The organism is Shewanella sp. 2_MG-2023, assembly GCF_030548905.1.
Classification (GTDB): domain Bacteria; phylum Pseudomonadota; class Gammaproteobacteria; order Enterobacterales; family Shewanellaceae; genus Shewanella; species Shewanella electrodiphila.
In genome coordinates, this window is sequence record NZ_JAUOSO010000021.1 from 1 (window position 1) to 80,774 (window position 80,774).

Here is an 80,774-nt window from a genome sequence, read left to right on the forward strand (position 1 = left end):
TTCCCCTGTAGTTCAGTTGGTAGAACGGCGGACTGTTAATCCGTATGTCACTGGTTCGAGTCCAGTCCGGGGAGCCACTTCTTATAAATCTTCAAATCCCCTGTAGTTCAGTTGGTAGAACGGCGGACTGTTAATCCGTATGTCACTGGTTCGAGTCCAGTCCGGGGAGCCAAGATTTTGACGCTTTGTCAGTATTATACCCTTTCTTGATATCTATCTTTTTTAAATTCCTTTATAATTTCCTAAAATTTACACTACAATCTTAGTGTTAACTCCTTTATTTGTTATAGCTTTTTAATTTTTTGCCGCTATACATAAATGTATGATGACATCAGATTATTACAGGAAATGGACTATCCATGGGCTTATCGAAATCATTCCAATTAGTACTGTTTGTGATTTTTGGACTACTGTTTTTCCGGATTTATGATCTGGAAAATAAAGAAATGCAGCAACAAGGCGCATTAGCCATCCAAAACTACATCACACATATTGATAATATGACTGAGTGGGATGAAAACGGTGAAACGGTATTCAACACCCTGTCCCAAAATTTTACCTTTCAGTTTTTTCAATATATCCATGAAAGCGACAGTGATCTCAACTATACCTTCGGCACATTGGCAAAAAGTGATGCAGAATTTGAAGACAAAATTTTCAGCATTCAATTAGGTCATACAAAGTCATTACCCAATGGTCGCTTGCAAGTCAGACTCAGCACTAAATCAGTCATATCTGCAAGTTTCGTCAATTTAGAAAAAGCCGCGACCCTGGTTATTTTTGCTTACCTTATTCTCATGATTAGCTTTGCTATATTAATGATGCTGCATCGTCGTGGCATAAAATACCTTTGCGATTATATCGACAACATTCCGAACCTCACCTTCCAAGCCGTTCAAACATCTCGCTTAAGAGGTTCTTTAAAACCCATTGGTATCGCGCTTGAAAAAAGCCGTATAGAGCTTAAAACCAGCATTGGTAATTTTCATAAAGAAAATGATTTACTAGCAAAAGCGGCATATCAAGATCCTGTTACGGGCTTTTCTACCCGCCGTCGCTTTAATGATTATATGAAAAGTATCAGTAACTCTGACAAAAAACAGTTTGGTGTGCTTGCAATAATTAAAGCCGCAGATTTATCAACCATCAATCAATTACATGGCCGTGAAGCGGGTGATGATTACTTAAGTCAAATTGCTTCTTGTATAAGACGCGCTGCAGCTAAATCGGGGGTGAGTGAATATTATCGCGTATCAAGTAGTGATTTTGCGCTGTTTATCCAAGACATTACAGTAAAAGAAGGCGAACAATTTTTAGTCACATTAAAAGCCTACTTCGATGAGTATGCTCAAACTGTTGAAACCGATAACATTGCCCATAGTGGCATGGTGCCATTTGAAAGTAATAGCGATACTCATGCGCTGTTAACCTTGGCAGACACAGCCGTGAGCATAGCGCAAACTTCAGGACTCAATCGTTACCATATTCTTGAAAAATTTACCGGCAACGAACAATTAGGTGATGACCACTGGAAAGTAACGATTAATGAATTAATTAATCGCAAAAGTCTTAAGTTCTTTCAACAGCCGATACTGCCTTGTAACAATCAAGTCGATGTATACCGCGAACTTTATGCGCGATTTTTTAATACTGAAGGTTCAAACTTACCCACAGCCAGCGTTATTGCCATGTCGGAACGTCACGGTTTGAATATCGATTTAGATAAAATGATCGTGGTTCACACCTTACAGTTACTCAATGCAAACCCAAGTTTAACCGGTAATTTTGGCGTCAATATCAGTGCATCTTCTGCCCTACAAGAAATATTTGTTTCTTGGCTGAGAGATATTTTATCAAGCCACCGTTCGACCTCGGCAAGGCTTGTGTTCGAAGTCAGTGAATCGGGTATGCAACAAAATGTCACTGCTAGTCGCCGTTTTGTTCACGAAATGCATAAGGTCGGAGCAAGAGTTGCCATCCAGCAATTTGGTTTAGGCTTTTCATCATTTAAATTTTTCCGAGAAGTAAAACCCGATGTGATTAAACTTGATAGCAGCTATAGCGACGGTATTGACCAAGACAATAACAACAAATTCTTTGTCAGAATGATTGTTGATATTTCACGTCGCATTGGCATAAAAGTCATCGCAACTGGCGTTGAAAGACAAGATGAAAAACTAACATTAGAAAAAATGTTAGTTGATGGCTTGCAAGGATATTATATTGCTAGGCCTGAAATCATCGCTAAAACTGATAAATAAATAATCAATGTAAGACCAATCTTCCAAAATAGGGTTAATATTTACATAACCCTTTTTTTTATCCGTTGTTTCTCGACCCTAAACCTTAGATAATAGAGCTAATATCAAATAGAAAAGTGTAGTAATGACAGACTATCTCTTACTGTTAATTGGTACCGTACTGGTTAACAATTTCGTTTTAGTAAAATTTCTTGGCTTGTGCCCTTTTATGGGGGTATCTAGTAAACTTGCCTCCGCCATCGGAATGTCGATGGCTACCACATTTGTACTAACTTTAGCCTCTATCTTAAGCTATCTAACTAATGAGTTTTTACTACAGCCATTTGGATTAACTTATTTACGCACAATGAGCTTTATTTTAGTCATTGCCGTTGTCGTGCAGTTTACTGAAATGTTAGTCCAAAAAACCAGTGCATCTTTACATCGCGCCTTAGGCATTTATTTACCGCTAATTACCACCAACTGTGCGGTACTCGGTGTCGCCCTGCTAAACGTAAATGAAGATCATAACTTTATTCAATCAGCTGTATATGGCTTTGGTGCTGCAGTTGGTTTTTCATTGGTGCTGGTTTTATTTTCTGCCATGCGAGAACGTTTAGCCGCTGCAGATGTGCCACTCCCGTTTAAAGGCGGCGCTATTGCCATGATCACTGCAGGTTTAATGTCTTTAGCCTTTATGGGATTTGCGGGGCTGGTTAAATAGTCATGTCGAGTATTGCAATTGCTGTCGTTGTGCTGACACTTCTAGCACTAATTTTCGGATTAATATTAGGTTACGCCTCAATTAAATTTAAAGTTGAAGGTAACCCAATTATTGATCAGGTCGAAGCCTTATTACCTCAAACACAATGTGGCCAATGTGGCTACCCAGGTTGCAGGCCTTACGCAGAAGCCATAGCAAATGGCGATAACATTAATAAATGCCCTCCCGGTGGCACCGCTACCATGGAAAAACTTGCAGGCTTAATGGGTGTTGACCCAGAACCATTAAATGAAGTTGCACAAGAAGCCGTAAAAAAAGTGGCTTACATCCGCGAGGATGAGTGCATTGGCTGCACAAAGTGCATACAAGCCTGTCCTGTCGATGCCATTTTAGGCGCGGGCAAGCTCATGCATACTGTCATTGCCAAAGATTGTACAGGTTGTGACTTATGCGTCGAACCTTGCCCTGTTGACTGTATTGATATGATCCCCGTTGAACAAAATCTTAAAAATTGGGATTGGAAGTTAGCGAGTATTCCAGTCACAGTCGTAGAAGATAGAACTGTCACCATCAGAATGAAGCAAGAAGATAAAGCTGTAAAAGAGGACTCTCAGTGCTAACTTTATTAGAACAAATTGATAAAGGAACGTTATGGCACTCTCCTGGAGGGATCCATCCGCCGCAACTCAAATCACTTTCAAATCAATCGACAGCCAAGCGATTAACGCCTGCTAGCCAATATCGAGTTCCATTACCACAAGTAGGTGATTGCGCTCGGCTCAGCATTAAAGTGGGCGAGCAGGTAAAACAGGGCCAAAAATTAACCGATGGCGAAGGTTTTATGTACTTACCAGTGCATTCCCCAGTTTCCGGCCATGTTATTGATATCAGCTTACAGTCAAGTAACCATGCTTCAGGGCTACCAACACTTACTTGTATAATCGAAGCTGACGGCCTTAATCAAACAATTGACTATCAAGAGTCAGCTTTAGATGAATTATCAAATCAGCAAATTTTAGATAAAATTAAGCAAGCTGGTATTGCTGGAATGGGTGGTGCAACTTTTCCGAGTCATATAAAGCTTAACCCAGCGAGTGAAATCGATTTAGTTATTATCAATGGTGTTGAGTGTGAACCTTACATCACATCTGATGATGTATTAATGCGTGAGAATGCTTTAGAGATTTTTAAGGGTATTCAAATTATTAATCAGTTGCTAACACCACAACGTATTGTTGTTGCAATTGAAGATAATAAACCAGAAGCGACTCTTGCTATGCAGCAATGTTTAGCAAGATTTGATGATTTAACCTCCATTGTCAAAATCACCGTTATACCAACAAAATACCCTTCAGGTGGTGAGAAACAATTAATACAAATTATTACCGGCCGAGAAGTCCCAACTGGCAGTATTCCAGCTCAGCAAGGTGTGGTGGTGCACAATGTTGGTACTGCATATGCTATTCAAGATGCTGTTTTACATGGGAAACCACTTATCGAACGACTCGTCACTTTAACGGGTGAACAAGTTACTCAACCGGGTAATTATTGGATTTCGATAGGTACTAGCGTTGAATATGCGCTGCAGCAAGTCGGTTTTAACGCAGATATTAATCAGAAAGTGATTATTGGTGGCCCTATGATGGGTTACGCGCTACCTGATTATAATGTGCCTGTATTAAAAGGCACTAACTGTATTCTGACGCCAAGTGCCAACGAAATCGCACCTGATGTCGAAGAAAAAGCCTGTATTCGTTGTGGTGAATGCGCCGTTGTCTGCCCTGCTTTATTATTACCACAGCAACTATTTTGGCATGCTAAAGCGGAAGAATACGACAAAGCAGCCAGCTTTAATTTAAAAGATTGCATTGAATGCGGCTGTTGTAGTTTTGTTTGCCCAAGTGACATTCCATTAGTGGAATACTATCGCGTTGCTAAATCGGCATTAAAAAATGAAGCTGAAGAAAAACAACAAGCTGAACAAGCAAAAATTCGCTTTGAAGCACGACTCAAACGTTTAGAAGATGAAAAACTTGCCCGAGAAGAGAAATCTCGTTTAGCTGCAGAAAAACGCAAAGCTGCGGCAAATGCTAGTAGCAATAAAAATACTGTCGCTGAAGCCATGGCGCGCGTCGCAGCTAAAAAGTTAGCAGCAGAACAAGAAAGTAAACAAGACAAACCAGCGACAGATAAATCTGCAGCTGTAAAAGCGGCCATTGAGCGAGCTAAGGCGAAGAAGTTAGCCAATCAATCAACAATATCGAATACTCCAGATGAAAATGCATCAACTGATAATTTACCTGCAGTTAATGATAAAAAAGCGCAAATTGCAGCCGCTGTAGCTCGAGCTAAAGCAAAAAAATTAGCTCAGAATAAAGCAACGCTGTCAGAGAATGATACTGCATCAGCTCAAAACGAACCCGTTGATGACAAAAAAGCTAAAATCGCGGCAGCAGTTGCACGTGCTAAAGCGAAAAAGCTTGCACAAAAACAAGCTGAGTCCGCCAGCGATATGGATGCAGCAAATTCGCAAGTGCTATCTTCTGAAGACCAGTTTTCTCAAGAGCAAGCGCCACAAGTGCAAGTTCAGTCAGAAATAGGTACAGGTACGGATTCTGATGTATCCGAACCGCTTGATGATAAGAAAGCTAAAATAGCCGCTGCTGTAGCTCGTGCTAAAGCGAAAAAACTAGCTCAAAAACAAGCTGAGTCAGCTGCCGATACGGATATACAAAGTTCGCCAGTGCAATCATCTCAAGAGCAGTCTTCTCAAGAGCAGTCTTCTCAAGAGCAAGCGCCACAAGTTCATACGGAAATAGGCACAGGTACGGAATCTGATGTATCCAAACCGCTTGATGATAAGAAAGCTAAAATAGCCGCTGCTGTCGCACGTGCTAAAGCAAAAAAGCTAGCGCAAAAAGCAGCTGAATCTGAAAATAAAACTGATGTTGAGTCTGATGACAGAATAAATGCTGATGCCCTTATTTCACCAGCTCAAACGGAAACAAGTGCCCTGCCTGTTACGCCTTCTAATGTAAGCGAACCAGTAGATGATAAAAAAGCACGTATAGCTGCAGCGGTTGCAAAAGCCAAAGCGAAAAAACTGGCTAATAAACAGAAGTTGAGCGAAAAGGAATAATCATGGCATTTAAAATTGCATCCTCTCCCCATGTAAGCACCACATTGCACACCAATAAAGTGATGCAACGCGTGGCATTATGTTTAATTCCTGGCATTTTAGCTCAAGTATACTTTTTTGGTATGGGTACTCTGGTACAAATCCTAATTGCTGTATTAACTTGTTTATCGGCAGAAGCTGCAATAATGAAGCTTCGTAATAAATCGATTAAAAATGCCTTATCTGATAACAGTGCATTGGTTACTGGGATATTAATCGCTATAGCAATCCCACCACTTACCCCTTGGTGGATGACTGTCATTGGTTGCGGGTTTGCGATGGTGATTGTTAAGCACTTATATGGCGGTTTAGGTAATAACATATTCAACCCTGCCATGGCGGCTTATGTATTACTGCTCGTATCCTTTCCAGTGCAAATGACTAACTGGGTAGCGCCTGCTGAATTAGCTGCGAATCAGGTGGGTATTGTGGCAGCTTTTGCCCACATTTTTGAATTTACCAGTGCAGGCTTAGATCATTTTAGAATTGCCGTTGATGGCCATACGATGGCCACGCCGCTTGATACCTTTAAAACAGACTTATCAATGGGTATGACAAGTAGTGAAAGCCTACAGCGTAATGTATTTGATGGCATGACTGGTGTTGGTTGGTTCTGGATCAATTTAGCCTACCTTGCAGGTGGCCTAATTATGTTGAAACTTAACGTCATACGTTGGCACATTAGCACTGGTATTTTATTAGCAATATTCGTTTGTTCGGGTTTCGGATTTTTACTCAACCCAGACACTCACGCAAGCCCAATGCTGCACCTATTTTCTGGCGGCACAATGTTGTGCGCATTTTTTATTGCAACTGACCCTGTCACTGCGGCGACCAGTACACGTGGAAGACTCTTGTTCGGTGCCATTATTGGTGTATTAGTTTTCGTGATTAGAACTTACGGTGGTTACCCTGATGCCGTAGCGTTTGCAGTGTTACTTGCCAACATGTGTGCACCATTTATCGATTACTATATCCGTCCTCGTTCATATGGTCATCGCGCGGGAAATTAAACCGCTAAACTACAGGATTAAACATGTTCAATATTATTACTCGAAACGGCCTTATCCTTGCCCTGTTCGCACTCTGTTGCACAGGCTTGGTCGCTTCAGTGAATTTTTTTACCGAAGATCGAATTATCGACCAGCAACGTAAACAGCTTGCAGGTATCTTAGAACAAATTATCCCTAATCATTTGCATGATAATGAGTTAACTGAAGATTGTATTTTAGTGACCAATCAAGAGTTCCTTGGTTCTGATGAAGCGTTGCCTGTTTATATTGCTAAGATGAATAATGAACCTATAGCGATTGCAATTGAAGCTATTGCACCAGATGGTTATAACGGTGACATTAAAATCATTTTAGGTGTTAATAATGACAATGAGTTATTAGGTGTTAGAACCTTAACTCATCAAGAAACCCCAGGGCTTGGCGATAAAATTGAACTTCGTAAATCAGATTGGGTATTAGACTTTAGCAATTTATTGTACGACCCAAATAGCAAGCCAATGGCAGTTAAAAAAGATGGTGGCGACATAGATCAATTCACTGGGGCAACGATTACACCGCGTGCATACGTCAACGCCATTAACAATGCGCTCGCTTTTGTCAGCGCTAATAGAGAATCACTTTATAACACCGTCAATCATTGTGGACGTGAAAATGACTAATTATCGTGAAATTGCATGGCAAGGGTTGTGGAAAAATAACCCTGGGCTTGTACAACTACTTGGGCTTTGCCCTCTTTTAGCTGTTACTGCTACAGTCACTAATGCGTTAGGTTTAGGCCTCGCAACACTCATTGTGCTTGTAGGCTCCAATGTGTTGGTTTCTTTAGTGCGTGAATTTGTTCCTAAAGAAATACGCATCCCTGTATTTGTCATGATCATCGCCGCACTAGTGACTTGTGTACAGTTACTCATCAACGCATATGCTTATGGCCTTTACTTATCCTTAGGGATCTTCTTACCACTTATCGTAACAAACTGCGTCATTATTGGCCGCGCTGAAGCGTTTGCGTCTCGCAATAATGTTACCAGTGCTGCATTTGATGGATTAATGATGGGTGTTGGCTTTACGGCAATTTTGGTTGTTTTAGGCGGTATGAGAGAAATACTTGGCCAAGGAACCTTATTTGATGGAGCAGAACTCTTACTGGGAGACTGGGCAGCGAACCTCACCATTCAAGTATTTAATGTTGATACACCGTTTTTGCTAGCAATGTTGCCACCTGGCGCGTTTATCGCTATGGGATTACTGATCGCACTTAAAAACGTTATAGATAGTAAAATTGAGCAAAAGAAACCTCAACAAGCACCAGAAGCTATTGCACGTGCGCGGATCACTAAAGTCGGTTAAATAACTGAAATATCAACATAACGAATAAATAAAATGAATAAACAAAAACGCTATGAAATGCTGACTAGGCTTAGAGATAATAACCCTAAGCCTGAAACAGAACTTAACTTTGCCAGCCCATTTGAATTGCTAGTCGCGGTAACGCTTTCTGCGCAAGCAACCGATGTGAGTGTCAACAAAGCAACCGATAAACTATTTCCAGTTGCTAATACAGCTCAATCAATTTACGACCTTGGTGTTGATGGCTTAAAAACCTATATTAAAACTATTGGCTTGTATAACAACAAAGCGATTAACGTCATTAAAGCCTGTAAAATGTTAATCGATTTACACGGTGGTGAAGTGCCAGAAAATCGTGAAGCATTAGAAGCCCTACCCGGCGTAGGCAGAAAAACAGCTAATGTTGTGCTCAATACTGCCTTTGGCTGGCCGACGATTGCTGTTGATACGCATATTTTCAGAATGGCGAACCGAACCAAGTTTGCTATGGGCAAGAATGTCGATCAAGTTGAAGAAAAAATGCTTACAGTCACCCCTGCTGAATTTAAAGTCGATGTTCACCATTGGTTTATCTTACATGGACGCTATACCTGCATCGCAAGAAAGCCGCGTTGTGGTAGCTGTATGATAGAAGATTTGTGTGAGTTCAAAGACAAGGTTTACCCTGAAGATTGAATCAATTTATTACAGACACAAAAAAACCGCGTTAAGCGGTTTTTTTATGGCTATTTGGTCAAGGTTATTAAAACAACGATACAAAAAAAGCACTGAAACAAATTGCGATTACTACTGAGGTACCTAGAGCCATTTTTAGTTCTGTTGTCATTATCTTGTCTCCAAATGAATATAAGTTAATTCTAGCTAATATGGATATATTTCACAGCTTTTAACCGTGATTATGTGATGTTAAACAACAAAAAATAATATTCTAAATCAATTTTTTAACTGCAATAGAAATTTGTTATGCTTACAAAAAATACCCAATCAATAACTAAAGAGCACCCTATGTCGCAACTATTACATACTATGATCCGAGTCGGTAACCTTGAGCGCAGTATTGAGTTTTATACTCAAGTCATGGGCATGAAATTACTCAGACAATCAGAAAATGCTGAATATCAATATACCCTTGCATTTGTCGGTTTTGGTGAAGAATCAACTGGCCAAGCAGTGATTGAGTTAACTTATAACTGGGGCACTGAAAATTACGATTTAGGTACTGGATTTGGTCATCTCGCCATTGGCGAAGAAGATATCTATCAACGATGTGATGCGATTGCTGCAGCTGGCGGTAAAGTTACCCGTGCTCCAGGACCTGTAGCAGGCGGAAGTACTGAGATTGCTTTTGTTGAAGATCCAGATGGTTATAAAATTGAACTGATACAGAAGAAAGCAATGAGTGAGGGATTGGGCTAATAATTATTGCTTAGTTCATCAACCAATAAAAAAGCCAGCAAATGCTGGCTTTTTTGATGCTGTAAAGTTCGATTAGAACTTCATTGTTACACCAGCGAAGTAAGTACGACCGATTGTGTCGTAAACTTCTGGTACAGTACCACCGTCACTGCCGTTCGAAACTCTTGATGGCTCTTCATCAGTTAAGTTCTTAACACCAGCGCTTAGCATCCAGCTATCGTTAATAAAGTAACTAGCTGAAATGTTGTGATAAAGAATTGAATCTACTTTATTGCCAGCACTTAAGTCATCCATTTCACCGATATAACGGTTGAAGTACATTACGCTCCAATCGTCTTGACCAGCTTTTATACTAAAGTTGTTACGTACTTGAGCGTATGCGCCAAAGTTACCGTCGATAGTATTAGTGTAGTCAATGCCATCTTGTTCAAAGTTCAACAAGTAAGTCGTATCGTTGCTGATAGTCCAATCTAAGTTCAGCGCATCGAAAGTATAAGCTAAGTTAAAATCAATACCGCTTGTATCTTGGTAACCTACGTTCGTTAACGAGTTAGTTAGGTTAGATAAATCACCATTTGGTCCGATGTTGAATAATTCACAAGTTGCTTGGTCGCCACCGTAACATGCATCTAGACCTGCTTGAGTATCTAAACGTGTAATCGCGTTTTTAACTTTAAAGCGCCAGTAATCAAGTGTTAACGACATGCCATCAACATAGCTAGGCGAGTAAACTAAACCTGCAGTGTAAGACTCTGACTCTTCTGGCTCAAGATCTTCATCAGATGTGTAATTAACTAAAATTTGTGGATCTTGCTCGTTACCCCAAGGATCATTTAGGTAATCGAACGAACCTGAGTTACCGCCGTATAGCTCACTAACACTTGGAGCACGGAAACCAGTAGCGGCTACAGTACGAATCATTAAGTCATCTGTCGCTTCATAAGTTAAGCCAATTTTCCAAGTTGATGCGTTACCAAATGTTGAGTAATCATCAAAGCGAAGAGCAAATTCACCGGTTAATTTATCTGTAAACGGTACGCTAACTTCTTGGAAGATTGAGATTACGCTGTAATCGCCATCCGTTGGATCTTGCTGTGCAGCAGTACTGTCACCAGCAATTACGATTGGATCTGGGTTGTAATAACCACTCTCGTAACGGTACTCAGCACCAATCGCGAAAGCAACTGCACCTGCATCTAAGTCAAACAACTCACCAGTAAGACCGGCAGAGAAGACATGCTGCTCGTTACCGCCATCAGCTTCTTCAGTGTAAGCAACGCTGTCTAATAACGCTTGGTCTGTCATTGGCTGACCAGTTAACCAAGGGTCTTGATCTGCATAAATTGCGTCAGTCATGATTGATGCATTAATCGAGTTTTCAACAGCTGTTTTAGCTTTGTTTTTACCGTAAGTGTATGAAATATCCCAATCCATACCAGTATTAACATCAACATAACCGGCTAAGCCTGCAGATACACGTAGCGTATCAGTATCTTGAGTATAAACACGTGGACCAACGTCATTCATACGTTTTCTGTAGTTAACTTGGCCTTTATCATCTGCAGTAATACCAGCATCAATCATATCTTGATCAAGTTCGAAACATGTTGCTGGATCATCTCCTGCTTCACAAACATCAAGCGTAAGATTGGCAGGTTGTGGTGCTAATTGCTGATTAGACTTACGCTTGGTATAAAGAATATCACCCGTAAAGATTAAGTCATCACTCAACTCTTGAGTCATATTTGCAAATAAGCTGTAACGCTTACTTGGCGTTTGATAGAAACTATCTTGTGTGTAGTCATATCCTTCGCCGCGATCAACCCAGTTACCATTGTCATCTTTAACCATTCCGCCTAAAGAGCCATCTGGGATGAATGAGCTATTGCCTGGATCTGTCCAGTCACGGTCTGATTGAACAACACCTTTACGCTCAGAGTAAGCTGCACCAATTGTGTAGTTACCACCTTCAGTATTAAAACCGTATAGTGCACTGATTTCGCCGTTTTCACCGTCGCTCTTGTCAGTCATACCGCCTTGAACGTCTACCTGAAAACCTTCAAAATCTTTCTTAGTGATGATGTTCACTACACCAGCAATAGCGTCTGAGCCATATACTGCTGAAGCACCATCTTTAAGGATTTCTACTCGTGCAATCATAGCAACTGGAATAGCGTTTAAATCCACAGCACTATCAGCACCAGAACCAGAGTTCACCATACGACGGCCATTAAGCAGTACTAAAGTACGCTGTGAACCCATACCACGTAAATCTACTTGCGCTACACCGTCTGAACCATTATTGGTACTAGAACCAACTGCAGCACCTGCCATTGATGTTTGAGCTTGAAGTAGCTCATCTACTGTAGTGAAACCTTCAGAACGAATCGCAGCAGCATCAATTACAGTTACTGGAGAAGCAGTTTCCATGTCTTGACGTTGAATACGGGAGCCTGTGACTGCAATTCTTTCTACGTTTGCAGATTCTTCTTCAGCATAAGCGCTTACTGAAACTGCTGAAGCAGCAGAAACTGAGGCTAATAACGCCACATTAATGCTGTTTGATATTTTAGATTTTTTAATCATTTGTTGCTCCCAGGTGATATCTTTTCTTATTCTGTTTACGCAATTAAATAAATATTTAAATTTGCGTTGGACTAGATACTGAATAACCAGAGATATTTCGTCAAACCACTAACTTGTAACTTTTGAACCATTTTTTGTTAATAAATATGCACCAAGTATGTAAACCAAAATAGGTGATAAACATCTCAAAACATTATTAGTTTAATATTTCAGTTGAATAAACTAGTAAAACACCTGTGCAATAGAATTATTACCTAGGTCACAAATAACATTTTTAAAACTTACTCAATTACAAAAGTGCGATGTAGATCACATAAATAGTTTGAACCTTGACTCGGTTAAATCAAATATCTTCAGTTTTCATTCAGAATTGAAATTATTCACAATTAAAAACACTGAAACTCAGCCCTGCTGTGACTCAGAGCTAATTGCTAAATTAAAGAGGTTTATTAACCAAGTTGATTGGCGACAATAATGGGTGATTATTTTACTGCAGTTGTTTTATTCCTCACTATTGAATGAAGAACATTAAGTAATAACTTTTTACATTCACAGAACAATTAAGCGTTAACTAACAAAAAATAAACATTTATCAAATTTATGAATTTCACTTTATAAAGTTTAAACAAAAGAAAATGTTAATAAGTTGGTTCTCGGCTCATTGCATAGATATTCATTTTATTTGGGCAATAAAAAAGGAAAGCCTGTGCTTTCCTTTTTCTATTTTATTGTCTTGATTTAATATTAACAATTTATTCTGCAGGTTTGATTATATCAAAATGTTGATAAGCTCTGTCAGTCGCTATTCGCCCTCTTGGTGTACGCTGAATAAACCCTTGTTGAATTAAAAAGGGCTCTAGCACATCTTCGATAGTTTCGCGGTCTTCACCAATTGCAGCCGCTAAGTTATCTAACCCTACCGGTCCGCCCATGAACTTATCAATAATGGCTAATAATAACTTTCTATCAAGGTAATCAAAGCCTTCTAAATCAACATCTAATAAATCTAATGCTTTTTGAGCGACTTCTTCAGTTACAAACCCATCATGTTTTACTTCGGCATAATCTCGCACTCGTCGTAATAACCGGTTAGCAATCCTTGGCGTACCACGTGAGCGTTTTGCAATTTCATATGCCCCCGCTTCATCTATCGGTAACTCCATGACCTTGGCAGAACGGGTGACAATGGTGCACAGATCTTTGACGTTATAAAACTCTAAACGAAGTGGAATACCGAACCTTGCGCGTAATGGTGAAGTTAACGCACCCGCGCGGGTTGTTGCGCCAATCAAGGTAAAAGGCGGTAAATCAAGTTTAATAGATCTTGCAGCAGGTCCTTCGCCAATCATGATATCTAATTGGTAGTCTTCCATTGCTGGGTATAGGATTTCTTCGACAACAGGGCTCAAACGGTGTATTTCATCTATAAATAACACGTCACCATGTTCAAGGTTTGTTAGAAGAGCAGCTAAATCCCCTGCTTTTTCAAGTACCGGCCCAGAAGTCGATTTGATATTGACGCCCATTTCATTCGCAACGATCATAGCTAATGTGGTTTTTCCGAGTCCTGGAGGGCCGAAGATGAGCATGTGATCAAGTGCTTCTTCGCGCTTTAGCGCGGCCTCAATAAACACTTTTAACTGGGCACGAGTATCATCCTGCCCTGTGTAATCCTCCAACATTTTAGGCCGCATAGCTCTATCAATGTGAACTTCTTGCTCGAATTCTTGTGGCTGGATTAAACGATCCGCTTCTATCATTGTGGCCTCTTTATAACATTGACTTTAGAGAGGCTTTAATTAACACCTCACTTGTCATTCCGTCGCTATAAGCACTTAGCACAGCTTTACTTGCCTGTGCTGGTTTGTAACCTAAAGCAATTAACGCAGCAATGGCATCTTCTTCTGCATTATTTTCGATGGCTGCAGGCTTATAATTACTTTGTAGAGCAAATTCACGTTCAGAACCTACTGATGCTTCTAATAAGCTTTTCAATTTATCACGCATTTCGATAACTAAACGTTCTGCGGTTTTCTTACCGACACCGGGAAGTTTGACTAAAGTAGCAATATCATCTCTTTCGACACAATTAACAAACTCAGATGCTGTCATGCCAGATAAAATAGTTAAAGCTAACTTGGGACCAACACCATTGGTTTTTATTAATAAGCGAAACAGTGCACGCTCTTGTTTAGTGATAAAACCATATAGTAACTGTGCATCTTCACGAACCACAAAATGAGTGTATAACATTGCAACTTGATTAAGTTCCGGAAGCTCGTAAAAGCTGGTCATAGGCACTTGTAACTCATAACCCACGCCATTAACATCTAACACTATTTCAGGCGCTTGTTTCTCAACAACAAGTCCACTTAATCTTCCTATCATTTATATCGTCCATATGTGCGGCTTTGGGCTTTTCCGCCCATTGCAATTAAACTTTGAAAAGTATGATTATGACAAACAGCAACGCCCAACGCATCTGCCGCATCCGCTTGGGGGGCTGCTGGCAACTTAAAAATTTGTTGGATCATATGCTGAACTTGTGTTTTTTGCGCGCGTCCAGTTCCTACAACCGCACTTTTAATTTGAGTTGCACTGTATTCGGCAACAGGTAAACCCGCATTCATTGCAGCGACAATGGCTACGCCTCTTGCTTGACCCAATTTAAGGGCTGAATCAGCATTTTTTGCCATAAAAACCCGTTCAATAGCAAATTGGTCGGGTTGGTACTGCTTTATTATTTCAGTGACCCCATCAAAGACTTGTTTAAGTCTAGTGGGCAGATCATCTGCAGAGGTGCGAATACAACCACTACCAAGGTATCTTTGCTGTCTACCCTGACATTGAATGACACCATAACCTGTGATCCGCGAACCTGGGTCAATACCCAAAATGATTGTCATCGCTTTACGCTTCCTTGGAACAATTATTCAAGGCTTTCCATCACTTCATCTGAGATTTCAGCATTATGATAAACTTCCTGAACATCATCATGATCTTCTAGGTTATCAATTAAACGCATAAATTTTGCCGCAGTATCGGCATCTAATTCAGCTTTGGTACCTGCTATCATAGTGACTTCTGCATTGATGGCTTCAAATCCTGCAGCATCCAGTGCATCTTTAACACTGCCAAAGGCATCAGGTGTAGTCAGAACATCAAATGCACCATTGTCATGAGTGACAACATCATCAGCGCCAGCTTCTAGTGCAGCGTCCATTAATTCGTCTTCGTCAATGGCTGCATCATAAGAAATAACCCCTGATTTAGTGAACATATATGCCACTGAGCCATCAGTACCTAAATTTCCACCAGATTTACTAAAGGCATTACGTACGCCTGATACGGTACGGTTTTTATTATCTGTCATGGTTTCTACCATAACTGCTGTACCACCAGGCCCATAACCTTCATAAATAATGGTATCTAATTGCTGACCATCGAGTTCACCAGCCCCACGTTTGACTGCACGCTCAACAGTGTCACGAGTCATGTTATTTGATAATGCTTTATCAATTGCTGCACGTAGACGCGGGTTGGCATCAGGATCTGAGCCTCCTTCACGAGCAGATACCGTTAACTCTCGAATAAATTTACTGAATAGCTTACCTCGTTTTGCATCTTGAGCAGCTTTACGGTGTTTAATGTTGTCCCATTTACTGTGACCAGCCATTGTGACTCCTTCAGTTATTTTTGTTCTATATAAAAACAGACCGAGGCAAAAGCCTCGGTATGTGGGTTAACGCTTTAGTACAAACCAATGAGATTTGTAATTTTGCTGATTAACATTATTCGTCAGCGGCAGGCTTTTCTTGAGGGATAACGCTAATCCCTAAATCAACTAATTGCTGAGGATTGGCAAATCCTGGGGCATTCGTTAATGGACATGCTGCAGTCGTTGTTTTCGGGAATGCCATTACATCACGAATTGAACTAGCACCTGTCATTAACATGATAATACGGTCTAAGCCAAATGCTAAACCTGCATGCGGTGGTGTACCGTAACGTAATGCTTCTAGTAAGAAACCAAACTTTTCATTCGCTTCTTTATCATCAATGCCTAAAATACGGAATACCGCACTTTGCATGTCAGCATTATGAATACGAACAGAACCACCACCTAATTCGCAACCATTTAATACCATATCGTAAGCATCTGAAATTGCTGCACCTGGATTGGCTTCAAGTTCTTCAGCAGTTACGCCGCGCGGAGCGGTAAATGGATGGTGAACTGCATGGTAACCACCATTGATTTTTTCGAACATTGGGAAGTCAACAACCCACATTGGGCGCCACTCACCTTCGAGAAGTTCAAAGTCTTCACCGGCTTTAAGACGTAATGCGCCCATTGCTTCAGCAACAACGTTTGCTTTATCTGCGCCAAATAAGATGATGTCGCCAGTTTCAGCATTAGTACGTGCGATAATTTGATTTACGATATCTTCGTTTAAGAATTTAAGTACTGGTGATTGAATACCTTCGATACCAGCAGATAAATCATTAATCTTCATCCACGCTAGGCCTTTAGCACCGTAAATGCCAGCATATTTAGTGTAGTTATCGATTTGCTTACGAGATAAAGATGCACCTGTTGGGATACGAAGCGCTGCAACACGACCTTCTTCATCGTTAGCTGGACCACTAAATACTGCGAACTCAACATCTTTAACTAAGTCAGCAACATCAACAAGTTCAAGTGGGTTACGTAAATCTGGCTTATCAGAACCATAACGCGTCATAGCTTCTGCATATGACATACGTGGGAACTCACCTAAATCAACATTCATTAATTCATTGAATAAACCGCGAACCATAGTTTCAGTTTTTTCCATGACTTGCTCAGCTGACATGAAAGAAGTTTCGATATCAATTTGAGTAAATTCAGGCTGACGATCAGCACGTAAGTCTTCATCACGGAAACATTTTACAATCTGGTAATAACGATCAAAGCCAGACATCATCAGCAATTGTTTAAATAATTGAGGAGACTGTGGCAGAGCAAAGAACTGACCTTTATAAGTACGGCTTGGTACTAGGTAATCACGCGCACCTTCTGGTGTGGCTTTGGTCAAAATAGGCGTTTCAATATCCAAGAAACCGCTATCATCAAGGAAACGACGAACCGCGCTAGTGACTTTTGAACGGAAAACAATACGGTCAGCCATTTCAGGGCGACGTAAGTCAAGATAGCGATACTTTAAGCGCTGTTCTTCACTGTTGTTTTGATGATTATCCATGCTCAAAGGAAGCGGCGCTGAAGCATTAATAATTGTTAGGGCTTGACCTAAGACTTCAATTTCGCCAGTTTTCATTTGTGCATTAATTTGACTATCAGGTCTTGCACGAACTAAACCTTTAACTTGTACACAGAACTCACCGCGTAAACTGCTGGCTACTTTGAAAACGTCTTCCAAGTCTGGATCGTAAACAACTTGAACTATCCCTTCTCTGTCACGAAGATCTAAAAAAATTACGCCGCCTAAATCGCGACTACGGTTAACCCAACCGACTAAGGTGACTTCTTGACCAAGATGAGACTTATTAACGTCTCCACAATAATGACTGCGCATTTAACTCTACCCTTTAATTCGGAAATAGGTGTCTAAAAAACAATTTAATTTGGCATTATATTAAAATAATGCAGGCAACTATAGCACTTATAATACGCCTAAAAACGCGTTTATTGAACGTGTGCTACATTTTTGCATGGAAGTATCGATTAGTTTACTGCAATTGAACAGACTTTAGGGAAAGTTCCCGTTATAACCGAGTAAAAAAACAGCAAATAAGACAATTTTGTTTGTTCATCACCTTGAAAACTCAACCGGTGATTAAAAGCTGCGTTGATCACCACCCTGCTTTTTTACTTTGTACATCTTTTTATCAGCCATCTGTAATATGGCGATAGCATCATCACCATCATCTGGATAAACCGCAATACCGATACTGGCTGATGCAGTTAATGTTATTCCTTCAATAATGAGGGGGTCAGATAACACATTAATAATATTATCTGCGACTTTTATCGCGCATTCGCTGCTGTCGACCTTGTTAAGTAAGATGACAAATTCATCGCCTCCAAAACGAGACACGGTATCAGATTTTCGTACTACTGATTTAAGTGCTGTGGCAATGTGAATTAATAATGCGTCACCAATGTGATGACCATGTTGATCATTAACATTCTTGAATTTGTCTAAATCTATAAATAACAATGCAAACTTGGCTTGTTCACGTTCATGGGCCTTGATCGCACACGCTAAACGGTCATCGAGTAAACCACGATTAGGGAGTTTAGTCACAGGGTCGTGCTCTGCAACAAACTTTATTTTTTGCTCAGCCGTTTTTCTCAAAGTAATTTCACGTTTAAGACGTTTATTACCCAAGAAGACGATAAAGGTGATCATACTGATAATCAGCAAACCTAATAGTACAATTTTAAACCACTTTTGATATTTGTCCGCTTCAGAACGCAAGTCAACCGCCACCCATTTTTGGTACATCTGCTGTTGTTTGGTTTCATCAATCGTTTCAATGGCGCGGTTCAATAATGGAATGATAGTTTTGAGTTTTGGATAAACACCAATATGACTTTTTTGTTCTGTTAAATCTGCAACTAAGGCCATTTTTAAATCAGGAAACTCCCCTTCATTGAGCACATAAGCAAGGGTCACAACTTGTTCGATGAATAAATCGACATCACCAGAAGAAACTGCCTGTAAACCACGTTGAGTATTATCTACTTGAACAATTTCTAAACCTGGAAATTGTTGGCGCAATATATTGATCAAGTTATAGCCTTTGACTACCCCTATTCGCTTACCGTTATATTGGCTTAAATTGAACAACGGCTGTTGAGTTAACGTAGTCGCAATAGCCCAAGGTGATGGCCAATAACCTTCTGTAAACTCAAGTGCTGGCTCTCGATTTTTATTATTTGCCATACTGCCGACTAAATGAATACTGCCGTTTTGTAAGTCTTTATTGAGTTTGTCCCACTGCTGATAGGCAACAGGAATAATATCGATGCCTAGTTGCTCTGTAACAATTTCGATAACTTCTTTATTAATACCGGAAAATTCACCTAATTCATTTTGATACTCCATGGGCGCCCACTGAGTTAAATACCCCAGTTTAATTGCACCCAGTGAGTCTAAATATTTTCTGTCTTTATTACTGATATAGATTTGTTTATCGACAGTAGAAAATGTTCTATCGGCTTTATTTAAAAGCCATTTCTGTTCAAGTTTTGCCATTTCGAAATCACTAATTAGCTGAAAACCATTAGCGATGCGCTCTGCAAGTTCTGTATCTTCTACATTGGTGAGGTTATATATTTGAGTACCAAAATCGAGCTTATTATATTGATAAAACTCAGACCACGATTTTTGATGTAATAGGTAGTGTGAAGTGTAAGCACTTGCAGCAACAAAGCCTGCGATGTCGCCATCACGACTTGCCTTGATTAATTGCTCCATGGAATCGTAATAACGTATCTGCGCATTAGGAAGAACTTTCCTAAGCTCGATAATATAAGGTGATGTGGCAAACAATCCGATACGTTTACCATCAATTTCACTAATATCTTTGATTTCTTTGTTGTAGCTAAAGAATCGACTTTTAACTGAATAAAAATGATTAGCTCTATTAAGACCGGTATTGATTTCTTCACTCTCAGGGTAACCAATATGTACGTCGGCATGACCATCTTTAATGAGTTCAATGCTGCCATTCATATCGCTTGGAATAAAGTCTATTGATATACCTGTTTTTTCAGACCAAAGTCGCCACAAATCGACAAATAAACCATGGGGTAAACCGTCTAAACCAATATCCACAAATGGCTCTACATTCATTTGCATCGCAATCAATAGACCGTTGGATTCACGACGATAGCCAAACCAACGCTTTTCAATTTCATCGACATGGGTAGTAGACACTTTCTTAAAGCCTTCATTAATAAAGGAGACCCAAGATTGATTTAGTAAAGAGACTACTGGCGCAAGTTCTATTTCTTTAATCAATATACGTGAAGATATATGGAAATTGTTGGCTAGTTCTAAATTAATAGGAATGCCTTGGTTATAGCCTTGAATCGTTGCAAATACGTATATTTCACCTGCAACAACAGCATCGTATAACGCTTTTTTAGTCTTAAAATATTTAAATGTCAGGCTAGGTTCTATCGCCAGTAAGTCCTGTTCATGTGAAGTCCCTTCAATAATGCCTATTTTAAAAGGACGAATATCACTAATCGCTTTTTTATTAGCAATATCTTTGTGAAGGTAAAGGTAGGAATTAAGAGAAGATACTTTATCTGCATATGAAAATAGTTGCTGTCGCTCTTTGGTTATTGCCATACCAATGTGAGCATCGACGTCACCGTCAGCGACTGATTGTAAAGATTGTTGCCATTGCATGGGATAAAACGACACTTTTACGCCTGTTGCAGATGCCCACTCGCGCCATAAATCTACCATGACACCTGCGGGGTTACCGTTATCATCAACAAATTGATAAGGGTAAGCATCTTCACTCATTGAAATGGCTAATGAACTTGGAAAAGCCAATGATGATACCGAGGCGGATTCATTTTCATCGGCTGATACAATAAATGTCATCAACGTAAACAGGAAAAAAGTAAAAATAGTGCTAATTAACTTCAAGCGCGTTCCTTTGTGCTAGTTGTCATTTTATTAGTCGTTATTTGTTATATTCGTTTTTTGACCACACACTTTATCTGGTTGAAATTTTGTTAATCAACCTTAAGCTTAATTGTAAATCATTTTAATTATATGTTCATCATACCGATTTATATCGACCAATTGTCCTACTTAATTAATTATTTAGCCAAAAAAGTGCAAATAAACAAAATAAAACAAAAAATACCAATAGGATACTTGCTGCTATTTGGTAGGATTGGCTAAAATGAAGCTATGATTTTCTCAAGTTACCTCAGATGAACTCTCAACAAGATACAATTTACGCTGCAGCAACCGATAAAATATCAGATTTTCAATTTGATAATCGTGTTGCAGGTGTATTTAATGACATGATACGACGATCAGTACCTGGCTATACCCAAATCATTAGTACGATTGGGGATTTTGCTGACCGTTATGTTACCCCTAAATCTAATATTTATGATTTAGGCAGTTCTTTAGGTTCTGCGACTTTGAGTATTCGACGCCAAATTGAGCAAAGACAATGTCGTATTATCGCTGTTGATAACAGTGAATCGATGATCGAGCGTTGCCAGGAAAATTTATCTGCCTACGTCAGTGACACTGAAGTAGAACTCATTTGTGGTGACATTAGAGACATCGACATCACTAATGCTTCAATGGTGGTATTAAATTTCACTCTACAGTTTTTACCTGTTCATGACAGGGACGAGTTAATCGCCAAGATTTATCAAGGTTTACTCCCTGGCGGTATTTTAGTTATTTCAGAAAAATTACGATTTGAAGATAACGTGATTCAAACACTTTTAGATGAACAACATCTAGACTTCAAACGCGCAAATGGATACAGCGAACTAGAAATTAGCCAAAAGCGCAGTGCACTTGAAAATGTGATGCGCCCAGACAGTTTATCCATGCACCAACAACGCTTTACTGAGAATGGTTTTAGCCATTCAACAGTGTGGTTTCAATGTTTTAATTTTGCATCAATGGTGGCCATCAAGTGATAAGTTTTAGCACCTTTTATCAACAAATTGCCGATTCAAGCCTGCAACATTGGCTAGAAGAACTTCCAGCAATTTTAGGGAAATGGCAAAGAGAACATAAACATGGCAACTTGCCAAAATGGGAAAAAGTCCTCAATAAATTACATTACCCAGCGCCAACTCATATTGATTTATTCAACGGAGTCAAAATTGGTGACGGTAGCCAGTTGACTCCAGGACAAACAGAAAAGTTACAAAATCTACTTGGGTTATTTCAACCTTGGCGTAAAGGCCCTTTTTACATTCATGGAATCGAAATTGATACTGAATGGCGAAGTGACTGGAAATGGGACCGGGTTAAAGAGCATATTTCTCCATTAGATAATCGCACAGTATTAGATGTCGGTTGTGGCAGTGGTTATCACATGTGGCGCATGCTAGGTGCTGGCGCTAAACGTGTCGTCGGGATTGATCCCTCCCCGCTGTTTTTATGTCAATTTGAAGCAGTAAAGCGTTTAGCAGGTAATGAACATCCTGTACATTTATTGCCACTGGGCATTGAAGAGCTTCCAGCATTAGATGCGTTTGATACCGTATTTTCTATGGGTGTCTTGTACCACCGTCGTTCACCCATCGATCATATAATGCAATTGCGTGATCAACTGCGTATGGGCGGTGAACTTGTATTAGAGACCTTAGTGATAGATGGCGATGAAAATGCTGTTTTAGTCCCACAAGACAGATATGGCAAAATGAATAATGTCTGGTTTTTGCCATCTGTCGATGCACTCATGTTATGGTTAAAAAAGTGTGACTTCACCGACATACGTTGCGTTGATGTGGATATTACTTCAATGGCAGAGCAACGCTCAACACAATGGATGAAGAATGAATCTTTAGTAGATTATCTTGACCCCAACGATGTAAGTTTAACGGTCGAAGGTTATCCAGCCCCAAAACGGGCAACGATAATAGCGATAAAAAATCAACCTAATCACGACCTAGTTTAATATAGTATTATAATTATCAAAGCATTAGCTTAGATTAAAGAAAACAGGAATTGTCATGTTAAAGCAGGTATTTATTTTAACCGTCACCGCCGCATTAATATCAGGCTGTGCATCAAGTGCGAAAATCACTCCCGTTGGAAGTGAGGAATTGAGTGCTAATCTTGCAACTTCACAAACTGCGATTATCGAGGCAATAAATGCTCAATGTGCTCACTCATCTACTGAAATGCAAACCTTGAGTGCTGAAGTCAACGACCTAAAATTACAAATTACTGATGCATTAGCAAAACAATCTAAAAAAATGAATGATGATGCTGCAGCACTTGCACAATTAAGTGAGCCACCGCAGTGTCCAGAGTCAGTTGTCTCTGACAAAATAGTCTTAGGTGAAATTGAGCATGTATATGTTGATGAGTTAAAAGCGTCATTTGAAACCCGCATCGATACAGGTGCAGAGTCATCTTCATTAGATGCACGTAACATTGTGTTATTTGAGCGTAACGGTGTTCAATGGGTTAGATTTGATGTGATGACCAACGGTGAAAAGCAACCTGGCAATACTTTCGAGCATAAAGTCGAGCGCTTTGTTCGTATCAAACAAGATGCTGATTTACCAGACGATCGCCGTCCTGTGATTCATGCTCATTTAAAAATTGGTCAATATGCTGCCGAAACAGACTTGAACTTAACCGACCGAAGTCACCTTGAGTTCCCGCTACTTCTTGGCCGTAAATTTATGAAAGACATTGCAGTAGTTGATGTTGGACAAATTTATGTTCATGGCAAAAAACCACAAACAGAATCGACTAAAGAAGCGAAATAGGAATTCAAATGCATTCTCGTAAGCCATTTTTTATCTTTGTAGCCCTATTATTCATATCAGGGATCAGCGCAAGTATTTACCGCAGCGTTGAACACAACGTTCCTTTTTTTCCAGGCAAACAAGTTCAAAGTTGGTCTGTTGAAGCAAAAGTAATGTTCAACGGTACTAGCAAGCCAGCTGAAGCCTCGCTTTCTCTACCTCAAGACCCTGCATTTGATGTGTTAGCAGAAAATGCTACATCTGCCGGTTATGGATTAAATATTTCTGAAGGCGAAGACCGCCGCGCGGTCTGGTCAATTCGTGAAGCATCTGGTCGTCAGTCTTTATACTATCGAGTGACATTAGTGCCTACTGGCCAACTAAAAGTTGATGCTGATGAAGAGCCAGTCACCCCAGAGCCGTTTTTATGGCAAGTTACTGAACGTGGTGCAGCTGAACAAATCATTAACCAAGTATGGGAAAGAAGTGCGAGTAACATTTCTTATGCTCAACAGTTAATGGATGTAATTAATGATAGTAACCAATCGCAAAACCTTGCATTACTATTATCAGTTAATTCGCGAACTCAGCTTTTTGTGCAAATGCTTCAATCAAAAGGTGTTCCTGCCAAGTTAGTTAGTGGCTTGATGCTAGAAGATCAACGTCGTCGTCAACAACTTAATCCTTACGTTCAAGTCTACCAAGATGGTGAATGGATTTTATTTGATGTAGAAAACAACAAGCAAGGTCGCCCAGATAACTTAGTACTATGGCAACACAACGGTATGTCAGTGCTTGATGTCATTGGTGGTAGTAATTCACAAGTTAATTTTTCAATGTTAAAGGAAACTCGTTCTGCGTTAGCGACTTCTATTGACATGATGATGAACACTGATTCGTTAGACTTTTCGCTTTACCAGCTACCCCTTGAGGAACAAAGTACATTTAAAGGCATCTTACTCATCCCTATCGGTGTGTTAGTTGTTGTATTCCTTCGGGTCATCATTGGTATCAAAACTTCTGGTACTTTCATGCCGGTTCTGATTGCATTGGCATTTATTCAAACCACTTTACTGACTGGTCTAATCGGTTTCTTACTGATTGTCGCATTCGGATTAATGATTCGTTCGTATTTATCGCAACTCAATCTCTTGCTCATATCCCGAATATCCGCGGTGATTATTGTGGTGATATTTATTATTGGGTTATTCACGCTTATATCTTACAAGCTGGGGCTCAGTGAAGGATTAACGATTACCTTCTTCCCTATGATTATTCTTGCTTGGACCATTGAGCGTATGTCTATCCTTTGGGAAGAAGAAGGTCCTAAGTCAGTATTTATGTCTGGGGGTGGTAGCTTATTTGTCGCCACATTAGCTTACCTCGCGATGAGTAACAGTTGGATCCAACATTGGGTATTTAACTTCCTTGGCATTCACTTAGTTATTTTGGCTATGGTACTAGTAATGGGTCAATACACAGGTTATCGCCTAACTGAGTTAAAACGCTTTAAACCACTGGCTGAGGATAAGTAATGAAGAATTACGCTTGGCCTTGGGAATTACGTCGAAATGGCGTATTGAATATGAATAAGCGCAATATCGATTACATTGGTAAGTACAATCAACGCAAATTTTATAAACGCGTAGATGATAAGCTCATTACTAAGCAGCTAGCTTTAGCCAATGATATTGCAGTACCTGATCTAATTGGTGTTGTTGAAGAGCAGCATAAAATTAACGAAATACCACAAATGGTATTAGGCAGAACTGGCTTTGTTATCAAACCTGCTAAAGGGTCTGGTGGTAAAGGTATTCTGGTTATTACCCATGTTGAAAATGGCCGTTATTACAAACCTAATGGCGATGAAGTAACGCCAAATGAAGTTTATCGCCATGTGTCGAATATCTTAAGTGGCCTGTTCTCATTGGGTGGGATACCTGATGTTGGATTAGTCGAAGGCTTAATTGAATTTGACCCAATTTTTGACGGTTTTAGTTACGAAGGTGTACCTGATATTCGTCTTATCGTCTTTAAAGGCTATCCAGTAATGGGCATGCTTCGCTGTTCAACAGCGGCTTCAGACGGTAAAGCAAACTTACACCAAGGTGCTGTGGGTGTCGGTTTAGACATTGCTACGGGTAAAAGTTTGTATGCGGTTCAGTTTGATAAGCCAGTGCTTAGGCATCCTGATACCAATTATGAACTTTCTCAAATCCAAGTACCTAATTGGGACGTGCTACTTCATACCGCATCAAGCGCGTATGAAATGTGTGAATTAGGCTATTTGGGCACTGACATGGTGTTAGATAAAGTCCGTGGCCCTCTTTTGTTAGAGTTAAATGCACGACCAGGATTAGCAATTCAAACAGCGAACGGAAAAGGAATTTTAGACCGACTTAAACACGTAGAAAGCCTGAAAGGGCCGACGTTATCAGTGGAAGAACGTGTCGCTTATGCTAAAAAACATTTTTGCAGCAACCCTAACTTTTAGTTTATTGGCAACTGCTCCCGCAGTTGCCAACCCTCTAAACCTGTTTATCCAACAATGCTTGCGTTACCAGCCTTCGCTATCTGAATTAGACTTAACTCGGTCGGTTTCCCAACAGGCCGTTCAATTTGAGCAGCTCACCCTAGGCCTTAATAACATTAATGATCGTTTAAATTACTATCGTGATTTGGCCATTAATAGCCAACGAGAAAGCATATTAATGTGTCAGTTACATTTAGCTGACGAATTACAAACACTACTTTTAGAACCAAAACTTGATCAGTTAATAATGAATCTGTCGCAATCACAGCCCCCCTATTCCTCTTTGGCTGAAACATTAACTAAGGTTAAACAGCGTCAGCTCGATATTAATACCAAATCACAACTGCATAATGCCCAGGCAACCATCAGAAGAAATTTAACAAATCAGCATATTGCTATGGTTTTCAACGATAAAACCTGTCAGCTACCGACTCAAACAAACCATAACTCAGACACACCGACTGCCAATTCAATGTTGAAATCCACCAAGCCAAATCTGGATGTCAGTTTAGCTAAATACTTAATGTCACAACCTAACGAACAATGTAGAAAAAATGCTTGGCTTGCTTACCAATCACGAGCAAAAGATAAAAATGCGGCGTCATTAGATATCATTAAGCAGCTTTTGCAAGCAACGGCTTTCGAGTCACTTAACACTCAAATACTCAATGCCGCTTCACTTAATGAATATTTACAGCAACAAACAAGTAATATTAATCTTGCACCTTGGAACATTGGGCAACATCTTGCTTCATTACCTCACCAGCCCTACTCTGGACCTCAGTCTGCAAATGAGATTTTTACACGAGTATTTACTCAATTAGAAAATTTGGGGATTCGAATAGAAGCATTGAATCTCAGTGACATAACCGACACTACAACAGTTGAAACAACCGATACAAACCACACTATCACCAAAGATGGCGTTAAAAATACAATTTATCGTGTATGGCACCAACAACGTCTACTCGGAGAATTGTTTGTTAGCCCAACAGGTCAGACTAACGCCCATGTTATTCGTTACCCCGTGATCGGACATCAATTTGCACAAGCAAGCATCAGTTATTCAGACGCTATCTCTAATAAAAGACAAGCAAATAAGTTGATTAATGCAATTGCAGAAGCTGTTACAGGGTTAGCACGGGGTAATAAATTTTATCTGATTAATAAACAGGGGAAATCTGCTGATAACCATTTATTAGGGCAATATTGGCTGTCTGCATACCTACGCCAGCAAAACGATTCTGTATTATCTCAACGAGAGCAAGTTGTCCAAGATTATCGTCGGCAATTACGTGTTATACGTTCCAAAGTTATTATTGACTTCTATTTGAATGAGCCCTCAAAGCAACAACAGTTATCAATGGCTTTTAAAGATAGCTTCAATGAAGAGTGGCAATACGCTAATGATTTAGCTTTTAGCTTCAATGGTATTGCAAATGAAGGGGTTAACTATTATTTACCTCTTTGGCATCAAAGCCTTGTTAGTATGATTTTCGAATCTAGTAAATCTTCAGTAACAGAACGTCAAGTTTTTGATATTTTGGTGGTTAATGAAGATAATTTACCCCTAATGGAGCAAATGTTCATTATACTTACTCCACCCAATGATCTATCTTCACTCATCAGGAGAGCCTTCAATGCTGGCCACTCGCAAAAGTAAATCCTTATCGTGCTTAATTGGTTTATCATTTATAGTATCTTCGGTATCAGCCTTCGCTGCCGATGACCCAAAATCAACCGCAACACCATTAACACACCAACAAGTAAGAAGTGCGATACAGGTTAACCTTGAACAAAATATGTATTCTCTGCCACCAAGAATTCAAGGGCACTATGGTTTAAGAATGTACCGAATGACGGGTGATGAAAAGTATACAAATGCAGCCTTGATAGATTTAATCACGATTACTGAACGTCAAAACTATTTTGCCTGTAATATTGATAAGCCTAAGTTTATCGAACAGCAAGCCAATGAAGCAATAAGTGTATTAGGTAAAGGCCCTCGTGCAAAAGCGAGAAAGAAAGCACTGAAGCCCTTCCCAGAATTTATCTTTTATAGCGATATTTTATTACGTTATGCCAGTCGTACGGACGAGTTAGGTTTTATGGGGCCTTGCCATCAAAAAATGGTTACGGCATTAAAAGCATATGATCTTAAACCTGCATTGACTGATCCTAAGATGATTAAAGCTTGGGCTGCACAACTGATCAATTACGCGTATTGGGCAGAACAACTTGAAGTCGGAAACTACGTCGATGATTACAAACAAGCTTTCATTGCCGCTTACCCTAATGATAAAGATAACGAATTAGATAAAAGACAATTCAGAAATAAATTGTATGGCATGACTCACTTTATCTTTGCTGCAAGCGGTTATTATCAACAAGAAGTAAGTGCAAAAGAGTTTAAATGGATTTTAGATTACTTTGATGACAACATTGACCGTATCCTTACCGATGCCACAGACGATATTATTTCTGAAGTTGGGATAAGTTTCTATTTAACAGGCTTACGTGATCATCCTGTCATTAAGAAGACGCAAAACCACATAGCAGCATCGTTTAATCCTGAATACCAACTGATCCCTTCACCACGTGGAAATCCAGATATGGTCATGGGTGAACACAGAAATGTTTTAGCCATGATGTTACTTGATTGGCCAGAAACCCTTCATAAAGGGCCATATCTTGCTGAAACAAAAGCGACGAAGAAGTACTTACCTGTACAAGTGACACCTAAAAATGTCACGAGTAAAAACAAGTAAGTAAGATATTAGTGATGATTAAGGGGTAACGATTGTTACCCCTTATTTTTGCAGTTTACCCCAGCATGAGTAATTTAATAGATGAGTAGAGCTAAATCGACGTTAGAGCAGTGGCGAATTATTCAATCTGTGGTTGATTTCGGTGGTTACGCCCAAGCTGCTGAACAGCTTAACAAAAGCCAATCATCTCTTAATCATGCTGTGGCAAAACTACAGACTCAATTGGGTATCCAATTACTCGAAGTTAAAGGCCGTAAAGCTTATCTCACAGAGCAAGGCGAAGTATTATTACGTCGTTCACGGCATTTAACCCAAACAGTAGATGAACTCGAACAACTCGCGAGCAATCTTGGCGAGGGCTGGGAGCCTAACTTAACCATTGCACGAGAAATCATTTATCCTCTGCACTATTTAGTGGATGCCTTAAAAGCATTTTTGCCTCATAGTCGCGGCACACGGGTAACGATTATCGACTCTGTTATTTCTGGTACTCATGAACTAATTTTAAATAACACTGCAGATATTGCCATTTGTGGGATCCCCGCTAAAGGTCATGTTGCAGAGCCTATATGTGAGTCAGAATTATATCTAGTGTGCTCGCCCGCTCACCCATTAGCTCAGCACGATGTTATAGCTGATGACCAAGTTTTAGCTCAACATCTACAGATTGTCATTAAAGACACAGCAACCCATAAAGCATCAGATACTGGTTGGCTAAAAGCAGAACAACGTTGGACGGTTTCAAATTTTCATGAAGCGAAAACAATTTTAAAAACAGGCATTGGTTTTTGTTGGGCACCAGCTTACTTAATTGAGGATGAGATTAAATCTGGTGAACTGCAAAGATTGGCATTGAAAGGCAGTAAAAGTCGCAAGGTACAACTTTCATTAGTGGTTCCAAATAGGGATAAACAAGGGCCAGCATCTAAATTATTAGAGTCATTGATATTATTACAACATGATATTAATCAGGTGGTTGAATAGGTAACGATTCATATTAGCTAATTAATTTGATTACTTTGAATTGATTTGAATGACTTGAAAAGTGATGAAGTGTTATACGGCAATATTAATAGATGAATATTCTTGTGCAGCGTTAATAGCTGAATCCTTGATACGAGAAATACTCGCATTGTTAGCTTGCTCACTTCCTTCATCATTAGTTTGATCAAATGGGTATGTTGGCGTAAATTGCTGCTCATCCAACTGCTGAGCTAATTGATTAATTTGTTGAGACTCTTCTGTACTTAGCACCTTTTCTTGTCTTTCAGATACAAGCTCTTTTTTAGCTTCATTCATTTTTCGAACCGCTTCATTAGCGACTTGAATGTCTGCTGTAGAAGGTTGAACCGGAGCCATTGCTGCAGCGTAAACCTTTTGCATTTTATTGAAAGTAGCTTGAGCATTACCTTCTATTACACCAACATCAATCTTTACTTCCCCCTCTACTGCATACCGTTTTCCATCTGGGCCTTTTTCATAGGTATATTGGGGTGTTTGAGCAAAACTTCCGCCAACAGCTGCATGCGCCTGTTCATGGGTTTTAACTTCAGCATCCCTTTTAGATAATTCATTAATAATTTGAGTATCAAGTTGTACTTGTTGTTTTTCTTGCTCAGCTTGATGTGAATCTTGCACATCTTGTTTTATTTGCGCCTTTTGTTCAGCTTCAGCTTTGCTTTTGTCACTTTGAATGTCGTTGTTACTTTCGTTTGTACTATTATTTTCATCGACATTAGCAATAGCGTCTTTTTGATCAGTCGCCACCAGCGTAGAAGCAGCAGAGCTTTTATCGCTGTCTCGTAAGCCGGACGTTACATCATTAGTCGTATCCTCGAAAGCGTTCACTGACGCAGATGTAGTAAATGAACTCGTGTTAACAGAATTTGAATGACCACCAGCGATTTGATTAGCTTGGCCATCAATCTGGATGTCTGTAGTTTTGGAAGATGAAATGACACCTAAAACCGATACTGGTCCACTTTTCAAATTAAATTGCGGGCTCAAATGACTTGAATTAACGACACTCTGTGTTTTTAATGGCTTCGAACTCAGGGATCCTGCGTGAAAATTTTCACTGGACTGAATTAAACTGGACTGAATTGAACTGGGCTGAATTGTGCTTGACTGAATTGTACTGGAATTGAAACTTGAAGATGAGGCCAATACTGAAGATTTTTTTGTTACAGGGACAGTTGAGACCGTTTTACTTATGGCAGAATCAGCCACAACACTTTTACTACTCGAAGTATTGTGACGACTTAGAGAACTTGTCCCTTGCTGAAGTGGCTGACTTTGTACGTTCATCTCTGATTTTTAAACAGATAAATCTATAATAGTGCCAACATTTTCAGAGGCCACATCAATGACTTCAGCAGATGCCTGAGCTTGAGTCACTGCTTGTTCAGCATCAATGATCGCAGAGACTTTATCTGTTGATTGTGCAGCTTGAGAACTTAACGTAACGGTATCTTGTTCAACTTTAACTGGAGTCGTTGTAGTGGGCTCAGGCGCCGCGACAGCTGTCGTTGCTTGTGCCAAATCATTTTGGCCACTCTGTAAACCTTGTATTCCTGAAGTCATTGCAGAAGGTATTTGCATTTGATCATTCCTTTTTAAACCCAAATCTAACCGTGTATACAATAAATTTATTTACAACACTCACGTTAGACTTAACTCACTAATTGGTTAATTATCATCCATGATTACAAGTTTGTACAGTACTACAATGATGAACGTAAAAGTTAAATTAATGCCAAGCCCGCTCCCAATCTTTCCAAACTGGATTTAATCCTTTAATCTGCATTTTTTCAATCACTTGCTCAACGCTACGGTCGTCACTGATTTCAAATTGATCCAGTTGAGTATGTGGGTTTTGATAACCACCAGGCTCAGTAGAGCTGCCTGCACTAATATTTGTTACTCCAAGCGGCAGTAAATTGTCTCTAAACTCAGGTGTTTCACGAGTCGACAGGCTAATTTCAAGCTGTGCATTAAATAATCTAAATGCGCAGATCATCTGTACTAATCCTTCATCAGTCAGTTCCACTTTTGGCGAAACGCCGCCAGTACAAGGTCTTAATCTAGGCAATGAAATACTGTAGCGAGTGCGCCAATATTGGTTTTGTAAATAAGCTAAGTGATGACCCATCACTAAGGCATCAAGTCGCCAATCATCCAGTCCTAGCAACACGCCTAAACCGATTTTATCAACGCCAGCTGCAGCCACTCTATCTGGAGTTTCAAGCCGATAAGCAAAGTCTTTCTTTTTACCGCGAGTATGATGCTTGCTATAGGTATGCGGCTGGTAGGTTTCTTGATATACCATCACGGCATCAAGCCCTAACTCAACAAGCTCTTGATATTCAGGTTGAGTTAACGGCTGGACCTCTATCGCTACATAACTAAATGCTTGCTTCACGATGGGCAATACATGCTTAAAGTAGTCAATGCCAACTTTGGTTTCATGCTCCCCTGATACTAACAATATTGAATCAAACCCTCGCTGCTTAATGATCTTCATTTCAGCCAGCAATTCATTGTCAGACAAGGTTTTGCGCTTGAGTTTATTGCTCATAGAAAAGCCGCAATAATCGCATTCATTTGCACAAAGGTTTGACAAATATAAAGGCAAATATAGCCCGATATTTGCCCCAAAACGCTGTCTTGTTAACTGGTAAGCTTGTTGTGCCATTTGCTCTATGTATGGTTTAGCAGCTGGTGATAACAATGCCATTAAACTGTCAATGCTACCTTGTGGGTGATTGAGTGCACGCTTAACATCATCTGCCGTCGTGCTATATAAGCGCATTGATAAGTCATCGAGGTTTAACCGCTTAAACTGTTCAAGAAAACTCATTAGTAAGGTAAACCTTTAATCATAAATTCAGAAAATTTGTCAATGGACTGGTGTGTTTTGCTTGTTTTTCCACATTGCCCAACCCTGCAAGATAAGCTTGTCTACCAGTGTTAACAGCTTGATTAAAGCATTTAGCCATCAGCACCGGATCGGCGCTACTGGCTATTGCAGTATTAACCAATACTGCATCTGCGCCCATTTCCATTGCTCTGCAAGCTTGAGATGGCGCGCCAATCCCTGCATCAATTACTACTGGAATGTTAGCTTGCTCAATAATAATTTCTAAAAAGGGTTCTGTGGCTAACCCTTGATTACTGCCAATTGGGCTACCGAGTGGCATAACAGCCGCGCAGCCTGCCTCTTCAAGCCGGTAACATAACACTGGATCAGCATGTACATAGGGTAAAACCGTAAACCCTTTTGCACAGAGTATTTCAGCCGCTTTTAATGTTTCAATCGCATCTGGCATCAGATACTTAGGATCAGGATGGATTTCTAATTTAATCCATTTTGTCGCTAACATTTCACTGGCAAGTTCAGCAGCAAATACGGCTTCTTTAGCATTTCGAGCGCCTGCTGTATTTGGTAAAAGCTTTACGCCCATTTGCTGCAATGGTGTCAGTAAGTCATCAAAATCTTTATTGTGATCGATACGTTTCATCGCTAATGTAACTAATTGCGACTGAGAGGCTTCAATAGCCGCTAACATGGTCTTAGCGTCGGAGAACTTTCCTGTGCCCGTAAATAATCTTGAATCAAATTGGTGATCGGCAATAGATAGCATGTTAACCACCTGCTACAGCTGAGAAAACATCAATTTTGTCACTATGTTGGCACTCAATCTGCGCCCAGCGACTCCTCGGTACCACTTGGTCATTAAGCACAAGTGCTAACGACTTTGGGTTCAGATTTTTCAACTCTATTAATTGTAATAAACTTGAGTTGTAACCTAGCTCTTGAGCTAGTCCATTAAATTCAATTGTAATCATGTCAATTCCTACACTAATAACTTGTCCTAAATGCAACTCGAACTACAAATACAACAATCTGGGTCTTGTGACATTGTGACTTTTCGCCACTGTAAGTTATGGGCGTTAAATAAGTGCAACTGCCCTTTTAATCGATCACGTTGGCTTACATCACTTGTTAGCCAATTAAGTCCTAATAACGATTGCATCGATGCCATGGATAATAAGGCTGATGTTAATACGCCTGCTTGGGCACACGATTGGCTGACATTGGAGTCATCGGGATAAAGACACTGATAACATCCTGAACCGTGAAAATTGCTCTGCTTGCTATGATCAATACAGAATAACTGACCGTTTGCCCCACTTATCGCAGCACTGATCAACACGCCTTTTGCATTTACCACCGCCTGATTAATCAATAATCGCGAAGCAAAGTTATCTGTACAGTCAAATACTAAGTCCACAGAATTGACTGAATCAACTGAATAAAAGTCTTCAGCTGTGAAGCGTTTACAGACGGCTGTGATTTTACAATCGCTATAAGCAGTACTCAGTTTCTGCCTTACAATGTTAACTTTAAGCTGACCAATGTCTTGCTCGTTAAACAGCAGCTGCCTTGGCAAGTTTGAAAGCTCAACAGTGTCATCGTCCATTAAAGTAATATGTTTAACGCCTGCCGCAGCCAGTTGCTGAGCCACGGCATGACCCAGCCCGCCAACACCAATAATTAACACTGAACTTTGTAATAACTTAAGCTGACCAAGTTCACCAATTTCAGGCAACAACACATGACTTGAATAACGGATATATTGTTTATCCGTTAGTTTACTCATCATCACTGTTCCCTTTGATCGTATATTTACTGTCGTTAGGCTCTTTTTCATACTGACTTTTAGTACTAATACCAGTACTGTCACTGAACCACTGATGCGACAGTTGTTTAAATGCCGTTTCAGGGTAGTTAGCTTCAGTAATCGCCCTTACTACAGCAACACTGCGCACTGTTGTTGCTTTAACAGCATCGAGCACATGTTTATCAATCCCACCTATTGCTACCGTTGGACAAACAGGTTTAAGCAAAGCAGCATAACGCGCTAACTTAGCCAGTCCTTGCGGTGCTGATGGCATCACTTTGGTAGTGGTAGGAAAAATATGCCCGAGTGCGATATAAGACGGTTTTAATTGATGAGCTAATAAGATTTCAAAGATGCTGTGACTTGATAAACCCAGCGCAATACCAGCCTCTTTTATCGAGTCCAGGTTAGCCAATTCAACATCCTCTTGGCCTAAATGAATTCCAAAAGCACCATGCTTTAGCGCTAATTGCCAATGGTCATTAATAAACACTTGCGCGTTATAGTCTCGCCCTAACGTTATTGCTTGTTGAATTTGTTGCTCAATATCCTTAAGTAGTAAATTGTCTGACTGCTTAATACGTAATTGAGCTGTGGTGCAGTTAGCCTTAAGCAGCGCTTCGAGCATCACGACATCATTTACGACAGGGTAAATTCCAATCTCTTGTGATAACAGGGGAAAACCATTGTCATAGCAACCACTTTGCGTGGTTGAAGTAAATAAATCACAGGGCTGGTGATCATAATAAAGGCTGATAGATGGGTATAAACTAATATCTTCAGGCCAGCCTGTTTTAGCAACTGGGCCCGTACCTTGGCCATATTGCACGCTGTTCATTAAGCCTTTTGACACATAAGCTTTGGCCATCACAATCGCATCATGCAGCACATAACCATATGCCATAAAACAGGCAATAGCACTTGATAAAGTACAACCACTGCCATGATTATTATCAGTATCGATTCGTTGAGAAGTTAACCAAAACTGTTGGTATTGATGTGATTCACTGACGCCATTAACCTGCTGACATACAAATAGATCACTAGCAGTTTCCCCTTGCCATGGTTCGGCATCACCACCTTTTGCAAGCACATTGCAACGTAAGAGTTGATTTAACGCTGTTGCAGCTTGATGAAAACCGACTTTAGATTGGGGATTGGCTATGTTGGCTAAACCTTCTAGCCTAAATAACTCTGCAGCATTAGGTGTCACTAACGTCATCAGCCCTTTAAAAGGGCTAAAATCTAATTCGTCAGTTTGATTTAAACCATCACCACAGCTGGCCACCATGACAGGATCAACAATCACCGGCACAGTCTGATTTGCGATATTTCGCTGTCTAAAAGCATTTAGCCAGCAAGCAATTGCATTTAATTGCTGCTGATTAGCAATCAATCCAATTTTGATTGCTGCAGGTTGTAAATCGTCATAGAGCGCCGTCAATTGTGCTTCTAGCATCGCCTCTGAAACGGGTTCGACTAAATTAACTGCAACTGAGTTTTGCGCAGTAATTGTGGTAATGACACTGCAACCAAAACAACCTAAATCATTTATGGTTGCTAAGTCAGTTTGAATACCCGCGCCGCCGCCACTGTCTGAACCTGCTATGGTCCAGACGATAGGCTTAGTTTGCAATTGCCCAGCTTGCACGGGCTTAGCTTGCACTTTTTTAAGGTCGTATGGCCTGTGCATGCTTACCCCTCAAGCTCTTCAAGCTCAGCCTTTGGGGTGACAAGCGGTTTGTCAGATACGGCGTGGTATAGTGCTGAACCTGTGGCTTTGAATTCTGCAGACTTCTTCGCCATCGCCGCATTAACGTCAACGACTTGTTTTTCAGCATTAGCATCTGAAACTTGTTTCGCTTTAAATTTGCTGGCATCCACAACCGATACTAGCTGCTCTGTTCCTGCACTTTGTGCTTGTTTTTCTTGCTTTGCTGCATACTCTCTGACTTCTTGTGTGATTTTCATTGAGCAAAATTTTGGACCACACATAGAACAGAAATGGGCGACTTTGGCAGATTCTTGTGGTAAAGATTCATCATGATAAGCGCGGGCTGTATCAGGGTCTAAACCTAAGTTGTATTGATCTTCCCAGCGGAATTCAAAACGGGCTTTTGACAATGCATTATCACGTATTTGAGCGCCAGGATGACCCTTGGCGACATCTGCTGCGTGAGCTGCAATTTTATAAGCAATTAAACCTTGTTTAACATCTTCTTTGTTGGGTAAACCTAGGTGCTCTTTTGGTGTGACATAACACAACATAGCAACGCCATACCAAGCCATCATTGCAGCGCCAATGCCTGAGGTAAAATGATCGTAACCAGGAGCGATATCCGTCGTTTGTGGGCCTAACGTATAAAATGGCGCTTCATCGCAATGGGCGAGTTGCTTTTCCATATTCACTTTAATCAATTGCATTGGCACATGACCAGGACCTTCAATGATGGTTTGCACATCATATTCCCAAGCCACTTTTACTAATTCACCTAAGGTTTCGAGTTCTGCAAATTGTGCTTCATCATTCGCGTCGGCAATACTGCCAGGGCGCATGCCATCACCTAAAGATAAAGACACATCATAAGCGGCGCAGATTTCACAGATCTCATTGATATGTTCATATAAAAAACTTTCTTTATGATGGCTTAAGCACCACTTCGCCATGATTGAACCACCACGGGAAACGATACCTGTTAACCGCTTGGCGGTCATCGGCACATAACGCAATAACACACCAGCATGAATAGTAAAGTAATCAACGCCCTGCTCTGCTTGTTCAATCAAGGTATCGCGAAATACCTCCCATGTAAGATCTTCAGCAACACCGTTCACTTTTTCTAACGCTTGATAAATCGGCACCGTGCCAATGGGTACTGGTGAATTTCGGATGATCCACTCTCGCGTTTCATGAATATAACGGCCAGTTGATAAATCCATAACCGTATCAGCGCCCCAGCGGGTAGACCAGACTAATTTCTCGACTTCTTCTTCGATTGATGACGTCACCGCAGAATTACCAATATTCGCGTTTACTTTTACTAAAAAGTTACGCCCTATGATCATGGGTTCAGCTTCTGGGTGGTTGATATTTAATGGAATAATTGCACGACCACGAGCCACTTCATCACGAACAAACTCAGCTGTAATTGGTTGTCCAATCACTGCGCCAAAGGCTTCACCTGGTGCTTTTTGCGTAAGGATTTCATCGCTGACTTGCTCACGCGCCATATTTTCACGAATGGCAATGTATTCCATTTCTGGTGTGATAATACCTTGGCGAGCATAGTGCATTTGAGTAACACACCTACCCGTTTTAGCACGCCTTGGGGGAACTAACGCTTCAAAACGTAAATGATCCAAGCCATCATCCGCTAATCGTTGCTGAGTAAAATCAGAACTCACACCTGCAAGTTGCTCGGTATCTTTACGTTCATCAATCCAACTTTCGCGAAATTTGTTTAAACCTAATCGAACGTTAATTTCAGCATCGGGATCTGAATAAGCACCTGCACAATCATACACTTTGATTGGCGGGTTTTTCTCTGTAACTGGAGCATCGTCGCTGCCACCTAAAAAGGTGTCTGTCTGATGAATTTGGCGCATACCGACTAATAAATCTTCACGGGATCCGCTTAAATAAATTTTCTCGGAATTAGGGTGTTGTAGCGGCTTTAACGTATCAATGAAAGCCTGGGCTTGTTCACGGGTTTGACGACGATTTGACATTAGCAACCTCAAAATTAATGAAATAGAGTTGCTTGTCTGGAGAGGTGTGTTGATGACGAGCGAGTTATACATAACTCTGTAATTTGCATTTCATGTTTAAAAAACATCCATAAATTTTGGATACTTTTTTTGTATTTTTGGTCATTCTAAAGGTAAAGAACAATCAAAATCACACTGTATGTTTCAACATCAATTTCAACGTTTGTTGAATTAAATTGAACATAAACAATAAGAAGAAATAGCAAATTAACTGCTTGTTTCCTTCGCAGGTTTTAACCTGATCAGGTTCAACGGATCCCGAATAAACGGTCTCAGCCATAAGGCACTCCGACAAGATGCAAGCAGTATACTCAGCTAATGAAATAAAATACAAGTGAAATAAAGTCAGACTAACACAAGAATCAATCAAATTAATTCATACGACAAGCCTCTGATGTTAAACAGTAATAAATATTATAAATAATCAAATTAATATATTAAGTGAATTATTATTAAGAGCAAATACAATGATTGGTTTCAAAAATGGATAAATAGTCAGCAAATGATTAAGGTAATTGCACTTTAGATAATCTATTTTGAATTGCCTTGCTCAAGGCTTTCTTCATTTTTGCACTATCACAGGGCTCAGCAAAACCTAGACCTTCTGCATGAGGATTAATTTGCGTAGGTAATGGCACAATACGATAACATGTCTCCCCATGTTTCATAATTCTATTGGGGTCTAATCTATGGTCAAGTGTGGTTGCTTGTCGCTTGTCTTCAATCTCAATAATTTCAATATCAAACATCTCAGGCGTGAGCTCGCTTAAACTTGCCCCACTCTTTGAGGTCGCTAAATGAGCTTGCTGTGAAATTAAAGTATTAAGCGCTTGCTGATTTAAGTTTTTCAATACTTGATGCTTAACTGTATTTGTCCCTGTAAATAAGTGTTGATTTAATTTTATGTCTTTAAACAAATGGGAGCTTACATCATCATCCTTTTCTTGCTGTAAATACATGCTGTCTATATTTGCCCAATTAAAATCTTCTTTGGTTTCAATTATCGTATTGATTTCATAAATTTCTTTAACTTCAATTAATTGGTTATCAGATGAATTCATTTCAGGTAAATTAACAGTATTGATTTTAGTTTCTACACTTGTTGCATCATCAACTCGTTCCTCTATGACTTCCTCTTTGACTGCATCTTGTATTGTAATGGCGTTATCTTGTGGTTCAGTAGCTGTGTGATCAATTTGGGTTTCATTCACGTCTGAGGCTGACGTATCTTGATTGATTAGGCCGTCTAACTGTTCAGCAGTAATGAAATAAGCATTGATCTCTTTCGTTTCTGTTTGATTTTCTTGTTTCGAGGTGGCGATTTCTACGAAAATGTTGACTGTCTGTTCAGCAAGAACTAGCAATATGAAAAAAGCTAAAATATGAGTAATTGCTACCATAAACACGGTTAGAGTTAACGATTTCCTTATCGTTTTAAATTTAGAAACGGTACCAATATCTTTTGCGGATGAATAATTTGATCGAGTAATTTTGCTATCTAATTTAAAAGATTCATCAAGTTGAAAAGGCTCATCAAAATTTAATGATTCGTTGTGGTTTTGGCTTGTTATGGCTATGGGCAAGTTTAATTCAGAAAGCTCAATATTATCACTATCATTTACAAATTGAGAAACGGCATCGCTAGCAATAATATGACTTTGAATATCTTCTGAACAAGATTGATTGAAATTTGTAGATTCGCTTAGGTTAATCGCATCATTAAAATTTGCATGGGCCGAGTCTTGTTTTGAGGAAGCACTATCCTTTACAGCAGCTAACGACGAAGTAGATAGCTCTTTTGTTAAAAGCTTAGGTTCATGCTTGTGGGTCATTTAGCGCATCCTATCGCCTTGGTGATTATAAAACGCTATAACGCTTTATCGCATATAGTGTAAAAAAGTTAGTGTTAAAAAATGTCCGTGTTAACACGATTTATCAAGCGATGAATAAAGCATTGGTTTGATTGTCTAGTCTTGGTCAACCTAAACTCTGCTTACAGCTGCTGTCTCTAAAGGCTAATGCTACAGGCATTCACTACAAGTATTCACTACTGTTTTAATCGCTGAATATTATCTGATACTCAATCTTTAAATTAGTTCAATAAAGCATCGAGAAGACCATAAAACACATAATACTTTGTTAACAAACTGAAATAATACACTTTTAAATTTAGCTTACACATGTACGCTAAAAATCTAGTGTTTTACAATTTAAGCTGTTACTCTAATTTTCCAATTAGTTTATTAAGTTGTATACCAAGATGTCTCTTGAGTTAAATGTAGCTCCCAAAATTGAAACTAACTCATGTTCTCAGTCTGACTATTGTGCGACTGAAGAGCTAGCAAACAGTGTCACCCATGGAATAGGAGTGTTAGCAGGCCTCGTCGCCATGGTGGCAATGTTAGTTAAAGGATCGACACATTTAAATACCACTGAGATGTTTGGCATCGGAATTTACGGTCTCAGTATCGTTTTACTATTTCTAGCATCAACTTTATATCATTCAAGCAAATCACAACTTTGGCGAAAACGTTTTAAAATGGCCGATCATTGTGCCATTTATACATTAATTGCCGGCACTTACACTCCCCTTATGCTGATTAGCTTAGACGGGGAACAAGCAAATATTGTTTTGGCTGCTATTTGGATACTTGCACTGGGTGGCATCATATTCAAAACACTTTTTATCGGCCGCTTCAAAGCCTTTAGTGTCATCCTATATCTCGTTATGGGCTGGTTATGCGTTACGGTTATGAATGATCTCATCAAAGGTATGACAGATTTAGGTTTTAATCTGCTATTAGCAGGCGGAGCCTTTTACAGCATAGGTGTCATTTTCTACATTAATAAGCGCATTCCGTATAACCACGCTATATGGCATTTGTTTGTACTCGCTGGCGCATTGTCACACTTTTTGTGTATCTATTTAGCCGTGATTTAAATGCTCTGTTCAAATAAAACGTCACTTTAACTTTGCAAAGATTCCTATCAAGCAACTGATAGATTATGCTGTTGTTTTTGCTGTGATGATTATTGAATGAATCCGCTTTCGCCAAAACAAAAAATCTGGTTTATCGTCAACATGATCCCTGAAGGAAATGTACTTGCCTATGGCAAAGTTGCAGATTTAGCAGGACTTCCTGGGCGTGCTCGCTATGTATCTCGAGCACTACAAGAAGCACCACCACATTTAAACTTAGCTTGGCATAGAGTTATCAATAGCCAAGGTAAAATATCTTTTAAACTCAACACGATTAATTTCCAAAACCAACAAGAGCGACTAAGATCAGAAGGAATTGAAGTGAACAAAGGCAAAATTTCACTGTCAAAATTTGAATGGAAACCCGATATGGCGACATTGGTTTTATCGTTACCTTTTTAACTCTCTTACGTAGGTACTGCTTTGGTTAAATTATTATCCGATTTTTCGAATATTACTACGACAAATAACACTTCATTAACTGCAGTAGTAATGGCAGCCCTATTGCTGCAGCCTTTTTCACCCGTTAATGCCGAAACATCCCCTGTCACCACAGCACAACAATCAGATAAACACACACAGAATATTGCCACAGACACAGAAATAGAACATTCATCTAACTACCTCAAGCCCCTTGCTGCTCACAATGCTGAGTATAATGTTTACTATGGCAGTATTCATTTAGGCAAGGCTCGTTATCAACTGCCGGCCTCAGATAATGGTTACTATCAATATCGTTTCGATAGCGATGTCAGTTTATTAATGTTGTCTGATGTGCGTAATATTAGCAGCGAGTTTCAATTAGTAGAGGGTAAATTAAAACCTATCCGCTACATGAGCAAACGCTCAGGAACCGGTAGCGACTATAGTGAACAAACGGTATTCGCTGAAGGGCAAGGTGTTATTCATACTATATATAAAGACGAGCGCGAAAAATTAACATTCGAAAACAACATTCTCGATCCATTAATGGTGCAACTGCAATTTAGGATGGATATGTACAATCCTCCAGAAAAATTGCACTACACCATGGTCAAAGAAAAAGAGTTAGATGATTACGAATTTAAGATTGTTGGTAAAGAATTAATGACACTTGAAAGTGGCTCATACGACACCATTAAAATTGAAGTCGTCAGAACCAGCAAAAAACGTCAGACATTTTTTTGGATGGCACCTGATTTAGGCTACTTACCAATAAGGTTAAGCCATTTCTCAAAAGGCAGTAAACAGCTCGATATACAAATAGATAATTATCAATTTTTAGAGCCTATAGAAAACGAAACACTTGTACCTTTTACTAAATAGACTATAAAGCAGGTGTTTGAAACACCCCATATAATAGTAAGGTTTTTTCAGACGTTCTCGTACTAAAATTTGCAGATTTAAATCTACATTTGCTCAATGTCCAAGTAATTAAGTTTTAACCAAAAAAAAGTGACAGTCGATTATCGACTGTCACTTTTTATTATCACAAAGAGTTCAAGATAATATCTACAATTAGTTGCAGGCCTGAAGCTCACCTTGTCTGAATAGCTTCCATTCACCCGGTTTTAAAATATGCCACTCTTCATCTTTAGTTAGTGGTCTAGTCGCAATCACAGTGACCACATCGTTCGGTGTGGTTTCTTTATCAAAATCAATAACCACATCGGTATCAATTAACTTTGCTTTGCCAAAAGGTGCACGGCGGGTGATGTAACATAAGTTATTACTGCAATAGGTCATTAAATCGATCCCATCACTCAAAATCATATTAAACACACCAAGGGCTCTTACTTCGTCGGCTAACCCAGCTATAAATGTAAACACTTGATTCATATCTTCAGGTTGCTTAGGGCCAAATTCAACTAACACTTGTTCCATAATCCAACAAAATGCTAATTCACTGTCTGTATCGCCAACTGGTTGAAAACGATTAACAACAAACTTTTCTTGATAAACAGATAACTGACCATTGTGAGCATATGTCCAATACTTACCCCATAATTCACGGGTAAAAGGATGGGTATTTTCAAGTGACACACAACCACGATTAGCCTGACGAATATGGCTAACCACTATCTCACTTTTGATAGGGTAAGATTTAATCAATTTGGCAATATGTGATTCACTGCTTGGACAAGCATCTTTAAAAGTACGGCTACCCTTGCCTTCATAGAAAGTAATTCCCCAGCCATCGACATGAGGACCAGTGACACCGCCTCTTTCAGCTAAACCTGTGAAACTAAACACAATATCAGTTGGAACGTTAGCGCTCATCGCTAATAACTCACACATGGGGAAACGCCTTAAAAAGTTTTATAAGTCATAATTTTATCTAATAACTATTGTACCTAGTGCAAAACATTTTTGGGATATTTTTATTGTAGAAAATATTTTAAACAATTGTTTGAAAAAACTTGTAATCGAGTGCAGTAAGGTTTAATTTTATGTGATAGAGGTCTGACCACAAGTCACTTCTGTGAATAGGATCATTAATTTGTAAGTGCTCAATTTTTGAATGCTTTAAGGAGAAAGACATTGACTACCCTGACTTGGATCATCGCCATGATCGCAGTGCTCGGCGCAGCCACTTATATGCGAGTATCGCTACTCACGGCTACCATCGCCGCTGCAGTCGTCATGCTGATTGGCAGCGTATTAGATATTGTTGGTATCGTGGCATGGATTGTTTTTTTAGTCTTAGCACTACCGCTAAACGTAAAATCATTTCGCCAAAACTTCATTTCACGTCCATTGCTTAAAGTCTATCAGGGCATCATGCCTGAAATGTCTTCAACAGAAAAAGAAGCAATCGAAGCTGGAACCACATGGTGGGAAGCTGATTTATTTGCCGGTAACCCAAACTGGAATAAATTGCACAATTACCCTAAAGGGCGTTTAACTGCAGAAGAACAAGCCTTCCTAGACGGCCCTGTTGAAACTGTGTGTAAAATGGTTAACCAGCATCAAGTTTCTCATGAGTTAGCTGACTTACCCCAAGAAGTATGGCAATACCTGAAAGACGAAGGTTTCTTTGCCATGATCATCAAGAAAAAATACGGTGGTCTTGAATATTCTGCATACGCTCAATCACGTGTATTACAAAAACTTGCTGGTTTAAGTAGTGAACTTGCTTCAACAGTAGGTGTACCAAACTCGTTAGGCCCTGGTGAATTATTGCAGCACTACGGAACGCCAGAGCAACAAGACCACTACTTACCTCGCCTTGCAAAAGGTTTAGAAGTACCTTGTTTTGCATTAACTAGCCCAGAAGCTGGTAGTGATGCAGGCGCCATTCCAGATTTTGGTGTGGTATGTAAAGGGGAATTTGAAGGCGAAGAAGTGTTAGGTATGAAACTAACATGGAACAAACGCTACATCACCCTAGCCCCTGTTGCTACTGTATTAGGTTTAGCATTTAAACTACGCGATCCAGATGGTTTATTAGGTGATACTGAAGATCTAGGCATTACTTGTGCGCTTATCCCAACGGATATTCCAGGTGTTGAAACAGGTCGCCGTCACTTCCCACTGAATTGTATGTTCCAAAATGGCCCAACTCGCGGTAACGAAGTCTTTGTACCATTAAGCTTCATCATCGGTGGCCCAGAAATGGCAGGTCAAGGCTGGCGTATGCTGGTTGAATGTTTATCGGTTGGTCGAGGTATTACTCTACCTTCAAATTCGGCTGGCGGCATTAAAACTGCAGCTCTCGCAACGGGTGCTTATGCACGTATTCGTCGTCAGTTTAAGCTTCCTATTGGTAAGTTAGAAGGCATCGAAGAGCCAATGGCACGTATCGGTGGTAATGCTTACCTTATGGACGCTGTAAGCTCTCTTACGACTGTAGGGATTGGTTTAGGTGAAAAGCCATCGGTTATTTCTGCCATCGTTAAATACCATCTTACCGACAGAATGCAAAAGTGTGTTATCGATGCGATGGATATCCACGGTGGTAAAGGTGTTTGTCTTGGCCCGAATAACTATTTAGGTCGCGGCTACCAAGCAGCGCCAATTGCAATTACTGTTGAAGGTGCAAACATTCTTACCCGCTCGATGATCATTTACGGTCAAGGTGCGATTCGTTGTCATCCATATGTACTTGCTGAAATGGAATCCGCTTTTGATACCACATCAGGCAAAGGACTAAGTAACTTTGATAGTGCCATTTTCGGTCATATCGGATTTGCCATGTCTAACTTTGTTAGAAGCTTCTGGATGGGTGTGACATCAAGTCATTTCTCTAAATCACCATATAGCGATAAAACAAAACGTTACTATCAGCAAATGAACCGTTTCAGTGCTAACTTAGCCTTATTGTCTGACTTGGCAATGGCCACTTTAGGCGGCAACTTAAAACGTAAAGAACGTATTTCAGCACGTTTAGGTGATTTATTAAGTCAGCTATACCTAGCATCAGCAACGCTTAAACGTTACGAAGACGAAGGTCGTTTAACTGAAGACTTACCATTAGTACAATGGGCGGTTGAAGATTCACTTTATAAGTTACAAACGTCATTAGATGACTTATTAGATAACTTCCCTATGGGACTAGGTTTTGCACTACGTGCTGTTATCTTCCCGTTTGGTCGCCCTCTTAAGCGTCCTAGTGATGTACTGGACCATAAAGTATCAAAGATTATGCAAACTCCGTGTGCCAGCCGAGACCGCTTAGGTCAAGGCCAATTCTGGACGCCTTCAGAGCACAACGTAGTGGGTATTCAAGAACAAACCTTACTGGATATTCTGGCTTCAGAGCCATTGTATGACAAGGTATGTAAAGCAGCAGGTAAACGTCTACCATTCATGTGGTTAGATAAAATTGCTGCAGAAGGTAAAGCACTTGGCGTGTTAAGCGATGCTGAAGTTGCATTACTCGAAAGAGCTGAAGTTGGGCGTTTGAAATCAATTAACGTTGATGATTTCGACTCAGAAGAACTAGAAGCAAAAACGGCTGCTGTTGCGAAACAAATACAAGCAGCGTAACGTTTTAGTCTATTAAAGCCAAAGGGAAAGCATCTGCTTTCCCTTTTTTATGCCTCTAATTCAAGTGACGATAGCGCAACTGCCAACATAACTTAAGTCATCTTTTTATTATTTAGTTGGTCAAATACCAAACCTCACTTCAAGCGCTGTGCCCAATTACCGTTATTCTGCGCCTCACATCGTGTTTCACTATCAAACACGATTTGTTTGGCTTGTACTTTAATGCCCTGTTGCAATAATTTATGGATGATTAAGTTTTGAATAAAAGCATCTTCTTTGCTCAACGCTAATTGAGTGAGCTGCGGATCATTTTCAAAAATACACACCACTTTTAACGACGCAGGGAAAGCATTGAAATTAACAGTATGGGTTAACCATTCAAACCCTGAACATTGCTCGAGTAATACCTCGCACACATCTGTCAGCGTATCTCTAATTTGATTATCTAATTTTTTGTCGGTCTTTTTCATCTGCGCTCTACTTGGTACTTAATTGTGACAGCATATAGCTATTATCCATTGATTTTGAGCTTAGTCATTATTTTACGACTAACGTTAACTATCGGAACATATCACATGGGATTTATAAACAATGAGATATTCATTTATGCTTAATAGTCATAAATATAAAACAATAAAAAACCAGTTACGAATAACTGGCTTTTAAGTTTGCTAATTAGCTCTTCAGTTTTAATTTAGCTTAATTAATCATTTGAAAGTTCTTGTTCAAGCTGTTTTGTGATCGCATCTGGTGAGCTGCTATTACGGGCGAATATGCTATACGCCACAGGTATCACAAGTAGTGTAAAGAACGTGGCTAACAATATGCCTGACAGTACCACCACGCCAATAACAAAGCGAGTTTCAGCACCTGCTCCGCTCGACATAACTAAGGGTATTGCGCCAGCTGCTGTCGTAATACCTGTCATCAAGATAGGACGTAATCGCTGGGATGATGCTTGTATTACCGCATCATCAAACGCAATCCCTTTATCACGTAATTGGTTGGCAAACTCAACGATTAAAATACCGTTTTTAGCCGCAAGCCCCACCAGCATGATAATTCCGATTTGGCTGTAGATATTGATACTTTGATCAGTAAACCACAGGCCAATTAACGCGCCTAAAGTGGCTAGCGGAACCGTTAACATAATCACCATTGGATGCACATAACTTTCAAATTGCGCAGCCAACACCAAGAACACAATCCCTAAAGCCAACACAAAGACAAAGTACATTGAACTACCAGAACTTTGATAATCTAAAGACTGGCCTTTGTAACTGATAACAGCTTCAGCAGGTAAATAAGTATCCGCAATATCATTCATATAATCTAATGCTTCACCCAAACTATAGCCATCGGCTAAGTTAGCCTCAATGGTAATAGCCCGCATTCGGTTATAGCGGTTAAGTGAACTGGCATCAGCGTACTCTTCTACTGTCACTAAATTTGATAAAGGAACTAACTCACCGCTTCGGTCTGAACGAACATAAATATTTTCAAGATCCGTTGCAGTGTTTTGATTTTCACGATTACCTTCAATAATCACATCGTATTCTTCACCATCGCGCATGAAGGTAGTGACTAATCTAGAACCTAACATCGACTCTAACGTGCGACCAATATGCGAAATTGATACACCTAAATCTGCTGCGCGATCTTTATCAATTGCAACTCTCAACTGCGGCTTAGTTTCTTTGTAATCATGATCAAGACCCGCAAGCATTTCGTTCTCACCTGCTTTTTCAATCATGATGTCACGCCACATTGCGAGTTCTTCGTAACTTGGACCCCCTAATACAAACTGCACAGGTTTACCCACACCTCGACCAAAGGCTTGACGCATGATCGGGAAAGCTCTTACACCAGCTAAGTCAGATATACGCGAACGGATGTCGGTAATGATTTCATTCGCTGGGCGACGCTCAGCCCAATCTTCAAGTACGATAATGGCCATACCATTAGAGAAGTCAGCACCAGATCCAAAACCACGTGGTGCGCGAATTAACAAACGCTTGATATCTCCAGATTCAACTAAAGGCATTAAGCGACCTTCGATTTCATCCATATACTTTTCAATATATTCAAAGCTTGCACCTTGTGGGCCATTAACCACTAAGAACATCGAACCGCGATCTTCTTGTGGTGCAAATTCTTGCGGGACTTTATTAAGCAAATAACCACTGACAGCAAATGCAGCAACAACAATTAAACCGATAAAATAAGGTTGTTTAATGGCTGATTGCAGATTGGACTGGTAGATATTAGTGACAAAATCCATCATGGCATCGACTTTACGCACTAACCAAGATGATTGACCTGCAGGTTTTAGTAACTTAGAACACATCATTGGGCTAAGTGTCAGGGCCACTAAGCTTGAAAACATCACTGCTGCACTCATGGTGACAGCAAATTCTTTAAATAGTTTTCCTAGATCACCATCAAGGAAACTAATCGGCATGAACACTGCGATAAGTACCAAGGTTGTTGCAACAACAGCGAATGCCACCTCACGTCCACCAAGGTATGCCGCTTTTAATGGAGAATCGCCTTGCTCAATTCGGCGGTGAATATTCTCCAGCATCACAATCGCATCATCTACTACCATACCAATGGCTAAGATCATCGCCAAAAGGGTTAATAGGTTAATGGTATACCCAAGTGTATATAACACGATAAACGTGCCCATAAGTGATACAGGAACGGTTAACGCAGGTATCAGCATGGCGCGTACGCTACCTAAGAACAAATAAATCACAATGATCACCAGTATCATTGCAATAAACAGCGTCTGATAAACTTCTTTAATCGATGCTTCAATAAATACTGAACTGTCGTATGAGCGTTTTATCTCCATTCCTGCTGGTAATGTAGGATTGATTTCATCCACTAACGCATTGGCAGCACGTGCCACTTCTAAGGTATTTGAGGTAGATTGTTTAGACACCCCTAAACCAATCATCGACTCAGTATTACCACGGAACATAATCCGCTCTTCTTCAGAGCCAATTTGCACCTTAGCAACATCACCTAGCCTCACCAAATAGCCATCATTACCTTGTGTAATCACGAGATTGGCAAAGTCTTGTTCTGTTCTAAAACTTCTATCCACACGGACAGTAAAGTGACGCTCTTTAGATTCAATGGAACCCGCTGGTAATTCTACATTTTCTGAGCGCAGCGCAGATTCAACATCTGCTACGGTCAAATTTCGAGACGCTAAGGCTTGTCGGTCAATCCAAATCCGCATTGCATAGACTTTACCGCCACCTAAACGAATATTAGCCACGCCATCGACCACAGAAAAACGGTCAGTTAAATAACGGCGCGCATAATCGGTGAGCTGCAATGTGGTCATTTGATCAGAGACCAGGTTTAACCACATGATGACTTCATCACCACCATTGGCTTTTTCAACCTCTGGTGGATCGGCTTCTTCAGGTAAGTTATCCAGTAAACCTGAGATTCTGTCACGGACATCATTGGCAGCCGCTTCAATATCACGGCCAACATCAAATTCTAATGTGACAGATGAGCGCCCGTCACGGCTACGGGAGCTAACATGCTTAATCCCTTCTACGCCGCTAATCCTATCTTCAATTAGTTGGGTAATACGGCTTTCAACAACCGAGGCACTCGCACCACGATAGCGGGTGTCAATCGATACCACTGGCGGGTCAATATTAGGGTATTCTCGTAATGGCAATTTTTCAAAAGACACTAAACCAAGAATGATAATCAAAATACTGATAACAGAGGCTAATACCGGTCTTTTTACAGAGATATCAGTTAAAATCATGCCGCATTCTCCGAACCAGCGACCTTGGCAAAATTAAATGCTTCAGCTGCTTCTGTTTTCACTTCATCGCCCGGTCTGACTTTAAGTAAGCCACGAATAATGACCGGCGTACCAATCTCCACGCCGTCGATGATTTCTACCCAGCCACGATTACGGATCCCAAGGGTTACTGGCTTTTGCTCTACCACATTTTCATCGTTAACTATGTATACGAACTGTTTAGATTGGATTGGGATAATCGCAGATTCTGGTAATAATAAAGTTTCTCGATTTTGTTTAATCAGTTTTACTTTCATTAACATGCCTGGCAATAAAGCAGCATCGGCGTTATCAATGATGGCGCGTACAATCACTGCGCGCGTTGAAGGGTTGACGCGACTATCAATTGAAGTCACAACGCCTTTAAAAATACGATCAGGGAAAGCGATGGCTTTTGACTCAACACTTTTGCCTAACTGTAATTCCTGAATAAAACGCTCAGGTACTGAAAAGTCGAGCTTAATCTTGCTGACATCATCTAAGGTGGTGATTTGAGTGCCAGGTGACACTAACGAACCGACACTGACTTGTTTAAGCCCTAAACGGCCAGAGAACGGCGCATGAATGGCTCTGTCTTCTAATGCCGCTTTAGCTTGCTCAAGTTCTGCGCGAGTGGTGTCGATTAAAGTTTGTAACCTATCTCGCTCAAGTTCCGCCACTGTTTTACTGGTCACAAGACTTCGGATTCGGTCAAGTTCGCGCAGGTGGTCTTTCACTTTGACTTCTGCAGCTTGCACTTTGGCGAGTTGTTCACGGTTACGAAGTTGAACCAGTAAGTCGCCCTTCTGTACTTTTTCACCGTCGTTAAAATTGATTGTCGCAATTTGCTCAGTCACTTTAGGGGTAATGGTAATAGATTCGAAAGCCTTGTTTGTACCAATCGCTTCCACTTCATCACGCACAGGTAACATGGCAACTTTGGCCACAACAACATTCGGAATAGGTTTAACACGCTCTTTGGTGTTACTAGGAGATAGAGTCGATTGGTAGCCGAACCAAGCTAGACCTAATGCAACGAGTAATATAATTATTTTTTTCATCGGAATTCCGTTCGTCAAACTCATATACAAAATGTTAAAAGGATTGAAGCAAACGTTAGTTTACCCAGCAGCAAGCTGGTATCAAGGCGTTTTACCTTTACTTACAAAATACACATTTCATTAACACACAGTTTTGTACGATTAAAACTGAATTACAGTTCACATATCAGCGGTTATCACCTCTTATGTAGATTAATTCAAACTAAATAACTGTATATTTAGCCAAATTAAGCATAAAAAAAAGAGACACATAAATGTGTCTCTTTGTAATAAATTGATGCATTTTAAAGCAACATCAAATAATTATTTACTTTATAGCCTATCGTACTTTACGGTCTGCTTTCATCGCTTCGCTTAATACGCGGTAAAGCTCAGTAATAACTTCGTTATCTAACGGCTCACCGGCAGCATCTTTAATAAAGATTTCTGTTTGTTCTTTGTCTGCTGTTTCAACAAGTTCAACACGATAGTTACCACGTTCTAACGGTAATTTATCTTCGCCCCATAACGAGCTCCAGAATCCGCCGCTTTCTTCAAGAACGATGTAATAAAGGCCTTTAGCTGAGTTCATATCAACAATATCAAAACCTAGCTCAGGCATAACGATACGCAAACGATCCCATGTTTTTGTATAATCAGCTTCAGCAATCCAGAAAGCGCCTCTTTCTTCAGTTTCAGCAACGAGATCTACATCAATCCCTAAACTCTGTTCAATACGGTCAGCTTTGATTTGCTTTTCACGCTTAACACTCATATAAGCAATGGTGTTATTGAGCATATCAATGGTGTAACGACGTTGGTCTTCACCGCTTAAAAAGATTTCTTGTTCTTCGCCGTCATAAGACTCTTCATGTTCTACAAGATCGATACTCATGCTACCTGAACGGCCATGAGGACTCACGTCAACATCGTAGCGGTAGCGTTGACGAAGTAAATAAACTTTGTCATCACCAAACCAGCTTGTTTCGATAACGTCTTTGTTCTCAATCCAACCCGTTTCGAGAACACCAGCTTCATAATCTTCTTTTTCGATAGCAACATCGTACTTAGCTAAGAAGCCTTTAAGATTTTCGAACACTTCTTGCTTAAGGTCTTTTGTGCTTGCGATAGATTCAACGATAATTTTAATATTATCGGTGCCTTCTTCGACACGGGTACCTTCAGACATCGGCAGAACTAATAATGGAGGACGGATATCTAAACGTTTACCAATCAGTTCTTTGTTTACGCCTTCACCAGCTTTAGGGATATCATATTCACGACTGTACGTCGGTTCAGTTAATCCTTCTGGAATGGTAAGAAGTGGTACTTCTTTGGCATTGGTAAAATCTTCACTACCATTTGCAACTCGACGATCTGTCGGCGTACTACACGCTGTAACGGCAGCAATCAGTAAAATTGGGGTGACTTGCTTCAACATTTATCGGTTTACCTCTATATGGGCTTGTTTCATCGCTTCTAACAACAGACCATGAAACTGCTCAGAAAGTTCAGTTAAAGGTAAACGAATATGACCTTGACTGATTAAACCCATCTGATGTGCAGCCCATTTAACCGGAATTGGGTTAGCTTCACAGAACAAATGTTCATACAGTGCTTTCATCGGCAAATTAATGCTTTCTGATAGTGCATGATCGCCTGCTAATGCAGCGTCACACATTGCTTTGAATGATTTTGGTACAATATTATTCGCAACAGAAATTACGCCGTCACCGCCTAATAATAAAAAGTCACGAGCAGTAGCATCATCGCCACTGTATAACTTAAAGTCATTACCACAAAGTTCACGTAATTTAGCCACACGGGTCAAATCACCGGTCGCTTCTTTAACGCCAATAATGTTACTCACTGAAACTAATTCAGCTACCGTTTCAGGCAACATATCAACTGATGTTCTGCCTGGCACATTATATAGAATTTGTGGGATATCAGTACAAGCAGCAACCGCTTTGTAATGAGCAATTAGGCCCTTAGGTGAAGGCTTATTGTAATATGGCGTAACCCCAAGCATACCAACGATACCTGAGTCGGCCATAGATTGGGTCAACTCAATGGCTTCAGCCGTTGCATTTGCACCGTTTCCGCCAATAACAGGTATTCTGCCAGCAGCAAATTTAACGGTTTGAGCAACCACTTGTGCATGCTCTTTCATTGGTAGAGTCGCTGACTCTCCAGTGGTACCCACGGCTACAATCGCATCTGTGCCTTGGTCAATATGAAATTCTACTAGTCTTTCTAGACTGCTGTAATCTACTGTGCCATCACTATTCATAGGTGTGATTAAGGCAACGATGCTTCCGTTTATCATCTAAATTCCCCAAGGTTTCAGGATTCGCTATGTTACTTATGCCTACTACTAATGACAAGCATTAACGGGGCTCTCAAATGCATTTCTACAAAACTGTAAAATTATCGACTTATTTAAACACTTTTTTAGAATTTATATCTTATTTAATACATGCAGAAATAAACTTTATTTCCTTACAAATCAATACTTATTAATTATTAGTGTCTCAACATACCACTTTTCAGGCAGTTTATAGCCTATTACGTACATACTTATGTGGTTTAGTTCTAGTTATGTTAGCATTACGCTCCGCAAAAAAACTTTGCGTTAGTTCGCTAGTTTACGCTCTATGATATCGAAAAAGTGAGGAAAATCCATGACCAACTATCTGGTCGTTACTGCTATGGGTGCTGATCGCCCTGGTTTAGTAAGTCGCCTAGCCCGTTTAGCCAGTGAATGTGATTGTGACATCGTCGATAGCCGTATGGCTTTATTCGGTAATGAGTTCACACTCATCATGATGATTTCAGGTTCTTGGGCTGCAATCACTAAGATAGAAACCTTGCTACCAGGCTTAAGTGTTGAGCTTGAGTTGCTCACTGTGATGAAGCGTACCTCCAAACATACGCCTAAGAATTTTGTTTCTCGTATTGAAGTCAGCGTTAATGGCCAAGATCAGCGCGGCACGATGAAACGTATCACTGAATTCTTAGCTGATCGTTCTTTAGATTTAGCTGCTGTGCGTTCTCATGCTGATGATGACAACTTAACTCAAACAATTTTGTTCACGATTAACGTTCCTGAAAAAGTTGATCTAATAAAGCTTGAGAAAAGTATTCATGAACTCGCAACTGAACTCTCTTTAGATTGTTCAATCAATCATATGCAGGCAAGTGAAAAATAAAATAATTGAATAAGGACTTTACATGAATACCCTAACCGTTGGTGATTTAGCACCACAGTTTTCTCTACAAAACCAATTTGATGAAACTATCTCTTTAACGGATGCATTAAAAGAGGGGCCAGTATTAGTCTATTTTTACCCAAAAGCGTCTACTCCAGGTTGTACAGTTCAAGCTCAAGGTTTACGAGACAGTAAAGCTGAACTTGCCAACCACAAGGTTACTGTTCTAGGGTTAAGTCCTGATCCTGTTGCTAAACTGCTTAAGTTTAACGACAAACAAGAGCTTAACTTCTCGTTATTGAGTGATGAAGACCACGCTATCGCCGATGCATTTGGCGTCTGGGGCGAAAAGAAATTCACCCCTAGAAATTTTTTATGACAACAAACCTTGACAATTTTTTATGACAATCTACCTTTAATATGTGGGTAACATATTGAGGGTTGTTTTGTGATAGAAAAGCATGACGAAAATGATGTTTATGATGACTACCGATTGCTTTCCATAGAGGTAGATACATTAGCTAAACTGAGAATCTCACAGGTCATCGATACTGACTCTGGAGAAGTGACCCACTCAGCCTACCTTTCACCATCCAAATTACAGTCTCGCATAAAGAAGACCGATATTATCGTTGCACCAGATGGACGTGTTGTTTATCCACAATCTCTTTATCTTGTGTCAAAACTCAGCGGTGAAGGAAAAATTCAAGACACCAAATCAATGGCCAAAGGCTTATTGGCCTTTACTCGATATTTAGACTCTACCCACTACCCTCAAGTAGATGATGATGGGAATGTGATACCACCTCAGTACCTAACCTATAAAACACTGACGAAACATGAAGAAGAAGGCGCGCCTTGGCAATTTTCAAAGCACCTTTTAGCAAACTGTCGATCTAGAAAGGAGGCAACTGGTGACGAAGCGTACTCGCTTAACTCAGCAAGAAGCTATATGGGTGCTGTTATTGGGTTTTATAAGTGGATGCAGAGACACGGTTACCTCAAAAATGATGATAAACACGTCGTAACACACTTCACCAAGCTTGAAGCATACCTAGACGGCACCAACCAGCATGACATGCTTGCCCATACTAAGTCTGGCGCAAAGCGGGGCTATGAGACATCAAACATCATGAAGGAGTTCCCAAAAATCGATAAAACGCCTGCTCATCAAAAATTGAAGCCTATGTCTTTGGAGCATAAAGAACTGTTCTCTCAACACATTCATACATTGCCAAAAGCTGCTTCCCTGATACTGAGACTATGTGAAAAGGCAGGACTTAGGATTGATGAAGCCACCCACTTTCCTGCTAGTGATATTGGTGATAAGGATTTTAGTGGATTAGATGTCGTGCCATTGACCATTACACATACCAAGGGCAGTAAGCAGCGCACGATTGAAATCCCTATCGCACTGTATGAGGAATTAGAGCAATTCAAGGAATGCAGTCAGCGACAAAAGAACCTAACTCGCCGAAAGGATCTTATTAATTCCAAAGAAGAACTGGATACCACTGACTACCTTTTTCTTTCTAATAAAGGGCGCCCATACACAGTAAACACTCTAGAGGCACATTTTAGCAAGCTGCGACTGCGCATCCGAGCAATAGAACCTAACTGGTACTATCGAATCCATGACCTTCGCTCAACTTATGCCACGCATTGGCTTTGGCGTGAGTCTAGGGAGCGGCAGGTTGCCTATGAGTACCTAATGGACGAGTTAGCTTCGCTAATGGGACATGAAAGCACCGCAACGACGGAAAAGTACATTAAGTTCATGAATAAGTTTGATGAGCAGTTACGGGTTGCAAAGAGCAAAAACAACAAGATTAACAAGGGGTGCTAGCATGGCAAAAAGTCCACTCGCGAAGAACTCAAAAACGGTTAAGCACGTTAGAAACTGTAAGAATGTGATTCCTTTTCATCTTACCATCCCCTATAAAACACGCACAAGCAGGAAGGCAACCGAGCTTGATATATCACACCTGTTACACCTTGGCGTAGACAGCAATCACGTCAAAATCGACAGCCGTATCCCTTTTTTAAGGAGCTTTTGTAAAAAAGCCAACCAGTATGTTGATAATAACAGGTCGGCACCAACCGTCACGAAGGTCTACGGGATATTAAAACCCTTCATTGCCTTTTGTGACGCCGTAAACGTTGACCCCTTTTCTGAAGCTGGCTATTTAAAATATGCAGGGAATGATGGCGAACTGCGGCACCGCATAAAAATGTACAGTCCATCAAAGAAATTATGGGAGATGAGACACGGTGATGAACTGGGCACCCAAGAAAGCACAGCCTCTAATATGACTTCAGCACTTCGCACCGCCCTTTCATGGTGTGGATTACCCGCTGACACATGGGCAACCCATCACCGAGGGTTTGGTGGCGAAAAGACACCAAATAAGGGTTACTCTGACGCTGAAGAAGAGGTGCTTGTTGCTCGGTTGAGTGAGTTATTTTTCATCCTAGCCCCACAGCTCATTGCGGCAAAAAAAGAAAACCTTGTCCTGCCTGACGAGTTGCCTGTCGTTATTGACTTAGGTGACCACCAAGAAATCATTTCAATTAAAACGTCTCTCAATACCAAAACCCATGGGCAGAGTAAAACGGGCACATCCGTAAAGCCTGCCGCTGCGTTTAACATGGCGATGGGGGCGGCTTATCACCTTATGTGCTTTTTTACCTCATTAAACGATGGCGACGTACAGAGCATCGCTCATCCAATCACGATTCATACTGATGAGCGGGATAAAAGCTTACAAGTGGTTAAGGTATCGAGCTTTAAGCCACGCGCAAACAAAGAGGTAGACGCTGTACTTACCAACCAGAGCTTCGATGTTGATAAACGGGATGGAGTGAAGTTTATTAAAACCCTTGAAACCCTTTCAGCACTCTACGGCGGTGGCGAAGAAGGCTCAGAGTTACTATTCACGCTGAATAACCAAGGTGAGAAAAGTAACTCGTTCAATTTGCCCCAAATAAATCAGCAACTAACGGTAGAGTTAAACCTACTCTCACCCACTCGTGCATCTTGCCTGCCATGGTTTAAGGAACTATTTTACAGCTATCGAAACCAGCATGTTATCGAGCTAAAAAAAGAGACGAATACACTTGGCCGAGTCGTCGTAAGTAAAGTCACTCGCCCGTGCTCAAAAACAAAAGCCAGTCAAGGCGCAACGAATGCTGCCTACTGCATTTTATCGTGTTACACAGACTTACCCCTCAAGGGGATTTTACTGCCGCTGACTTATTCGGATAAAGACGCTGAGGGCAACATCAATGTGTCGTTCAAATACCGCAATGGCGAGAGCCACCACTTCTCTGTTCCTGCTGCTGACAAGGCGTTAATCAAAGATATTGAACAATTCGCCACAGAGTTAGCCGATAAACAAGAATCTAAAAACTATGAGCGGTTGCTGCTCAAACGAGGTCATCAGAAGGAAGCCCCTAAAGACTGGGACGGAATAAGCCCTATCAGCTCTAATCTAATGAATACATGGTCAATTGAACCCAACGAATACTTCATATCACTTCAATCAAGCCGCTGGCGAGAAATGACCAGTAACCAAGTGTACTCCGTGAGTGGCGCTGGCGGTGCTCAAAGCCTCCTGCAAAACCTTCTTCAAACCATTGATAAGCACTATGCCAATGGTGACCCAAGGCTCAACAAAATCATCATCTCACAAGCTCTACAAGTGATGGAGCTATTGGATGAAGACACGGGTTTAGAGCTAGCAAAAGAGATAGTTGCAGCCAAACTTGGTATCACAATGCTGACGCATGATGAATGGAAAAAGAAGCAAGAGGAAGAAAGGGCAAAAACCAATCCCAATGGCATTCATTGCAATGGGCAACAAAGCATTGCAGGTGGAAAAAACACCCAGCGTGAAACCAATAACGCCATGGCGCTACAACTACATTGTGCTGAATACGACATGTGCCATAAATGCCAATCAGCCAAAGCCGTTGATGAGACTCAATCCATCTATAAACTTATCTCTTTTATTGATGTGCTGAAAGAGGCAGTAAACCTGTACCCTAACGCGCAACAGGAAGTCCATGAAAGAATCGCCGCTTTTGAGGTTACTCTCGATAGTGCCAGCAAGGATGTGCACGACAATGCGATTGCATTATTTAACAAAAACGGGCGTCACCCTCGGGTATCTATGGATCACGCCATTTTAGCCCTACACCGTTAATTGGGAGCCAATCATGATAAAGCTACCTAAGTACAATATTGGCCAACAAGATGCCCTGTTAAGCGCACAAAATCACGTTGGAAGCTACACTAATTACCTGAAGGATGTGTTAGAGCCTGCTATTAAATCGGGCAAGTGGGATGACTTTGAAGCGCTAGATATAGGCTTTAGCGTCACTGGTGAGTCACTGGGTAAAATTGGGGACAACAACGCTTGGCGTAAGCTCCAACCGTTCTTTGAGCCTAATGCTACCACTACGGTTACTTTAGATTTCTTTCTAGACGCAAAAGTGATGGAGCGTAACCTGACAAACGAATTGAGAGCACTGGCATTGAGTATGATGTGGCTCTCGCCCAAAGATTATTCATTTGGGAGCATTGTGGATACTATCACTGGGTTAAAGAAAGTCGCCACCGCCCTACTGAATAAAGGCCACAATAGCTTTGAGTTATTAAGTTTTGAGCTGTTAGAGGCTTGGGTATTAGGTGATGTTACCGTTTTGGACTTCGAACGAGAACATACTTATGTAGCACTCAAGAAACTGTTCATAGAGGCAACACGACTACCGTTCAAGGTTAACCTGACCAAAGCGTTATCTGCCTCGGATTTTGGTTTAACCATTAACAAGCCAGTGCAGCACACGGTTATCCCGCAGCGGCTGTACTATTTGGGACTTCAACAATCAGAAGCATTAGTGAACGAGCTATACCCCATTCGTGACGAGCTGAGCAAACTATCTAATTACATAGCTGACTACAATGACAAAACCTACCAAGGGTATGCTAAATACCTTGTTAGCGATGAGGTACAGTTAAAAAATGACGGGCTTCGGTGGTATTTTTCTTCAGCAAATAAAGGTTCTAAGGAAAAGAATATAGCCTTTCAATCGGCTTTTCTCGAGCTCAATAACCCAACACAAGAATCAACCCTTGAACTACTCAACAAACACAAGCCTGTGATCCATTATGAATACGTCGACAAATTCCACCCTGAGCGAACATTGACGATTGGCAACAGGAAGATAACCGGACTTAGAGAGGCGCAATCATTATTTAAACAACTCAATGGTGGCTGCCTCTGGGCATTAATGTCCCGCACAGGTATGCGCGCTGATGAAACCTTTCACCTACATACCGCAAATGGGTGCACAACAGAAACCATATCAGGGCAAACCATTTACGTTATTCATGCAGACCTCTCAAAAACGGTCAGAGGCTCTCAGTCAAAGCAGGATGAGTTTGTCACCACAGAGGTCGGCAAAAAGGCTTACGAGATCCTGCAAGCGCTTCATTCGCCACTTAGACAGCGTCACCCCGATAGCCAAGCATTTTTCCACAAGACAAAAGAGGGCTGCGGTGCTACCAACAAAGATAACCTTACTAGACATACAAAGAAGTGGTTTGAAGGCGCACTAGGAAAGAAGCTAGCGCTAACCAATGACGATGTCATCGATTTGAAAGTTTCTGACCCCAACCGTTCTTTTAATGTCTGTGATGACTATAAATTCTCAGGGCATCAGTTGCGTCGCTCGTTTGCCTATTACCTGATCGGCTTCGAGCTTTGCGCGTTCCCCCAACTCAAGCAGCAGTTCAGCCATGTATCGATGGCGATGACACGCCATTACGCTAAGAACGCCAGTAAATTCCAGAAAATAAGAAAGCAAAAGAATAGCTTGGCTCACGACATTGATGAAGAAAGGATTGATCAAAAAGCGCAGGTGTACCTCAACATCTACAAGAAGCTAGCAAACAAAGAGCGTGTCGCTGGCGGCAAGGGCAAAGAGTTTGCTAAAAACATGATCAAGGCTGAGCGTAACCTTTTTAAAGATAAGGTCGATAACGACATGCTCTCGCTCAATTATTGGAAAAATCAAATCCGAGATCAAAAGCGCCACATCCACGCTGTCGCCCCTGGCGTTTACTGCACTTCAACAGGTTGTAGCCTACGTACACAAGTCAACCTATTAGAATGTGTAGACTGTAAGAACGACTATATTGTCGATGCCGTGTTTGCCGAAGCTAAGCGCAAGGAAGCTGAAATTCATATGCTATGGGACATTGAGCATGATGAATTAACGCCTCAAACAGCGTCAGAAGTGTATATCAAAATCACGGCTGCTGAACGCATTATGAAAGACCTAGATATCAGCTATGAACCCATTGTAATACCTCAAGAAGTTCAAGATCTGCTGATACCCTGCGGAGTGACTGCGTAATGACACAAGCAACTAAGAATAAGCTCAAAAATGCCCTAGAGCGCCTGTTAGAGGGTAAACCAGAAAACCGAGAACTAAGGAAGAAAGCCCGAGAAGGTAAGCTAAAAATCAATAACATTAGCGTCGAGAAAGAAGCGGGGCTTTCTGTCGGGGCATTGCGCAGGCACGAAGATGTTCAGGATATGGTGAAGAATAAGTCACTGGAATTTCGTGTAGCACAAGATGATTTAAGTCACTCACCTATTGATGTTTTACAGGCGGAAGTGAAACAGCTAAAACTCGACAAGACTCAAGCTAATAAGAAAAAAAAGGAGTACCTCGACATCGCTAGAAGCCATGAACAAGCACTAGCCATACAAGCAGCAAGCCACATAAAAATGGTTCAAGAACTCATGGAGATGCTGCATGAAAGTGAGCGAGAGAAGGCAATGGATAAGGTCACCAAAGCAAGGCCTGATAACCTTATCAAAGGCGATTTTAGATAAAAGCATCCTGTTTAGTGTAATCACTAGACAGGACACTGAATTAACGTTAAAAGTGTATACTCTAACGTAATATAAATGCACTAAATAGGACGTAGCAAACAAAGCTACGCCACATACCATTAATTGAGAAAGTAAGGACAAAACCAATGGCAATCGAAGCCGGACAAATCGCACCAGATTTTACCCTAAATGACCAAGACAATAACCCAGTGAAGCTATCTGAGCTTCAAGGAAAGAAGGTCCTGCTCTACTTCTACCCACGCGCTTCAACGCCAGGTTGTACTGTTCAGGCTCAAGGGCTACGTGACACTAAAGCAGCACTTGATAATCATAACGTCGTTGTTCTTGGTTTAAGCCCTGACACCCCTAAAAAGCTGACGAACTTTATCAACAAGCAAGAACTGAACTTCACCTTGCTAGCCGATGAAGATCACGAAGTATGTGAAAAATACGGAGTTTGGCAACTCAAAAAATTTATGGGCAAAGAGAATATGGGCGTAGTAAGAACAAGCTTCTTAATCAATGAGTCTGGCTATATTGAACACGTATTCAACAAGTTCAAAACAAAAGACCACCATGAAGTTGTATTGGACTACCTAAACAGCAAATAACCGTCCATGAGCAATTAACTCTTCAACTTGGGGGCTGGCATGATTGGCTACATTCGAATATCAGATCCACAAAGAGCCGATGGTGAAACACAAAGAGAAGCTATCAAGGCGTACGCCGCCAAACGTGGCATACAAATATCGGATTGGATAGAAGAACATGTGTCTGCCACCAAGACAGAACTTAGTGAGCGGAAGTTATCTTCCCTCATTACCTCTCAACAAAGCATCATTGTATCGGATATCACTCGGCTGGGTCGCCACAAGGTTATGGAGTTGGTCGGCGCTATCGGCCAGATAGCCTCATACGGTGAGCTGCATTTAGCATACAACGACATCATAATTAACTCTGAGAACGTTGATAATGCTGAAATCATTTTTACAGTTATTGGGCAGTCTTTTGCCAGCGCTGTAGAGGCTCAGAAACGATCTGAACGAGCCAAAGCAGGTCACGCTAAACGAAAGGCCAAAGGGCTATCATCTGGTCGTCAGAAGGGACAGAAGGTTAAGTCCAGGCTTGATGAGCATACGGCGTTTATATTGAACCTCCTCGACACCAAGGCCTCCAAAGCTGAAATCCTAAGAAAACTAAACGAACGCGGTGTTTCGATTACTAGAAGTAGATTTTACTCGTGGTTGGAAGACCGTGGACTTCATAATAAGAAGGCTGAATTCCAGGCCGATATGTTCCAAGTATAAAACTAACTAACTTCAAGCCCCCCCGCTAATCACTAACTCGTGTTTGGACATTTTCGTGTTAGGACTTTGGGTAATCATGGCATTTCAGATTACCCAAAGTATGGATAAGCTCTAAACCTGTGGCCAATTTCAATTGGCCACTACACACCGTGTTTGCGCCGCTCGAAAACACCACTAAAACTCAAGCCATACGACCTTGCCCTTGTTGCCGACAACCGATGATATTTATGGGGGTGCATAGGAATAAGCATGCACGACTGACAAGCTTTCTTAGACAAAAACCAACCACACCTAACGCCACTGTTTAAGCGGAAGGATTAAAAATTAACACTTAAGATGCGGAACAAGAAAAGTATCAGGAGGTGCTAAGGCATTGATATTTTAGGTAAAGAAATTAGCTGACGATGCTAAGGGATCTATGCGGCTAGTAAAAAATGTAACTGCTCTGCACACATCGAAAAAGCGTAAGATCTTACGCCGATATTTACACTATAAAGGTATCACTCGGGCTTGTTCAACACTTGGGATAAGGACGCGGCTACGCGCGGCCTATCCTTATCTGTTATACGTTTTTAACTCATTAGTTCATCCCTGAGCCTTATATTTCTCATATTCTTCTAGGTATAGGTTTTCTGAAGTATCACGAAACTGTTGCCGCCTTAGATGTAAATCGTTAAGCTTTTCGCTAATACTTTTGTAAATGATTTGATGAGCTTGGTTCTTAAGTATAGATTCATCATATTCATCAATTACGTAATCATCTTCCAAAGCGATGTTAACTAGTTGAAGTAATATCGTTTTATCTAATTTATCTAAAGATTCATAATTACCGTCTTCTTTGAAAAAGAATCCCTGAGAATTTTCAATTTTTAATGCTTTCATAACCACTCTTTCTTTCTGTATATGCTATTTCACCAGCTTCTAATGAGTCTATAGTCACTTTGAAGTTATCCATTTTTATTCCATCAACAGTACTTAACTCTTTAACGGATGGGTGCCCAGAATATCTTCGATATACAATTTCACCATTTTCAATTTCTTTGGATGTATAAACTACATAATCAGCCTTAATAGATGCTCCAACGGTGCTGTTGTGTGTTACTACAACTATAGGCATAGTTTGTGATAGCTCTTTCAATATTTGATTCACTTCTCCTTTCAAAAAAATGTTATCAAAAGAAGACTCGGGCTCATCAATTAATAAATAGTCATAGTTTTGAGCATCCTTAATTTCTTGAAGCAGTCTGAATTCTGATCTTTCGCCACCTGAAACTTTAAAACCATCTTTATTAAGAATTTCATATTCAATGCACGCAAAGTATTTATAGAACTCTGAAGGAGTTAACGCCTCATTATTTTTTAATTCAAGAAGATATTTATATGGGGAGGAGTATTCTTTGTAGGCGCTAGTAAAGGCAACTCTCTTACCGCTTACATTTCTAACTTCGCCAGCCCCGTTAAAAGCTCGTTGCTTACAAACAACCTTAAAGCCTTGAATATTTTCTTCATGAATAATTTTTTCTGTTTGGAGTTGTTTGGCTATGAGCTTAAATTTCAAAACCTTTTTATGTTCAATCATCACTTTGTACAAATCAACATCTTTCACTTGTGTACTAGAAGACCGTAGCTTGAGTTTACTTTTTACGTCCCGTACAGCCTCATTAACAGCGTTTTTCTTCTTTGTGCTAAGTATTTTTTCCCAAAGAGACTCTATTAACTCACATGCTAAAGCCTTCAAATCTTCTACATTTACATGTTTATCAATTACATCTCTATACTCAATATTTTCAATTAATAGTCGAACAGAAATTATGAGATCAGTAAGTCCTTTCTCTTCTCTTATTTCAAATTGCGACTCGTTGAATAAAGTAACTTTAGAGAAAGCGTCTCGTTTACTTACCTCTTCTGCTTGTTTCATTAGAGTTTCAAGGTACTCATCTACCTTACGGTGATTAGTAACAAGGTCAACGGTACTTACATCATCTAATACTGCTTTAAAAGGAGCCAAGTGCTTGTCAACAAAATTACTTTTCTTTCTAGCCACACCTTCATTGAATTCTTTTTCATAGTTGGAATCATCTCTCTGCACTAGTGAAAATTGAGGAATATACTTTACGTTATTACATTCCTCATTGATCCGATTTAAAGTTACAGTTTTACCAGAAGATCTTGCCCCGAGTACAATATTCAAACCAGTAGAAAGTTGTTGACCATCATCAAATATCTGGAACAGTTTATTTCCATCAGACTTTGATAAAGCAACTTTGCTTCTATCACTCAGACTATGTTTGATTGCGCTTATTGTTAATTCACCACAATCAATATAGGTTTGCCTTGGAGGGAACTTACGTAAACTGTCCTTAATCCTTACATCACTAAATAATACAGGGGTTATTTCATTCTCATCCTTTGCCATTCGAACAAATTTCTTTGGACTGTCAACCTCTCCAGCATCTATGAAGGCGCGTAGTTGTTCAAAGGTGTCTTTTGATATAGATGGCTTTTTCTGGTAGTGAGGGATAATTAAATAATCATTAAGATTTCCAAATATCTGAATTAATTCTTCGACATTTATATTATCTCCTGCCTTCTTTATTTTTTCAGATACTTTATTAGCTTTAAATTGAAAATCTTCTAAGTTTTCATTCTCTGAAATGAGAAGGATATGACCATTATCAACATAAATTTCAATACCTGGGAATACTATGCAATCCAAGGCTTTTTGAATCTCTTGAAATTGTGCGAGATCGAAAACATCGTGGTTTGTTATAGCAATAGCATCAAGTTCTGTCACCGTAACGTACTCATTTAGCTTATCCAATGAAAATTCAAAGTGTGCATCACTAAATGTAGGGACTGTATGCAAATGGAGATCAATTTTTTTCAACGAATATTCCCTTTCAAATTAATATACGTACCTATGCAGAGCAATGCTCGAATTACCAACGCCGCCATATGCGGCAAATTTGAGCTGGACGATTTGTGCTAGCGCAGCGGATTCAGCACAAAACGGCCAGCGATTAATTTGTCCTAGCCAGCTTGCTGGCGTTGCATAATGGCCTTGTTATATGCGTCTTAAACCTTGTCACCTAACAGGGAAATTAAAGCATCAACGGATATCGGTGGATGTGTTCTATGTATGATTCCGTGACAATTAGGACATAAAGGCTTTAAGTCATTGATAGGATCAACATCGTATTCTTGCTTTATATCAGCAAGTGCAACTTCGTGGTGCACGTGTATAAAACCCTTACCGATATCACCATAAACACTTTGAAAATCAAAGTTGCAAACATAGCACTTGCACCCATAATGAGATATGCACTTAGCTCTAGCATCAGCGTTACGCTCATATGCATTCACAGAGATTCTCTTCGTTGCACCCTCACTGTAAGTCTCTGGGTTAACAACCTCTTCTATAGCTGTGACACCCTCGTGTTCAGAGGGGCTTAACGCATACCAAAGACCACCAACTCCTGCTAAATGCTTATCCTCAAGAATCCAGTCGAAACTTTTAATTTTGGCGGTACCAGTTTCTGTTTCATCGTACTGCATTGGGAAAGTTTTTAAACTGTACCCATGCTCCTGAATTAGAGATACATGCTCAAGTGACTGCTTTCTCCCTGCACCTTTCCAACTTTCATCAAAGATTAAGCCATCTTTGTGTACATCCCAATGACCAAAAACCACAAACTTTTCATCGTGATTAACGAATGACCAGCTCCAGTTCCAGTTTCTGCAGGTTGCACCCACAGACTCCATAAATTTCTTTCGACTCATTTGAACTACCTAATCGAATAAAGCATATAACGCCCCAAGCAGGGGCAATAATGCGTAGGCTAAAATACGGAACGAAGTGACGGGAGCCTACGCGTTATTGTCCCGCTGACTTGGTTTGTTATGTTTTCTTAGAGGCAGTCGCCATTAGCGCAAGCTGTTAATAGACTACCCCAAAATACGATTTGGGATATTAGTATTAGGTACAGGAGCCAAAAAAATACCTTCTTGGATTTGGACTCAATGATTAATTTTTTGAAACACAGAATACCAGTAATAACAGCGGCAAAGATGTAAAGGACTTCTAGATCTCTCAATGAACTTCTAACAGAAAACCAATAAGAGCTCTGAACACCCAACACTACTATTAATGATGGGACAATGATTGATATCACCACCCACTTTAAATTATTCACTCAAATCTATCCCTGAAAACATAACGCTCAAAGCAAGCGCGCGGTACGCGTCGCTTTGCCTTTGCTTGTTATATGCGATTGCATTAAATTTTGAACCTCTGAAACGTTTTTTTGGCGATGAATAGCATCAAGCCAAAAAGCGCTAACATGACAAGGCCAAAACTACCAAAAAACAGTGTTATTTCTATACCTGATAACTCACTGCTGCGAATAGGTTCATTGATATCAAAATTCATCAAGTCGCCTAATACATAGATCATTCCTGTGCTTAATCCGGTAAACAATGGCAATAAGACAAGATAAACGCATACCCTAAAAAAGCGTTTCTTTTCGCTAAATGGAGCATCAATTCGGTAGTTGAAATTTGAGCTCAATATCTACTCCCATACGAGCATATAACGCCCTAATAATGGGCTAAAAATTGTTTGCTAAAATGTTGAGGAACGAAAACAGCAAACTGTTTTTAGTCCTTATTTATTAGCTTGTTAGGTACCGAAGTACACCTTAGCTTTATCGTACTTGAATAGATAAGCAATTAGCAAGCATGGAAATATTAAAGCAAAAGGTAAATAGATAAAACTATCGCTGTTAGCGTTTAGAATGACGAAAGTTGCTAAAATAACAAAAGCATAAAACTGGCGGCAATATTGCCATTTTTTGATAAGTAAAATAGCGCTAGAAGGAAAAAACAACCCTATTAAAATTAAGTAGACCCCCAGATCATTTTGCCAAATTTCATCAAACCCCATTGACTGCCCTTTGTAGGAAAAATTCACATCAAAGCCAGGTATTACAGCCGACAGGAAAAACAAAAAGCAAAATAATCCGTGTGCTGTTATGAATTTCAATATTAGAGGCATAGATTTGAAATCTTCGACCACGATTAGGTACCTAACAGCTTATTCAATAGCAGCACAATAATGTTCCAGGCTACTCAATTCAAACTTCAAAGGTACCATCGCTAAGCCATTGTTGTAAATGGAATATTTTCGCGAATACGTAAGTAATGCTCAAAATACTGCTGGAAAAAGAATGCGTCTTTGTTTACGAGGTCTATACAACACTTTAAAAAACTTCGCAGTAGATTGATATGTATGGGTTTTCTCGAATGTTACAAAATTATCGATACGTAAAAAGCTCATTTTACGCATCCTTTGGCGCCAGAATTATCTCAATTTGGAGAAAATCAGTTATACCTGTATAGGCAACCAGTCATTTGGACGACAAGTAAGGCGGTCATAATCGATTAGAAAAAGTGTAGTGGTATAGCGAATTTGGCCACTCTATTGAAGGTGATATTAGATTATTGAGGGTAAATACAAATGACTAAACCTCGAGAGATATCCATTTCAAACACGTTTTGGGGCATAAACGAGTTACTAGCATCAACTTTATACTTCATTTACATTGACTAAATTTCAGTAGTCCATGACTGTAATTTAACCCATTGCCTGCCGCAGGCTATCGTGCAAGCACGACTGTGACACGCTGCATTCTTTATTTAAATCAAAAGGTCCCTGAAAGCTCGGCCATGACGTCCATGTCATGGACGGTCACCGCGGTGCTTACACCCGAATTTTCATCTCTTCGATTTGACTGTATTCGTGTCAATTTAAAAAACTAAAATATCTAGTTTTAATTAGCTAGAAGACTCCATTTGAATTGAGGCAAGTAAGAAAATCGCGTGAGTCCAGACAAGGATGTCTGGCTAGCTTTCTAGGGGAAAGGACGCCCCATCGTAAGCGTTAGTGATTTTTGTAGCTTGCCGAAGCGGACTCAAAATAAAGTTTAAAGCTGGATCATTCTCCGTTGGAAATTTTTCTGTTTAAATTTCGTCGGAGCGGCAAGGGATATCGAAAAGGGAAATGCTGTTGTTTCCCTTTCGTCTGGTGTGGGCGAAGCGCCACGACGTTGGTTTAGACGTTGATTTAGATTCTATTCAAATCTAGAAATCATTAGCTGACTAAAGCTGCTAAATCGTTTTGGGGCAGAAATGTTTTGGCCACGCTAATGGTTAAAAGTTAGTTGAACTAAACCATGCAACTTTAGATTTGTTAATTCATTCCTCAATAGTTTTCGTCTACCGTGGTTTTCTGTTCCATTATGGAATGATGCAGAGGGAGGTTTGAGCAATCCGTAAAATTGAGCATGAAATTATATTTCTGCAATTTCATTTATTGCTAGGCGGTGGTTAACTACCAAAGGCCAATAGGCTCAAGTTCGACTTTCGTTACCCTAGCCATATCTTCAAAGTTTAGAAAGTGTTTAATATTGCCAGATTTGCCTGGTTCTAATTGCAAGATAAAATTCGCAATTTGTTGTTTTCTGATTTCATCCCCGTTTTTATCAAAAAAGTGAGCTATAAACGAGACTGAAAAAATGGGCTGTTCTCCTGAGTATTGATAAGTGCCAATCAATTCAGATCTATTTTCACTTATATACAAAAATTCTAAATCGTTAATTGCAAGAGTATTTGGCAATAATTCAAACTTATTAATTTGCTCTAAAACCTTGTTGTAGTCGCTAATGCACTCATCCAAATAACGGACTCTATATTTACCATACTCCCAATCTAGCTCCTTAATGTCTGCAAGTGCCTGCTCACACTCTTGTAGATAAGCAATAATTTCAGCTTTCATATATAGTGGACTAAAATCAGGTTCGGCAAAATAATCCGCAGGTATTGTAGCAACTCTGTTTAGCTCTTTGGCCTTGTCAGCTGCTTCTGACATTCCATCAACAATCATATCAATTTGATCACGCTTCTCTTGTGCAATTTTATGAGATTTTAAGTCAATAAATACTCCGGTACTAGTGAAGTTCACTTGTACTTCTCTTTCTGCAAACTTCAACCTTTCCGCAGTTAGGTACCCCTGATTGAAAGTATTAATTAATCCTTCCGCTTTCTCTACCATTTTGGGGTGTTTTTCAGAAAATTGCTCCTCAAAATAGAACTCACTAAGTAACTCTGGGAATCGAGTGACAATAACTACTTTGTCATTTTCCTCATTCTCTACCCTGTAAGTAACCATGTCTTTAAGCGCTACCTCTAGAACATAAAATCTGCTGGTTGGTTGCTGCCTTACATCAAAATCTGATTTATCAAATTTGCTGTAACTTAATTTAGAATAGACCTGTTTATCTTCATCGGACAAAAGCTCGTAATTTCCCGTTTTAACGAACTCTAATGCTTGCTCTGATCGTGGCTTTGAGTGCTCTAAACAACCAGCCAATAGCAACAGCGTAAATGCAAATATTACTTTATTCATGAAATCTCCATTTTTTATTCACGATATAGTTATCTATTGCACTATATCGTGAATAAGAGGACAAAACTATTATGTTATATATTAACAGAAACAATGGGATAAAGATCTGCATCTTGATCTACTTCTATCGCAACATCTGAGATAAGCTCACGGATAGAATATATTAGTTCATCACTTTTCACGCTAAACTCCAATAACAATATAATACTTTCTATACGGCTAACAACCGCTTCTAATTCTCACATAATGCCGTCTTTCATTTATCACTTCAATTTATAATCAATAGGTTAATAACTATGCTTTGAGGATAGATTGCTCTGTGAAGCAAAACTGCTAGATGGGGTTAATTCGGATAACTATATGTAGGGTAAACGCACATTAACGGAATGGGAATGAGTCTTACCTCTAAATGATAAAGGGGCATAAATGAGCTAAGCCGCACTAACCCATTTCTGGACAGAAGTGCGTTAGAGTCAAAGCTCTTAAAGTGATGACTCTCATTAGGGAAAGTATGGCAAGCGGATATACGGTAACGTCACGTTAAACGGAGTAAAGTTGTTGGTTATAATGTGTATCAAAGAGGAGCCTAACCAACTGCTTTAGTTCCGCTTAAGCGCCTTAATATAAGGCTGTTAACCACTATTTATTTTCTTAGACCACTCTCTACAGCCAGTTAATTTATCAAATTTTTCAGTTGGGTACTCAATGATATCTATAATATTATCGGATGTGATTGACTCGATCGAATAACCTTCATAATCAGTTGGGTTATCAAGTTTGAACCCTTTACTCGAGAGGAACGTTGCAATTACTTCTTTCCATGGTAACCTGGCGTTAGGGATTGACTTCATAGGTACAATTGCATTAATTACACAAGGGATACCTATATTTTTAAGTACTTCACCTAAAATATCACTACCTTCATGACTATTATATAAAGCTTCTCCTCCCCAAGATTTAAAAAGCCGATTTATTCCATGCTCTCCTGATTTATGAGGCTCGTAAAAACAAAACCAAAGCATATTTGCTCTATTACCATCATCACATTGATTATCAACCCTTAGTTTCTCAGCCACCTCTTTAATAATAGAGCCTTCTGATACGAGCTTTTCAAGACGAGAACTAAGTGTTGCTCCATTTTGAAGAGACATGCCATATTTTGAAATTTTTGAAATTTCACCTCTAGTTAATTTTGTACAGTGGTAACCTATCAAAGAATATTTCTTTAAAATCACACGCACTTCAGATAGTGAGTTTTCAAATTCATATACACTAGATTGGTTTTCACTAACACAGCACCAACCGATAAAAACCTCAAAATTATCTTCTAGATATGCAATAAGGTCTTTTGGCCATGTCGTCATTTTTTCAATGATGATAGAAATAGTTTTTCCCTCAAATAAGATATTTAACGAAAACCTGAAAGCCCTATAAGGCGCACTTAAGCTGACAAAAATTGTTGATTGTAATGTAGAGTAAAGCAGGATCTAACCAACTGTTTTTTTGTTGCGTTTGAACCGTTTATTATGTTTGGAAGCGTTGAAACACCCATTTTAATATTGAGTTCTCATATTCTTTAGATAAGAAATAGTCTGGAATATCCTCTTTATTACTGAGCGAGGTTATACAAGAAACAACGATATCGCCTCTAATCAGCTCTCTTACGAGACTAGCGAGATTTTGCATGAACCTATCGATGTTATCAAAATCATCGAGATTACGATCCATACCCAAAGCTGAACTATGAATTAACTCATTTCTTGAGTCACGCGCTTGGTCTAAAACTTGACTGGCACCTAACTTGTATTCTGGTAATGATTGAATTGCTCTATTTAAATTTTTAAAAGAAGATAAGTTTTTGTTAAGTAATTCCTTAAATTCATCATCAGTAATCATGCCTTTTAATGATACTGAAACTTTGACTGAAGGCAATCTTACTAAAGCCTTACAAGCACTATCAAAGCGACTTGTTAAAATCAATATTCGACCAAATAAACTATGAATCTCGTCAGTAAATTCCGTGCGTTCAAAATCAGTTTGAAATACAGCGTTCATTGTATGCCTTATTGAAACATAACGCCTTGCTATGTTTTATTATCATAGGTTAATAACTTTGAAAACAAGGCTTTAGCCACATCTTTACCAAAGTCTTCAATATTCTCAGGTCCACCATAAGGATACTCTTCATTTGACTGTTCCTTTAGGTAGCAATGAAGTGCAACTGCACTATCATGAGCTATATCAAAAAATGGAACTGCTGGATGCTCATAATTAGGATCGAAGTGAACTACCCATTTGTTTCTGAAGTCTACAACTTGCCCTTGATACTCTGAGAATTCTTCTTGTGTTTTACCGATTGCTTTGAAGAGATAACTACGGAAATGATCGTGGTCTTTTACAACCTTTTTCCAATGACACTCTTCTTTATGAGAACCAAATATTTTGCACCAATTTATCACAGTGTCATATAAGAGAACGTTGTTTAAATGTGTAAATGGACTTAAATCTTTATAAGTTCGATCTAAATCAGTACATTTATCTTCAATAACTAAAAGCGAATGATACGAACGGAAAAATGCATTTAACCATTCAAATCTACTTTGTATCTCATGAAATTTTGGCAAACACTACTCCTTAAAACATAACGTCCGCTTAAATGGACAAAAATTATTGGTTATAATGTGTAGCGGAGTGGAACCTAACCACCTGTTTCTGTTGCGCTTAAAACGCTTGTTAAATTGCGTAAAGCGACTGTCTCAATAAGTTTAGGTAAATGACTTGCGTACCTAACGATAAACTTTAAATGGTCTTTATATAAGTCTAATTTCTCCTTATAAAAATCACCTGCAATAATTGGCTTACCCGAAGGTAACATCAATGAACCCATTGTCATTAATGATGCGTGGCTATAACCATTATAAAAAGTCTTTGCTTGCTTAAGCCACTCACTTCCCTCTATTAAGCCTAATGTATCAGCATTTAATAAAACATTATCGATAGCCCTATGAGCCTTTGTATTATTCTTTCCTTTTTCATAAGACTTGTAAAAATTGACTGGCTTTGCGTTCTTACCCTTATCAATTATTACATCGCTCTCTGCACTAAGTAGTATTGCTAAACATAAAGATTCATAGGAAATTCTCATGGTATTTCCAGAGGCATTAATATGCCCTTCAATCAAAAGCCTTGTTGCTGTAACAAGAGACTCTATGGTCATAAATGTGAATTCCTGCACCCATTTATATTTTTGTTTTTCGGGCTCACTAAAATAGTGCTCAAAGCAAGATTCACTTTGTTCAAGTAAATTAGTAATCACAGTTATTTCTGAATCGAATGTTGAGCAGAACTCTGCTACTGAACGATCGGTTACTAAGATATTTCGGATACTCAAAACTCCTTTAGCAATTTAACTGTATATTAGGCTGAATTCCGAATAAGAACTGTTTTAATAAGAACAGGTTGCCAGCAATTTAATCACTCAAGAATAACAGTGAATCAGCGTACAAACAATTAGTTACAACACAAAAACGCTCAACCTCTGTTGCTCTTCCTGAGTGTAACAAAGAACCTCCATCATTGCATAAAGTGCAATCTTCGTGCAGGAAGAACTGTCACAATGAGGGTAGAAGTGTCAATTGAGCTAAGTGGTTTCAATTGGAGCTAGACGCTACTAAAAAATAAAGTGCAAAGTCACTAGACTTCAGCTTATATGATAATTAGTGGCAGGTCTTGTATGTAGCGCCTCACATTAGCTTAGCTATTGCAAAAGCTGGTAAACAGGGGGCAAACAAACTTCTTCCCTAGCTAACTTTGGGGCAATTCCGAATTACGATGAACAAGTGCTGCTGAACCTTCTGATAACTTATTCTATGCCAAACACATCAATTGACTACAAAGTAGTGGCCAGTTTTGCTAAACCACCACAATCCGATTCTTAAATTTCTAGACCGTCCGTATAATCACCGCAATTCACTTAGCCCCAAAGCTATAGCTTCTTGCCGAAATCGCCCTAAAATATTAACGGTTTTGTCATACGAGCTTGTTAAAAAATGTTCTTCAACGGTTTCACTCTTTCCGTTAAAGGTTGAATGATCAATGAATTTATCATTCTCACAGAATTTGAGTTCTAATGAAGGGCTAGCCTTGCTTTCCTTAGCAAATGTTACCTCTGAAGAAGCTTCATTATTAGCATCTTTTTCATCACAATCTTTCATCTTTTCAAACTGAACGACATCAGCTTCAATAGGTACATCTTGCTTAACTCTATAAGCATATTCCAACAGCTTTGGTTCAGCAGGCATATACATAATAGCCTCTTGATTCGGGGAACTTGTCATTCTAAGTATTCGACCTAAAATTTGTCTATAATGCATTTCTGTTTTGATATTTGTTAGGTGGCAGCAAACCTGTAATCGAGGGATATTAGTTCCTTCACTAATCATGCCTACCGAAATAATCCATTTAGTTTTTGCATGTCTAAATTGTTGAATAATATTACTAGGATCATTTTCTTTGTACGTAACAACAACGGCATCTATGTTAAAATAGCCTTTCATTAATCTTGAAATCTGTTTTGCATGGTCAATGGATGAAGCGACGATTAATCCTGCTGCATCGGAGTTTTTCGCTCTTATTGATGTTAGTTTTTTTTGTGCTGAAGATACGATGTACTTAATGACCTTTTCGTTTTCAATAACTTCCTGATACGAAATGATTGACTCAGACAGTAAAGACTTAAAGCTCGTAAAGGTTTTAGTTTCATCGTCATCAATAACTGAAATGTTATTATTATCCACAGCTATTATCTGCGGAATTCGGCAAACACCATCTTGAATAGCCTCAGCAAGCCCATAAACGTAGTCACATGAAATTTTATAGCTTGGGTGTACATAGTTAGAAAGAACGATAGGAGCAGCGTCTGAGCGCCAAGGGGTTCCTGTTAGTGCTAGTGTGTATTTAGCTCTACCTTTGATGTTTAATATTATTTGTTCTCCCCATGCATTTGCATTCTCAATATTTGATCCTGCGCAGTGGTGGATCTCATCAAAGATTGCAAATACTCGATATCGAGAAAATAGCGCCCAAAATTTTGCATCGAGATGCTGTAAGTTTTGGTATGTCATAGAGTGCCCTTTAGCACCCAACAAACCATCAAATCGTTCATTAATTCTCAATTGTAAACTTTGACTGAAGTCTTGAGATACGATGGAGGAAGGTGAAAAACAAATGACTAAATCAATCAGGTCGTTTTTCAATAATTGGTCGGCTAATTCAGATGCCATCAAGGTTTTACCTGCGCCAGGTGTTGCTAGGGCTAAAAAGTGGCAGTTGCCATTCAAGTATTGCTTTAATGCTTTATTGATACAACTCATTTGCCATTGTCTTAATTTCATATTTTCTCTAATGGTGTTACTTACTTAAGTAGGCCTTCAATGGCTCTAATTTTCCCCAGGATTTTAGTGTTATTGTCTCTGGCTATGTTGTATTGCGGTTGTATTTCATCAACTAATTCAGGGCATTCTGAATAAAGCTCTTTGTATGCTTCTGACTCTCCTAAATTCAATAATAATTCAGCTTTATAGTGGTTCAACTTATTAAGTAAATGCTCTTGCTTACCATCAGGCTTCTTAAGTAATCTTGTCGATTCAGACTTAACTTTTAAGGCTATTGCTTCAACGTCAAAATCAACTGTCTTTTTAAAACGAGTTAACCCTTTTTGTTTCGGTATTATTTTTTTAAGCCAGCCTTTTTTCACCAGCTTTAAAAGTTCGGCATATATTTTTCTTCGAACGATCGAAGGGTCTAAAGAGATATCTCCTTTCAATGCTAAATAGGCTGAACGGACATCATTGGTGGTGAAGTTATCAAAGTTTTTCACCAGAATAATTTGAGCAACAATAGGGTCCAGTTTCAAAGTAAATCCTGATTCAATTAAATATAATGGTGGGTATTATAGGGCGTGGTGCTTTGGCGCTCAACATGAAAATCTAATCATTTTACCTAAGGGAAAACTAGGGTGAGTGATTTAGTTAAACAGTTTGGTGATATGTTGCGCCTAAAGCGTAAAGACGCTGGTTATTCTCAAGAAGGTTTTGCCGCCTATGTAGGTATTGAAAGAGGCAATTACGGCAAGATGGAGCGAGGTTTAGTTAATATAAAATTAGAAACCTTGTACAAATTGGCTAATGCGTTAAATTGCGAATTTGAAGAGATCATGCCCGCAAGAATAAAGTATAAAATTAATTTAGATTAGTCTAAAACATTCTAGTATCACATTCGTGATTCTTTAACTGCGACGTATACGACCTCTTGTCATTTATGGACTGCGCAAAAGAAACCCACACGCGTAAAGAGCGAGTAGCAACATCCAGAACAGGCATATCAGGCTAACTTCCACCTTCGTTTTGCCACAACATGTCACTTGTTTTAATAAACGTTGAGGATGCCCAACTAAATTTCGGAACTAGCGACTATAATAGGCTTCAACAATTTTGGTGGGAAAATTAAAAATATGGTCAAAAAAATAATTTACATCGATTTAGACGATACTATTTGTGATTATTCCAATGCACATAAATTAGCGATCAAGCTGAATCCTGATGTTCTATTCCCGCAAAGTCAAAGTGGGTTCTTTCGTGGTCTACTGCCCTTAGAAGGCAGTATAGAGCTTATGAAAGAACTATTAGCATCAGAGTTATATGACCCATTTATTCTTACAGCACCATCCACTTTGAACCCTCTTTGCTATACAGAAAAAAGGCTTTGGGTTGAAGATTATCTTGGTATGGAGTACGTAGACAGGTTAATCATATCCCCACGTAAAGATTTGTTGAAAGGCTCATACCTCATTGATGACTACGATTATGGTAAAGGCCAGGAGTTATTTTCTGGCGAGATTATTCACTTCGGAACAAGTAAATTCCCAGACTGGAAAACCGTAAGAAATTTTTTGATAATATAACAATAAACAATGAGTAGGCTTCCAACTTTTGTTGCAGCCTTTAAATACGAGCAAATAAACTAAAGCCTATCTAGCTTGTTTTTGGACACAAGTGAGTTTCAAACTTTATTGTCGTGGTGATTGATTACTCCCGAATTCAAAATTCGTAGTACTCCTAGAAAACAAACAACTTGATTTCGTAACTTTATCAAGATAACTTATAGAAAATTATATGTGCTTAATATATATGCGCTAGCCTCATTTAAAGGGTTTAGTAACGAAAGTTATATGTTGTTTTTTATCCTCTAAAGACCGAAGGTATAAAGGCTCTGATTCAGATTCATTAAAATGATGGCTTAGCCCAGCGGTGTTATCTAGATGGCTAATTAGATGCTTAATGACCTCTTTATACTTTTCAGGCACTCGCATTACCGTTGTTTTTTCATATTTAGTTTTTCTACCTGCACCTTGACGATATCCCCCATGCTTATTCTCTTCTGACATCTTTATTCACCTCTTATTTTTAAGTGTAGACTTACCCTACTTGATTAAGTTACAAAATCAAAGCCGCAATATTGTAACTCTCCCTTAAAATCAGGAAAATTTAAGGGAGGCTTACAGGCCTGATAAATGTTCTTACCCAAATTTGCGGACTGCTCTCCCGTATGACAATCAGCTATGAACCATTGCACCGCCTAAACTTTTTATGACAGTTCACAACTCTAAAAAGCGTCAAAAACAGCCCTATTTACAAAAAAATATGACAACTGATATAATTAGGATTCAAAAGGAAAATTTATTAATCTAACTCACTGTTAAGTATAGACTTCATTGAAATATGTCAATTTTTATGTCTTAAATTATGTCCAAGGGTGGTTGGATATGGGTAAAATCTACGATGGCATCCATCGTTTAAGTTTCTTAATTGGTCAAGACGGTAAAGTGGCGCACGTGTTTGATAAATTTAAAACTAAAAATCATCACGAAGTTGTCTTATCAGTTATCGCTGAACACTAATCACAGAATAATATAAGCATTTGAATTAATTCAAATGCTTATACTAAAAGGCTTCGTTAACACGAAGCCTTTTTTGTTACTGATTATTGATTCATTATAAACTGACTTTTATTCCTGAGGCTTTTGTTGACTGTTGGACGGTTTTTTATCCGTTGCTTGCGTTTCATTTTGCTCAGCTTGTTGTTTTTCCGCTTGCCCTTTTTCTGCTAGCAGTTTTGCTTCTCTATCAGCCACTTCTTTTAAGTTACGTTGGATGACATCCTGCTCTTGGGCCTCTTGTGGTAACAAGCTGATGAGCTCGATGCCTATCGGTAAGTCTTGCTCAATACCTGAGACAATTTTTACTTTTTGATCTTTAGTCAAATAAATTAATGGCATTGCAGTTTCGCCATAACGAGATTTAAAGTCTTCCAACGTAAAGTTTTCAGTGATGTTAGTCACCTTGATGACCGCACCTTTAGCCATATAACTGGCAATTCGTGCATATGAGACAGACTCACCAAATAAGCATAAACGTTGTAAATATGATTCAGACAATTGATGTCTAGCACTTCCGCCTTCAGCATTATTTAAACCATAAACTTTTTCACTGCCAAAATAGTCCTGAAAATGAAAACTCACTAGTGGGTTTAATTGTCGATAAGGTGACAGGATTAGTACTCGGCCTATACCGCTTAAGTCCATAAAGTTATCGGCATGCTCTGAAGCTGGGTTGCCAAAATACACTGGAATATTTGCCATACGCGCTTGACGAATATTATCCCAGTTATTATCAGCAAGCATGACTTTGACATTTTTCTCAGTTAACACTTTAGCTAACTCACGTGAAAATTTAGATGCGCCAAATAACAGTAAACCTTGTGACGAATCCGCTTTAACGCCTAAAAATTTTGCCCATGGGCCTGCAGTCAAACTTTGAATAACGACTGTACCGATAATAATTAAGAAAACTAATGGCACAATTGAGCTCGCGCCGTTAACCCCAATAGCTTCTAGCTTTATCGCAAATAGTGATGAGATAGCCGCTGCAACAATACCGCGCGGTGCAACCCAACTTAAAAACCATTTATCAGAGCGGGACAAGTTAGTGCCAATGCCTGAAATCCAAATGCTTAATGGTCTCGCCACCAGCATTACAACCATTAATACACCAATACCACCCCAACCCAGATCTAACATGGCTGTTGAATTTAATCTTGCAGCTAATAAAATAAAAAGTGCAGAAATTAACAGCACCGTTAAAGTTTCTTTAAACTCTAAAATATCCGCAATATCCACGCCGCGCATATTGGCCAGCCAAATTCCCATTACGGTTACAGTCAGCAGACCTGATTCTTCTTGAATTAAGTTAGAACCAACAAACATGCCTAGCATGATGGTTAGCACAGCCGTATTTTTAAGATAATGGGGAAAGACATTGGTTCTTAACGCGACACCAATTAAATAGCCAGCTATAGCGCCCAAGCCAAAACCCAGTAGTAAAGTAATACCTAATGCAGACAATACATGAGTGGTTGGGTCTGCTGCGGCAGCAACTGCGATATATTCATAAACTAAAACCGCAAGAATAGCGCCAATTGGGTCTATCACAATGCCTTCCCATCGCAATATACTGGCAAGGTTTGATTTAGGCCTTACTGTACGCAGCATAGGGACAATAACCGTTGGCCCTGTTACCACAACTAAAGCGCCAAATAACAGTGCCATAGGCCATTCAAAGCCCAATAACCAATGTGCAGCAGGTGCAATACATGCCCAAGTGATAAAAGCACCAAAAGTGACTAAATTCGTCACCATGCGGCCGTGATCTTTAATTTCTTTAAAGTTAAGCGTTAATGCGCCTTCAAACAGGATGACTGCAACCCCTAAAGAAATAATAGGAAACAGTAAATCACCAAAAATGGCGTCTGGATTTAAAATGTCTAAACCGGGTCCTAACAATAGTCCACACAGCAATAGCGGTAAAATTGCAGGTAATCGTAACTTCCAGCCGATCCACTGACACAATAAAGACAACACACCAATGAGTGCGAGCATGCCTGTGATGTGTTCAACCATGTATATATCCTTATAAAAGCGCTAACGTGCTTAGCTGTATCTTTGCCGATGTTCTTTGTATTTTACTTACAGTAATAAAATACTAAATACCTAAGTAGAGCAAGTGATAATTAATAGATTAGACGCATTTAATTAAAGATTCATTAACATCATAAGGTGTTGATTTGAAATACGTAAAAATTAAGCAAACTGTGAAAGGTAAATTTTGAGCACAAAAAAGCCCTTGTCATATGACAAGGGCTGATCTGTTTGGCGGAGCGGACGGGACTCGAACCCGCGACCCCCGGCGTGACAGGCCGGTATTCTAACCAACTGAACTACCGCTC

The 80,774-nt window shown here is 39.7% G+C and carries 67 protein-coding genes, 2 tRNA genes, 3 pseudogenes and 1 riboswitch; of the genes and pseudogenes, 36 read left to right on the top strand and 36 right to left on the bottom strand.

Annotated elements, in window-relative coordinates; translation table 11 throughout:
• Window position 1 precedes the first annotated feature (1 nt).
• The 11 genes from Q4600_RS18085 (at window position 2) to gloA (ending at window position 9,918) form a co-directional block, all read left to right on the top strand.
• Window positions 2-77, top strand: a tRNA-Asn gene (locus Q4600_RS18085).
• Window positions 78-96: 19 nt separating this feature from the next.
• Window positions 97-172 (top strand) — tRNA-Asn (locus tag Q4600_RS18090).
• Window positions 173-359: 187 nt separating this feature from the next.
• Entirely contained in the window at window positions 360-2,261 is a 1,902-nt protein-coding gene (locus tag Q4600_RS18095; RefSeq protein ID WP_303517525.1) for an EAL domain-containing protein, read from the top strand.
• A gap of 124 nt (window positions 2,262-2,385) precedes the next feature.
• Entirely contained in the window at window positions 2,386-2,964 is a 579-nt protein-coding gene (rsxA, locus tag Q4600_RS18100; protein ID WP_102526049.1) for an electron transport complex subunit RsxA, read from the top strand.
• Window positions 2,965-2,966: 2 nt separating this feature from the next.
• A complete protein-coding gene (gene rsxB / locus Q4600_RS18105; RefSeq protein ID WP_102526050.1) occupies window positions 2,967-3,584 on the top strand; it encodes an electron transport complex subunit RsxB in 618 nt (205 codons plus the stop codon).
• Window positions 3,578-6,103: an electron transport complex subunit RsxC gene (rsxC, locus tag Q4600_RS18110; protein WP_303517527.1), complete on the top strand. Its 2,526-nt coding sequence runs from the start codon at window positions 3,578-3,580 to the stop codon at window positions 6,101-6,103. The genes rsxB and rsxC overlap by 7 nt, the downstream gene beginning before the upstream one ends.
• Before the next feature lie 2 nt (window positions 6,104-6,105).
• Window positions 6,106-7,155 carry an electron transport complex subunit RsxD gene (rsxD, locus tag Q4600_RS18115; RefSeq protein WP_102526052.1) on the top strand — a complete coding sequence of 350 codons (1,050 nt, stop codon included), beginning with the start codon at window positions 6,106-6,108 and terminating at the stop codon, window positions 7,153-7,155.
• 23 nt (window positions 7,156-7,178) lie between these two features.
• Window positions 7,179-7,814, top strand: a complete 636-nt coding sequence (gene rsxG / locus Q4600_RS18120) for an electron transport complex subunit RsxG (RefSeq protein ID WP_303517531.1) — start codon at window positions 7,179-7,181, stop codon at window positions 7,812-7,814.
• Entirely contained in the window at window positions 7,807-8,502 is a 696-nt protein-coding gene (locus Q4600_RS18125) for an electron transport complex subunit E (RefSeq protein WP_102526054.1), read from the top strand. Before rsxG ends, Q4600_RS18125 begins: the two co-directional genes overlap by 8 nt.
• A gap of 33 nt (window positions 8,503-8,535) precedes the next feature.
• The gene (gene nth / locus Q4600_RS18130) at window positions 8,536-9,177 is read left to right on the top strand and encodes an endonuclease III (protein ID WP_303517535.1); all 642 of its coding nucleotides are present in this window, start codon (window positions 8,536-8,538) and stop codon (window positions 9,175-9,177) included.
• A gap of 330 nt (window positions 9,178-9,507) precedes the next feature.
• Window positions 9,508-9,918, top strand: a complete 411-nt coding sequence (gene gloA, locus Q4600_RS18135) for a lactoylglutathione lyase (RefSeq protein ID WP_102526056.1) — start codon at window positions 9,508-9,510, stop codon at window positions 9,916-9,918.
• 72 nt (window positions 9,919-9,990) lie between these two features.
• On the opposite strand, the gene Q4600_RS18140 is transcribed toward gloA, so the two are convergent.
• The 7 genes from Q4600_RS18140 to Q4600_RS18170 form a co-directional block, all read right to left on the bottom strand.
• The gene (locus Q4600_RS18140) at window positions 9,991-12,504 is read right to left on the bottom strand and encodes a TonB-dependent receptor (RefSeq protein ID WP_303517538.1); all 2,514 of its coding nucleotides are present in this window, start codon (window positions 12,502-12,504) and stop codon (window positions 9,991-9,993) included.
• 752 nt (window positions 12,505-13,256) lie between these two features.
• Window positions 13,257-14,264 (bottom strand): Holliday junction branch migration DNA helicase RuvB, encoded by a 1,008-nt coding sequence (ruvB, locus tag Q4600_RS18145; RefSeq protein ID WP_102526058.1) that lies wholly within the window; start codon window positions 14,262-14,264, stop codon window positions 13,257-13,259.
• Between the two features lie 10 nt (window positions 14,265-14,274).
• Window positions 14,275-14,892 (bottom strand): Holliday junction branch migration protein RuvA, encoded by a 618-nt coding sequence (gene ruvA / locus Q4600_RS18150; RefSeq protein ID WP_102526059.1) that lies wholly within the window; start codon window positions 14,890-14,892, stop codon window positions 14,275-14,277.
• Window positions 14,889-15,410, bottom strand: a complete 522-nt coding sequence (gene ruvC / locus Q4600_RS18155; protein ID WP_102526060.1) for a crossover junction endodeoxyribonuclease RuvC — start codon at window positions 15,408-15,410, stop codon at window positions 14,889-14,891. The genes ruvA and ruvC overlap by 4 nt, the downstream gene beginning before the upstream one ends.
• A gap of 23 nt (window positions 15,411-15,433) precedes the next feature.
• The gene (locus Q4600_RS18160) at window positions 15,434-16,180 is read right to left on the bottom strand and encodes a YebC/PmpR family DNA-binding transcriptional regulator (RefSeq protein WP_102526061.1); all 747 of its coding nucleotides are present in this window, start codon (window positions 16,178-16,180) and stop codon (window positions 15,434-15,436) included.
• A 115-nt stretch (window positions 16,181-16,295) separates the two neighbouring features.
• Window positions 16,296-18,077 (bottom strand): aspartate--tRNA ligase, encoded by a 1,782-nt coding sequence (gene aspS / locus Q4600_RS18165; RefSeq protein WP_102526062.1) that lies wholly within the window; start codon window positions 18,075-18,077, stop codon window positions 16,296-16,298.
• A gap of 261 nt (window positions 18,078-18,338) precedes the next feature.
• Window positions 18,339-21,173 (bottom strand): transporter substrate-binding domain-containing protein, encoded by a 2,835-nt coding sequence (locus Q4600_RS18170; protein ID WP_248955288.1) that lies wholly within the window; start codon window positions 21,171-21,173, stop codon window positions 18,339-18,341.
• A 293-nt stretch (window positions 21,174-21,466) separates the two neighbouring features.
• On the opposite strand from Q4600_RS18170, the gene cmoA reads away from it, so the two are divergent.
• The 8 genes from cmoA to Q4600_RS18210 all read left to right on the top strand — a co-directional run bounded on the left by cmoA (window position 21,467) and on the right by Q4600_RS18210 (window position 30,274).
• Complete coding sequence (gene cmoA, locus Q4600_RS18175) at window positions 21,467-22,198, top strand: carboxy-S-adenosyl-L-methionine synthase CmoA (protein WP_102526064.1); 732 nt, start codon at window positions 21,467-21,469, stop codon at window positions 22,196-22,198.
• Window positions 22,195-23,187, top strand: a complete 993-nt coding sequence (gene cmoB, locus Q4600_RS18180; RefSeq protein WP_102526065.1) for a tRNA 5-methoxyuridine(34)/uridine 5-oxyacetic acid(34) synthase CmoB — start codon at window positions 22,195-22,197, stop codon at window positions 23,185-23,187. Before cmoA ends, cmoB begins: the two co-directional genes overlap by 4 nt.
• A 55-nt stretch (window positions 23,188-23,242) precedes the next feature.
• Window positions 23,243-24,010: an ATP-dependent zinc protease gene (locus Q4600_RS18185; RefSeq protein WP_102526066.1), complete on the top strand. Its 768-nt coding sequence runs from the start codon at window positions 23,243-23,245 to the stop codon at window positions 24,008-24,010.
• Between the two features lie 8 nt (window positions 24,011-24,018).
• Window positions 24,019-25,524: a UUP1 family membrane protein gene (locus tag Q4600_RS18190; RefSeq protein ID WP_102526067.1), complete on the top strand. Its 1,506-nt coding sequence runs from the start codon at window positions 24,019-24,021 to the stop codon at window positions 25,522-25,524.
• Window positions 25,524-26,483 (top strand): alpha-L-glutamate ligase-like protein, encoded by a 960-nt coding sequence (locus Q4600_RS18195; protein WP_102526068.1) that lies wholly within the window; start codon window positions 25,524-25,526, stop codon window positions 26,481-26,483. The genes Q4600_RS18190 and Q4600_RS18195 overlap by 1 nt, the downstream gene beginning before the upstream one ends.
• Entirely contained in the window at window positions 26,446-28,185 is a 1,740-nt protein-coding gene (locus Q4600_RS18200) for a hypothetical protein (protein ID WP_102526069.1), read from the top strand. The genes Q4600_RS18195 and Q4600_RS18200 overlap by 38 nt, the downstream gene beginning before the upstream one ends.
• On the top strand, window positions 28,163-29,290 hold the full coding sequence (locus Q4600_RS18205; RefSeq protein ID WP_303517550.1) for a DUF3541 domain-containing protein: 1,128 nt from the start codon (window positions 28,163-28,165) through the stop codon (window positions 29,288-29,290). Before Q4600_RS18200 ends, Q4600_RS18205 begins: the two co-directional genes overlap by 23 nt.
• 81 nt (window positions 29,291-29,371) lie before the next feature.
• Entirely contained in the window at window positions 29,372-30,274 is a 903-nt protein-coding gene (locus Q4600_RS18210; protein ID WP_303517552.1) for a LysR family transcriptional regulator, read from the top strand.
• A gap of 72 nt (window positions 30,275-30,346) precedes the next feature.
• Here the strand turns inward: Q4600_RS18210 and Q4600_RS18215 are convergent, their stop codons facing one another.
• From Q4600_RS18215 to Q4600_RS18255, 9 genes are all read right to left on the bottom strand, one after another.
• Entirely contained in the window at window positions 30,347-31,597 is a 1,251-nt protein-coding gene (locus Q4600_RS18215) for a putative metalloprotease CJM1_0395 family protein (protein ID WP_303517554.1), read from the bottom strand.
• 9 nt (window positions 31,598-31,606) lie between these two features.
• The gene (locus tag Q4600_RS18220) at window positions 31,607-31,891 is read right to left on the bottom strand and encodes a chemotaxis protein (RefSeq protein WP_303517556.1); all 285 of its coding nucleotides are present in this window, start codon (window positions 31,889-31,891) and stop codon (window positions 31,607-31,609) included.
• Between the two features lie 148 nt (window positions 31,892-32,039).
• The gene (thiH, locus tag Q4600_RS18225) at window positions 32,040-33,149 is read right to left on the bottom strand and encodes a 2-iminoacetate synthase ThiH (protein ID WP_303517559.1); all 1,110 of its coding nucleotides are present in this window, start codon (window positions 33,147-33,149) and stop codon (window positions 32,040-32,042) included.
• 19 nt (window positions 33,150-33,168) lie between these two features.
• Window positions 33,169-33,933 (bottom strand): thiazole synthase, encoded by a 765-nt coding sequence (locus Q4600_RS18230; protein ID WP_102526075.1) that lies wholly within the window; start codon window positions 33,931-33,933, stop codon window positions 33,169-33,171.
• A gap of 1 nt (window position 33,934) precedes the next feature.
• Window positions 33,935-34,138: a sulfur carrier protein ThiS gene (thiS, locus tag Q4600_RS18235; protein ID WP_102526076.1), complete on the bottom strand. Its 204-nt coding sequence runs from the start codon at window positions 34,136-34,138 to the stop codon at window positions 33,935-33,937.
• A gap of 26 nt (window positions 34,139-34,164) precedes the next feature.
• Window positions 34,165-34,956: a HesA/MoeB/ThiF family protein gene (locus tag Q4600_RS18240; protein ID WP_303517562.1), complete on the bottom strand. Its 792-nt coding sequence runs from the start codon at window positions 34,954-34,956 to the stop codon at window positions 34,165-34,167.
• Complete coding sequence (thiE, locus tag Q4600_RS18245; protein ID WP_303517565.1) at window positions 34,946-36,667, bottom strand: thiamine phosphate synthase; 1,722 nt, start codon at window positions 36,665-36,667, stop codon at window positions 34,946-34,948. The genes Q4600_RS18240 and thiE overlap by 11 nt, the downstream gene beginning before the upstream one ends.
• A gap of 2 nt (window positions 36,668-36,669) precedes the next feature.
• Window positions 36,670-38,703, bottom strand: coding sequence for a phosphomethylpyrimidine synthase ThiC (thiC, locus tag Q4600_RS18250; protein ID WP_303517568.1), 2,034 nt, complete (start codon window positions 38,701-38,703; stop codon window positions 36,670-36,672).
• A 241-nt stretch (window positions 38,704-38,944) separates the two neighbouring features.
• Window positions 38,945-39,043: riboswitch (TPP riboswitch) on the bottom strand.
• A 205-nt stretch (window positions 39,044-39,248) separates the two neighbouring features.
• Window positions 39,249-40,574: a hypothetical protein gene (locus Q4600_RS18255; RefSeq protein WP_303517570.1), complete on the bottom strand. Its 1,326-nt coding sequence runs from the start codon at window positions 40,572-40,574 to the stop codon at window positions 39,249-39,251.
• Window positions 40,575-41,002: 428 nt separating this feature from the next.
• Here Q4600_RS18255 and Q4600_RS18260 point away from each other — a divergent pair, with 428 nt between their 5' ends.
• The 3 genes from Q4600_RS18260 to Q4600_RS18270 all read left to right on the top strand — a co-directional run bounded on the left by Q4600_RS18260 (window position 41,003) and on the right by Q4600_RS18270 (window position 43,027).
• A complete protein-coding gene (locus tag Q4600_RS18260) occupies window positions 41,003-41,683 on the top strand; it encodes a hemolysin III family protein (RefSeq protein ID WP_248955300.1) in 681 nt (226 codons plus the stop codon).
• 96 nt (window positions 41,684-41,779) lie between these two features.
• Window positions 41,780-42,124 (top strand): MGMT family protein, encoded by a 345-nt coding sequence (locus Q4600_RS18265; RefSeq protein ID WP_102526082.1) that lies wholly within the window; start codon window positions 41,780-41,782, stop codon window positions 42,122-42,124.
• Between the two features lie 21 nt (window positions 42,125-42,145).
• Window positions 42,146-43,027, top strand: coding sequence for a DUF3108 domain-containing protein (locus Q4600_RS18270; RefSeq protein WP_303517572.1), 882 nt, complete (start codon window positions 42,146-42,148; stop codon window positions 43,025-43,027).
• Window positions 43,028-43,219: 192 nt separating this feature from the next.
• Here Q4600_RS18270 and Q4600_RS18275 read toward each other — a convergent pair whose 3' ends face one another.
• A complete protein-coding gene (locus Q4600_RS18275) occupies window positions 43,220-43,999 on the bottom strand; it encodes a class II glutamine amidotransferase (RefSeq protein WP_303517575.1) in 780 nt (259 codons plus the stop codon).
• 243 nt (window positions 44,000-44,242) lie between these two features.
• On the opposite strand from Q4600_RS18275, the gene fadE reads away from it, so the two are divergent.
• Entirely contained in the window at window positions 44,243-46,690 is a 2,448-nt protein-coding gene (gene fadE, locus Q4600_RS18280) for an acyl-CoA dehydrogenase FadE (protein WP_102526084.1), read from the top strand.
• A 134-nt stretch (window positions 46,691-46,824) separates the two neighbouring features.
• On the opposite strand, the gene Q4600_RS18285 is transcribed toward fadE, so the two are convergent.
• The 5 genes from Q4600_RS18285 to dapA all read right to left on the bottom strand — a co-directional run bounded on the left by Q4600_RS18285 (window position 46,825) and on the right by dapA (window position 53,876).
• Window positions 46,825-47,160 (bottom strand): Fis family transcriptional regulator, encoded by a 336-nt coding sequence (locus Q4600_RS18285; RefSeq protein ID WP_102526085.1) that lies wholly within the window; start codon window positions 47,158-47,160, stop codon window positions 46,825-46,827.
• Window positions 47,161-47,393: 233 nt separating this feature from the next.
• A complete protein-coding gene (locus Q4600_RS18290; protein WP_102526086.1) occupies window positions 47,394-50,489 on the bottom strand; it encodes an efflux RND transporter permease subunit in 3,096 nt (1,031 codons plus the stop codon).
• Window positions 50,486-51,568: an efflux RND transporter periplasmic adaptor subunit gene (locus Q4600_RS18295; protein WP_102526087.1), complete on the bottom strand. Its 1,083-nt coding sequence runs from the start codon at window positions 51,566-51,568 to the stop codon at window positions 50,486-50,488. The genes Q4600_RS18290 and Q4600_RS18295 overlap by 4 nt, the downstream gene beginning before the upstream one ends.
• A gap of 319 nt (window positions 51,569-51,887) precedes the next feature.
• A complete protein-coding gene (gene bamC / locus Q4600_RS18300; protein WP_102526088.1) occupies window positions 51,888-52,988 on the bottom strand; it encodes an outer membrane protein assembly factor BamC in 1,101 nt (366 codons plus the stop codon).
• Window positions 52,989-53,876, bottom strand: a complete 888-nt coding sequence (dapA, locus tag Q4600_RS18305) for a 4-hydroxy-tetrahydrodipicolinate synthase (RefSeq protein WP_102526089.1) — start codon at window positions 53,874-53,876, stop codon at window positions 52,989-52,991.
• A 355-nt stretch (window positions 53,877-54,231) separates the two neighbouring features.
• Here dapA and Q4600_RS18310 point away from each other — a divergent pair, with 355 nt between their 5' ends.
• The 9 genes and pseudogenes from Q4600_RS18310 to Q4600_RS18350 all read left to right on the top strand — a co-directional run.
• On the top strand, window positions 54,232-54,759 hold the full coding sequence (locus Q4600_RS18310; RefSeq protein ID WP_102526090.1) for a glycine cleavage system protein R: 528 nt from the start codon (window positions 54,232-54,234) through the stop codon (window positions 54,757-54,759).
• 22 nt (window positions 54,760-54,781) lie between these two features.
• Window positions 54,782-55,117, top strand: a pseudogene (gene bcp / locus Q4600_RS18315) (thioredoxin-dependent thiol peroxidase); the annotation flags it as partial.
• Between the two features lie 90 nt (window positions 55,118-55,207).
• Window positions 55,208-56,605: a site-specific integrase gene (locus Q4600_RS18320; protein ID WP_303517584.1), complete on the top strand. Its 1,398-nt coding sequence runs from the start codon at window positions 55,208-55,210 to the stop codon at window positions 56,603-56,605.
• Window positions 56,606-57,020: 415 nt separating this feature from the next.
• Window positions 57,021-58,964: a hypothetical protein gene (locus Q4600_RS18325; protein ID WP_303517587.1), complete on the top strand. Its 1,944-nt coding sequence runs from the start codon at window positions 57,021-57,023 to the stop codon at window positions 58,962-58,964.
• Between the two features lie 13 nt (window positions 58,965-58,977).
• Window positions 58,978-61,179 carry a hypothetical protein gene (locus Q4600_RS18330; RefSeq protein ID WP_303517590.1) on the top strand — a complete coding sequence of 734 codons (2,202 nt, stop codon included), beginning with the start codon at window positions 58,978-58,980 and terminating at the stop codon, window positions 61,177-61,179.
• On the top strand, window positions 61,179-61,664 hold the full coding sequence (locus Q4600_RS18335) for a hypothetical protein (RefSeq protein WP_303517593.1): 486 nt from the start codon (window positions 61,179-61,181) through the stop codon (window positions 61,662-61,664). The genes Q4600_RS18330 and Q4600_RS18335 overlap by 1 nt, the downstream gene beginning before the upstream one ends.
• A gap of 146 nt (window positions 61,665-61,810) precedes the next feature.
• The gene (gene bcp, locus Q4600_RS18340) at window positions 61,811-62,275 is read left to right on the top strand and encodes a thioredoxin-dependent thiol peroxidase (protein ID WP_303517597.1); all 465 of its coding nucleotides are present in this window, start codon (window positions 61,811-61,813) and stop codon (window positions 62,273-62,275) included.
• Between the two features lie 39 nt (window positions 62,276-62,314).
• Window positions 62,315-62,971 carry a recombinase family protein gene (locus tag Q4600_RS18345; protein ID WP_303517600.1) on the top strand — a complete coding sequence of 219 codons (657 nt, stop codon included), beginning with the start codon at window positions 62,315-62,317 and terminating at the stop codon, window positions 62,969-62,971.
• 149 nt (window positions 62,972-63,120) lie between these two features.
• A pseudogene (locus Q4600_RS18350) lies at window positions 63,121-63,279 on the top strand (IS91 family transposase); the annotation flags it as partial.
• A gap of 277 nt (window positions 63,280-63,556) precedes the next feature.
• Here Q4600_RS18350 and Q4600_RS18355 read toward each other — a convergent pair.
• A complete protein-coding gene (locus Q4600_RS18355; RefSeq protein WP_303517603.1) occupies window positions 63,557-63,853 on the bottom strand; it encodes a hypothetical protein in 297 nt (98 codons plus the stop codon).
• Window positions 63,834-65,858, bottom strand: a complete 2,025-nt coding sequence (locus Q4600_RS18360) for a histidinol phosphatase (RefSeq protein WP_303517605.1) — start codon at window positions 65,856-65,858, stop codon at window positions 63,834-63,836. The genes Q4600_RS18355 and Q4600_RS18360 overlap by 20 nt, the downstream gene beginning before the upstream one ends.
• A gap of 43 nt (window positions 65,859-65,901) precedes the next feature.
• Here Q4600_RS18360 and Q4600_RS18365 point away from each other — a divergent pair, with 43 nt between their 5' ends.
• Window positions 65,902-66,027 (top strand): hypothetical protein, encoded by a 126-nt coding sequence (locus Q4600_RS18365; RefSeq protein WP_303517607.1) that lies wholly within the window; start codon window positions 65,902-65,904, stop codon window positions 66,025-66,027.
• 19 nt (window positions 66,028-66,046) lie between these two features.
• Here the strand turns inward: Q4600_RS18365 and Q4600_RS18370 are convergent, their stop codons facing one another.
• The 10 genes from Q4600_RS18370 to Q4600_RS18415 all read right to left on the bottom strand — a co-directional run bounded on the left by Q4600_RS18370 (window position 66,047) and on the right by Q4600_RS18415 (window position 76,347).
• The gene (locus Q4600_RS18370; RefSeq protein ID WP_303517610.1) at window positions 66,047-66,751 is read right to left on the bottom strand and encodes a hypothetical protein; all 705 of its coding nucleotides are present in this window, start codon (window positions 66,749-66,751) and stop codon (window positions 66,047-66,049) included.
• Between the two features lie 496 nt (window positions 66,752-67,247).
• Window positions 67,248-67,538, bottom strand: a complete 291-nt coding sequence (locus Q4600_RS18375; RefSeq protein ID WP_303517613.1) for a hypothetical protein — start codon at window positions 67,536-67,538, stop codon at window positions 67,248-67,250.
• A gap of 111 nt (window positions 67,539-67,649) precedes the next feature.
• Complete coding sequence (locus Q4600_RS18380) at window positions 67,650-68,045, bottom strand: hypothetical protein (RefSeq protein ID WP_303517615.1); 396 nt, start codon at window positions 68,043-68,045, stop codon at window positions 67,650-67,652.
• Between the two features lie 1,314 nt (window positions 68,046-69,359).
• Window positions 69,360-70,433 (bottom strand): hypothetical protein, encoded by a 1,074-nt coding sequence (locus Q4600_RS18385; RefSeq protein ID WP_303518447.1) that lies wholly within the window; start codon window positions 70,431-70,433, stop codon window positions 69,360-69,362.
• 632 nt (window positions 70,434-71,065) lie between these two features.
• Complete coding sequence (locus Q4600_RS18390) at window positions 71,066-71,797, bottom strand: hypothetical protein (RefSeq protein ID WP_303518449.1); 732 nt, start codon at window positions 71,795-71,797, stop codon at window positions 71,066-71,068.
• Between the two features lie 160 nt (window positions 71,798-71,957).
• The gene (locus Q4600_RS18395) at window positions 71,958-72,488 is read right to left on the bottom strand and encodes a hypothetical protein (RefSeq protein WP_303518452.1); all 531 of its coding nucleotides are present in this window, start codon (window positions 72,486-72,488) and stop codon (window positions 71,958-71,960) included.
• Between the two features lie 29 nt (window positions 72,489-72,517).
• Entirely contained in the window at window positions 72,518-73,057 is a 540-nt protein-coding gene (locus tag Q4600_RS18400) for a hypothetical protein (protein ID WP_303518454.1), read from the bottom strand.
• Window positions 73,058-73,131: 74 nt separating this feature from the next.
• On the bottom strand, window positions 73,132-73,824 hold the full coding sequence (locus Q4600_RS18405) for a hypothetical protein (RefSeq protein ID WP_303518456.1): 693 nt from the start codon (window positions 73,822-73,824) through the stop codon (window positions 73,132-73,134).
• Window positions 73,825-74,392: 568 nt separating this feature from the next.
• Window positions 74,393-75,826, bottom strand: a complete 1,434-nt coding sequence (locus tag Q4600_RS18410; RefSeq protein WP_303518458.1) for a DEAD/DEAH box helicase — start codon at window positions 75,824-75,826, stop codon at window positions 74,393-74,395.
• 20 nt (window positions 75,827-75,846) lie between these two features.
• Window positions 75,847-76,347, bottom strand: coding sequence for a hypothetical protein (locus Q4600_RS18415; RefSeq protein WP_303518460.1), 501 nt, complete (start codon window positions 76,345-76,347; stop codon window positions 75,847-75,849).
• A gap of 102 nt (window positions 76,348-76,449) precedes the next feature.
• On the opposite strand from Q4600_RS18415, the gene Q4600_RS18420 reads away from it, so the two are divergent.
• Both Q4600_RS18420 and Q4600_RS18425 read left to right on the top strand, forming a co-directional pair.
• Window positions 76,450-76,686, top strand: coding sequence for a helix-turn-helix domain-containing protein (locus Q4600_RS18420; protein ID WP_303518462.1), 237 nt, complete (start codon window positions 76,450-76,452; stop codon window positions 76,684-76,686).
• Between the two features lie 258 nt (window positions 76,687-76,944).
• On the top strand, window positions 76,945-77,394 hold the full coding sequence (locus Q4600_RS18425; protein ID WP_303518464.1) for a hypothetical protein: 450 nt from the start codon (window positions 76,945-76,947) through the stop codon (window positions 77,392-77,394).
• A 237-nt stretch (window positions 77,395-77,631) separates the two neighbouring features.
• Here Q4600_RS18425 and Q4600_RS18430 read toward each other — a convergent pair whose 3' ends face one another.
• Window positions 77,632-77,877 (bottom strand): hypothetical protein, encoded by a 246-nt coding sequence (locus Q4600_RS18430; protein WP_303518466.1) that lies wholly within the window; start codon window positions 77,875-77,877, stop codon window positions 77,632-77,634.
• 378 nt (window positions 77,878-78,255) lie between these two features.
• Between Q4600_RS18430 and Q4600_RS18435 the strand changes: the two are divergent.
• Window positions 78,256-78,390 (top strand): annotated as a pseudogene (locus tag Q4600_RS18435) (thioredoxin-dependent thiol peroxidase); the annotation flags it as partial.
• 108 nt (window positions 78,391-78,498) lie between these two features.
• On the opposite strand, the gene Q4600_RS18440 reads toward Q4600_RS18435, so the two are convergent.
• The gene (locus tag Q4600_RS18440) at window positions 78,499-80,448 is read right to left on the bottom strand and encodes a sodium:proton antiporter (RefSeq protein ID WP_102528758.1); all 1,950 of its coding nucleotides are present in this window, start codon (window positions 80,446-80,448) and stop codon (window positions 78,499-78,501) included.
• Between the last annotated feature and the right edge of the window lie 326 nt (window positions 80,449-80,774).

Excerpts from the sequence above, each read along its gene's own strand:
- Q4600_RS18095 (WP_303517525.1), top strand. The coding sequence starts at position 360 with ATGGGCTTATCGAAATCATTCCAATTAGTACTGTTTGTGATTTTTGGA.
- rsxA (WP_102526049.1), top strand. The coding sequence starts at position 2,386 with ATGACAGACTATCTCTTACTGTTAATTGGTACCGTACTGGTTAACAAT.
- rsxB (WP_102526050.1), top strand. The coding sequence starts at position 2,967 with ATGTCGAGTATTGCAATTGCTGTCGTTGTGCTGACACTTCTAGCACTA.
- rsxD (WP_102526052.1), top strand. The coding sequence starts at position 6,106 with ATGGCATTTAAAATTGCATCCTCTCCCCATGTAAGCACCACATTGCAC.
- rsxG (WP_303517531.1), top strand. The coding sequence starts at position 7,179 with ATGTTCAATATTATTACTCGAAACGGCCTTATCCTTGCCCTGTTCGCA.
- Q4600_RS18125 (WP_102526054.1), top strand. The coding sequence starts at position 7,807 with ATGACTAATTATCGTGAAATTGCATGGCAAGGGTTGTGGAAAAATAAC.
- nth (WP_303517535.1), top strand. The coding sequence starts at position 8,536 with ATGAATAAACAAAAACGCTATGAAATGCTGACTAGGCTTAGAGATAAT.
- gloA (WP_102526056.1), top strand. The coding sequence starts at position 9,508 with ATGTCGCAACTATTACATACTATGATCCGAGTCGGTAACCTTGAGCGC.
- Q4600_RS18140 (WP_303517538.1), bottom strand. The coding sequence starts at position 12,504 with ATGATTAAAAAATCTAAAATATCAAACAGCATTAATGTGGCGTTATTA.
- ruvB (WP_102526058.1), bottom strand. The coding sequence starts at position 14,264 with ATGATAGAAGCGGATCGTTTAATCCAGCCACAAGAATTCGAGCAAGAA.
- ruvA (WP_102526059.1), bottom strand. The coding sequence starts at position 14,892 with ATGATAGGAAGATTAAGTGGACTTGTTGTTGAGAAACAAGCGCCTGAA.
- ruvC (WP_102526060.1), bottom strand. The coding sequence starts at position 15,410 with ATGACAATCATTTTGGGTATTGACCCAGGTTCGCGGATCACAGGTTAT.
- Q4600_RS18160 (WP_102526061.1), bottom strand. The coding sequence starts at position 16,180 with ATGGCTGGTCACAGTAAATGGGACAACATTAAACACCGTAAAGCTGCT.
- aspS (WP_102526062.1), bottom strand. The coding sequence starts at position 18,077 with ATGCGCAGTCATTATTGTGGAGACGTTAATAAGTCTCATCTTGGTCAA.
- cmoA (WP_102526064.1), top strand. The coding sequence starts at position 21,467 with ATGAACTCTCAACAAGATACAATTTACGCTGCAGCAACCGATAAAATA.
- Q4600_RS18185 (WP_102526066.1), top strand. The coding sequence starts at position 23,243 with ATGTTAAAGCAGGTATTTATTTTAACCGTCACCGCCGCATTAATATCA.
- Q4600_RS18190 (WP_102526067.1), top strand. The coding sequence starts at position 24,019 with ATGCATTCTCGTAAGCCATTTTTTATCTTTGTAGCCCTATTATTCATA.
- Q4600_RS18195 (WP_102526068.1), top strand. The coding sequence starts at position 25,524 with ATGAAGAATTACGCTTGGCCTTGGGAATTACGTCGAAATGGCGTATTG.
- Q4600_RS18200 (WP_102526069.1), top strand. The coding sequence starts at position 26,446 with ATGCTAAAAAACATTTTTGCAGCAACCCTAACTTTTAGTTTATTGGCA.
- Q4600_RS18205 (WP_303517550.1), top strand. The coding sequence starts at position 28,163 with ATGCTGGCCACTCGCAAAAGTAAATCCTTATCGTGCTTAATTGGTTTA.
- Q4600_RS18210 (WP_303517552.1), top strand. The coding sequence starts at position 29,372 with ATGAGTAGAGCTAAATCGACGTTAGAGCAGTGGCGAATTATTCAATCT.
- Q4600_RS18215 (WP_303517554.1), bottom strand. The coding sequence starts at position 31,597 with ATGAACGTACAAAGTCAGCCACTTCAGCAAGGGACAAGTTCTCTAAGT.
- Q4600_RS18220 (WP_303517556.1), bottom strand. The coding sequence starts at position 31,891 with ATGCAAATACCTTCTGCAATGACTTCAGGAATACAAGGTTTACAGAGT.
- thiH (WP_303517559.1), bottom strand. The coding sequence starts at position 33,149 with ATGAGTTTTCTTGAACAGTTTAAGCGGTTAAACCTCGATGACTTATCA.
- Q4600_RS18230 (WP_102526075.1), bottom strand. The coding sequence starts at position 33,933 with ATGCTATCTATTGCCGATCACCAATTTGATTCAAGATTATTTACGGGC.
- thiS (WP_102526076.1), bottom strand. The coding sequence starts at position 34,138 with ATGATTACAATTGAATTTAATGGACTAGCTCAAGAGCTAGGTTACAAC.
- Q4600_RS18240 (WP_303517562.1), bottom strand. The coding sequence starts at position 34,956 with ATGATGAGTAAACTAACGGATAAACAATATATCCGTTATTCAAGTCAT.
- thiE (WP_303517565.1), bottom strand. The coding sequence starts at position 36,667 with ATGCACAGGCCATACGACCTTAAAAAAGTGCAAGCTAAGCCCGTGCAA.
- thiC (WP_303517568.1), bottom strand. The coding sequence starts at position 38,703 with ATGTCAAATCGTCGTCAAACCCGTGAACAAGCCCAGGCTTTCATTGAT.
- Q4600_RS18255 (WP_303517570.1), bottom strand. The coding sequence starts at position 40,574 with ATGACCCACAAGCATGAACCTAAGCTTTTAACAAAAGAGCTATCTACT.
- Q4600_RS18260 (WP_248955300.1), top strand. The coding sequence starts at position 41,003 with ATGTCTCTTGAGTTAAATGTAGCTCCCAAAATTGAAACTAACTCATGT.
- Q4600_RS18265 (WP_102526082.1), top strand. The coding sequence starts at position 41,780 with ATGAATCCGCTTTCGCCAAAACAAAAAATCTGGTTTATCGTCAACATG.
- Q4600_RS18275 (WP_303517575.1), bottom strand. The coding sequence starts at position 43,999 with ATGTGTGAGTTATTAGCGATGAGCGCTAACGTTCCAACTGATATTGTG.
- Q4600_RS18285 (WP_102526085.1), bottom strand. The coding sequence starts at position 47,160 with ATGAAAAAGACCGACAAAAAATTAGATAATCAAATTAGAGATACGCTG.
- Q4600_RS18290 (WP_102526086.1), bottom strand. The coding sequence starts at position 50,489 with ATGATTTTAACTGATATCTCTGTAAAAAGACCGGTATTAGCCTCTGTT.
- Q4600_RS18295 (WP_102526087.1), bottom strand. The coding sequence starts at position 51,568 with ATGAAAAAAATAATTATATTACTCGTTGCATTAGGTCTAGCTTGGTTC.
- bamC (WP_102526088.1), bottom strand. The coding sequence starts at position 52,988 with ATGTTGAAGCAAGTCACCCCAATTTTACTGATTGCTGCCGTTACAGCG.
- dapA (WP_102526089.1), bottom strand. The coding sequence starts at position 53,876 with ATGATAAACGGAAGCATCGTTGCCTTAATCACACCTATGAATAGTGAT.
- Q4600_RS18310 (WP_102526090.1), top strand. The coding sequence starts at position 54,232 with ATGACCAACTATCTGGTCGTTACTGCTATGGGTGCTGATCGCCCTGGT.
- Q4600_RS18325 (WP_303517587.1), top strand. The coding sequence starts at position 57,021 with ATGAGACACGGTGATGAACTGGGCACCCAAGAAAGCACAGCCTCTAAT.
- Q4600_RS18330 (WP_303517590.1), top strand. The coding sequence starts at position 58,978 with ATGATAAAGCTACCTAAGTACAATATTGGCCAACAAGATGCCCTGTTA.
- Q4600_RS18335 (WP_303517593.1), top strand. The coding sequence starts at position 61,179 with ATGACACAAGCAACTAAGAATAAGCTCAAAAATGCCCTAGAGCGCCTG.
- bcp (WP_303517597.1), top strand. The coding sequence starts at position 61,811 with ATGGCAATCGAAGCCGGACAAATCGCACCAGATTTTACCCTAAATGAC.
- Q4600_RS18345 (WP_303517600.1), top strand. The coding sequence starts at position 62,315 with ATGATTGGCTACATTCGAATATCAGATCCACAAAGAGCCGATGGTGAA.
- Q4600_RS18355 (WP_303517603.1), bottom strand. The coding sequence starts at position 63,853 with ATGAAAGCATTAAAAATTGAAAATTCTCAGGGATTCTTTTTCAAAGAA.
- Q4600_RS18365 (WP_303517607.1), top strand. The coding sequence starts at position 65,902 with ATGCTCGAATTACCAACGCCGCCATATGCGGCAAATTTGAGCTGGACG.
- Q4600_RS18370 (WP_303517610.1), bottom strand. The coding sequence starts at position 66,751 with ATGAGTCGAAAGAAATTTATGGAGTCTGTGGGTGCAACCTGCAGAAAC.
- Q4600_RS18385 (WP_303518447.1), bottom strand. The coding sequence starts at position 70,433 with ATGAATAAAGTAATATTTGCATTTACGCTGTTGCTATTGGCTGGTTGT.
- Q4600_RS18390 (WP_303518449.1), bottom strand. The coding sequence starts at position 71,797 with ATGACGACATGGCCAAAAGACCTTATTGCATATCTAGAAGATAATTTT.
- Q4600_RS18395 (WP_303518452.1), bottom strand. The coding sequence starts at position 72,488 with ATGAACGCTGTATTTCAAACTGATTTTGAACGCACGGAATTTACTGAC.
- Q4600_RS18410 (WP_303518458.1), bottom strand. The coding sequence starts at position 75,826 with ATGAAATTAAGACAATGGCAAATGAGTTGTATCAATAAAGCATTAAAG.
- Q4600_RS18425 (WP_303518464.1), top strand. The coding sequence starts at position 76,945 with ATGGTCAAAAAAATAATTTACATCGATTTAGACGATACTATTTGTGAT.
- Q4600_RS18430 (WP_303518466.1), bottom strand. The coding sequence starts at position 77,877 with ATGTCAGAAGAGAATAAGCATGGGGGATATCGTCAAGGTGCAGGTAGA.
- Q4600_RS18440 (WP_102528758.1), bottom strand. The coding sequence starts at position 80,448 with ATGGTTGAACACATCACAGGCATGCTCGCACTCATTGGTGTGTTGTCT.